This window comes from Devosia sp. UYZn731, assembly GCF_040546795.1.
Lineage (GTDB): Bacteria > Pseudomonadota > Alphaproteobacteria > Rhizobiales > Devosiaceae > Devosia.
Genome location: NZ_JBEPOL010000002.1, coordinates 171,064 through 284,968 on the forward strand (window position 1 = coordinate 171,064; position 113,905 = coordinate 284,968).

Below are 113,905 nucleotides of genomic sequence, written 5' to 3' on the forward strand. Positions count from 1 at the left end.
ACAATTGCTGGCGCAGCGGGTGCCAGAACGGGCCTTCCCCCAAAGCGCATTTGCTGTCGATCAAGAGGCGTGCGGTTTGGTTCATTGAGCTTTGCCTTGATCATAAGCCGCGACAGCCAGAGCTGCATGTTCGGCGGTCTGCGACAGCTCCATGCCCGGCTTGTAGAGATAGGTGCCCAGCCCGAAGCCAAGGCAGCCGGCGGCAAAGAACTCGGCGAAATTTCCTGGATTGGCGCCGCCCACGGCATAGAGCGGCATCTCAGGCGGCAGCACTGCCTTGATCGCCTTAATGCCCTTGGGGCCAAGCACCTCGGCAGGGAAGAACTTGAGCCCGGTAGCGCCCGCCCGGATCGCGCGGAACGCGTCGGTAGGGGTGAATACGCCTGGATAGGAAGCGAGCTGAATGCGCGCAGTCTCCTCGATCACCGCCTTGTTGGTATCAGGAGAGACGATGAACGTGCCGCCGGCATCGGCAACCGCCCAGACCTGCTTCTTGGTGAGCACCGTACCGGCGCCGATCATGGCCGTATCGCCAAAGGTATTGGACGCCAGCGAGATGCTGCTCAGCGCGTCGGGGGAATTGAGCGGCACCTCGATCATGGTGATGCCGGCATCGATCAGCGCCTTGCAGACGTCGATGATCTCGGCCGGTGTGATGCCGCGCAGGATGGCGATGATGTGGCGAGGGGTTTCCATGAGGTCCGTCCGCTATGAGGAAAATTGGCGCGCGGCCTTGAGGCCGGCCAGCACCGCTTCGGTAGCATCCACCAGCCGCGAACGCACGCCGATCCGCGTCAAAGCCTGGCTATAAAGCGCACAAAGCGCGGCCGAGCCGATCAGCGGCACCTCGGCATTGCCGATCCACTCGCGATTGGCGCCGATTTCGCTGCCGATCAGCAGGCCCGAAAGATATCCGGCGCACCAGTCCGGCTGGCGGCCAGATAGAAGAGAGCCGGCGCGGACTTCGAACAATTGCCCCAGCAGGCGTTCGGGATGGTCGAGACCCGCCTGGACGCCGATGGCAAAACCGTCGTTGCGGCCCGGCCCCTCCAGATCGCCGCCCAGCGAATGGCGCAGGACCGAATGGTTGCGCAGGACTTCGAACAGTTCGCCGGTCATGGCGGTGGCAAAACGCTCGATGCGGGTGCCCGACAGTTGCGCCCATTTCGAATGCGTGCCCGGCATGCAGACGACGCCGGAAAAACCGGGATTGAGCGCAGCGAGACCCAGTAACTGGGTTTCCTCGCCGCGCATCACATTGTCGGAGCCGGGGACTTTTTGGCAGACGCCGGGCAGAATCGATGGTGCCAGGCGCACATCGGGCATCTCGGGGTGGACGGCGCCATCGAGCAGGCCGCGCAGATCGGTTGGCGCCTGCAGATAGGGAGCCTCGAGCCAGCCTTGCCGCGCCCCGGCCATGCCGCAGATCAGCACCTGGATGGGTTGGCCGGATTGGCTTTCGACGCCCTCCAGCAATTCGCTCAACGCGCCGGGAAACTGCTCGCGCGTCAGCTTGCCCATGCCATTGGGCGAGGTGCGGGCAACCGCGACCGCCCCGGCGGCATCGATGCCCCAGGCTCGCAGGTTGGAAGTGCCCCAATCGACGGCAACCCAGTCCACTTTGTCAGTCACGGCAAAACTCACCCTTCATGCGCGACCATCGGGCCGCAATCGGGCCGAACGCTAGCGTCTGCATCGGATTCCAGCTAGCCTCAATCGACTTCGCCGCATTGCTGCTTCTATCGGCGCAGATGCTGGCTCCGTCCCGTCATTTGGTAAGGCGGTTCAGGCGTCTGGAAATATCTCACCAGCAGATTTTTCGGCTCCGCATTCCGGCGAAATTTCGACAGAATCCCGTTCCCTCTTGCCCCTGTCGTGGTACAGATGGCAAAATGTTGAGGCACGTAACCGCGGCGTCAAATCGCGGACATGAGGAACAGAAAATGACGGCAGACACCAGCGGCGGTCCGGGCAACGGGCAGGGCGCAGCCAAGAAGTTGCGCTCGCGCGCCTGGTTCGACAATCCGGACAATCCAGACATGACCGCGCTCTATCTCGAGCGCTACATGAACTTTGGCGTGTCGCGCGAAGAACTGCAGTCCAATAAGCCGATTATCGGCATCGCCCAGACCGGCTCCGACCTGTCGCCGTGCAACCGTCACCACATCGTGCTGGCCGAGCGCGTCCGCGAAGGCATCCGCGAAGCCGGCGGCATCGCCATTGAGTTTCCCGTGCATCCGATCCAGGAAACCGGCAAGCGTCCGACCGCTGGCCTCGATCGCAACCTGGCCTATCTCGGCCTTGTCGAGGTGCTCTACGGTTACCCGCTTGACGGCGTGGTGTTGACCATCGGCTGTGACAAGACGACCCCGGCCATGCTGATGGGCGCCGCTACCGTCAATATCCCGGCAATCGCGCTGTCGGTCGGCCCCATGCTCAATGGCTGGCACAAGGGTGAGCGCACCGGTTCGGGCACCATCGTCTGGAAGGCTCGCCAGATGATGGCGGCCGGCGAAATCGACTACGCGCAGTTCATCGAACTGGTGGCGTCCTCGGCCCCGTCGACCGGATATTGCAACACCATGGGCACGGCCTCGACCATGAATTCGCTGGCCGAGTCGCTGGGCATGCAATTGCCCGGTTCGGCCGCCATCCCGGCGCCCTATCGTGACCGCCAGGAAATGGCCTATCGCACCGGCAAGCGCATCGTCGATATGGTCCGTGAAGATCTGAAGCCCTCGGACATCCTGACCAAAGATAATTTCATCAACACCATCGTGGTCAATTCGGCCATCGGCGGTTCGACCAATGCGCCGATCCACATCCAGGCCATCGCCAAGCATATCGGCGTGGAACTGGAACTGCAGGATTTCCAGACCTATGGCCACAAGGTGCCGCTCCTGGTCAATCTGCAGCCGGCCGGCGAGTATCTGGGCGAGGACTTCTACCATGCCGGCGGCGTGCCGGCGGTGGTCAACGAGCTGATGAGCCAGGGGCTGATCCGCGAGAACGCGCCGACCGTCAACGGTAAGTCGATTGGCGAGAACTGCCGCAACACGGTTATCCAGGACGATAAGGTCATCCGCCACTTCGACAACCCACTCAAGACCGAGGCCGGCTTCCTCTTGCTGCGCGGCAATCTGTTCGACAACGCGATCATGAAGACCAGCGTGATCTCGACCGAGTTCCGCGACCGTTACCTGACCAATCCCGAACATCCCGGCATGTTCGAGGGCAAGGCCGTAGTGTTCGATGGTCCTGAGGATTATCACCACCGCATCGACGATCCCTCGCTCGAGATCGACGAGCATACCCTGCTGTTCATGCGCGGCGCTGGCCCAATCGGCTATCCGGGAGCGGCGGAAGTCGTCAACATGCGGCCGCCCAACTACCTGATCAAGAAGGGCATTACCGCCCTGGCCTGTATCGGTGACGGCCGCCAGTCCGGCACTTCGGGGTCGCCCTCGATTCTCAATGCGTCCCCCGAAGCGGCCGCTGGCGGCAATCTCGCCATCCTGCGCACCGGCGACCGGGTACGGATCGACCTCAATAAGGGCTCTGCCAATATCCTGATCGCCGACGAGGAAATCGCCAAGCGTCGCGCCGATCTAGAGTCGATGGGCGGCTATAAGTATCCCAAGCACCAGACACCATGGCAGGAAATCCAGCGCGGCATCGTCGGCCAGCTCGGCGACGGCGCCATCCTCAAGCCCGCCGAAAAGTACCAGCGCATCGCCCAGACCGAAGGCATTCCGCGCGACAACCACTAGGCTAAATCATCAAACGCAGAAGGCCCGCCAGATGATGGCGGGCCTTCTATACGCTCAGTCGCACTGGCTGCCGACAATCAGCACTTAGGGTTCCAAATACCGCCTCTCAAGCGGGCAGGGCGCTCAAATGCTCGTGGATAATCTTCCAACCTTCGGGGCGTCGAACGAAGACGCTGGTCCCCCGCCCCGAACCCTCACGGCATTCACCGGACCCCGTTGCCTGCCAATGAAAGCGGTAGAGGCAAGCGGCGGCATAATCGCCCTGAGCGATCCAGCGCACGTCTTCCAGCCAGTAGATTTCGCCGGTCAGATTGCGCCACGTGCCCTCAAAGGCAGAACGAATGGCGGACAGCCCGGCATGCGAACCATCGCCGAACCAAAACACCGCCTCCGGCGCGATCAGCGGAGCGACGTCGTCAAAGCTGTGATTGTTGATAAGCTCGGCATAGCGCGACAGCGTCTTCGCCGCCTCCACGCCGTTGCTGACTATGGCGTCCCGTACCAGTTTCAGGGCACGTACGAAGTCGGGGTGCCACTCCCGCTCTGGCGTTGCATCCAGAGTACACCAGAAAAATTCAAATCGATGCCCACCATCGTCTAATGTGTCAAACGCCCAGTGCTCCGGCAGATCCGCCGTCTCCACCAGCACAAAGTGCCAGAGCTGCCCCAGCGCAATGGCCGAACTGGAGCAGAGCACCACACCAGTCACATCCTCGACAATCCCTGCTTCCTCCGCCAGCTCGCGCAAAGCACCAGCAATAACAGACTCGCCCGCCTCTCGTGTCCCCTTGACCAGTTGAACACCGGCCAGGGGGTGCCTGAACACCAGGATCTCCCTTGCGTCCCCTACGCCTCGGAAAATGACCGGACAAACTTTCTCGACCAAGTTCTTCGCCATCAAACCCCACGCATGAGCTTTTACTCCTTGGCCGCAGTCTCCAGCGTTACCCAGCGGCCGGTGACGTCGCATTGCAGCAGCATGCTGTCATTGTTGCGAATGCCGACGATAGCGCCCGCGGACGACAACTTGCCTTCGAGCAGGCAACCCGCTACGGGCGTATCGGCCTTCGCTTCCGCCCAGCCGGTTCCGGCATTGCAGACTGCGGTGCCATTGCCCGCATTGATGCCCACACCTGCCGAAAACGTCACATTTCCCACCCAGCAGCGGGTCTCCTTGACGCTCGCTTCTTGAGCGAACGTCGCGCCGTTGCCGAGCGACAACAGGCCAAGCGCCAAAAGCAGGGTGAGCCGCATCAGTATTTCCTCAGCAACCCGACCAGGCGGCCCTGGACCTTGACGCGATCAGGTCCGAAAATGCGCGTTTCATAGGCCGGGTTGGCGGCTTCCAGCGCGATGGTATTGCCCTTGCGGCGCAGGCGCTTGAGGGTGGCTTCCTCGTCATCAACAAGAGCCACGATGATTTCGCCGGTTCCCGCTGAGTCCTGCTTGCGGATCAGGACGGTATCGCCATCGAAAATGCCGGCCTCGATCATCGAATCGCCGCGCACTTCGAGTGCGTAATGTTCGCCTGCGCCCAACATTTCGGGCGGTACAGAGATGGTGTGGGTGTGGCTTTCGATCGCCGAGATCGGCGTACCGGCCGCGATACGGCCCATAACCGGAACCGAAATGGGACGCGCGTAATCTTCAACCGAACCGCGCATCGGGGGGGACGCCACCTTGCCCAGATTGCCCTCGATCACGCTCGGCTCGAAGCGCGACTTGCGCCCGCCGAGGGACGGGTTCATCGAATCGGGCAGCTTGACCACTTCGAGTGCGCGCGCCCGATTGGGCAGGCGGCGAATGAAACCGCGCTCCTCCAACGCTGTGATCAACCGGTGAATGCCCGACTTGGATGCCAGATCGAGCGCATCCTTCATCTCGTCGAACGATGGCGGAATACCGCTCTCCTTCATCCGCTCATGGATGAACATCAGCAGCTCGTGTTGTTTGCGCGTTAGCATTGGGCCCCTCGGTCGGGAATCGGAACAAAGACTGAACGATGATACGTGTTCCAGTTATGTTCTGCAATATCCCAATGCATTGCCGGCGTAATTTCCGCCTTTGCAAGCAAACGGCGCTTCGTCGCGCGACCTATGCGGTTTTATTTCAGCCTAGAACGCGTCGATACTGATGGCCTCGACCACAGTACCGGCCGGCCGACCCGGATCATGTTCTGGTTGCACGATGAGCATGTCCGCCCGCGCCAGCGACGAGGTATGGCCGCTGTCGACCTCCGAGATCGGCATCAATGCCGTCCCACTGGGCCCATGCACGACGCGCGCGCGCATGAAATGGCGGCGCGCGGTATTGGGCGGGGTCGGGACGGCCAGCGGCAGATGCCAGAGCTGACCAGCGGATTCGGCGTGGCCCTGCCACAGCCGGAGTGCCGGCTTGATAAAAATTGTGGCGGTAACCAGCGCCGAGACGGGGTTCCCCGGCAGGCCGAAGATCAGCGTCTTACCGCGCGTGCCGAACATCAGCGGCTTGCCCGGCCGCATGTTGATGCGCCAGAAATCCAGCGTCACGCCGAGCGACAGGAGGATTTCCTGCACAATATCGTGGTCGCCGACACTGGCGCCGCCGGTGGTGACGACGATGTCAGGCTCGCTGGCGAAGATGGCTTCCAGCGTCGCCGTCAGCGCCGCCCGGTCATCGCCGACAATACCGTGGTCGGTGACGGTTTCGGAGTAGGGCGCCAGCAGGGGACTTAGGCCGTAGCTGTTGGACGAAACGATCTGGTCTGGGCCCAGCGGCGTGCCGGGCACGACCAGTTCATCGCCCGTCGCTAGAAGGGCAATTTTCGGTCGGCGGTTGACCGCGAGGGCAGGGACATTCGCTGCTGCCGCGACGGCCAGTTGCAGTGCAGCGAGGCGCGTGCCGGCGGCGACCAGAACCTGGCCAGTGGCAAAGTCATTGCCGATTGGACGAATGCTGCGGCCGGGTTTGGGCTGCTCGGCGAACTGCACTGTGTGGCCGGTTACCGTCGCCTCTTCCTGCATGATGACCGCATCGGCGCCGGCAGGGACGGGCGCGCCGGTGAAGATGCGCACGCATTGGCCTTCGCCAACGGGGCCGGCAAAGCCCGCGCCGGCTTGCGACATGCCGATGATGGCCAGGCTCCGCCCCGGCACGGCGTCCTGCGCCCGCACCGCATAGCCATCCATGGCGCTAGCGTTGAACGGGGGCTGGCTGTGGTTGGCGACGATCGGCGCGGCCAAGACCCGGCCGGCGGCATCGTGTAGGGGGACTGTTTCGGCCTGCGCCTCGGGCACGCGCTTCAGAATCGCGGCAATCGCGTCTTCGACGGGCAGCAGGCTCATGGCGTGCGCACGAAATCGCCGGATTTGCCGCCCGATTTTTCCAGCACGCAGATATCGGTGACAACCATGGCCCGGTCGATGGCCTTGGCCATGTCGTAGAGCGTCAGCGCCGCGGTGGAGGCGGCGACCAGCGCTTCCATCTCTACGCCGGTTTGCGCTGTGGTTTCTGCGGTGGCGTGCACGACGATCACCGTCGCGCTCTCAGCCTCAATGTCGACGCTGACCTTGGTCAGCGGAATCGGATGGCAGAGGGGGATCAGATCCGAGGTCCTTTTGGCGGCCATGATGCCGGCAATACGGGCCACAGCGAGCGCATCGCCCTTCTTGAGGGAGCCGCCCATAATCGCCGCTACCGTGGCAGGTTCGGCGATGATTCGAGCCTGGGCCACCGCCCGGCGCCGGGTGGCCGCCTTGTCGCCGATATCGACGATGTGGGCTTCGCCTTTGGCGTTGAGATGCGTGAGGCCGCCTTGTGCCATGCCTATGCGCTCACGGTGCCCATGAGCAGGGCGCGCGTGGCGGCCACCACATCGTCCTGGCGCATCAGGCTTTCGCCGACGAGGAAGGTGCCGATGCCGCTGGCTTCGTCCAGCTTGCGCACATCGTCGTGGCTGAGAATGCCGCTTTCGCTGACCAGCACCTTGCCGGGCGGCACGCCGGCGGCCAGGTCGATCGAGGTCTCCAGACGGGTTTCGAAGGTGCGCAGGTTGCGATTGTTGATACCGATGAATTCGGCGTCCAGCGCCAGCGCCCGGTCCAGCTCGAGCTGGTCGTGCACTTCGACCAGCGCGTCCATGCCCCATTCCTCTGCGGCGTCGAGCAGGTAGCGCGCCACATCGTCGCCGACAGCGGCCAGGATGACGAGGATGCAATCAGCGCCCCAAGCGCGCGCCTCGGCCACCTGATAGGTTTCAAACAGGAAATCCTTGCGCAGCACGGGCAGGGTAGTGGCCGCGCGCGCTTCGATCAGGTAGCTCGGCGAGCCTTGGAAGGAGGGACGGTCGGTTAGCACGGACAGGCACGTCGCGCCGCCGGTTTGGTAGGCGCGGGCAATCTCGGCGGGGTTGAAGTCCTGCCGGATCAGGCCCTTGGAGGGGCTGGCCTTTTTTACCTCGGCGATCAGTGCGTATTGCTTGGCGGCGCGCTTGGCCTTGATGGCCCTAAGGAACCCACGAGGCGCTGGCTGGTCATGCGCCATGGCCACGACTTCCGCCCAGGGCCGCATCGCCTTGGCGGCAGCGATTTCTTCGCGTTTGTACGATTCGATCTGCTTGAGAATATCAGCCATGGTCTCGCCCGTTGGACACTGCGACGAGCCGCGCTAGCGTCTCCTTCGCCTTGCCGCTGTCGATGATGTCGGCCGCCAGTTCGGCGCCGCTTTTGAGGTCTTGCACGCGGTCGGCGACGATCAGCGCGGCCGCAGAATTGAGCAGCACGATATCGCGATAGGCGCCCGGCCTGCGGTCGAACAATTCATGCACCGCCGCGGCATTGTATTCGGGATCGCCGCCCAGCAGGTCCTTGGGATCGCTGCGCTTTAGGCCGGCATCCTCAGGTGTCACTTCAAAGCTGCGCAAATCACCATTGGCTATCTGGGCAACGAAACTGGGACCGGTGACGGTGATTTCGTCGAGGCCATCGCTGCCGTGGAAAACCCAGGCCTTGATGGCGCGGTTGGCGAGGAGGGCGGCTGCCACCGGCTCCACCCATTCCTGCGCATAGACGCCCAGCACATAGCGGCGCACGCCGGCAGGGTTGGATTGCGGGCCCAGCAGATTGAACATGGTCCGCACGCCCATTTCGGCGCGGGCTAGGCCGACATGGCGCATGGCCGGATGGTGCGAGGGCGCGAACATGAAACCGATCCCGGCTTCATTGATGCAGCGTGAAATCTCGGCGGGGGTCAAATCCAGCTTGATCCCCAGGGCTTCGAGCACCTGCGATGCTCCGGACTTCGATGACAAAGCCCGGTTGCCGTGCTTGGCCACCGGCACGCCCGCCGCGGCCACGACAAAAGCGCTGGCGGTGGAGATGTTGAGCGTGCCACCGCCGTCGCCGCCGGTGCCGACGATGTCGATGGCGTGTTCGGGGGCTTCGACCGTCACCATCTTCTCGCGCAGGATCGAGACGGCTGCGGCGATTTCGCCGACGGTCTCGCCTTTGACGCGCATGCCCATGAGGAACGCGCCGATCTGGCTGGGCGTGGCATTGCCCTCCATGATCGTGGTCATCACGCCGCGCATTTCCTCTCCGGTGAGGTCGCGGTTGGCGGCGATCTTGTTGAGAGCTGCCTTGATGTCCATCACGCAGCCTTCTTCTGGTTGAAGTCGCGGGCCAGGTTCAGGAAATTCTGCAGTAGCGCATGGCCGTTTTCGCTGGCGATGCTCTCTGGATGGAACTGCACGCCGTGGACGGGGAGGGTTTTGTGCTGCATGCCCATGATGAGGCCGTCATCGGTGGTGGCGGTGATTTCAAGCGTGTCGGGCAGGGTCTCGGGCTTGACGATCAGCGAGTGGTAGCGCGTCGCCTCGAAGTCGTTGTTGAGGCCGCGGAACAGGCCCTTGCCGCTGTGGTGGATCTTGGATGTCTTGCCATGCACCAGGTGCGGCGCGCGGATGACGTCGCCTCCCAAGGCTTGGCCGATTGCCTGATGGCCAAGGCAGACGCCCAAAATCGGCATTTCGCCCTTGAAGCGTTCGATAAGCGATAGGCAAATGCCGGCTTCGTTGGGCGTGCAGGGGCCGGGTGACAGCACGATCGCCTCGGGCGCCATTGCGCCGATTTCATCAAGCGTAATCTTGTCGTTGCGCATGACGGTGACGTCGGCGCCGAGTTCGCCCAGGAAGTGGACGAGGTTGTAGGTAAAGCTGTCGTAATTATCGATGACGAGCGTGCGGGTCATATCTCTGGTTCCAGCGCGGCTATTGGGATCAGTTCAGGTTCAGAACCAGTTCCGCCATCGATGTTGAAACATGAAATGCGCCATCATTGCCCGATCCTGGCTTCGCCGGCATAGCGTAACGCTTCCTCGGCGGCGCTGAAAAGGGCGCGCGCCTTGTTTTCGCATTCCATCTGCTCAAGCTCGGGCTGGCTATCGGCGACGATGCCGGCGCCGGCCTGCACGAACAGCTTGCCGTCCTTGAGCAGGGCGGTGCGCAGCACGATGCAGGTATCCATGGTGCCGTCGGCGCCGAAATAGCCGACGCAGCCGCCATAGATGCCGCGGCGCGAGGATTCCAGCTCGTCGATGATTTCCATCGCGCGCACTTTCGGCGCACCGGAGACCGTGCCAGCCGGGAAACCGGCGGCCAGCGCGTCGACGAAGTCATATTTGGGATCGAGCACGCCCACGACATTGGAGACGATGTGCATGACGTGAGAATAGTATTCGAGGAAGAACTTGTCGGTGACCCTGACCGTGCCGGTCTTGGCGACGCGACCGACGTCGTTGCGGCCCAGGTCGAGCAGCATCAGGTGTTCGGCCAGCTCCTTGGGATCGGCCAGCAATTCGGCCGCCAGTTCCTGGTCGCGTGTCGGCGTGGCACCGCGCTTTCGGGTGCCGGCGATGGGGCGAATTGTGACTTCGCCATCCTGCACCTTGACCAGGATTTCGGGGCTCGATCCGGCGACCGAAAAATCGCCGAAGTCGAGGAAATACATATAGGGCGACGGATTGGTGCGGCGTAGGGCGCGGTAGAGAGCGGTCGGGGGCAGGGTGAATTCGGCCTCGAAGCGCTGGCTCAGCACTACCTGGAAGACATCCCCAGCGGTGATGTAGTCCTTGGCCTTGGCCACCATGGCGAAATATTCGTCTTTCGAGGTATTGCTAGTGACCTCGATCTTTTCCAGATCAGGGAGGGCAGGGGTCGTGGGCAGCGCTTGGCCCAGGCGCTGGATGGCGTCGTCGATATGCGACTGCGCCGATTCATAGGCCTGCCGCGCGGTCACGCCGTCACGCACGTAGACTGGCGCGGTAAGATAGAGTTCGTCCTTGAGCGTATCGAAAATCGCCAGCATGGCCGGGCGCATCAGGATGGCCTCGGGCATGTCCAGATGGTCCAGATTGCTGTTGGGCAACGTCTCCATATAGCGGACCATCTCGTAGCCCAGAAAGCCGTAGATGCCCGCGGACTGCGGCGGCAGGCCCTCGGGCACTTCGATCTTGGAGCTGGCGACCAGATCGCGCAGGGCATCCAGCGGCGCCTCGGCCAGACGCTCGAAGCGGTCCACGTCAATATGGGCCGCGCGATTGATGGAGGCCGCGCCATGCTCGACCTTGAGGATGATGTCGGGCGCGAGGCCGACGATCGAGTACCGGCCGCGAATGGCACCGTCCTGCACGGATTCGAGCAGGAAGGTGTTCTTGCGGCCGGCCGCGAGCTTCATATAGGTGCCGATCGGCGTTTCGAGATCGGCGACGACGCGACGCCAGACGATCTGGGATTGACCAGCATCGTATTGCATCGCGAAACGCCCAAAGACCTCGTCGCCCATAGTCATTATCCGATTGTAGAAGTTGCCGTTATTGCTGGCCGCCGAGTTGCAGCGTCTGCGTCAAGGCCTGCTGGTTGATCCGGAGCCCGGCTTCGTCGCGCACCGCGGTAACGAAATCGCCGTAAAGGCCGATACGGGCTTCGTTCTCCAGCGAAGCGTTCTGCTGGGTTGCCAGTGGACCATCAGCCGGGGTCACGGCGCTCACCTGGAACACGATGTGATCGCCTTCCGTGTTCACCGCCGAGCCGTGATGATCCGGACCGCCGGCAAACGCCGCTGCCGCCACCGGGCCGTCGATGGACGTGTTGGCTTCACCAAACCGGGTAAAGGGCAGGCTGGCCTGCGGCACCAGGCTCAGCGCCGAGGCCACGTCGATCAGGTCTTCACCGCCATCGAGCCGCTTGACGATACTGTCGGTCTCGGCCTCGATCGCTGCATTGACTTTCTCGGTGGTCCAGGCGGTAGCAACCGCATCGCGCACTTCGTCCAGGGTCTGGTCGCGCGCCGGATCGACCTTTTCCAGGTCGAACCACACGTTGCTATTGCCGTTGAGCGTGATCGACGGCGTCAGCTTGCCCTCGGTGGCCTTGAAAATCGCCTGCACGGCCTTGGGACGGTCGGCTTCGGCCAGCGATGGGATCACGGCCAGTTCGGCGCCGCCCTGGGTCACCGCCGCATTATACAGCGGCAGCCCGAACCGCTTGGCGATTTCGTCGAGCGGCTTGAACGCCGCGCGCAGCTCTTCGACCTGGTCCAGCACGTCGGCATATTCAGTCTTGGCCTGCGCCAGCGCCAGGCCGTGCGCGATCTCGTCATGGGCTTCGGCCAGGGTCTTGGTGTGGCCCGCCTCGATTGCCGAAACATGGATCGCGCGCTTGCCGGTGACGCCGTCGATGACCGCATAGCCATCCTGGGCCAGGCCGAACGCGGCTGTGGCGAGGTTGGCATCGGTGATGTCCCGCTGGGCCAGCGTGCCGATATCGGTCGCGGTCAGGCTGTTTTCGGTAACCAACGCGTCGAATGTCTTGCCGGCTGCCGCGCCGCCTTCGAACGCCGCGATCTGCTCGGGGGTGGCTAGCGGCACCTGCTGAATTGTGCGGCGCTCCAGCGTCGTCATATTCGCCTTGGTGCGCTCATATTCGGCCTCGACAGCGGCTTCATCGATGGTCTTGGTGGCGGCCAGGGTGTCCGGCGACAACGCCATCAGCCGCACCGTGCGGGTTTCGACGGTGCGGAAATCGGTCTGGTGCGCGGCCAGATAGGTTGCCAGATCGGTATCGGTTGGCGCAGCCGGCGTCTCGATGGTGTTTTCACCAACTACGATGTAGTCGACCGTGCGCTTGTCGGCGGCATAGCTGTTGACCAGGGTCGATGCGGCGGCCGGCAGCTTGACGTCGCTGAACAGCGACAGAATCAACTGCTCGCGGCGTGCCGACTCGCTCTGGGTCTTGAAATATTCGGCTTCGGTTATGCCGCTCTGACGCAGCACGTTCTGGAACTGGCTGGGATCGAAATTGCCCAGGGTGCCGGCGAAATTGGTATCCTTGCGCAGCATCTGGCTCAGCTTGCTGTCCGACACGCCGAGACCGAAATTATCGGCCAACTGGTCGAGCGCAGCGTCTTGCGCCAGGTTTTGCAGCACCATGGAGGGAATGCCCAGGCTCATGGCCTCCTCGGGCGAGGGGACCGAGCCAATCTGCTGGGACACCTGTTGCATCTGGATCTGATAGGCCCGCAGGAAATCGCGCGAGGTGATATCGACATTGCCCACCTTGGCCACGTTATTCGTGCCAAGATCGGTGATCACATTATTGATGCCGAATCCAGCCAGACCTGCCAGCAGGCAGACCCCCATCGCCTTGCCGGGCCAGGATTTTGCAAACAGACGCAAACTATCGAGCATGTCAGACGTTCCAGTACGCGAGGGATGGTGCATTCGCCCCATGAGGCGGACGCACCGGATTTGAACCGCAGGCTTTACCGCCCTTATGGCGGGATACTAGTAAAGCGTTCCGCGGAAAAAGGGAGACCCTTTTATATCCCGGAAACGCATGGACAATCGGGGTTAGGGCAAAGCCCCTCCCGGTGCAAGAGGCAGGAGTAGCAAGAGTGACAACCACAATCACGCCGCTGATCGCGGGCAACTGGAAAATGAACGGTTCGCGGGCCTCGCTCGAAGAACTGCAGCAGCTTGCCGGATTGCTGACCACTGGCGAGGCCCCCAAGGCCATGGTGGTCATCTGCCCGCCGGCCACGATCCTGCACGCTGTCGCCTCCCAGGGTTCCACCAGCGGCATTCTGGCCGGTGGGCAGGACTGCCATGCCAGCGCCTCGGGCGCTTATACTGGCGATATTTCGGCCGGCATGCTGGCTGATGCCGGCGCGCAGTTCGTTATCGTCGGCCACTCCGAACGCCGCGCCGCCCATGGCGAAACCGACCAGATCGTTCGCGCCAAGGCGGAAGCGGCCATCGGCGCCGGCCTCAAGCCGATCATCTGCGTCGGCGAGACCGGAGCCGAACGCGATAGCGGCAAAGCCGAAGCCGTGGTCGCCGCACTACTGGCCGGCTCGGTGCCCGACGCCGCGGAATTGCACGAAGTCATCGTGGCCTATGAGCCGGTCTGGGCCATCGGCACGGGGCGCACGCCAACCAATGACGAGATTGCCCAGATGCATAATCGCATCCGTGCCATCCTGGTCGAGCGTTTTGGCGACAAGGGCGCTTCGACCCGGATTCTCTATGGCGGCTCGATGAAACCGCAGAACGCCCGCGAAATTTTGAACATTGAAAACGTCAATGGTGGGCTGGTCGGCGGCGCCAGCCTCTTGGCAAGAGACTTCTACACCATTATCTCCGCCGTATAGCCGCGTCACGCGGGGATCGCCTGTGCCGAATTTCGGCGCAGGCGTATGGCATTTGTTTGCTCCCAAGTGTATGACGCCCCATCTTTTGACGGACCGAGACTGAAACACGCATGGCAAACGTCCTGATTGTGGCCTATCTGCTGATCGTTCTGGCGCTGATTGCAGTCATCCTGCTGCAGCGCTCGGAGGGCGGCGCCCTTGGTATTGGCGGTGGCGGTGGCGGCTTCATGACCGCACGCGGTTCAGCCAACCTGTTGACGCGCACCACGGCAATCCTGGCCACTTTGTTCTTCCTGACGGCAATCGGCCTGACAGTGATCAGCGAATTCGATCGCGGCAGTTCGAGCATTCTGCAGGGCGCGACCACGGGTGGAGAAGAGGGCGCGGCGCCGACCAGCGTGCTCGACGCACTCAATGCACTGCAGGGCGATTCGGATCTTCCGGTTCCCGCCGCCGACGGCACAGTGACGCCGCCAGCCGACGCAACCGGACCCGCGGCGACCACTCCTGCACCGGCGGCAACGACGCCGGCCCCAGCAGCGACCCCGGCTCCCGCCAGCGACCTTCCGGTTCCGGTTACGCCAGCTCCCGAGCCCGCCACGCCCGCACCGGCGGCGGCGCCAGAACCAACACCGGTCGCTCCGGCGACCAACTAAGCGCCGCAAGGCAAACCAAAGAGGGGGATGGAAACATCCCCTTCTTCTTTTTGTGTAGAGCGGTTTTCCCGCCCTGCGAATCGTTCCTGAATCTAGGTAAGGTGAGCGCCCATGGCTCGGTACGTTTTCATCACCGGAGGCGTGGTCTCCTCATTGGGTAAAGGTCTTGCATCGGCGGCGCTCGGCGCGGTCCTGCAAGCGCGCGGCTACAAGGTACGGCTGCGCAAGCTTGACCCGTATCTCAACGTCGATCCGGGCACCATGTCGCCCACCCAGCACGGCGAGGTCTTCGTCACCGACGATGGCGCCGAGACCGATCTGGATCTGGGGCACTACGAGCGCTTCACCGGCCGCTCCGCCAACAAGCGCGACAACATCACCACCGGCCGCATCTATTCCGACATCATCGCCAAGGAACGCCGTGGCGACTATCTGGGCGCCACCGTTCAGGTTATTCCCCACGTCACCGACGCCATCAAGAATTTCGTGCTCGAGGGCAATGACGAGTTCGATTTCGTCCTCGTCGAAGTGGGCGGCACCGTCGGCGATATCGAGGGCCTGCCATTCTTCGAGGCCATCCGCCAACTCGGCAATGACCTACCGCGCGGCCAAGCCATCTACGTCCACTTGACGCTGATGCCCTATATTTCCAGCGCCGGCGAGCTCAAGACCAAGCCGACCCAGCACTCCGTCCGCGAATTGCGCTCGATCGGCATTTCGCCCGATATCCTGCTGGTCCGCTGCGACCGCCCGATTCCAGAGGGCGAAAAGAAAAAGCTCAGCCTGTTCTGCAATGTTCGCGAAAGCGCCGTGATCCAGGGCCTCGACGTCGCCTCGATCTATGACGTGCCGTTGGCCTATCACAAGGAAGGCCTCGACACCGAAGTGCTCGCCGCATTCGGCATTACCGATGCGCCGACCCCGGACCTGACGGCCTGGACCGAGGTTTCCCATCGCCTCCACAATCCCGAGGGCGAGGTCAATATTGCCATCGTGGGCAAATATACCGGTCTCAAGGACGCCTATAAGTCGCTCAGCGAGGCGCTGGCCCATGGCGGCATCGCCAACCGGGTCAAGGTCAACCTGCAATGGATCGACAGCGAGGTGTTCGAGCGCGACGAACCCGCGCCTTACCTCGAACACGTGCACGGCATCCTGGTGCCTGGCGGCTTTGGTGAGCGCGGTTCGGCCGGCAAGATCGAAGCTGCGCGTTTCGCCCGCATCAAGGACGTGCCGTATTTCGGCATCTGCTTTGGCATGCAGATGGCCTGCATCGAGGCTGCCCGCAATATGGCCGGCGTCAAGAATGCATCGTCCACCGAATTCGGCCCCACCAAGGAGCCGGTCGTCGGCATGATGACCGAATGGCTCAAGGGCAATGATACCGAGACCCGCAAGGACGGCACCGACCTGGGTGGCACCATGCGCCTCGGCGCCTATCCGGCCCAGCTCACGCGCGGTTCCCGCGTCGCCGACATCTATGGCACCACCCACATCTCCGAGCGCCATCGCCACCGCTATGAGGTGAACATGGACTACCGCAAAGTGCTGGAAAAGAACGGCCTGCTGTTCTCCGGCGTCTCCCCGGATGGCAAACTGCCCGAGATCGTCGAGCGCACCGACCACCCGTGGTTCATTGGCGTGCAGTTCCACCCGGAACTGAAATCCAAGCCGTTCGAGCCGCACCCGCTGTTCGCCAGCTTCATCGCCGCCGCGATCGAGCAGAGCCGGCTGGTTTGACCGTACTCGTTACGGAGCGGCTGGTCTTGCGCCGGCCGCGCCTGGACGATCTCGACGCCATGTTCGCCATCATGTCGAATGCCGGCGGCATGCGCTACTGGTCGACGCTGCCGCACAGCAACATTGACGTGACGCGCACCTGGCTGGACCAAATGGTCGCCAGAACGAAAGCGGGCGGCGAGGACTTTATCATCGAGCATGATGGGGTTGCCATCGGTACCGTTGGAGCAGGGCGTCTACCCAGCTTTGGCTTTATCATCCATCCCGACTTCTGGCGGCGGGGATTTGCCAGCGAAGCATCGCGGGCATTTTTGGACTATGTCTTCGCCAGGAGCGATGTCTCGCTGCTGCGCGCTGAAGTTGATCCGCGCAACATCGCGTCGCTGACAGTGCTCGGCAGGCTTGGCTTTGTCGAAACCGGGCGCGTTGAACGGGACTTCCAGTTGGGCGATGAATGGTGCGATACCGTTTATCTCGAACTGACTCGCCCCTGACGCCAGCGCGCTAGCAACAGCCCAGGACACGACCATGGCCGATATCGTCAACCTCCGAACCGTTCGCAAGCGCAAAGCCCGGGACGCAAAAGCCGAAACGGCCGCGCAGAACCGAGTTGTTTTCGGTCGCACCAAGGCCGAAAAAAAGCTCACCGAGGCCAAGTCCGAGCTGATCGAAAAGCGCCTCGACGGGCATAAATTGGACCACTAAGCGTCACACAGCGTAACAGCACAGGAGAGCCGCATGGCCCGGATCGTCGTCATCGGAGCAATGGGACACGTCGGCACCTATCTGGTGCCGCGCCTGGTTGAGGCGGGCCATGATGTCGTCGCCATCAGCCGGGGCAGGGCCAAGCCATATGCGCCCAACCGTGCCTGGGATCGCGTTGAACACAAAGTCATGGACCGCGACGCCATGGAAGCCGATGGCAGCTTTGGCCCCGCCATTGCCGCGCTTGAGGGCGATATCGTCATCGACATGATTTGCTTTTCGCTGCCGAGCGCGCAGCACCTGGTGGAGGCGCTGGCCGGCAAGGTCAGCCATTTCCTTCATACCGGCACGATCTGGACGCATGGTTTCTCCACCGTCGTACCCACGCTGGAAGACACGCCCAAGCGTCCATTCGGCGATTACGGCGTCCAAAAAGCCGCCATCGAAACCTATCTGCTCGATCGCGCCCGCCGCGACAACTTCCCGGCAACCTTGATCCATCCCGGCCACATCGTCGGTCCCGGCTGGGCGCCACTCAATCCGGCGGGGCATTTCAACCCGGCGGTATTTTCGACGATCGCCCGCGGCGAAACGCTCGCATTGCCGAACTTCGGGCTGGAGACAGTCCACCACGTCCACGCCGATGATGTCGCCCAAATGTTCATGGCCGCCATTGCCAATTGGAGCAGTTCTGTCGGGGAAAGCTTTCACGCCGTCTCGTCCGGTGCACTGACGCTGCGCGGCTATGCCGAGCACGTGTTCCGCTGGTTCGGGCGTGAGCCAGACCTAACATTCCAGCCCTATGAGGCCTGGGCGGCGGAGCAGGACGCGGAGGAGGCCAAGGCCACTTGGGAACACATCGCCCGCAGCCCCAATTGCTCCATCGCCAAGGCCCAGCGCCTGCTCGGCTACGCACCCCGTTACACTTCGCTACAGGCGGTGGAAGAGGCCGTTAGCTGGCTCATAGCGGATGGGCAGGTCAGTCTTCCCGCCAAATAAATTGGCGCACCCTCTTTGATTCGTCACACACCGCGTCTAGACAGGGCCAACACTGCGCAAACCCAGCCAGGAAAGGGCTTTCCATGTCTTCGATCATCCACGTCCAAGGCCGCCAGATATACGACAGCCGCGGCAACCCCACGGTCGAAGTCGATGTGGTGCTCGATGACGGCAGCTTCGGCCGGGCCGCCGTGCCCTCGGGTGCCTCGACCGGCGCCCACGAAGCCGTCGAACTGCGCGATGGCGGCAAGGCCTGGATGGGCAAGGGCGTCACCCAGGCCGTCGAAAACGTCAACTCGGTGATCTTCGAGGAAATCCAGGGCCTCGACGCCCTCGACCAGCTCGGCGTCGACCAGGTCATGATCGAACTGGACGGCACGCCCAACAAGTCGCGCCTCGGCGCCAATGCCATTCTCGGCGTCTCGCTGGCTGTGGCCAAGGCAGCCGCCGAATCGAGCGAACTGCCGTTCTACCGCTATATCGGCGGCCCGAATGCCCATGTGCTGCCCGTGCCGATGATGAACATCATCAATGGCGGCCAGCACGCGGATAACCCGATCGATATGCAGGAATTCATGATCCTGCCCGCCGGCGCCGAAAACCTGGCCGACGCCGTCCGCATCGGTTCGGAAATTTTCCACACCCTCAAGAAGGGCCTCTCGGCTGAAGGCCATAACACCGCCGTCGGTGACGAAGGCGGTTTTGCGCCGAACCTGAAATCGGCCGACGAAGCCCTTGGCTTCATCATGAAGTCGATCGAAAAGGCCGGCTATCGCCCAGGCGAGGACGTGTTTCTCGGCCTCGATTGCGCCGCCACCGAATATTACAAGGGCGGCAAGTACGCCATGGACGGCGAAGGCAAGAGCCTGTCGTCGGACGAGAATGTCGCGTTCCTCGCCGACCTCGCCGCTCGCTACCCGATCATCTCGATCGAAGACGGCATGGCCGAGGACGATTGGGAGGGCTGGAAGGCCCTGACCGACGCCATCGGCAAGAAGGTTCAGCTTGTGGGCGACGATCTGTTCGTCACCAATACCGAGCGCCTCGTCTCCGGCATCAAGATGGGCGTCGCCAACTCGATCCTGGTCAAGGTCAACCAGATCGGCACGCTGTCCGAAACGCTGAACGCCGTCGATACCGCCCACCGCGCCGGCTACACCTCGGTGATGTCGCACCGCTCGGGCGAAACCGAAGACTCCACCATCGCCGACCTCGCCGTGGCGCTGAACTGCGGCCAGATCAAAACCGGCTCGCTCTCGCGCTCGGATCGCCTGGCCAAGTACAACCAGCTCATCCGCATCGAAGAGCAGATCGGCTCGTCGGCGAAGTATGCTGGGTATTCGGTGGTCAAGGGCCGTTAAACGAACCTTCGCTGAATGCAAAAGGCCCGGCAGTGATGCCGGGCCTTTTTTTGTTGTTGAGGCCAGCTCGAGGCACCATTTCGCCCCATCCAGTGTGCTTCCCGCGGACTTGATCCGCGGGCCACTGACAGTCCGGCACAAGTTCTCAAAGGCCCCCGGATCAAGTCCGGGGGAAGAAAAGTAGGAGGGGAACTACACGCGAGACAGGGCTACTGGAACGCCGTCTCCGCAAAGCTGCGCAACTTCCGCGAATGCAACCGTTCCGCTGGCTGATCCCGCAAAATCTCCATCGCGCGCAGCCCGATCAGCAGATGCCGGTTGACCTGGGTGCGGTAGAAGTCCGACGCCATGCCGGGCAGCTTCAGCTCCCCATGCAGCGGCTTGTCGCTAACACACAGCAGCGTCCCATAGGGAACCCTGAACCGGAAGCCGTTGGCGGCGATGGTGGCGCTTTCCATGTCCAGCGCCACGGCGCGAGACTGGCTGAGCCGTTGCGTGATTTCGGCCTGGTCGCGCAGCTCCCAATTGCGGTTGTCGAAGGTCGCCACGGTGCCGGTGCGCATGATGCGCTTGGTTTCCAGTCCCTCGAGCTGGGTGATCTCCTCCACCGCCTGCTCGAGTGCCACCTGCACTTCGGCCAGCGCCGGGATCGGCACGGATAGCGGCAGGTCGGCATCCAGCACATGGTCCTCGCGCACATAGGCATGCGCCAGTACGTAGTCGCCCAATTCCTGCGAATTGCGCAGGCCGGCACAGTGCCCCAGCATGATCCAGGCATGCGGGCGCAGCACGGCGATATGGTCGGTGATGGTCTTGGCGTTGGACGGGCCGACGCCGATATTGACCATGGTGATGCCACGGCCACGATCGGCCGTCAGGTGATAGGCCGGCATTTGTGGCACGCGTGGTGTCGGCTTGCCGACCGTGCCGCCACCAAGGCGTTCATTGGTCGTGATCACATTTCCGGGCTCGATGAAGCTGGTATAGTGCTCGTGGCCGGTTGCCATATGCTCCTTGGCGACCCGGCAGAACTCATCGATATAGAAGCCGTAATTGGTAAAAATCACGAAATTCTGGAAGTGATTGGCATCGGTGCCAGTGTAGTGGCTCAGCCGGTACAGCGAATAGTCCACACGCGGCGCGGTGAACGCGGCCAGCGGGTAAGGTCCACCCTTCGGCGGCACAAAGGTGCCGTTGGCGATCTCGTCATCGGTATTGCCCAGATCGGGCGCATCGAACACGTCGCGCAACGGGATATTCAGCGCGTTGAGCGCTTCGCCATCGACCCGGTCGCTGGCCGCCACCGCGAAATGCAGCGGGATCGGGGTATCGGATTCCCCGATATCGATGGTGCCGCCGTGATTCTTCAGGATGACGGTGAACTGCTCCTGGAAATAGGTGCGGAAAAGGTCCGGCGCCGTCACGGTGGTGCGGTAGAGCCCCGGCGTATGCAGGTAGCCGTAGGGCAGGGTGGATGAGCTCTTGCCGTAGCTGGTGGAGCGCACTTCGATCTGCGGGTAGCAGGCGCGCACCTTGCCCTCAGGGACGATGCCCTGGGCCAGCGCGTTCAGGTGGCCGCGGATGAAACCGGTATTGCGGTGGTAGATTTCGGCGAGGTAGGCCCAGGCTTTTTCAGGATCGGTGAAGGACTGCTTCTCAAGGCGCGGCGGGCTGATCGTTGTCATTCTTGTTCTCGTTTGCGGGCCCCGGATTGAGCCCCCCGTCTGGCGGACGATAGATTGCGATAACCCCATGCCATGACAGTTTATCGGCGTGGCGGCAATCTCGGCACGACGATCCAGCGCTTTTCACACTTGAGTGAACCCCACTTTTCCTGCCGTAATTGCGCACCATCTTGATAGCAGTTCAACGGACACGCAAGCGACCCATGCGCCCCGCGAACTAGGGATTTCCAGTCTGCCGCTTGTCCCCCAAGCCCTCAACAGTGCGGTGGGTGGATTTCCCCCAGGGCTGTAATGGTAGAGATACCGTTGCAGCCCTTTTCCTTGTCCCAGCCATGTCGGCTAGCCGCGCATTCTACGCCAAGGGCATAGACGCAGAGCCGCGACTTCCGTAAGGGAAATCCATTCCTCACCAGCAGCTCGCCGTGCCGGCTTTCGGCGTAGCGGACATTCCATGGAGTGCAGCATGGCAGCCAAGATCATCGACGGAAAACTGTTTGCCGAAGGCCTGCGCACCCGCATCGCCGGCCATGTGGCACGATTGAAGGCCGAGCACGGCATCACGCCGGGGCTGGCCGTGGTCATCGTCGGCTTTGATCCCGGCAGCCAGGTCTATGTGGCACAAAAGGCTAAGCAGACCGTGGAAGTGGGCATGCACTCCGAGAAGTATGAATTGCCGGAAACCGTCAGCGAAGCCAAGGTTCTGGCGTTGGTGGAAAAGCTCAATGCCGATCCGGCGATCCACGGTATCCTGGTACAGCTGCCGGTCCCAAAGCATATCGATCCAAACAAGATCATCGAGACCATTTCACCAGACAAGGACGTGGATTGCTTCACACCATACAGCGTCGGCAAGCTTGCGATCGGGTTGCCCGGTCCAGTGTCCTGCACGCCATTGGGATGCCTGATGTTGCTGCGCGATATGTTGGGCGACCTGTCGGGTCTGCACGCCGTCGTCGTCGGCCGCTCCAATCTCGTGGGCAAGCCAATCGCCCAATTGCTGCTGCGCGAAAACTGCACCGTAACCATCGCCCACTCTCGCTCGCGAGATCTGCCAAGCTTGGTGCGGCAGGCCGATATCGTCATCGCCGCCGTGGGTCGGCCCGAAATGATCAAGGGTGACTGGATCAAGCCGGGCGCCACCGTGATCGATGTCGGCATCAACCGGATCGACGCGCCCGAACGCGGTCCGGGCAAGACGCGCCTCCTGGGCGACGTCGAGTTCGCCAGCGCCAAGGAAGTTGCCGGCGCCATCACCCCGGTGCCCGGCGGCGTCGGTCCGATGACTATTGCGTGCCTGCTGGCCAATACCATCACCACCGCGTCGCTCATCAACGGCCTCGTGCCGCCGAGCGATCTGACCGCATGATCGGCGACAACCACGATCCAGGCGGCAAGGTCCGCCTGGCACTGCCGCCCGGCGTCCATGGTGATGCCATCTTCAGCGATCACCAGCACCGCCAGATCATGCGGCGTTGGACCGGCGAGCGCTTCCCCGACCGCTACAGCCTGTTCATTGGCATGAACCCCAGTACGGCTGACGCGACGGTGAACGATCCAACCTGTGCCCGCGAATGGAATTTCAGCCTGCGCGAGGGGTTTTCGGGCATGGCCAAGGGCAATGTCGGGGATTACCGCGCGACGGTGCCCAAGGCGTTGCTGGCGCCCGGCGTGGTGGCATCGTCTCCCGCCAACCTGCCGTCGTTACTGGAGGCGGCCAAAGGGGCATCGCTGGTGATCCTCTGCCACGGCAAGCTTAACAAAGCGCTGGTCGAGCCGGCTCGGGAAATTGTTACCGCGCTACGCGCACACCACATAAAGATCATGTGCTTCGGCACCAATGCGGACGGTAGTCCGAAACATCCGTTGTATTTGCGGCTGGATACGCAGTTGGTGGAATACGAAGGGTAGGACCCCCACCCTGCCTCCCTGATAGGGGGAGGAGTTCGGTCGGTGCGTAAGAAACCATATCGCCCAGCCCCGATCCGTTCCTCCCCGTCCCAGGGGGAGGCTAGGTGGGGGTTGCAGTGCTGCTGTTTTACGCAGTCCCCGCCAGATAAAACCGGCGCGCCACCGTATGATCGCGCAAGGCCGTTGCCTTCAGCTTGCCGGTCAACGCATCGACCACGACCCCCGGCTCCACCACCGCCGACGCATCCACCACGACGCTGGTGAATGCCGGCCGCATGCCCAGTCGCACCTCTTCCAGCAGGTCGAACAGGATCGCCCGCACATCGCCGCGCCCGGCACAGGCGACGCACTGGAAGCCATCGGCATGCCCATGCCCGGTATTGGCCGTCAGCCGCACCAATGCCGCGCTGGGGTCGAGCGACACCAGCCAGCCGGCGGTGGTCACCAGCGTCACAGGTATCTGGTCGGCTCTGATCTGAACCGCGGCGGTCATCACTCGGCCGCCGCGACTGCTGGGCCAGGAATGTAGTTCAGGATTGGCCCGAGCCAGCGCTCGACCTCAGCCACGCCCATGCCCTTGCGCTCGGCATAGTCGAGCACCTGGTCATGTTCGACCTTGGCCACGCCGAAATAATAGCTCTCGGGATGCGACAGGTAGATGCCCGACACCGACGAGCCCGGCCACATGGCAAAGCTCTCGGTCAGCTTTACGCCAGCCTGCTTTTCGGCGTCCAGCAGCTTGAACAGCGTGGTCTTCTCGGTGTGGTCGGGTTGCGCCGGATAGCCCGGGGCAGGGCGGATGCCGCGATAGGGCTCGCCGATCAGGTCCTCTGGCTGCAAGGTCTCGTCGGCTGCATAGCCCCAGAACTCGCGACGCACCTTCTCGTGCATTTTCTCGGCAAAGGCTTCGGCGAAGCGGTCGGCCAGGGCCTTGACCAGGATCGAGGAATAATCGTCGTTCTTCTGCTCGAACTTTTCGGCGATCGCGACTTCCTCGATGCCCGCCGTCACCACGAACCCGCCAACATAATCGGGCTTGCCGCTCTCGACCGGTGCGAAGAAGTCGGACAGCGCCATGTTGGGCTTGCCATCGCGCTTGCTGAGCTGCTGGCGAAGCGTGAACAGCGTCGCCAGTTCCTCTTTGCGGGTTTCGTCGGTAAACAGGCGGATATCGTCGCCCACCGCATTGGCCGGCCAGAAGCCGACCACGCCGCGTGGCTCGAACCACTTTTCATCGATCACCAACTTGAGCATTGCCTGCGCATCGGCAAACAACTGCCGCGCGGCCTCGCCCTGCTTCTCATCTTGCAGAATGGCTGGATAGCGCCCCTTGAGCTCCCAGGTCTGGAAGAACGGCGTCCAGTCGATGTACTTGGCCAATTCCTCAAGGCTGAAGTCAGCGCTAGTAAACGTCCGCGTGCCGAGGAAGCTGGGCACGGGCGGCGTGTAGCCAGCCCAGTCCGGCTTGAAGGCATTGGCGCGTGCCTTGATGAGCGGCAGGCGCTGCTTGTCGTTCTCGGCCCGCTCATGCGCCGCCGCCGCCTTGGCGTATTCGGCGCGTACATTCTCGATGAATGCAACCTTGGTGTCGGGCGACAGCAGGTTCGAGACGACGCCCACCGCGCGGCTGGCGTCGTTCACATAGACTGTCTGCCCGGCATGATAGCGCGGATGGATTTTGACCGCCGTATGGACGCGGCTGGTCGTCGCTCCGCCGATCAGGAGCGGGATGTTGAACCCTTCGCGCTCCATCTCGCCGGCCACATGGGCCATCTCGTCCAGGGATGGTGTGATCAAGCCCGAGAGCCCAATGATGTCGACGTTTTGCTCGCGCGCCGTCTGCAAAATTTTGGCGACCGGCACCATGACGCCGAGATCGATGATCTCGTAATTGTTGCAAGCCAGCACGACGCCGACGATGTTCTTGCCGATGTCATGCACGTCGCCCTTGACCGTTGCCATCAGGATCTTGCCGGCGCTCTGGCGTTCGCTGCCACCGCCATTGGCCAGCTTCTCGGCTTCCATGTAGGGCAAGAGCAAGGCCACGGCCTGCTTCATCACCCGGGCAGACTTCACCACCTGAGGAAGGAACATTTTGCCCGAGCCGAACAGGTCGCCGACAATGCTCATGCCGGCCATCAGTGGGCCCTCGATGACGTGCAGCGGCCGCGCGGCTGCCTGCCGCGCTTCCTCGGTATCGGCATCGATGAACTCGGTAATGCCATTGACCATGGCATAGCCGATGCGTTCTTCGACCGACTTCTCGCGCCAGCGCAGATCCTTGGCCGCGGCTTCCTTGCCGCTGGCGCCGCGATACTTTTCAGCGATCTCCAGCAGCCGGTCGGTGCCGTCGGCGCGGCGATTGAGGATCACGTCCTCGCAGGCGTCGCGCAGTTCCCGGTCGATGGATTCATAGACCGCCAATTGTCCGGCATTGACGATGCCCATGTCCATGCCGTTCTGGATGGCATAGTACAAAAATACAGCATGCATGGCTTCGCGCACCGGCTCATTGCCGCGGAACGAGAAGCTCAGGTTGGAGATACCGCCCGAAATATGCACATGGGACAGGGTGTCGGTGATGATCCTGGTGGCCTCGATGAAATCGACGCCGTAATTGTTGTGCTCCTCGATCCCGGTCGCGATAGCGAACACGTTCGGATCGAACACGATATCTTCCGGCGGGAAGCCAACTTCCTCGGTGAGCAGCTTGTATGCCCGCGTGCAGATTTCGACCTTGCGCTCCAGCGTATCGGCCTGGCCTTGCTCGTCGAATGCCATCACCACGACGGCGGCGCCATAGGCACGCACCAGCCGCGCGTGGTGCAGGAAAGCCTCTTCGCCTTCCTTCATCGAGATGGAATTGACCAGCGCCTTGCCCTGAACGCACTTCAAGCCAGCCTCGATCACTTCCCATTTGGAACTGTCGATCATGATCGGAACGCGGGCAATATCGGGCTCGGCGGCGATCAGGTTGAGAAACTCGACCATCACCGCCTTGGAGTCGATCAGGCCCTCGTCCATGTTAATGTCGATGATCTGGGCGCCGTTCTCGACCTGATCGCGCGCTACAGCGAGGGCGGCCGTGTAATCGCCGGCCGTGATCAGCTTGCGGAAGCGGGCGGAGCCGGTGACGTTGGTGCGCTCGCCCACATTGACGAAGGGAATGTCCTTGGTCAGCGTGAAGGGCTCCAGCCCCGACAGGCGCATTTGCGGCGCGATCTCGGGCACCTTGCGCGGCGGATGCGGGCGTACGGCGGCGGCGATGGCGCGAATATGGTCCGGCGTCGAGCCGCAGCAGCCGCCAACAATATTGATCAGCCCCTCTTCGGCGAATCGCCCGAGCTGTTCGGCCATGAGTTCGGGTGTCTCGTCATAGCCGCCGAATTCGTTGGGCAGCCCAGCATTTGGGTAAGCGCAGACGAAGGTGTCCGCGATGGCCGAGATTTCAGCGATATGGCCACGCAGCAGGTCGGCGCCCAAGGCGCAATTGAGCCCGATGGTAAAGGGGCTGGCATGACGCAGCGAATACCAGAATGCCGTCGGCGTCTGGCCTGATAGCGTGCGGCCGGACAGATCGGTGATCGTGCCCGAAATCATCATCGGAAGACGAATGCCCTTTTCGGCGAACACTTCCTCGGTGGCGAACACCGCGGCCTTGGCGTTCAGGGTATCGAAGATGGTCTCGATGAGGATGACATCGGCGCCGCCGTCGATCAGCCCGCGCACCTGCTCGCTATAGGCAATGCGCAGCTCGTCGAAGCTGACCGCCCGGAAGCCTGGATTGTTCACGTCGGGCGAGATCGAGGCCGTCCGATTGGTCGGCCCCAGCGCCCCGGCCACGAACCGGCGCACGCCGTCCTCGGCCGTCGCCCGGTCCAGCGCCCGCCGCACGATCTGCGCGCCCTCAAAATTCAGCTCATAGACAATCGCCTCCATGCCGTAATCGGCCTGGGCGATGCTGGTACCCGAGAACGTATTTGTCTCCACGATATCCGCGCCGGCTTTGGCATAGGCATAATGGATGTCTTCGAGCGCCTTGGGCTCGGTCAGGATGAGGAGATCGTTATTGCCTTGCAGCGGCTTTTCCCAGTTTTTGAACCGGTCGCCGCGGAAATTGTCTTCGGTATAGCCGAGCCGCTGGATCATGGTGCCCATTGCACCATCGAGAATCAGAATGCGCTCGCGCGCCGCCGCCGTCAGCGCCGCCAGGATTTCAGCGCCATCGCGGAGGGCAGGGGGAGTTGATGAAGTTGAATTGTCGCTCATCATCGTCGTCCTATCTGATCGTTCTAGGCAGTCAGCCGAAGCACTTACGCATTCATATAAAGATATCTTTATATCATTCAAGCGCCAAAAGCCAGTGACGGCTCCTGCTTTGGCTTCGACACAATTGCCACCAAATCGTTTAACGCTTCGCTCGCCTTAACCGAACTGAAACCCAAAATCCGTTCCATACGCGCGGGGATGGCGAGCATGGGGTAATGTCCAGGCTCCAATAGTAAAGAGCGTATGACGTTGAGTACACCGACATCCCCCTGGCATAATGCCATTCGCCTTGTCGCCCTTACCGCATTGCTTGCGCCGATCCTGGCTGCCTGCGGTGGCGGGGGGCTTGGAGCCACCGTCAAGCGTGGCGCTTTCACGTCCGCCGAATTTGGCGTCAAGTCGTCACCCCGCGTCACCAATAATCCCAATCCGCCCAAGGGCGGCGGCCGCTATCAGGTCGGCAAGCCCTATACGGTGCGCGGCCAGGTCTATACCCCGACGGAAGATCCCAATTACCAGGCGGTCGGCGAGGCCTCGTGGTACGGCTCGGACTTTCACGGCCGCCGCACCGCTAATGGCGAAATCTTCTCGGCAAACGCCATCACCGGCGCCTCGCCCGTCCTGCCGTTGCCATCCTATGTGCGCGTCACCAATCGGGAAAACGGCCGCTCGCTGATCGTCCGCGTCAACGACCGTGGCCCCTATATGCCCGGTCGCGTCATGGACCTGTCGTTTCGTGCCGCCGAAATGCTGGGCTATGTGAACAATGGCCATGCCCAGATCGCCGTTCAATATGTCGGCCGCGCGCCGCTAGAAGGCGATGATACCCGCATGTTGATGGCCAGCTATGATGGCCCCTCCGATTACGGCCGCGGCAGCAATAGCGGCACGCGCATGGCCAGCAATGACGGCACCAACAGCGCCATGGACATGGCCGGCAATTTCTTCGGCAGCCTGTTCTCCTACGCCGATACCACGCCTGAAAAGCAGGACATCGCGATCGAAACCGCCCATGCGGCCGTCGACGCAATGGCGACCCGCTCGCCGGGGCTGCAGGATTGGGTCAACTCCACCGATCTCGACGCGCGGAACATCAAGCTCGGCCTTGGCGTATTCGCCGATCAGGACAAGGCGATCGAGCTGTCGGAACGCTTCGCTTTCCTTGGGGCGGTCGACGAGGACCAGGTCACCGTCAACGGTCGTCCGGCGACACGCCTCACTCTCACGCATTTGAAGCCCGGCGTAGCGCGTACCGATGCGCTTGATCTTGCCCGCGAACTTGGCCTCGACGATATTACCGTCTATTAATGCGTATAGGGCGGCTTGCGCCGCATCTGTGCGAGAAAATGATGGAATTGAGGACGATCGTGAAACGGCTTTTGTGGCTTGCCTTTGCGGTCTTTACCTTGACGACGCCGGTCTTTGCTCAGGCAGCGGCCGATTTTGACACCAAGGCCAAATACGCCATTCTGATGGACGAGGAGTCTGGCACCGTCATCTTTCAAAAGGATGCCGATACTGCCATGGAGCCGGCCAGCATGGCCAAGCTCATGACCATCGCCGTGGTGTTCAACGAAGTGCGTTCCGGCCGGGTCAAGCTGACCGACGAGTTCTTCGTGTCGGAAAACGCCTGGCGCACCGGCGGCGCCTCCTCGGGCGGCTCCACCATGTTCGCCGTCCTCAACTCCAAGATCAAGGTCGAAGACCTGATCCGTTCGGTGATCATCCAGTCTGGCAATGACGCAGCCATCGTGCTGGCCGAAGGCATTGCCGGCTCGGAACTCAGCTTCGCGGCGATGGAAAACGAGCTGGCCGGCACGATCGGGCTGGAAGACTCCCACTTCGTCAATCCAACCGGCCTGCCCGACCCTGACCAATACATGACCGCCCGCGATCTCGCCGTCGTCGCCCGCTATCTGATCCGTGAATTCCCCGAATATTATCACTACTTCTCCGAGCCCGAGATGGAGTGGAACAACATCAAGCAGCCCAACCGCAACGCGCTGGTCGAGCTTGGCATTGGCGTCGACGGCCTCAAAACCGGCCACACCCTTGCCGCCGGCTATGGTTCGGTGATCTCGACTGCCGATGGCGGTCGTCGCCTCATCGCCGTGCTGCACGGCATGAAATCCATGGCCGAGCGCACCGAGGAGGGCCGCAAGCTCATCACCTGGGGCGCTCGCGCTTTCGAGCGGGTCTCAGCATTCCCCGAGGGCCACATCATCGGCTACGCCAACGTCTATGGCGGCACCAGCGGCAGCGTTGGCCTCGTGGGTGACGGCGAGGTCGCGCTCTACCTGCCGCGCGGCTCGCGCAAATGCCTGCAGGCCAGCATCGTCTATACCGGCCCCCTGATGCCACCGGTGGAGCAGGGCACCAAGATTGCGGAATTGCGCGTGTTCTGCGATGACAAACTGGTGCAGACCGCGCCGCTGTTCGCCGCCGACACGGTGGAAGAGGGTGACATCGTGCGCAAGGCGACAGATGCGCTCAAGCAATTGGCGCTAGGCTGGCTCTAACAGGGAACGACATTACCGATGCTCGACACTTCCCAGGCCAGCCGCGCCCGTTTCATCACCTTTGAAGGTGGTGAAGGCGTTGGCAAATCGACCCAGGTCAAGCGCCTGCTGGCGAGCCTTGCCGAAACCTCGATTCAGGCTGTACGCACCCGCGAGCCGGGCGGCACACCCAAGGCTGAAGCGGTTCGCTCCTTCATTCTGCAAGGCCGTTCGGAAAGCTGGGGCGCCGGTGGCGAAGCGGTGCTGTTCGCCGCGGCTCGGCTAAACCATGTCAACGAGCTGATCGCGCCAAACCTGGCCGCCGGCAAATGGGTGATCTCGGACCGCTTCCACGATTCGACGCGCGCCTATCAGGGGCTCACCGGGGGCGTCGATGACAAGCTCATAGCTGCACTCGAATCCCTTGCGTTGGACGGCCACGCGCCTGACCTGACCATCGTGCTCGACATGGACCCGGAAATTGCCTTTCGTCGCGTTGCGCAGCGCGCCATCGAAGATGGCCTAGCCCTCACCGGTGACCGTTTCGAAAAAGAAGACATCGAGTGGCACAAGCGGCTGCGCGACAGCTTCCTGTCCATCGCCAAGGCCAATCCGAGCCGCTGCGTCGTCATCTCCGCCGATCAGGGCGAGGATGCGCTGGAAGGCGCGATCTGGGCTGTGGTCAGCGACAAATTCCCCGAATTGACGGGCAGGGCGCGCGCGTGACCGATCCCGATGGCCTGGAGGATGTGGCTGCGCCCGAGCAGCACCGCACGCTTTGGGGCCATGCCGCCGCCAAGGCGACAATTCTCGAACGCCTGAACAATCACCGGCTGCCCGGCGCCATCCTGCTGCATGGCCCGCAGGGCATCGGCAAGGCAACGCTGGCGTTCAATCTGACGCGCCTGATCTTCACCGCAACCGGCGACGAGGACGCCAACCGCGTCGACCAGCAGGTTGCCGCGCTGTCGCACCCAAACCTGGCTTTGCTGCGCCGCCGCCCCAAGGACGCCAAAGGCTATTACACCGTCATCCGCGTCGAGGACGTGCGCAACCTGCGCGAAGACCTGCACCAGACCCGCGGCCGTGCCGGCCACCGCATCGCGATCATCGACAGCATCGACGATTGCAATCCGTCAGCCGCCAATGCCTTGCTCAAGACCCTGGAAGAGCCGCCGGCCGACACGACGTTCTTTCTCATCTCCCATCGTCCGGGCCAATTGCTGCCTACTATCAAGTCCCGCTGCCACAGCCTCGCGCTGCGGCCGCTCGCCGATGCCGAGGTCCGCGCCGTGCTGGCCGAGCAACGTCCAGACCTGCCATCCGACCAGCTCGACCGCGCCGTTTCCCTTGCCGGTGGCCGGCCCCGCCGCGCCTTCGAAACGCTAACGCTGGAGGATGGCAGCGCGCTCGGCGCCCTGCAGGCCTGGTTTGCCGACCCCAATCGCCACCCAGCCGCCGTCCATATTCAATTGGCGGAGGCCTTAGGCGCCAATACCCAAAGCACCGAACTCTCCTTCGCCCGCGAAATGCTGACCGACTGGTTGGCCGCCGAGGCGCGAAACGCTGCCATCGCGCCCAATGGCCGCTATCGCCTTGCCTCGGCCAATGCGCTATGGGACAAGGCACAGGCCCTGCTTGCCGAGGCCGACAGCATCAACCTGGATATGAAGCAGACGCTCGTCGCCATTTTCGACGCGATCCGCAAGCATATCGAGACCACCACGCCAGTTTCCATCGAGCCCTGATGACCGCCAAACCCTTCTACGTCACGACCGCGATTTCCTACCCGAACGGCGCTCCCCATATCGGCCACGCCTATGAGATGATCGCCACCGACGCTATCGCCCGCTTCAAGCGGCTGGAAGGGCGCGAAGTCTATTTCCTGACTGGGACCGACGAGCACGGCATCAAAATGGTGCAGACTGCCGCGACCCAGGGCGTCACGCCGCGCGAACTGGCGGACCAGAACTCCGCTGAGTTCCGCCGCCTGGCCGAGACGCTCAACATCTCCAACAACGACTTCATCCGCACGACCGAACAGCGCCACCACGAGGCCAGCCAGGACATCTGGAAGAAGATGGCCGCCAACAATAATGGCGACATTTTCCAGTCCACCTATAAAGGCTGGTATTCGGTCCGCGACGAAGCCTATTTCGACGAAGACGAGCTGACTGAAAAGGACGGCAAGCGCTTCGCGCCGTCTGGTGCCGAGGTCAACTGGGTTGAAGAGCCGACCTATTTCTTCCGCCTGTCGGCCTATCAGCAGAAGCTGCTTGACCTCTACGAGGCCAATCCCGATTTCATCGCGCCCAAAGAGCGCCGCAACGAAATCATCTCCTTCGTCAAAGGCGGGCTGCAGGATCTGTCGATCTCGCGCACGACCTTTGATTGGGGCATCCCGGTGCCCGACGCGCCCGGCCACGTCATGTATGTCTGGGTTGATGCCCTGACCAATTACATCACCGGCGTCGGCTTTCCCGACATGAACAGCGAACTGTTCAAAAAGTTCTGGCCGGCTGACCTGCATGTCATCGGCAAGGACATCATCCGCTTCCACACGGTCTATTGGCCCGCCTTCCTGATGAGTGCCGGCATCGACGTGCAGCATCGCGTTTTCGCCCATGGCTTCCTGACCGTAGACGGGCAGAAGATGAGCAAGTCGCTCGGCAACGTGGTCGATCCTTTTGCGCTGGCTGAGGAATTCGGTATCGACCAGTTGCGCTATTTCCTGCTGCGCGAGGTTTCCTTTGGCCAAGATGGCGATTATAGCCGCGACAAGCTGGTCAACCGCGTCAACGCCGATCTCGCCAACAATCTGGGCAACCTGGCCCAGCGCTCGCTGTCGATGATCAATAAGAACCTCGACGGCAAGGTGCCCGAGCCTGGCGATGCCACGGCCGACGATCTGGCGCTGCTGGCGGAAGTCGACGAGGCCATCGCCGCCGCGCAAAAAGCCATGGACGGCCAACTGGTCCACGAGGCCGCCGGCGCCATCATTGCTGCGCTCAGCTCCGCCAACAACTACTTTGCCGCCCAGGAACCCTGGGCGCTGAAGAAGACCGATCTCGCCCGCATGGCCACCGTGCTCTACACGACCGCCGACACCGTGCGGCGCTTGACCATTCCGATGCTGGCCTTCGTGCCCCAGTCGGCTGCGATCTTGCTGGATCAACTGGCCGTGCCGGCCAACGAACGTCTGCTCAGTCATGCCCAGACCCCGAACCTGCTGCGCCCGGGCGCAGAGCTTCCAGTGCCGCAGGGTGTGTTCGCCCGCCTCGAGCGCAAGGCCGAATAGACCATGCTGATCGACAGTCATTGCCACCTGGATTTCGAGGCGCTTGCCGGCGATATCGACGGCGTTCTGGCCCGCGCCGCCGCTGCCGGGGTGACCGGAATGGTCACGATATCCACACTGGTGGATAACTTTTCCACATACGCCGCCATAGCGGAACGTTACACGAACGTCTGGTGCTCGGTTGGCACCCATCCGCACAATGCCGACAAGGAATTGCACATCCAAACCGACGATCTGGTGCGCCTAAGTACCCATCCACGCTGCGTTGCCATCGGCGAAGCCGGGCTCGACTACTTCTACGACAATGCCCCGCGCGAGGCCCAAGCCACAGGCCTGCGCCGTCACATCGCGGCCTCGCGGATAACCGGTCTTCCACTGGTTATCCACAGCCGCAAGTGCGACGACGACATGGCGGCGATCCTGACAGAAGAGACCGGGCAGGGGGCCTTCCCGTTCGTTCTGCACTGCTTCACCGCAGGCCAAGACCTGGCCCGCACCGCGCTCGATTTGGGTGGCTATATCTCGTTCTCTGGCATTATCACCTTCAAGAACGCCGAGGACATCCGCGAAGTCGCCAAGTTCGTGCCCGCCGACCGCTATCTTGTTGAAACCGACGCGCCTTATCTGGCGCCAATCCCGCATCGCGGGGAATCAAACGAGCCGAGTTTCGTGCGCTTCACCGCCGAAAAAGTCGCCGAAGTCCGCGGCCTGAGCCTTGAAGCATTGGGTGCGGAAACCACCGCCAACTTTGCCCGGCTCTTCGCCAAGACCGGGCTGGCGTGAACCCATGGCCGACGCGCAAAAGATCATTGCCACCGTGCTCGGCTGTGGCTCGTCTGGTGGCGTGCCGCGTATTGGCAATATCTGGGGCGATTGCGACCCGGCTGAGCCACGCAACCGCCGCCGCCGCTGCGCACTGCTGATCGAAGGCTGGACCGAAGGCGTCGCCGAGCCGACCCGCATCCTCATCGACTCCGGTTGCGATCTGCGCGAGCAATTGCTGGACGCCCAAGTCGATCGTATCGATGCAGTGCTCTATACCCACGAACACGCCGACCATACGCACGGCATCGACGACCTGCGCGTATTGGCGCTCAACAACCGCCAGCGCGTCGACGTCTATTTCACCCGCGAAGCCGGTGCCCGCATCCGCGAGGCCTTCGGCTACTGCTTCACGGCGCCGACCGGCAGCGACTATCCGCCCATCCTCAATGCCCACGAAATTGAGCCCGGCGCGGTCCTGTCGATCGATGGACCCGGTGGCGCCATTCGCGTCGACGCCTTCAGCCAAGTGCATGGCAACATTGAGTCTCTTGGCTTCCGCGTTGGCAATTTCGCCTATTCCTGCGACCTGTCGGCTATTCCCGCCAGCTCTGACGCCGCCGTATCTGGGCTGAGCCTCTGGATCGTCGACGCCTTGCGCCACGCGCCACATCCCAGCCATTTGAGCTTGCCGGAAACCCTGGACCTGATCGAGCGCTTCGCGCCAGGCGAAGCCGTGCTCACTAATATGCATATCGACCTGGACTACCGGACGCTGCAATCGACTTTGCCCGCCAATGTCGAGCCAGCCTTCGACGGCATGCGCATCGACGTCGTGGCAGGAACCATCATCAACCTCTGAGCCGACTTATCCTCGTGCCGCCGCACTGAGCTATGATTATGACACCATTGCCGCGAACACGAAATTGATACAAACCTCCATAGAATCATAGCCTTAGGTCAATCAAACAGTTCCATAATATATATTATGCGAATCACGTATGAGTGGGTCGACTGTTCGATTGATGTCGTTCACAATTCAATTTGGCACTAGCGAGTGTCCAATTTGGCACTGGCATCTATTCGCCTCCTCCCTTTGCCGCTACCACGTTGAGTTCCATGCAAGCCTCATCGTCGAATTAGTCCATTCCGCTAGGGATGGCGATCCTGGCCGATACCGGCGCTACCGTCTTCGTCACCGCCAATGCCATGCCCCTGTTCGACGCCAATTTGCCGATCGGCGGCCCCAGGAAACTGGAAGCCCATCATCGTGACCGTGTCGATCACTTCACAGGCGAGCTCAGCGACATGCCGCTGAAGCTGCTTTAGGTATGCCACGTCGATGGGGATCTCGAATTTTTCGATGCTCTTGTTGAAGAAGAACGGCACCGAGCGGCCGCGCGCATCCGGTGAATGCCAAGAGCCGTGGCAAATCACGTTGCGCAGGACCGCGGCTTCCTTCAGCGACGCGATCAGGTCCTCCGGATTCTGGATCGTCCGGCCGGGGTGTTGGCGCAGGTGCTTGCCGTAGACTTCAATGCGTTGGACAAGAGGAACGCTGATCCCCTGCTCCACCGTCTTCAGCCATTCCCGCAGTGCGACCTCCACCTCCTCTTCAGGAGCCTCCCGACCGCCCGTGATGGCGAAAATGGCCCGACCGAGCGTCTCCTCCAGGAAGCCAAAGGTTGCCACGGCGCGCCCCAGTGCCTCCCAAAATTCCGGCTTGTGTCGATGGGTCGGGTATTGCCCCGGCAGTTGGGCGATGTCGATACGACGTCTTGGAGCGACTTCACTCATTAATACCTCCTGGGCCCGTCGGCAGCGTATGAACGCGGGCTACCGATTTGGTTCGCAAACTACTGCAAGTGCTGGTCCCAAGCTACCGGAGCGCAGCGATATTAAGGATCAAAACGCCATACTACATATTTTACTACCAAAAACGATAGATGTATGTTATGTGGTAGAATATGATGGAGAACGAGCCATATTCACCGGAGCAAATACGTCACCTGAAAGAGGTGACCGACGCGTGGCGCGATCACGCCCCTCTCCTCCTCGAGCGGTATGATCTCGTCGGCGGCCTCCAGTGGAAAACGGTCGCCGGCAACGAGTATCTCTATCGATATCACCCAGACCCCATCACCAAAAAGAAGAAGTCCACATCCATGGGCCGGCGCAGCCCCGAAACGGAAGCCGCCTTCGCCCAGTTCAACGTGCGGCGCGAGGCCGTTTCCCATGCGCTTGCCGCCGGCGAGGCGGCTCTGGAAAGCCAGATGCGGGTCACCAAGGCTCTCCGGCTCGGACGGGTTCCGGTCGAGCTGGCCAGCGTCTTCCGTGTGTTGTGGAGCGCCCAGGTTTCGGACCATCTGATGCTGGTCAGCGATCATTCCGTATACGGATACGAGACCGTATTCCTGTCGAAAATCGACGCCGGCCTCACCGCCGATCTGCAATTCTGTGCGATGAGCGACGGCCTTCTGGAGGAAATCTTCCCCGCATTGGGAAGGGCCATCCTGGCCTCCGACAAGACGGCCGAGATCCAAGTCGTGGGCCGAGAAGTCCGCGTGTCCGGAAGGTTCGGCTCCATCTCGTTCACTTCGCCATCTAACTTGGTCGCGAGGTGGGCCCATCAGATCGACGCCACCGACAAGCAGGCGCAAACCCTCCTGGATCTATTGTCATGGGAGCCCCTGCCCGCCCTCACCCTGTCGCGCTCAGGTGAGCCGGCGCCCGTTCAAGTGCCGGATCCACGGGCCTTCGCCTTCATGAAGGCTCCGAAAGACGGGCCGAGCGCCGAACTCGGCTCCGCCATTGCCGTTCTGGCCGCCGAGACCGAACAGTATCAGTTTCCCGACGACGTTTTGGACGTCATGCCGAGCCTCACGGAAGCTTTAGGCCACCGCAGGTTCGGCGCTACGATTTAGCCGCGGGCTCGACAGTCCGCGCAGCTTTCCAGTCATCAGGCCGGCCTTCGGGCCGAAGGAGAACGTATGTCCGACCCACGGAACAGCGGCGCCTCGCCGTCAATTGACCAATGGATCGCCTCGCTCGCCGGCAAGTCCGCGTCCACCCGCGACTGTTACGCCCGCGATGTCCGACAGGTCGCCGAGGCGGTGGGGTACGAACTGGGCCGCAGCGCCGAGATGGGTGACATCCTCGCCATGGATGCCGCCCGCCTCCGGGAACTGGCGGAAAAATGGGCCAAGGCTGGTGACGCGCCCGCAACCATCCGCCGGCGCCTGGTCTCGTTGCGGCGCTATGCACGGTTCCTGGCTGCCGAATTCCAGCTGTCCGGTCCCCTGTTCTATTCGAACTTCCCCATCGTCGAGGTCACCGCCGCAGCTCCCGTTCCAGAGGACCATCTGCAGGCCCTCGTCATTGCCTCGGACAACCGCGATGCATGGACTTCGCTGCGCGATGACGCCATCCTCACCTTGATATCGGTTCGCGGGCTGACCACAGGCGAGCTCCAGCGACTGGATTGCCGACATCTGTCGGGCTCCTTTCTGCTGGTCCGGAAACCCTCTGGCGGGCTCCGGCTCATCGACCTGCCCAGCGAAGCCGTGGAGACCATCGCAACGTACCGCCAGCATTGCCCTTATCCGGTCAGGCCGGATGACGCGCTTTGGCTCAACAATCTCGGTGGCAGGATGTCGTCACGGTCCCTGCAGCTGATGCTTCGGCGGCGGCGGGCCATGGCAGGCCTTCCCCCTGGCGTCGTCGCCGGAGCGTTCCGAAAACGCCGAATTCTATCTCTCCTGGCGTCAGGCATTCAGATCGATCGAATAGCTGGCGAGATGGGAATTGGTCACGCCACAGTACTGGTCCATTTGCGGAAGGAATAACGCATCGGAAACCAATAACTAAGCAGCTAATCCTTCGCAGACCCGCTTCAGGGTATCGTTGAACCAGGTCGTTCCATTATCGGGCTGCTCACCGGCCCAAGAATTCTCCCGCAAAGGAGTATCGGATATGGCGCAGCAAAGCAGTCACTGGGAAAACGAGCGCATCGAAATCCTTGACGAGCGCTGGGAAACACTGGCGCCCGGCGTTGATCGTTTCCGTCTGCCGGGCAACGAACCGGTGCGCCGCATCATCACCGGACATCGCGCCGCCAAGGTCGGGGCATTCTGGAGCTGGAAAAACGGCGCACACGTCGCCCATGAATCCGCTGGCGAAGAATGGTGCGCCCGGATTTTCGAGGTTCACCCCCGAATTACCGCCTATTTCGGTCAGCCCGAGAAGATCCGGATCTTCGTAGAAGGGCAAAAGCGCCCCTTCATCTACACGCCGGACTTTCGGGTCATGTTCGGCTATAGCGAGCTTCTCCTAGAGTACAAGGTTTTCGAGGATATCGCTGCGCGCCCGCCGCAGGACCCGCGAGACCAGCCGGGCGTCGAGCGCTACCTCAAGGCCGCCAAAATGCGGCGTCGCCTGAGGCTCGTCCGCGAGGCGTACAGTCGTTGCGGCATACCCTGGCGTCTGATCACCGACCGCGATCTGGCGGCGCTGGCGAGCAAACGTACCGCGGACGAGATCATCGCCAATTGCGGTCGGCCGGCTACCTCCGAGGATATCGATCGCCTCGCCGCGTTCCTGTCGGCAATGACTAATCGGACGGCCTCGATGGCTGAATGTTGCGGACAGCTCCATGCCTCCGAATTTCCTCGCGGTGATGTGCTCGCGCGAATTCCCGAGCGCCTGTTGTCCATCGACCTGCATGCCCAAATCGACGACGACACCCCCGTTTCCCTCGTGGAGGCCGTGCCATGAACCAAATCGCCAAAGATCTTGCCGGCGGCCAGGGGCCCCTGCCACGTGCTATGTTCGATGATCTGATGGCCGATGACCTGAAGGTCGACGACATCGCCTTCATCGACGAAGTGGCCCACAAATTCCTGGCCAAAATTCCGCACGGCCCCCACGTTTTCTGGAATGGCGTCGAAAACCGCCAGGTCCAGTTCAGTACCACCGAGCTACTTAACCTGCAGGCCGAGCGGCTGTATTATCGCCCCGGTCGGGGTGCCCCTGCCTTCGCCAACGAGGGCGATGCCGATAACCATCGGGGCCGCATCAAGGTGGCGCTCAACGCCTTTCCGGTGGCCTGCCGGCGCAAGGCCAAGGCCAAATATCGCTATGTCGCCAAATTCTTCGAGAAACTGACCGCCAGCGGCGGCACATACGCCCGCAACAACGACAATGCCCTCGAAATCATCAGGGAAGTCGCTGCGGACGCCGCCGCAATCAATTCCCAGGCCTCCGCCGCGGAACGCATCGAGCTGCCCCGTAATGTCTCCGGCCGCACCGTCCTGCGTTGGATCGCCAAGGAAGAAGCATTGCAGCTGCAGGAGGCCGCACTCCTGCACGGAAACTCGATCACCCCCAGACCCCACACCATTCCGCTCAAGGTCTACGAGTTCATTGCCGAGGAAACCCGGCGCCTCGTTCAGGTGTCCCCGAAATTCGGCCCGACCAAGATCCGTATCCTGGTCAAGGCGCGGATCGAACAGCACAATGCCGAACACGGCACCAACCTGCCGATCCCCAGCCCGACCACCGTCCAGAACGAGTATCGTCGCTTCGACGCGTGGGTGCGCCTCGCCAAGGAAGGGGGCGTCGCCAAGGCGGACCTGGAGTTCGGGGCGATCGGGAAACTCCCCCGGCCAGAACGCGTTCTTGACCTTGTCGAGGTCGACCATCACAAATTCGACCTGCATCCCACAACCGGCGATCTGGGTCAGACAGACCTCGGGATCAGCCTCGCCAAGGGCGGCGTTGATCGCTTCTGGGTGTGCCTGGCCCTCGATGTCCATTCCGGCTACCCGCTCGGCTTTGCCATCACCTTCGAGCCAGGTGGCCTGATCCCGGCCGTCATGTGCATCGACCACGCCATCCGCCCCAAAACCTATGTCGGCGAGCGGTGGCCACACATTGATGGCGACCTGCTGGCCTTCGGCAAGCCGGTCAAGGTGCGCTACGACAATGCCAAGGAATTCGTGTCCCTGCAGCTCCAGCAAAACCTTGCCCGGATCGGCGTCGGTTTCGAACTCGCCATTCCGGCCAAGCCGAACAGCAAGCCGTATGTTGAACGCCATTTCGGCACCATCGAGCGCGACTTCGTTCACTGGCTCAAAGGATCGACCGGCGCCAATATTGCCGAGAAGGGCGACCGCAGGCCCCAAAAGGAAGCCGCCGTCAACCTCGACGACTTCCAGATGCTGTTTCATCAGTACCTGATCGAGTGCTACGCCAGGCGCCCTCAGGAGGGCCTCGACTGGGAAACCCCACAGGAGCGGTGGCTGCGTGGCGCCTCCAGCGCCTCCCATCGCCCACGCCCCCTCACCCCCTACGAGATGTCCCGATGGGACGTCGTCACCACCCTCGAGCTCGACCTCAATGCCACCGACGAAGGCATCAGGTGGAAGAACCTCTTCTTCCAGTCCCCCGAGGTGCAGGCGATCCGGCGCCACGCCGGTTTCCATGGTAAGCGCGTCAAATCCCCGACGCCCGTGCGCGTGCGCATCCCGCTGCTCGATGTCGGCCGCGCCTATGTCGCCATCCCCGCCGGCACCCCGGGCTTTGCGCCGGATCATCCCGGGGAGGTTCTCGCCTTTGCCACCAACCCCCATGCAGCCGGCCGCACGTTCTGGCAGCACCAGGCCGTGTGCGATGTCCTGCGCCGGCTCAAACGCAACGCCCTCAACCACAAGGACTACGAGATCGCCTTCCTGCGCCTCTTCCGGAACGCGATGATCGCCATGGGCGCCGATGCCGATGGCGCCGGCGGCAAAGTCATCCTGACCGGTGGACAGGCGCCCCGCTTTGCCGGCGTCTTCCTCGGCGGCGCCGCTAAGCCTGCCTTCGCCAAAACCGCCGAAACCATTCAGCGATACGACCTCCTGGCCGAATTCGAGGCCGCCGACGGTGAAGTGGGCGACAACGCCGGCATACCGGACGAGCCGCCTGTCGCTCCCGCCGCTTCTCCTGAAGCGGCCGAAGACGACTGGGAGAGCGGCCCCATCGACGACGAGGAGTAACTTCATGACCACCGACGAAAGCGACAGCGATGCCGGACCGGAGGTTGAGCCCACGAAGGCCGAAATGGCGCTCTGGGACCTCGATCGGCGCCTCAAGCGCATCCAGCAGATTTATCTCCTGCATCCGGGCGCCAAACGCGTCATGCAGCAGCTCGATTTCGCCTGGGACCACGGCCTGCGCCTGCGCGAGGCCAGCACCGCCTTTATCATGGGGAACAGTCGCTGCGGAAAAACCGAGACCCTCAAGCAATTCATCCGCCGCAAGACCGGCAAGCCGTTCCCCAACGATGTTGGCACCAACTCCATGTTTATCGAGGGCAAGAACAGCCGCATCGTCTTCCTCGACTGCACCAACGGCGCCACGCCCCTCCAGGCCTCGATGTCCGTCCTCAAGAACCTGTTCCAGTTCCACCTGAAAATTACCGAGAACGAGGCCAGCGAAAAGCTCATCCACCACTTCGGGATGAACCAGGTCGACATGTTCATCATCGACGAGGGACAGAAGATGATTGGCACGGGTGCGGCAGCCAATTCCTTCGCCAACTGGATATTGTCGATGGAGAACGCCAGCAGATTCAGGATCGTCGTCGCCGGTGGTCCAGAGCTCAAGCAACTGATGGACAGCCATCCTACCATCAGGGATCGCAAGGACAGCTTCGTCGAGCTCGAACCCTTTGCCCACCGAAGCGCGGCCGATCGGGCGAGGTTTCGAACGTTCCTGCGCAATTTCGACCTGAAAATGCCGTTCCTCTCCACACCCCTCGTGGACCCGACCTTGGACGATGCGATCTACTACGCCACGCGGGGCCGGCCGGGAACGCTCGCCAAACTTCTCGAGAAAGCGACGATGTTCGCATTCGAAAAGGCCCTGCCGAAGGTTCTAGGCAAAGAGCATCTCTCGCGTGCTTTCGCCCTCTCCTTCTCCCAGGAGAGCCGGATGTTCGGAGTGAACCCCTTCGAGCACAGTGGAGCCCTCCCCACGATCCCCCGCAGCCTGGCTGAGGAAATGTCTTACGTCACGGCCGTGCCGCCGCTCCGGCGATCGCCCCGTCGCCGGGGAAGCCGGCTCGCGAACCTGGCATGACCGACGAGTTCCTCCAGCCATGGCGGCGGCCGGCCCCGCTCCACCCCGACGAACACCTCAACTCAATGGTCGTGCGAATGGCGCGATATGGCGGGATGTCGGTCAGCGATTTCAGGGTCAAATACCTGGCCCGCAAGCCCGGCCTCGATGTCGCCTACGACCCTAGGGCAATCCGCAGGCTGTCGGTGATCGCCGGGCATGACCTGGATGCCCTCCTGGCCAATTCCTTGTTGCCGCGTCCCGATCGCGCCACCGCCGAGCAAACGCCTTGGAAGCGCGTGGCGCCGGGCATGCTTGCCTCCGACGGTGCCGAGCCTTACGCGCGGCGAGCATGGTCCTTCCGGGCATTCCCATGCGATCTGGACACGAGCGAGGTCCTGCTCAAGCACTGCCCCCGCTGCCGGAGCGTTCTGCGCTGGGACGCCGTCCGAATTGAAATATGCGCCACATGCGGCTTCGATCTGAGGAACCATCCCCCCAGCTATTGGCCAAGCCATGAAGTCGCCGATATGCGCACGATCGCCCGAGGCATGGGATATGGCCTATTGGGGGCAGTTCCCGATGCCCCGATCGAGCTCCCTGCCCCCTTTGATGTCCTGACGCCCGACGAGAAACTCGAGGCCTTGGCCTGGTGCGCTCAATTGCGTGGCCTCATCGATCGTTCCGGTACGGAGGGTTCGCAGAAAACCGCTTATCTTGGATTGCCGATAGCGCGCTCATGGCCAGATCCCTTGCACCAAATTGCGGACCTGCTCACGAGACAAGTCAAAGCGGATTTCTATGGGGCCTTCGGCACTCTGCTCCATCACATCCGGCATAAGCGGCCATGCAGCTTGAACGACGCGGTGGTATTGGAGGCCTCCAAAGCCCTGGACATCGCAAGGAAGACAAATAGCCGGCCCGCTTCGGCCACCTTTCCACGCCAATACCTCTCATTGCAGGTCAGGAGGGCCCCGCAGCCACAACTCCGAAAAGCATAGGTAATCGGGCTCGCTCTGAGCATGAGGCGAGCTCCCTGGAGGACTTTATGCGAGCTGTCATCATGGTGATCGCTGCCACGTTGTATGCGGCGCCAGCATTAGGCTGTGACCTGGTGCCCGGATACACGCCCCCAACATTGGAAGAGCTCGTTAAGCCCGCCAAAACGGCGTTCTTTGGAACCGTTGTCGCCTTGAGGATGAGCAATGGTGAGATCACAACAGATCTTCCTCCAGAGTGCGGGGAACGAGATCCGGATGCTCCTTGCTGGCAAGGCTTTTGGGAGCGATTGGCCGCGTATCATGACAACACGGTCACTGCACTGGCGAACGTGGACGATGCTCTCCGCGGCACCGAAACGAACCAATGGTTTGAGTTGCCAGCAGGCGAGGACAACAGTTGTGGCGAACGTCTCTACATTGGGCAAAAAGTGCTCGTGGTAGATGGACAGGTTCGATCCTACGCCCATTGAACCTGTGCACAGGCGCCGACTCATCAGTCAGACCAAGCTCGAAACCGCAGGTTTCGCAGCGGGCAGCTTTCTTCGGGGTCTCCGAAATGGGGCCCACTACCGCCATCGAGTCAGCCACAAATCGCCGCATGGCATAAATGGGGTGGTTTCCCGACTGTCGGCTTTCGGGGATGTTCATGGACGAAGCGGACTTCATATCAGGTCGGCACGCCACAACTTGACGCGTCATGATCCGGTAGGCTTCCAGGGTACAGCTTCGATTTCAGTTCCTGCAGGTAACTCGCTGTCGTCAATCATGGGCTCGATCCAATAGCTATCGAACCGGCCGCCAGTGATCGTAGAAAGCCAACTTTTGTCCGCCCTATGCGAAGAGCTGGTGCCATCCGGCCTATGGAGCGTGAGACAAAATGCGCCATGCTTGGGCTCGGTGTAGCCAGCTAGTGTGATTATAGTTGCCGACACAACCGTGGATCCGACTTCTGGACGTGAGACGTGGAGTCTCGGATTTTGGTTGACGTGGATAACCGGGAGACGATTTGGCATCGACTTATCGGCTCCGCGTCACAGATTTGCCGATCGTAACGAGTATGCCGAGAACGATGCCGAACAGGGCCACCATCAGCCCATGAGTAATCGCTTCCCCTGAAGTGGCCGAGCCGAGATAACGCTTCGCCATCCACGGAGAGTCGGGGTTCCACGCTACGAAAACGCCCATCCCAGCCCGCAGGACGCCCACAATTAGTGCGAGCCAAGCAACAACATTACCAACCCACAGAAACATCCTATTGCCCCCAAACCCTGTATTGATCTTAAACAAAAAAAAGGGCGTTGGTCCACGGCAGCTTTTGGGAAGCATCTGACACACCCGCAATAGCAGGAAAGGGGTCGGCAACAGACAGCCAAGTTCGTGGTGAATTCCAGAAACTGCACCGTTTGTAAGCACCCAGCTTAAGGTCGCACGTCAAAGCCGCTGCCAGAAGTGACCTACCTTGGGTCGACGTCAGAAAATGCAGGCGGAGGTTCAGGCGCCGAAATCGTGATCGCAGGTAGCCAAACCGGGCCGTGATGGCTTAGCCTCAAGTCACTTCAAACAAGCACCTGGTAAACAGATGAGACGGCGCTTCATGCTAACAGGGTGCTTTGCGCTCTCGGCCACGTCGGTTGTTCGAGCCGGGGGACCGAACGAAGCCACGTTCGAGGGCTCCATAATCTTCGACCGAGAAATGGACTTTCAATCCCACACCAGTCTAATCGTCAGCGTCTTCTACCCTTTTTTAGAGCATGGCGATATATTGGCTGGCGATCGGGCCTCCATCCCTAACTCCCGCAATCCTTGGGGTTTTACACTTCAAGTGAACTCTCCACGCGAAGCCCTCGATACCGACCTCGGATTTTCTGCCCAGGTCCGCAGCAATGACAAGCTCTTATTTGCTGGCGGCGCTGTCATAAATGGCATCAGCGCAGCCTCCAAACCAATCCGTCTGGCGCTAGCTTATCAGTTGCCCGAATAGCGTTACGCTATCTCAAGCTTCAGCAGCTTGCTGCCCTCGCGATTGAGGCTGGCAGCATTTCCACACAACTTTCCTGTCCACTCCCACACACGCATCTGGAGTGTGGCTCGTTAGATAGTCGGTGTCCGCTTACAGGTAATGACGAGGTTTGCCCAAATGACTGAAATGGGGTCGCGAACAGCTAGGCAGTAGCGCGCCCCATTCCAGCCGTTCAGGCCGCGGCTACTTTCGGAAAGCCGTCATTCGGTGGACCGACCGCGACAGTCGATTGCGAGGCAGCAGGGCGCCGTCAGTTGATGATTTCGGCTCGGTCGTCTGAGAGCAGCGCGGTCAGTCGTTCTCTCCACATCTCCAGTGCCTCGGGCGTCAATCTGGTCCAATCCGTGATTTCGCCAATGACCTTGAGCGGTGTGCTGCTGCGATACGACCGAGGAGGATTTCCGGGAAATTTCTTGTCAGTCACGTTTGGATCGTTCTCGAATGTTCCGGTCGGCTCCACAACATAAACACGCGGGACCGAGGCGCCTCCAGCGAGTTCGGCCGCGATTTCAGCGGCAAACCCGGCACCGTCAAGAGTGGCTGTGAAGTAGATGTGGTTCATCACCACGTCACGGCGATAGTTCGACCGATAGCCTGCGGTGAGGAGATCACCCACACGTAAATCCGCGATTGCGCCGTGAAAGAATGGTGGTTCGTCCAGCAATTCCGTCATACCGATCGTCCTAACAGTAAGAGTCTGCTTGTAGTCGGTGGCGTAAGCGCCGCAAATGACAGCAATGGGGTGGTAGGCCGAACGTCTGCTTGCGAGCGAGCCTGAAGCATAGCGGGCATCAGCCGTTAGGATGTCGCGCTGCCTGATTTATCGTGAGAGTTGAGACTCATTCATAATCCAAAGGCGCCTCGCCCAGAAAAGCTCTCATGTCAAGTTCGCGGGCTGGACCTATAATTTCGATTTCTAGCCTTAAATCGTCGGCAAGAAATTCCGTGGGTACCCATACACCGACAAAATAGCTCGTAGTTGAATCGAATGATTCCATGCTTCCAACGGCGATTTGAAGGTTCACACGCAGTGCGGTTTTGCCGGATATCAGGATCGTTGCATCGTAGAGGTGATCAGGCTCAATTTCTGGCGGAGGGGTCCTTGAATCAAGCGAAAGTACTGACCATTTGCCTGCCGTTTTCATGAGCGATTTTGGACGTTCTTTGGGAATATTGATTGTAAGCACGCGCGAGTCCTCGCTTACTAGTTGCGACACAGATCGCTGGCAGGTTAACCGCATCGGCCTCTATGGCAGCTTTGGGGAATGGTCAATGAGCTTCCGAATGTCCACTATGGGGTCGGTTGCGGACCCGCTCTTGGTGGGGTGGTCGGAAAGCAGAGTTGTGTATCTGGCGGGTTTGGGTCGGAATCAGTCGGGAGCGCCGGTTCTACTCGGCAAGCTCCAGTACTTTATTGTCGATGGCCGTTGCCACAAGCCAGATATCCAGTTGTGTCAGTTCAACACCGCTCTCAGGGAACCAATGGGCCTCAATAAAAGCACCGGCGCGGAGAAACCCCACGCTGCAGAAATGCTGGCCTCGCTGGTCCCGGTTGCACCCAGCGACAGGCCACCCCTCAGCGGTTGTATACCAATGATCGCCTCCACCCATGTTGAGCCGTGAGAGATAATACGCCTCGCCGCCAGCTAGAATGTCGGTGTCGATTTCGTCGCCTGCAATTGGAAGCAATGGAATCGAGGCGGGCGAAATAGCTTCAGCGGCCCGCTCCGTTATCAGGTTGAATTTCGTGCCTGCCTTTGGCTCCTTCACATAGGTTAGTATCCCATTTTCACTGACCAATGGGCTAGAGAGGTCTTCGCACAACGGTGGGGAAACCTCAGGTGGATCGCGCTTACAAACTCTGACCATAAGTCCAAAGTCATGGTTGGTAGCCTGAAAAAGGTCGGCGCGGGCCGGTACGTGAATACTCAAATTGGCGTATGTCGCGGTGAACGGAGCGGTAGTGCCACTACTCTCTGATCGGCCACAAGCCGCCTCCCAAAGCAGCAAAAAGCAAACACTCAATCTGACAAGCAATTTGTGAATCATAGAGTGGCACCTCTTCGCCCAAGCTCACTCTGAACGCGTTCAGCGGATCGCGTCACGGCGTCGGCCGCCAACAAAGTCCACAGATCAGCGAGAAAAGCGAAATACACTTAGCCAGTACTGCAGACAAGTGAATGGCACCTATGGGTCATGCAGAAAATTGGAGTAAAGGTCGGAAATAGGGTCGATAGCGGCCAATCAAGTACAACCCGCAGAAAAATGAGGTACAGGCGCAGGGCTAAAAGCGGCAAGCGACTAGGTCGGTTGGTGTACGCCACGCGGCATGGCCGCTGATTCCTGAGACGGTGTTCGCAAATCCATGCGAGGTTGTGCTCCATAACTGGGGAGTTAGGTTATGGTATTGTCGCGATCAGCGTTAGCTGCAGTTGCTCTGTTCGCTTGTCTTAGTTCGACGGCATCAGCAAAGAGCAATGTCACGGGCTGGGACCCCGAGGACCTGGCACTGGCCCTTGAGACGATTAGCTACGCCATCAACGTCTGTGATTTGGATCTGTCGCCTGAGGCTATGGCAGCGAACGTGGCTAGCGCGGGCAAAGCGCTCGGCATCGGCGGCGAAGCCTTGGCTGACCTAATGAGAGCGCAAGAGGACAAGGTGAAGCAACTTGCCGACCTCTATCTGCCCGCATTTTGCTCACAGGCAACATCCGTTGCCGGTCAATTTGACATGCTTTGATCTGCCGTTCAGCCAGCGGACACCCTACCGACTGCCTGGGATCGTGATGGGAACAAACGACGGTTTTTACCACACGACCATGATCGGATCGGAAAGCTGCTTGCCAAACATGGAGGTACTGCCAACGCCAGAGAGCACGCCGTATCGCAAAATGGTGAAACCCAAGGTTTTCCTTGGCGATCGCCGACGGCCCCATAATCACAGCTCAAACGTAGCCAGCCAATTCGTGACGCGGGTAAAGCCAGCACGATCGAGACTGTAAAAGGTCCCGCGGCCATCACCACTGGGCCGTATAAGCCCGGTCGCCATCAAGTCGTGCAATGACGCGCCGGCTTCGAAATCCCCCAGGTCTACGAAGTCCCGGAGCTCGGCTTCGGTCATGGGCTTCAGCCTGAGCAACTCCAGGATCTTTCGGTTCCTGGGCTCCGCGATCACCATGAAAGCTGCGTTCACGAAAACGGGCTCCGGATCACCCGGCAAAGGGTACGGAAAGCCGTTCTCGAACCGCGGTGGTTCTGCCACGTCGGCGTCCTGTGCGTAACGACGCTATTCTTGCCTGTTATCCGGCCGCAATTCGATACAATCGAGCATTGGAAGGATTATGCGAATCCCGGCCAGTGCCAAATTCTATTGTCAAAACCCCGCGTAATGTCAAATTACGGTGTGCCAGTGCCAAATTGGGTGGTTGAACTCCGCTGGCTATTCAGCGTTTTTCGACGCGGCCAGTGTCAGATTCTAATGTGGGCGACAATTGATGTCCTCCACACTTCAATTTGGCACTGGCGAGTGTCTAATTTGGAACTGGGATTTTTCCGCCTGCCATTGGACGTCGCTCAGGCCATGAGCTTCGTGAAAGCTTGGTGGTCGGATTCGGCTCTCTCTTGAGCTGAATACCGCTATGGATAGTCATGCAGACTTGCCTCAAAACGATCGACGACGAAATAAGCCCGGCGCCGGCGTTCTCCAATTCGCGGTTCTGGCAGTCTGCGCTACTGGGCCAGCGGCACCTTTGGGTCGTGGTCGGCTTGGCATTGTTCCTTGCGGCACTGGCTTGGTGGTCGTCCTCTGCGCTCTTCCATACGGGTATTCGATTTCGCCTACACATCATGGATCGTCACAGAAGTGATCCGCGGGTGTCATTGGTCCGAGGACGGTACGTTGCCCCCTGCCCTTGACGCAGATGCCGAGCGCACCGGCCAGGTGGCAGACAGGCGATCTCTGCCATCTCCGATCTGACTACCCAGCGATACCCGAACTCGGTTAGCATCGCGCGAGCAGACCGTGCTGAGGACATTGCCGATGAAGCCTACCGTCATAGGAACGACAGACCGCGGCACGACGGCCGAGATCGATGGGCCGCCGCTGCCGATGGTTCAGATGAATACCGGGGCCATCGTGCTTCGAGCCGATCAGGAGCCCAAGGCCAGGGACGCGTTGGCCGCCGTTGACTTCGAGGCTATGCCGTCCGGCGATGTGATCAGGATCGGTCTTGAGGCCGAGCAGGCCTTGCAGCGCACTCTGGACGGATTTCTGGCACGACTGGACAAGAAGTCGGCTACCAGGGTTTTCGCGTTGTTCGACCGGCTCGAAAAAGGCGTTGAGGACGCCAAACTGCCCGAGATTCTCGATCGCATCGAGAACGGCGAGAAACCGGGAGTTTTCGGCGCTCTCCTCGGAAAGTTCCGGGGCAAGGACGCCCAGGATCTGGTCTCCGAGCTCATGGAAGAGATCGGAGACATGGTTGCCGGTCGCACCAGAACGCTCGCGGACGAACTGACCAAGCTGGAATCAGAGCTGTCGGCGGAAATGCAGCGCCTGTTCGCCGAGCTTCAGCAACTGGACACCCTCAAGAAGAGCTATGCCCAACATTTCGGCGACTTCACCGTCGCCGCCGCAGTGTCGCGCGCCTTGCTCGAGAACGCAAAGGTCAAGGTGGCGAGCGAGGAAGCCAAGGCCAACCCCGCCGACGTGGTCGAACAAGGCAGGCTGGGGGAGTTGCGCGACAAGCTCAGGCTTCTGGAAAGCCGCGCGCTGGCATTGGAAGGCACCTATACCCGCCTCCCCGCGGACCAAATGGTGATCCAGCAGATTGAACAGGCGGGCATTGCCACCCTGCAGGAAACCGCAACCACGGTGGCCTCGCGGTTTGCCTCCATCAAGATGACGCTGCTTTCCATCCACGGAGCCTTCGCCGTGAAGAGCGTTCAGCAAATGGCCGGACGCCAGGAGAAACTGGATCGGCAATTGACCGAGATACGGGGTCGCGCTCTCAAGGACGTCGCCGTGACCGCCGCGAAGGCGCCTGGAGACAACAGGCTGGCCCAAGCGCAGCAGATCGAGCAGATCATTGCCACCACCAAGGAAATTCACGGGCTGGTCGCCGCGGCGCGCAAGAGCACCGAGGAAAAATTCGACCAGGCTACCGAGAAGCTCGCCGCCGCACGCCAGGAATTGGCCGTTCTGGCCTCAAGCTAACGCGATTTGAACACCAGATAATTTCAAGAGGCCGACATGCTCACCTTATCGCTCGAAAAACCCGGCACCGCATCGCCAAAGCTGCGCCTGTCCCTCAACAAGGGCGCGCAGTTCACGGTTCGCGTCGAATGGCATTGCGACGCCGATCACAAGGACGACGTGGACGTCCATGCACTCGAGGCCAGCAATGACGGTAACGGCGCCAAGGTGACGGAATTGACCAGCGTGCTGTCGACATACAATACCAAGCTGATGAACCCTCGCGGCGGCGCACTGGCGGCAAATCCGAACGGCTCGTTTCAGACGCCCAGTGGCGGGCTGTCGCACAGCGGTGACAAGCGGGTGCAGAACAACACCGAGACCATCCTGATCGACGGCTCGAAGCTGCCCGCCGGCGTGAACGAAATCCCTATCCTCGTTACCGTGCATGAGGCCGAGCACGGCGAAGGCCATGAAGGCGGGGAGGAGGAAGAAGAAGAGGCCGCGTTCGGTGATATCGACGAGTGCACCATCACCCTGCTCGATGATGCCGGCAAGGAACTCGGCGCCTACCGCCTTTCCGAGGAGTTCAAGGAGTTCAATGTCGTCCAGCTCGGAAGCCTGCTGCTCGGTGAGAACGGCTGGGAGTATGCCGCGGTCGGCAATGGCTTTAACGGCGATTTCAATGACGTTCTCACCCATTTTTCCTGAACGGTAGCCCCATGGAAAAGAAGCCGGGGAACACCCCCCGCGCACCGGATGGAACCTCTCCGCTACGGCCGACCGTGATCACGCCACGTCGTTCCCAAAGCGGTGACGTCGGTGAGCGCAAGCATGTGCCATTGCAAGGCAAGTTGGTACCGACGGCCATCCCGGGCGTGCAGCGCCGGCGGCTTCAGGTCACGGGTGCGGAGCTAACAAGGATCGCGCCCCTGGCGAGCAAGGAGGTCGTGCGGCGGGCGCTGACCTGCCTGCAGGAATTGGTCGCGGACAGCGTCACCGAGCGCTCGGCGATCCTGTGGGGTCATGCCCTGCAAGAGGAATACGGACGCTCCGTCTCGCACATGCTCGAGCTTTCGAACGACGCCACCATGGTCAAGGCGGCCGGCTACGTGAACCGGATGTCGTCCATTCTCGGCTCCATCGATCTCAAGGCGATTGCGGATTCCACTCCAGGCGTCGGCCATTACCTCAAGCGGCTCAACCAGCGGATCGATACGCCGCAGGAACTGGAGAGTGCCCGCCTCGAGTTAGACCAACTGGTGGGCCTGATGGCTGCCACGATGGATCCCCTGCTCTCGCTCAAGGCCGAGATCGAGCGGCAGATCGCTGCCACCGATGAACTCGCCAAAGAAATCGAAGCCAGGGCACTGGCCGCCAGCTACCTGGCGGGCCTGCCATGGCCGAAAAAACCCGAGCTGGCGCGCATATTCACTGATCGATCTCTTGGGTTGACCCACACGGTAGCGCAGATCCACGAGACTTCGGCGTTGCGCACTGCCCAGGCGGGAGAACCGCTATCGCTCATCGCGGCCGTACAGAACATAGCCTTGGTCACTGTCCCGGGCTGGCTATCCAACCTGTCGGCGATGACCGCCATGCTCCGGAACCAGCGGCCACCTACTCTGACCGAGGCCGGTGAACTCGACCACCGGTTGCGCCACATCCTGCAACAATTACGATCATGAGGACGGAACTGCCATGACGCTACAACTCGACCTGAGGAAATCCGCCGACAAGCTGCGCCTCTCCCTCGATAAGGCCGGCGTCGCCCCGGACATCAAGGCCGAACTCATCTTCGACATGGACGTTTCGGGATCCTTCGAGCATGAGCATGAGGAAGGCACGACCAGCAAGCTGATCGCCCGCCTCGTGCCCTATGGCATGGTCCTCGATCCCGACGGGAAGATGGATGTTTTCACCTTCGCTCATAATCGTGATTCAGCCCATCACGTCGGCACGGTCACCCCAGAGGATGCCGACGATTACATCCTGCGCAATGTCGTCGGGAAGGTGCCCTTTTGGAAGGGGGGCACGGCTTATAGCTATGTCCTCGAACGCAACTTGCAGCATTTCGGCTGGAAGCCACAAGATGAGACCTTCGGCAGTATCATAAGCCGTTTCCTGGGCATGGAAGCGAGCCCGGTCGCCAAGAAAAGGTCGGTCGTCATATTCGTTACGGACGGCGAAAACGATCCCGCCGACCACGCCCGGACCATCTCGGTGCTTGAGGCCTCCGAGCGGCGGGGCGATCAGGTCTATTTCCTGTTCATGGGCGCCTGCGAGCACGACGTCGACTTCAAGTTCCTCAAGACCATCGCCGCACGCTTCAAGAACACCGGCGTCGTCATCGTGCGTGATCTCGACGGGTTCGTCGACCTCTCGGACGAAGAACTCAATGCGCAATTGCTCGGGCCCGAACTGCTCGAGTGGCTTCGGAGCTGATGCGGCATGCCAACGTCGATGAATTGATATGTCCTTGGAAGGGTCCGCCTGGACGCCTCCCTTCCGGGGCATTGTCGTCCCTACGGACTCGGAGGCAATAAGACTTGCTCCGCGTGCTGATGGTGCCGGCACTTGCCGTGATCGGCCAGGATTTCGATAACGCGGCAATTCTCGACCCGGCCATGCGAGCAGCCCACCACCATGCGTTCCAGTTCGGCCTTCAACGCGACGAGGCTGGTAATGCGTTGCTCGACATCGGCCAGCCTCGCCTTCGCGATCGAATCCGCCTCGGCGCATGACTGCTTGGGAGCGTCCTGGAGCGATAGCAGTGTGCGTATCCCGTCGAGGTCGAACCCGAGTCCACGCGAATGGCGGATGAATGTCAGCCGATCCAGATCGCGCTCGTCGAAGGTGCGGCGGTTTCCCTCGGTGCGCTCCGGAGCCGCCAACAGCCCGACCTGTTCATAGTATCTGATGGTGGTGACTTTCACCCCGCTCGCGGCCGAGGCTTGGCCGATGGAAATACCGTCGTGCATTTTCCGCTTGCTCCTCTAGTGGCTGGAGGTTGTACGCCCTTGGCAGGAAACTCAAGGAGCATGTGCCATGGCAGCCGCAGCAGACATCACACGATTCCGTGTCGAGGGTATGGATTGTGCCAGCTGCGCGACCAAGATCGACCGCGCAGTGCGCACGATCGATGGGGTCGAGGACGTGTCGGTGTCCGTGGTCGCAGGCACCATGACTGTAACGCACTCACCGGCCGCGGACCTGGACGCGGTTACCGGCAAGGTCGTCAAACTCGGATATACCGCCGCCAAGCTACCTCCAAGGTCCGTTGCCTCAAAGGTCACCCAAGATCCGGAACCCTCAGGGGTCGACCACGACAACGCCCCTCATGATCACGCCGATCACGATCATTCCGGGCACGATCATGCCGGACATGAGCACGGCGAACACGGCGGTGTGGCCAAGGACCAGACTGAAGAGAATGACGACGCTCTCCAGGGGCTGCACGGGCATGACCACTCTCTCGAGGAAGGCCCATGGTGGGAAACGAAGAAGGCCCGCCTCACGATCTTCAGTGCCGTCGCCGTCGCCATCGCGTTCGCCGTCGGGAAGGCAATACCCCAGGTCGAACAATGGGCCTTCATAGCCGCCATGCTGGTCGGGCTCGTCCCGGTCGCCCGCCGCGCCTACATCGGCGCCGTCAACGGCAGCCCCTTCTCGATCGAAACGCTGATGACTGTCGCGGCGGTTGGCGCCGTCTTCATCAACGCGGCGGAGGAGGCCGCAATCGTGGTGCTCCTGTTCCTGATCGGCGAACTGCTCGAGGGCGTCGCCACCGGTCGGGCTCGCGCCAGCATCAAGGCCTTGGCGACCCTGGTGCCCAAGACGGCCTTCCGCGAGACAGAAGGTAAAACCGAGGAAGTCCCTGCGGAGAGCCTAGCAATCAACGATATCGTGCTGGTTCGCCCCGGCGATCGTGTACCTGCCGACGGCGTAATCATATCCGGCGAAAGCGCCATCGACGAAGCACCAGTCACCGGCGAGTCGGTGCCGAAGCGCAAGCAGGTCGACGACAAGGTCTTCGCCGGCACCATCAACCAGGAAGGCGCCCTGCGCATCAAGGTGATGGCCGCAGCCGCGGACAATACGATCTCTCGCATCATCGCCCTGGTCGAGGAAGCCCAGGAATCCAAGGCACCCACCGAACGGTTCATCGACCGATTCTCGCGCTATTACACGCCCGGCGTTATGGTCGTTGCCGCGCTGATCGCCGTGATCCCGCCATTGGTAGGCGGCGGCACCTGGGGCGAGTGGGTCTACAAGGGGCTGGCCATCCTGCTGATCGGTTGCCCATGTGCACTGGTGATCTCTACGCCGGCCGCGATCGCCGCCGCGCTCTCGGCGGGCGCACGCCGTGGCCTGCTTCTCAAAGGTGGCGCCGTGCTCGAACAGTTGGGCAAGATCGACATGGTGGCGCTGGACAAGACCGGCACGCTCACCGAGGGCAAACCGCAGGTGACCGACATAGTCGCCGGCGCCAAGAGCGAACGCGAAACGCTCGAACTGGCCGCGGCCCTCGAGGTTGGATCAAGCCACCCCCTGGCAAGCGCCATCCTGGCGAAGGCCAGGGCCGAAGGCGTAGAACCCGCACAGTCCAGCAAGGCGGGCGCTGTCGGCGGCAAGGGCGTCATCGGTACCGTCAACGGGATGGATCTGTTCCTTGGATCACCGCAGGCGGCGGCCGAAAAGGTGGCCTTGGGCACCGAACTGGACGCACGGATTGTCGCTCTCAACGATGAAGGCAAGACCGTTTCTGTCCTGTTGGCGGATAACGTCGTGGCCGGCATTGTCGCGATGCGCGATGAGCCGAGGGCCGACGCCATAGAAGGGCTCAAGGCCCTCAAGGACCTCGGCGCGGATGTCGTCATGCTGACCGGTGACAACAAACGAACTGCCGCCGCGATCGGCCTGGCGCTCGGTATCGAGCCCCAGGCTGAATTGCTGCCGCAGGACAAGCAGCGGATCGTGGGCGAGCTCAAGGCTCAAGGCAAGGTCGTGGCGAAGGTGGGGGACGGCATCAACGACGCCCCTGCCCTGGCGGCGGCCGATGTTGGCATCGCCATGGGCGGCGGCACCGACGTGGCGCTGGAAACCGCCGACGCCGCCGTCTTGCATGGTCGCGTCATCGACGTGGCCAACATGATCAAACTGTCCCGGGCTACGATGGCGAACATCACCCAGAACATCACCATCTCCTTGGGCCTAAAGGCCTTCTTCCTCGTGACCACCGTCATTGGGGTCACTGGTCTATGGCCTGCGATCCTGGCCGACACCGGTGCCACCGTCCTGGTCACGGCGAATGCCATGCGGTTGCTCGGTTGGAAGGGGCTGGGTGGCAGAACTTGAGGATCTGATGGAGCGATGTCGGCGCCGTAGGGATCAACGGCAATTTGCGGATGGGCGGTCCCGGGAAACTGGAAGCCCATCATCGTGACGGTGTCGATGACTTCACGGGCTAGCTCGGCGACATGCCTCAGAAGCTGCTTCAGGTAGGCCACGTCGATGGGGCTCTCGAATTTTTCGATATTCTTGTTGAAGGAGAGCGGCACTAACCGGTCGCTCGCATCCGGCGAATGCCAGGAGCCATAGCAAATCACATTGCGCAGGATCGCGGCTTGCTTAAGCGACGCCATCAGTGATTGGCTTGCTAACGTGACCAGTAGTTCCAGATAAAACCGATAGCACCATAGCGGCGGAGACGCCCACGCCGAGCGCCAGAGCGCCAGCCAAGGCACCGGCCGGCAGCACTGGATCCAATCGCTTCCGCGAGCTCTTCCATTCCCCCATCGAGCAGTCGTCAATCGACTTGGCGCCGCCCATCGCTGCACCGTTCTGTCAGCAGAAATTGGGCTTGACGTCCTTTTGACGTTATGATGACCTCTGAAACGTCAATTCTGTCGACAGATTTGAGCGTGACGGGGAGAAGCGCCACATAGCGCAATAAACACCGCGCGCTCGGGAGGATCAATAATGAAGCTTTCGAAGACACTGATTGCGCTTGCCATGACGGCGGCGCTTGGCACGGGCGCAGCCAGCGCCCAGGTCAATGTCATGCTGCCTGCCGCCCCCGGCGGCGGCTGGGACGGTACGGGCCGCCAGGCCTTCCAGGCTCTCAAGGATGCCGGCATCTATACCGACGGCGTCAATTTCACCAATACCGGCGGTGCCGGCGGCACCGTTGGACTTGCCGAGTTCCTGGGCACCTCGACCGGCCAGCCCGATGCGCTGGCCGTGTTCGGCGCGATCACTGTGGGCGCCATCCAGCTCAACAGCTCGCCCATCAACCTGGCTGACTTCCGTCCAGTGGCGCGGCTGACCGCTGAATACCTGGTTGTCGCGGTGGCGGCTGACTCGCCCTACAACACGCTGGCCGACCTTGTCGCCGACCTCAAGGCCGATCCTGGTGCCCATCCGATCGGCGGCGGTTCGGCCGGCGGCGTCGACCATATCGCCGTGGCCCTGCTGGCGCAGGAAGGCGGCATTCCGGTGGCCGACCTCAACTATATCCCGCAGACCTCCGGCGCCGAGACGGTGACTGCCATCGTCAACGGTACACTTACCGCCGGCGTTTCGGGCACGTCCGAATTCGCCCAGTTCGCTGAGCAGGGCCGCGTCAAGCTGCTGGGCGTCACCGCCGCAGAACGCCGTACCAACCTGCCAGACGTGCCGACTTTCACCGAGGCCGGCTATCCCATCGAGCTCGCCAACTGGCGCGGCATCCTGGCGGCGCCTGGCGCTCCGGACGACAACTATGCCCAGTGGGTCGACCGCTTCACCCAGCTTTCCAAGAGCGATGCCTGGAAGGCCGTACTCGAAACCCAGGGTTGGGACGATTACTTCCTCGCTGGCGAAGACTTCGGTGCGTTCATCGCGCAAGAGACCGCGACCCAGGGCAAGGTCCTCAAGGATGCCGGCCTTGTCAACTGACGGGCAGGATAACAGCCAGAATGGAGGCGGCCCCGTGGCCGCCTCCGCACCCGCCCGCCCCTACTGGATCGGAATCGGGGTCATGGCCATCGGAGCCGTCTGGCTTTATGGAGCCTCCGGCCTGCCGCAGGGCGCTCGCTATGCCGCCGTGGGTCCGGGTCTTTTCGTCACCATATCGGGTGCTGCCCTGCTGGTGCTGGGCGCCATCCTCATTCTGCAGATATGGCGCGGCGAAAGCTTCGAGCCGCAGGAGGCCGAGGACGCCCAAGCCGATGCTGGCATGGATCGCCGGGCGTTCTTTACGGCGCTTGTCGCCGTTGCCGTCCCGATCGCCACCATGAAGCCGCTCGGAATGCCCTTCACCGCCACGATCGCGTTCATGCTGGTCGCCAATGCCTTCGGCTCGCGGCGCTGGTGGCTGGACCTGATCTGCGGCGCGGTACTTGCCGCCCTCGCCTGGTTCCTGTTTGCCCGTCTCGGTTTGCAACTGGGCGGCTTTTTTCCACCCTTGGGGTTTTGACGCATGCAAACCTTCGGGCTGCTCCTTGATGGCTTCGCCGTTGCCGTACAACCGGTCAATTTGATGTGGGCCCTGGTGGGCTCGCTGCTGGGCACCATAATCGGCATCCTGCCCGGCATCGGGCCGGCGCTGACGATCGCCCTGCTGCTGCCCATCACCACCACCCTCGCACCGACCTCGGCCTTCATCATGTTCGCCGGCATTCTCTATGGCGCCATGTATGGCGGATCGACCACCTCGATCCTGCTGAATACACCCGGTGAAGCTGGCTCGATGATGACCGCGCTTGAGGGAAACAAGATGGCGCGCGCCGGCCGTGGTGCCGCCGCCCTGACCACCGCTGCGCTGGGCTCCTTCGTGGCAGGCACCATCGCCACGCTGGCTCTCACCTTTGCGGCGCCGGCCATTGCCGAGCTGGCGTTCTATTTCAAGCCCGCCGACTATTTCGCCCTGACCACGCTGGCCTTCTGCTCGGTCGCCGTGGTGATGGGCAACTCGCGCACACGCGGGTTCATTTCGCTGTTTATCGGCATAGCCATCGGCGTCATCGGCATCGACTCCATGAGCGGCCAGCCCCGGCTCACCTTCGGTGTCATGCAGCTTTTGCGCGGCGTCGAACTCACGGTCGTGCTGGTGTCGCTGTTCGCCGTCGGCGAGATGCTCTATGTCGCCAGCCGCTTCCGCTCGGCCCCGGCCGCCATGGCATCCGTCAAGGGGCAGGCGTGGTTTACGCGGCAGGACTTCGCCCGGTCCTGGAAACCCTGGTTGCGCGGCACCCTTATTGGCTTCCCGATGGGCGCCCTTCCTGGCGGCGGCTCGGAAATTCCAACCATGCTGTCCTATACCCTGGAGCGCAAACTCTCGCGCCACAAGGACGAGTTCGGCCATGGCGCCATCGAGGGCGTGGCCGGCCCCGAAGCCGCCAACAATGCCGCCGCCGCCGGCATTCTCGTGCCGCTGCTGACCCTGGGCCTGCCGACCTCGGCGACCGCCGCCGTGCTGCTCGCCGCCTTCCAGAATTATGGCCTGCAGCCAGGCCCTTTCCTGTTTACTTCCAACCCGGCGCTGATCTGGGGCCTCATCGCCTCGCTCTATATCGGCAATGTCATGCTGCTCGTGCTCAACCTGCCGCTGGTGGGCATCTGGGTACAATTGCTGCGCATCCCGCGTCCGCAGCTTTATGCCGGCATCCTGGTCTTCGCCATGATCGGCGTCTGGGGCCTTGCTGGCTCCTGGACCGACCTCGCCATCATGCTGGTCATCGGCCTGATGGGTTACGTGATGCGGGTCTACGATTTCCCCATCGCGCCGGTGCTGATCGGCCTGATCCTTGGCCCCATGGCGGAAACCCAGTTGCGGACGGCCCTTGCGGCTGGACAGGGCAACCCCATCGTCCTCGTCTCCACCCCGCTCTCGGGCACGCTGATGGTCATCGCCCTGCTGTTTTTAGCCGTGCCTCCACTGCTTCGGCGCCTGCGCGCCAATGCCTGAGCGGCCCTAGGGCCCTGTTTCACTTCGACTAAGGAATGCCATCGACTATGAATACCCACGACGTCAAGGTTCACGCCTCCGCCGCTAATCTGCCTCGCCAGCAGCAACTCGCCTGGCACATCGCCGAATTTGCCGCCCATTGCGGGCCAATCGACGCCGACGTGCGTGAGATGATCGCCTGCAGGATCGTGGACAATGCCAGCGTGGCCCTGGCCGCCATCAACCGGGCTCCGGTTGCTGCGGCCCGCGCCATGGCGCTGGCGCATCCACGCAAGGGCGGCGCTACCCTCTACGGATTGGACGCATCGACCCGGGTGGATGCCGAATGGGCCGCCTGGGCCAATGCCACCGCTGTGCGCGAACTCGACTTCCACGACACGTTCCTGGCTGCCGACTATTCCCATCCCGGCGACTCCCTGTCGCCGCTGATCGCCGTCGCCCAGCAGATGGGCCTCGACGGCGCGGCGCTGGCGAGGGGCGCCGCCGTGGCCTACGAGGTTCACGTCGCCCTGGTGAAGGCAATCTCGCTGCATAAGTACAAGAAGGACCACGTCGCGCACCTGGCACCGGCCACCACGGCCGGCATCGGCGCCATGCTGGGTCTTTCCACCGAGGTGATCTACCAGGCGGTCAACCAGGCCGTGCACCTGGCGTTTTCAACCCGGCAGTCGCGCAAGGGCGAGATCAGTTCGTGGAAGGCCTATGTGCCCGGCTTTTCGGGCAAGCTGGCCATCGAGTGCATCGACCGTGCCATGCGCGGGGAAGCATCGCCATCGCCAATCTATGAGGGCGAGGAATCCGTGCTGGCCTGGATGCTGGGCGGCAAGGACGAGCGCTATAGTGTTAGCCTGCCGGCGCTCGGCGAGAGCCCGCGCCAGATTCTTGAAACCTATACCAAGGCGCACTCGGCCGAGTACCAGGCGCAGGCCCTGATCGACCTTGCCATCGACCTGTCGAGCCAGATCGGCGATCTCAGCCAAGTCAAGTCGGTGCTGCTCGAAACCAGCCATCACACCCATAACGTGATTGGCACGGGCGCCAACGACCCGCAGAAGAGCGATCCCGAAGCCAGCCGCGAAACGCTGGATCATTCGATCATGTACATTCTTGCCGTCGCGCTCGAAGACCGCAAATGGCACCACGTCGACAGCTATGCCCGCGAACGGGCCCGTACGCCATCGACCGTGGCGCTGTGGCACAAGATCACCACTGTCGAAGATCCCGAATGGACGCGCCGCTATCTTGAGGTCGATCCGGACAAACGCGCCTTCGGCGGCAAGATCGTCGTGACGATGCTGGACGGCACAACCATCGTGGGCGAGCGCGCCGTTGCCGACGCCCACCCCAACGGCGCCCATCCCTGGGCCTGGCCCGACTATGCCGGAAAATTCGAAGCGCTGACCCGCGACACGCTAGGCGCTTCCGAACGCCAGACGTTCCTGGCCGCCGCCAAGGGCTTCACCGCCCTGCCCGCCAAGGCGCTCGATGGCCTGCTACCCGCCTTGCCGGGTGGTTCGGTCATTCCTGCCAAGCCCACCGGCCAGGGCATTTTCGACCGCGGACTGGACTAGACCATGCTTACCCACGAAATCAACAAAGCCTTCCGCGCGCGCCTGAACAAAGGCGGCGCCGTACTAATGCCGGGAGCGGCCAACGCGCTGGCCGCCCGCATCATTGCCGATCTGGGCTTCGAGGCGATCTATCTATCGGGCGCAGGTCTCACCAATACCTATCTGGGCATGCCGGACTTGGGCTTTGTCAGCCTGCCCGAAATCGCCCAGCATACATCCACCATCCGCGACGCCACGGACCTGCCCATCGTCGTCGATGCCGATACCGGCTTCGGCAACGCCCTCAACGTGCGCCACACCATCCGCACGCTCGAGCGGGCCGGCGCCAGCGCCATCCAGTTGGAGGACCAGGTCAATCCCAAGCGCTGTGGCCATTTTGCGGGCAAGGATGTGGTCGATCTTGGCGAGGCACGCAGCCGTATCAAGGCCGCGGTGGATGCGCGGCAGGACCCCAACCTGCTGATTATCGCCCGCACAGACGCCCGCGCGACGCAGGGTTTTGCTGCCGCAATCGAGCGCGCCCAAGCCTTTATCGAGGAAGGAGCCGACATCACCTTCGTCGAAGCTCCCGAGAGCATCGAGGAAATCCGCAGCATCCCCGCCCAGCTCAAGAATACGCCCCAACTGGTCAATCTGGTCGTCGGCGGGCGCACCCCGATCCTGGGGCTCGAAGAACTGAACCAGATGGGCTTTTCACTGGTGCTGTACGCCAATGTGGCGCTACAGGGCGCGATCTATGGCATGCAGGCGGCGCTCGGCCAGCTCAAGAACAATGGCAGCCTGGACGAAACCGGTCCGGTTGCCAGCTTCAAGGAACGCCAGCGGCTCGTGAACAAGCCGCTGTTCGACGAGCTGGAAAAACGTTACGCAACCAGGGACTAGAGGATTTGAACGGTGAGCACATTAGCCGATGAAAATCACGACCCGGCTGACGACCGGCTGCTCACCGACCAACTTTTCGACCAGCTCAGCGAAGCCATCGTCACGGGGACGTTCGCCCCAGGCTCAAAGCTCAGCGAACCGCGGCTCGCAGCGCAATACGGCGTGAGCCGCGGCCCCATCCGGGAGGCGATCCGGCGGCTGGAAGAGCGCAAGCTCGTCACCAGCGCCCCACGCCAGGGCGTGCGCGTCGTGGTGCCGACTCCCGAGGACGCGCTGGAGCTCTTCACGATTCGTGAGGTGTTGGAGGGGCTGGCCGCCCGCCACGCCGCCGACAACGCCACCGATGCCGAAATCGAAGATCTCAGGACGATGCTCGCGGGCCATCGCCAGGCGCTCTCCAAGCCGGACGCCATGGTCTATTGGCAGGCGACGGCAAATTCCGATTTTCACTTCATGGTCGCCCGGATCGGGCGCAACCAGCACCTATTCAACCTGCTGTGCGGCGAATACTACACGCTGTTCCGGCTGTACCGCATGCGGCATCGGATCGTCCCAGGTCGCGCCCAACGCGCCCTCGCCGAACACGAGCGCATCGTGGAGGCCATAGCCGACCGCGACGCAGAACTATCAGAACTTTTGATGCGCCGGCACATCGCCTCCGCCCGGACCGGCCTGATCAATCAGGCGACCGCTTAGGGCCGGGTGAGGTACCGCGCAGGACGACATGCCGCGGCACCCTTGCTAAGCTCGGCTCACCGATTCCATCATCGAGCCCGCCATGCAGCCCTCCCGCGATATTTCCCGTTTGATCGAAATCATGGCCGCCTTGCGCAACCCCGTCGGCGGTTGCCCTTGGGATCTGGTGCAGGATTTCTCGACCATCCGCCACTATACCATCGAGGAAGCCTACGAGGTCGCCGACGCCATCGAGCGTCAGGATTTTACGGACCTGCGCGAAGAACTCGGCGATCTGCTGCTGCAGCCGATCTATCACGCACAGTTGGCCAACGAGGCCGGTCACTTCGATATTGGCGACGTCATCTATGGCATCACCGAGAAACTGATCCGGCGCCACCCGCACGTTTTCGGCGATCTAGATGCCAACGATGCGGAAGCCGCGCAGGGCCGTTGGGAAGCGATCAAGGTCGAGGAACGCGCCGCCAAAGCCGCGCGGAAGGGCGATACAGTCCCGTCCGTCCTCGACGATGTGGCCGCCACCCTCCCCGCATTGGCGCGAGCCGAAAAGCTCACCAAGCGTGCCGCCCGCGTCGGCTTTGACTGGCCCGATCTCGCCGCCGTCGCGGCCAAGGTCACCGAGGAACTGGCCGAAGTCTCGGAAGCCGCAGCCTCAGGCGACGCTGCCGCTACGCACGAGGAAATCGGCGATCTGCTCTTTGCCGTCGCCAACCTCGCCCGCCACGCCGGCGTCGACGCCGAAGCCGCCCTGCGCGACGCCAACCAGAAATTCACCCGCCGCTTCCACCACGTCGAAGCGCGAGCCCGCGACGACGGCGTGGCGATTGAAGCGGCTGGCCTTGACCGGCTGGATGGCTACTGGAACGAAATTCGGGCGGCGGATAAGGCGTAACTCGTGCGCCCTCCCCTCGTGGTCGGTGGCTGCAGCAGGCAGCTACGAATCCGAACTCTCGATCCGGCCGTTAAAGCGCTCAAGAAACGCAGTCTTCTGCCGCGGCTCGATGCGCACGACGAAACCGCTGCCTTTTTCGTTCGGCTCATCGCGCGAAATGATCTCGGCATGGCTGTGCAACCAGCCAATATCGGCACCGGCACTGTGTGGCACGTGCACATGATAGGTCCGGCTCTTCTCGGCCAAGCCCGCCTCAATGGCGAGCTTAAGCTGATCCAGCCCCTGCCCAGTCTTGGCTGAAACCGGCACCACCGCCGACACCTTGCCGGTCGACTTGGCAGTATTCAGCAGCCCATCCGGATCATCGGTGGCCGGTAGCAGGTCGATCTTGTTCCAAACTTCGATGATCGGCGTCGTGTCGGTCGAAACACCGAGATCACCCAGCACCTTGAGCACATCCAGCGCCTGAGCCAGATGATCCTCATTGGCAACATCGCGCACATGCAGGATGATGTCGGCGTCCAGCACTTCTTCCAAGGTCGCGCGGAAGGCCGCCACCAGGTCGGTCGGCAGATCGGCGACGAACCCGACGGTATCGCTCAGCATGATCTGTCGCCCATGAGGCAGTTCCAGCTTGCGCACGGTGGTGTCGAGCGTAGCGAACAGCAGATCCTCGGCGAACACCTCTGCCCCGGTCAAAGTATTGAAAATGCTGGATTTACCGGCATTAGTATATCCGACGAGCGCCACTGTGGGCGTATCGCTGCCCTTGGCGCGTTGCTGGGCGCGGGTCTTCTTGACCTTCTCAAGTCGGTCTTCCAGCAGCACGATGCGGTCGGTAATCTGCCGGCGATCGCTTTCGATCTGGGTTTCGCCCGGACCACCCATGAAGCCATAGCCGCCGCTGCCGCGCTGACGCTCCAGATGGGTCCAGGACCGCACCAGTCGGCCCTTCTGATAATTCAGATGTGCGAGTTCGACCTGCAGCACGCCTTCGCGCGTCGCGGCCCGCTCGCCAAAAATTTCCAGAATCAGCGCCGTGCGGTCCAGCACCTTGGCGCCGGTTTCCTGCTCCAGATTGCGCTGTTGAATAGCGGTCAACGACGCATCTACCAATAGCAAGTCGATATCCTCGGCCTTCACTCGGGCCTTGAGGCTCCCGGTATGGCCGCCGCCAATGAATGTCGACGGCTTGACCTCTCGCACCTTGATGACTTCGGAGAACACGATATCGAGGCGGATCGCCCCGGCCAGTCCTTCGAATTCAGCCTTGCGCGCATCGATGCCGTGTTGCGAAAAGTTACCGCGCACGTCAGGGACCACGAGACCCACGCGGGTCGCATGCTGTTGCTGGTCGATAAATGCCTTTGGGCCGCCCCGTGCGGCGGCCTCATCGTCGTCGTGTTCATCCATTGCTGGGATCAGTCGCTATCTTGGTTCTGTTCGGGATCGAACAGCTGGATCGGCGCGCCCGGCATGATGGTGGAAATCGCATGCTTGTAGACAAGCTGCGATTGAGCATCGCGCCGCAACAGCAGGCAGAAATTGTCGAACCAGGTGATGACGCCCTGCAGCTTGACGCCGTTCACGAGGAATATCGTGACCGGCACCTTCTGCTTGCGAACGTGGTTGAGGAAGGAATCTTGCAGATTTTGTTGTTTTTCACTCGCCATCGAGGCCTCTTCTCGCGGCATTGCATGCCGCTGTTATCATTGCCTGGGAGTGCCAGGTCTCGCCGGGGACAGCCGCCCTGCCCCCGCTCAGTCCATAATCGTTAGACCGCTAACGACTATTACACAGAACACTTTTACTGCCTACCCGCGCCCCACGCATGGCACGGGCGATATTTCGGTACGCTCACAGACCAAGCGATTTGATCTTGCGATGCAAGGCACTGCGCTCCATTCCAACAAACTCCGCGGTCTTGGAGATGTTCCCACCGAAGCGCTCGATCTGGGCCACCAGATATTGCCGTTCGAACACCTCGCGGGCGTCGCGCAGCGGCAGGCTCATCAGGTGCGCTGAAGCGTCGGTGTCCCCGACTGTCGGTAGCACTTCACCAATGTCCGACGGCAGCATAGCGGCCGTGATGACCCCGTCCTCGGGCTGCTGGTCCTTCATCAGAATCAACAGCCGCTCAATCGAGTTGCGCAATTGCCGCGCATTGCCCGGCCATTCCTGCGCCTGCAACACCGCCATGGCGTCGTCGCCAATCGTCAGGCGCTGCAGGTTGTGCATGCGGCAGACCTGGTCGATGAACACGTTGACCAGCGGCGGCACGTCCTCGCGCCGCTCCTTGAGCGGTGTCAGCGGCAGCGGCACGATCGACAGCCGGTGGAACAGGTCGCTGCGGAACTCGCCCGCCTCGATCTGCGCCGCCACGTTCTGGGAGCTGGCCGCGATGATACGCACGTCGATCGGCACCGCCTGGGTACCGCCAACGCGGGTAAAGCGGTTCTCCACCAGTGTGCGCAGCAGAGCCGTCTGGGTCTGCGCCGGCAGCGTCGTCACTTCCGACAAATACAGCGTGCCGCCATGCGCCTTTTCCAGCGCGCCGACTTCCGCCCGCAGCGTCCCGGTCTTCTCGCGCACTTCGCGGCCGAACAGTACCACCGGCACTTCCTCGGGTGCATAGAGCGAAGCATTGATCTCCACGAACGGTGCATCGGCACGCGGACTGCGCTGATGGATCAGCCGTGCCACCAAGCCCTTGCCGGCGCCAGACGGCCCGGAGATGAAGATGCGCGAATTGGTCGGCGCCGATTTCTCGATCACGCCACGAACCTGCTGCAGCGCTGGCGAGGACCCCACCATGTCGCCGCTCTTGGCCGAGGAGCGTTCCTTGAGTTCGGCGACTTCATTGCGCAGGCGCGTCGCCTCCATCGCCCGCTGGGTGATGTGCAGCAGCCGGTCAATCTTGAAGGGCTTCTCGATATAATCGTAGGCGCCGCGCCGGATCGCCGACACCGCCGTCTCGACGTTACCGTGCCCCGAGATCATCACGACCGGCATGTCCGGGTGCTGGCTCTGGAACACGTCGAGCAGTTGCAGCCCGTCGAGCCGAGAGCCCTGCATCCAGATGTCGAGAAACACCAAGCTCGGTCGCCGCCGCGCAATCTCGTTGAGACCGCTATCGGCGTCATGGGCCTGTCGGGTCTCAAACCCTTCATCCTCCAGGATGCCGGCGATCAGGTCGCGGATATCGTCTTCGTCGTCGATGATCAGAATATCGAGTGCCATTATTTGTGCACGACCGCTGCCAGCAGCGGCTCCTCCATTTGGGCGATCATTGCCTCGGTTCGCTCGGCAATCTCGCCGTCAGTCGATGTCTTGTGGGGGGAAGTCAGCGGCAGCGTAAAGGTGACACAGGCACCGATGCGGCCATTCGCATCGGGCTCGGCATCCACCAGTTCGACGAGGCCACCGTGTTGCTCGATGATCTTGGCCACGATGGCCAGGCCGAGCCCGGTCCCCTTTTCCCGCGTTGTCATATAGGGTTCCAGCAGGCGCTGGCGATTATCCTTCGGCCAGCCCTTGCCATTATCAGAAACGGCAATCCGCGCATGGTTGCCCTCGATTTGCCCCTGCACGAGAATGGCGGGTTTAAAATCCGATATATCAACTGCTTCAAAAGCTTCTACCGCATTCTTGATCAGATTAGTTAGACTCTGTGAAATCAGACGGCTATCGAAGTAGGCGTAGATCGCCATTTCTGGCAATTCGGTCTGAATGCTGATTTCCGGCAGTCGCACGCTTTCCAGGAACACCGCCTGCCGCACGGTATCGCTCAGGTCCGCCACTTCCGGCGCCGCTTCGGGCATGCGTGCGAACGCCGAGAACTCATCGACCATGCGTCCGATATCGCCCACTTGGCGCACGATGGTGTTGATGCACTTGTCGAAAACCTCGCGATCGTCCTCCAGCCGCGTGCCGTAACGGCGGCGCAGGCGTTCCGCCGAGAGCTGGATCGGGGTCAGCGGGTTTTTGATTTCATGGGCGATGCGCCGCGCCACGTCGGCCCAGGCGCTCGTGCGCTGCGCCGATTCTAGGTCGGTGATGTCGTCGAAGGTCAGCACATAGCCCTTGGATTCGGTCATCGAGCCCTCGCGGGTCAGCTGCACCTGATAGGTCTTTCGGTCGGTTTCGTTGCCGAGATAAATCTGGTCGCGCACCTGCCCGCGCCGTGCCGAGCGTGCCCGCTCCAGGATCGGCGCCAGTTGCGGCATAACCTCTTCGATGGCCTCTCCCATCATGGCGATTTCGTCGCGGCCCAGCATTTCGCATGCCCTTGCATTGACCAGCGTTACGGCCCCGAACGGATCGAGCCCGATAATGCCAGCCGACACGCCTTCCACCACCGCCTCAGTGAATTGCCGTCGTTTCTCGTTCATCTCGCTGGCACTGAGCAGAGCCTCGCGCTGACTCTTGAGCTGTTGCGTCATGCGGTTGAAACGGCTGGACAAATCACGGAAATCGCCCCTGCCCTCCTGCACCGGCACTTGCACGTCAAGATCGCCCTGGCTGACCCGGTTGGATGCGATCATGAGGTTTCGGATCGGGTCGACGAAGCGGTTGGCCAGCGCGATGCCGATCCACAAAGCCGCCAGCAACAGCACCACTGCCAGGCCCACATACATGATGGTGAAGGTGATCTGGAACACCAACCGATTGGAGGCGTATTGGCGGTATTCGGTGATATTCTCGTCGGTTAGCCGCATATATTCGAGCACTTCGGCGTCCACCGGCCGGGCCACGAAGAGGAACGTATTGTCGTAGCCGCGCAGCTTCACCACCGAGCCGACCAGATTGGTCGATCCAGGCGCGATCGACGTCGGCGTGCCTTCGACCACACCTTGAGTGATCCCCTTCGGCAGCTTCGGGCTGGCGCCCTGGACATTGATCTGCGCCCGCATCAGCGTGTCGCCGTCTTCCGAGATCAGCGACGTGAACGGCAGCGAACGCGTCACCGCCAGCGCCGTCAGGATGCGCTGAAAGCGATCACGATCCGACTCGAAGGTGCCGCGCGCCTGCTCCAGCTCGGTCGCCACCCAGATGATGTCGTCTCGCAACACCTGCGCATGCTCGAGCATGTAGGAGCGCGCCACTAGCCGCGAGCTTTCCACCATGGCCCTGGTGCGCTCGGAGAACCACTGGTCGAGCCCCTGGTTGAGCGCGATGGTCGCCACGACGGCCACGATCACCGCCGGCACGGCCGCCACCAGCGCAAACATGGTCACCATGCGGATTTGCAGCCCGGCGCCCGCCTGGTTCTGTGCCCGCGCCTGCACCAGCAGCATGGCCTCGGTCACCACCAGGGCGATCATCAGCAGCACCAGCACACCGGTGACGATCCAGATGATGGTCCACACTTCGGCCGAAGGCTCGATATTGGTGGTGCCGGACAGGATGAGGAACGAAATCGACGACATCGCCACCGATGCCAGCACGACAACGAGGCCGAGCATGCGCAGCGCACGGTTGTTCTGCACGGCAAAAAACGGCGCCCGTGGTGGCTTGGGCGTGGTCGGCGTCGTGTTGCCAATGCCCTCGATCGGTGCTGTCGCGTCGCTCATTTCAAAAGCCAAACGGCTTCCTCCGCGGGAGACAACAGAGTCTGGCCCAATTTCGCCAACCCTTCAAGACAATTGTTGCCAAAATGTGACACTGATCGCTGGCCGCCTCCGGCGGCGAAAACGCGCCAGTGGCGCGTTTTCAAGCGATCAGGCCCGGAGCGCTATGCGCGCAGGGCCCAGATGCTCCACAAACTCTATCCCAAACTACGATGTCGTGACGCCCTCATACACCATTCGCGCTTCGACTTCACCCCGCTTCGGCGCTCCCAGGCGGCCACCAAACGACTCGCATTTGATCGCCGCCGCCATCGATGCTAACCGCATGATCCAATCCATCGGCCTGCCTTCAGCCAACCCCAGCACGAAGGCCCCATGGAACACATCGCCCGCCGCCAGAGTGTCGCGCGCCGCAATCTTGGGGGCGGCACAATGGCGAACCTGATTGGTGTCACGGTCGAACCAATAGACGCCGCCTGCCCCGGCGGTCACCGACACGAAGCTCTCGAACTGTGCCGCCAGCCGCTCCACCGCCTCTGCTGGGTCGGCACACCCCGTCAATTGTTGCGCCGCGGGTTCGGACGCCACGATATGACTTGCCAGCGGCAACAACAGCTCATGGGTCTCGGCTCGGGCGACGTCGGCGTCCAGCACGGCCGGTATTCCGGCCTGCCGCGCCGCAGTCAGCGCCTGCGCCGCCGCCAGTGGCCAACGCACGTCCACCAAGACAGCCGAGTGCGCCTGCTTCGAGATTGTCGGCATTACCTCTGGCGGCGACAACAGCGCAGCATCGTAATGCGGCACGATGATGCGTTCGCCGTCCTGATCGACCAATATCGTCGCGAATGCTGACCTGGCGGCGGAAACAGTGCGCACCGCGCCGCAATCGACACCCTCCGCCGCGATTTCCTGGATCAACCAGGTCCCGGTCGCATCCTCGCCAACAGAGGCCCACAGCGCCACTGCGCCACCCAGCCGCGCGATCGCAGTAGCCGCGCTCGACGCCATGCCGGCCGCAATTTCAACCGCCGCGACCGGAATGAATTTCCCCGGTCCCGACGGCAGCTCCGCCATCTCGAAAATCGTATCCAGCGTCAGCGCGCCAACGCACAGAATCGGCAGCACGCCCTCAGCCATTGCGGCGGCTGTGCTTGACGATCTCGATACTGTGCGTACGGATTTTCTTGCGCAAGGTATTGCGGTTCAGCCCCAGCAGATCCGCCGCCTTGATCTGATTGCCGCCGCAGGCATTGAGCGCCATAGCGATCAGCGGCGCTTCCACCCGGTCGATCACCCGCTGATATAGCCCCGCCGGCGGCAGGTTCGGCTCGTATTCGCGCAGCAACTGCCCGACATGGGTCTCGACCGCCATCGATACGTCCATCGGGCCCGCAGCTCCGGCCGCCTGCGGCCTGTCACTGATATTGAGCTCGTTCTGCACGATCTCGGCCGAAATGCTTTCATCGGCGTACAGCGCTGACAGCCGCCGCACCAGGTTTTCCAGCTCGCGTACATTGCCCGGCCAGGAGTAGTTCTGCATCAGCCGGATCGCATCGGGGGCGATCGACTTGATCGGCTCACCCTCGCGCTGCGAGGTCTTGAGGAAATGCGTCGCCAGATCGCCGATGTCGTCGATGCGCTCGCGCAGCGGTGGTAGGCGGATCGGCACCACATTGAGTCGGTAATACAGATCCTCGCGGAACAGCCCTTGCCGGATCATCTGGCTCAGATCGCGATGGGTGGCGGCGACGATTCGCACATTGGTCTTGATCGAGGATCGGCCCCCGACCATCGTATATTCGCCCTCCTGCAGCACGCGCAGCAGGCGGGTCTGGGCATCCATCGGCATATCGCCGATTTCGTCGAGGAACAGCGTGCCGCCCTCGGCCTGCTCGAATCGACCCGACGAGCGCGTATTGGCGCCGGTAAAGGCACCCTTTTCGTGCCCGAACAGTTCGGCCTCGATCAGGTCGCGCGGGATGGCGGCCATATTGATCGCCACGAACGGCCCGTTGCGGCGCTTGCCAAAATCATGCAGCGCCCGCGCCACCAGTTCCTTGCCGGTGCCGCTTTCGCCGGTGATCATGACCGTGAGGTCAGTCTGCATCAGTCGCGCCAAGGCGCGGTAAATATCCTGCATCGCCGTCGAGCGGCCGACCAGCGGCATGGTCTCGCCCGGCTCCTCGGCCTTGCGCTCCGCCCGCGTCGGCTTCTTGGCATCCGCCAAAGCCCGCGCCACGACCGACAGCACCTCGGTGATATCGAACGGCTTGGGCAGATATTCGTAGGCACCGACCTCGTTGGCCCGGATCGCGGTCATGAACGTGTTTTGCGCGCTCATCACGATCATCGGCAGGTCCGGCCGCAGCTTCTTGATCTTGGGCATCACCTCGAAGGCGTTGCCGTCCGGCATCGCCACGTCGGTGATCAGCACATCGCCCTCACCGCGGCTGACCCAGTTCCACATCGTGGAAATGTTCCCGGTGGGGCGCACTTCGTATCCAGCCCGCGTCAGCGCCTGGTTCAGCACCATGCGGATCGCGGCATCGTCGTCGGCAAGCAGCACAACATGGCTCATTTGACGCCAACCTCTTCGAACGGCGATGTACTGAAGGCCCCGCTCGCCACCGGCAGCAGGATACGGAAGCGCGTGCGGCCAGGACGGCTATCGCAATCGATAACCCCGCCATGGTCGCCGACAATCTTGGCCACCAGCGCCAGCCCCAGTCCGGAGCCGTTCTGCTTGGTGGTCACGAACGGGTCGAACAGGAAGGGCAGGATGTCAGGCGGCACGCCCGGGCCATTATCCTCGATGACGATTTCCAGCGGCAGCGAGATGCGCTCGGATACGCCCATCACACTGATGCGGATTCCGGGACGGAACGCTGTAAAGAATTTAATCTCGGGTTTCTGTGTCCGTTCAAGAGCTTCCGAGGCGTTCTTCACTAGATTTAGGAAGATTTGGATGAGCTGGTCGCGGTTGCCGAACACCGGCGGCAATGACGGATCGTATTCCTCGGAAAACGCGATGCCCTGCCCAACCCCATTCCGGGCCAGCAACTTAACGCGATCCAGCACCACATGAATGTTGATCGGCTCACGCTCCAGCGGCCGCTCGTCCCCGAACACTTCCACTCGGTCGATCAGCCCGACAATGCGGTCGGTTTCCTCGCGGATCAGCCGCGCCAGTGGCACCTCATCGCTGGCAACGCTCTGCTCCAGCAGTTGCGCCGCGCCACGAATGCCCGACAGCGGGTTCTTGATCTCATGGGCTAACATAGACGCCAAGCCCGTCACCGAGCGCGCAGCGCCGCGCGACACCATCTGCCGGTCGATCTTGTCGGCCATGGTGCGTTCCTGGATCAGCAGCGCCACTCGCCCGTCGGTGTCCGATATGGGGCTGGCGAACACGTCGGCAATCCGTTCGTCGCCAAACCGCGACGACCCGACCCGCACACGGTATTCGGTCATCGGCGCGCGCCGCAGCATGACGGTTTCAACGAGGCTGATGATCGGCGATCCGAACGCGATCAGATCGTCCAGCCGCTGCCGCGCCAAAACGCTCATCGAAGCCCCGAAGAAGGCCTCCGCGGCGTAGTTGACGAACACGATCTGGTGCTGCTCGCCGCAGACGATGATCGGTTGCGGTAGTGCCTGCAATACGGCGGTCGACGTTTCCGCCCCCAAAGCCTCGATCATGCCGCCGCCTTCCAGTCGCCAGAAAAAATATCGCCGATCATGGCCAGCACCGCTTTTGGATCGTCATTGTTCAACAGGGCGTTGCGCACCGGCTTGTCCAGCGCCAGCCCCGCCGCCTCGGCGTACCAATCAAGATGCTTGCGCGCTGCGCGCCCACCGACCTGCACGCCATACTCGATCAGCATCTGCTCGTAGTGTTCCTGGATCAGGGCCACCAGTTCGTGGCCCTTGGGGGCATCCATTGGCACTTCGCCACGCAACTGCGCGCCGATCTGTCCGACCACCCAGGGCCGCCCCTGCGCGCCGCGGCCGAGCATGACTGCGGCCGCGCCCGACTCGGCCAGCGCCGAACGCGCGCTCTCCAGATCGACGATGTCGCCATTGACCACCACGGGCACATCGACAGCGTCGACCACCGCCCGCACCGGCGCCCAGCGAGCCGCGCCTTTGTAGAATTGCTGCCGCGTCCGGCCATGCACTGCAATCATCTGCGCCCCGGCATTGACCGCGCGCCGCGCCATGTCCGGCGCGTTGAGGCTATCGTCGGCCCAGCCCAGCCGCATCTTGACCGTCACCGGCAGGGGCGTCGCCGCCACCACCGCGTCGACCAGCGTCATGGCAATATCGGGGACGCGCATTAGCGCCGAACCCGCATAGCCATTGGTTACGCGCTTGGAAGGACAGCCGAAATTGATATCGATGATGTCGGCGCCGGCCTCGTAGGCAATCTTGGCGCCCAGCGCCATCCATTCGGGTTCGCAGCCGGCAAGTTGCACGACGTGGGGCAGATTGCCCACCTTGCCGAGCTTGCGCACCATATCGCCATTGCCGGTGGTCAACGCCGCGCTGGCAATCATCTCGGACACGACAAGACCGGCGCCAAACCGTTCGGCGATGTCGCGGAACGGGCGGTCGGTGATGCCAGCCATGGGTGCGAGGAACGCGTTATTCCGGGCAGACTGGTTGCCGATGCTCAACTCGCAGGCATTTTCAGACAAGGACTGCACCAGAAACGGTCATTTTCGGATTGTTGCCTGCACAATAGTCAAAATGCCGCCGCACGCAACCACTTATCGCCCGTTCAATCCAATTTGAGCGGTCACCCTTGCCGCTTGCCGGGGCCAGCGTTAGACCACGCAGATACGACAGTTTCTTGTTCGAGTGCCACTCCTCATGCCTGCAAAATCCATCGCTGTCATCATCGTCGCCGCTGGCCGGGGCGAGCGCGTCAATGTCGATGGAACCTCAGAACCCAAGCAATACCGGCTTCTTGCCGGTACTCCAGTGTTGAGCCGGACCATTCGTTCATTCCTCGATTATCCGCACATCACCCACATTCTGCCCGTCATCCACGCAAATCACAGCGATCGCTATGCGGCGTTGGGGCTGGCCGACCCTCGGCTGCTGCAGCCTGTTGTCGGCGGCGCCGCGCGGCAAGCGTCGGTACTGGCTGGGCTTAAGGCGCTGGCGCCGATGCGACCCGATCTCGTGCTGATCCAGGATGGCGCGCGGCCGTTTGCCACTCCGGACCTGATCGGCGACGTCATAGCCCTGCTCGAGACCCATGATGGGGCCCTGCCCGCGCTGTCGGTCACCGATACCATCAAGCGCTCGCTGGACGGCCAAGTCGTTGTAAATACAGAAGATCGCAGCCAGCTTTATGCCGCCCAGACGCCGCAAGGCTTCCGCTTTGGCCAGATTTTCTCGGCCCATATGCGCGCCGCGACCAACCCGCGCCAGTTCACCGATGATGCGGAAATCGCCGAGTGGGCCGGGCTGCGCGTGGCCATGGTCATGGGCGCCAGAGACAACATCAAAATCACCCACCCCGAGGATTTCGCGCAGGGTGAGCGGATCATTCTAGGAGACGAGCCTATGGAGACCCGCATCGGCACGGGGTATGACGTGCATCCGTTCGAGGCCGGAGACGCCGTGTGGCTGGGCGGTGTGCGCATTCCGCATACGGCGAAACTGCAAGGCCATTCCGATGCCGATGTGGCGCTGCATGCGCTGACCGATGCCATTTTGGGCGCCATTGGCGAGGGCGATATCGGCGTGCATTTCCCGCCCAGCGATATCCAGTGGAAGGGCGCGGCGTCGACGGTTTTTCTCAAGCATGCTGGATTTCTTGTTGGCAAAGCCGGTGGGAGGATCGTCAATCTCGACGTGACAATAGTTGCCGAGCGGCCCAGGATCGCCGAACATGTTCCAGCGATGCGCGCCGTCATCGGCGCGGCGTTGGGAATAGAAGCTTCAAGGATCGCCATCAAGGCGACAACAAGTGAGAGGCTCGGCTTTGTCGGGCGGGAGGAAGGTATCGTGGCGATGGCAAGTGCGAGTATTGAACTGCCGAGGCATTCCTGATGGCGCCGGCAAAGCCGCCGGTCGATCCGGCCCAGCAGATCATCACCCTTCTCACCGCAGCGAACAAAACCATCGTTACCGCCGAAAGCTGCACCGGCGGCATGATCGGTGCGGCGCTGACGGATATTCCCGGCTCATCGGCGGCGTTCTTCGGTGGCTATATCACCTATGCCAACAGCGCCAAGTCGCGCATGATCCATGTGCAGGCGCGGCTGATCCGCGATTATGGCGCTGTGAGCAATCAGGTCGCCCGCGCCATGGCCGATGGTGCCCGCAATACGGCGCATGCCGATTACGCGGTGGCGGTGACCGGCATCGCCGGCCCCGATGGCGGAAGCGAGAAGAAACCGGTCGGGCTGGTCTATGTGGCGGTATCGTCGGAACTGGCGACGCTGGTCATCGAACACCGCTTCGGCGATCTCGGACGAGCCGAAATCCGCAAGCGCAGCGTTGCCGCTGCGCTTGACGTGGTGATCCAGGTGTTGACCGGAACGCAGAGCTAGCCGCGGTTCAGGAGCAAGTGGCATCAAGACGCGGCGCCAGCCATTCCAGGGCCGGCACGATGGCTTGCTGCCACGTGTCCCAATAATGGTGGCCGGGCCCGACGCGCAGGCTGACATCGGCCTTGGTGGTGACCAGCAGGTTATGGAACGCGGCATTGGCTTCGATGAGATCGGGAAAGTCCCGGTCGCCAATGGTGAGATAGAAATCCGGCTTTTCCTTCAGCGCCCTGATGCTGGGTGCGCGCTTGAAGGCGTTGGCGGCATTGAACCGCGCCGGGTCGAACGGCGCGCCAAAGGCGTTCTTGTAGAGCTCCGGAATCCATTGCAGGCGCGGATCGTGCGGTTGCATGGGCGGATGTAGCGCGCCCGAAAAGCTCATGGCGGCGATATAGGTCTGCGGGTGGTTGATGGCCTGCAACAGAGCACCGGCCCCGCCCATGGACAATCCACCGACGGCCCTGCCCTGACGACAGGCGGCAGTGGGCAGGCTGGAGTCGATCGCGGCGATCAAATCGGTTGAAAAGGCAGTGTCGATCAGCCCCAGCCCGCCCGGATCGGGATTGTCGACATACCAGCTGTCGCCGGCGCTTGGAACCACCACGATCATCGGCGGAATGCGGCCGTCGGCGATTGCCTGATCCAGGATCGGGCCGAGATTGCCCCAGGTGAACCAGTCGCCACCGGCGCCGCCCAGGCCATGCAGCAGATAGACGACGGGCCAGCGTTCGCCCTCGGCCGGAAACGGAAATGGCTTGTAGAGCGCGTATGGGATCGGCCGCCCCAGAGTCGGGCTCGGAGCCTCAAGATTGTATTGGACGATGCCCGCCGCTTGGACAGGCACGACAAGGCTCAGCAGCGTTGCCGAAGCAGCGGCCATGAAGAACATGCGCATTTTCATTCCCCTCACGTTGAGAAAACGTTTTCTCAACGTGAGCAAGATGCGCTACGCCAACGGCACCCGCAAGAGGCTGCGGATGGGAAACATTTGGGAAAATGAGGCGTGGGGCTAGTTTAGTTGCCGTACCGCCGGTCGGCCTCGTCGATGAAGGCCTGGATAATCTCGGCCTGCTTGGCGGCAAAGGCCGGCTCCGCCACGGCGGCGATCAGCACATTGGAAATCTTGAAATCGACTTCAAAGCGGACACGGGTGCCCATGCCCTCCTGCTCGAAGCTCCAGACGCTATCAAGATAGGCGAACGGGCCGTCGACCGCCTTGGCGGTGATGGTGTGAGCCACCGGGTCGAGCACCACGCGGCTGGTATAGGCCTGGGTGATCGGACCGAAGAACAGCGTCATCGTCGCCAGCTTGGTGTTCTCGGTGCTGTCGGGCCGCACCGCCATGGCCTTGCAGTTCGGCACGAAGCGCGGATAGTCCTCGAGATCGGCGACGATCTCGTACATTTTCTGCGGCAGATGCGGCACGTGGTGTTCAAAAAAACGCTTCATCAGTGACCAAGCTTTGCCAGGCGGGCGGCCTTGAGAGCGGCGAAATCCTCGCCGGCGTGGTGGGAAGAACGGGTCAGCGGGCTCGACGACACCAGCGAGAAGCCTTTGGCGGTCGCCACGGTAGCAAAGGACTTGAACTCGTCCGGCGTCACGAAGCGGATCAGCGGCGTGTGCTTCTTGGTCGGCTGTAGGTACTGGCCGATGGTCAGGAAATCCACATCGGCCGAGCGCAGGTCGTCCATGAGCTGGAGCACTTCGTTGCGCTCTTCGCCAAGGCCAACCATGATTCCCGACTTGGTGAACATGGTGGGATCGAGTTCCTTGACCTTCTGCAGCAGCCGGATCGAGTGGAAATAGCGGGCGCCGGGACGAACCTTGAGGTACTTGGACGGCACGGTCTCGAGGTTGTGGTTGAACACGTCAGGCTTGGCCGCGACGACGATCTCCAAAGCGCCTTCCTTGCGCAGGAAGTCCGGCGTCAGGATTTCGATGGTGGTGCGCGGGTTGCGGGCACGGATGGCCAGGATCACGTCGGCAAAGTGGCGGGCGCCGCCATCGGCCAGATCGTCGCGGTCCACCGAGGTAATGACGACGTGCTGCAAACCGAGCTTCTCGACGGCCTTGGCCACGTTTTCGGGCTCGTTGGGATCGAGCGGGCCGGGCATGCCGGTGCGCACATTGCAGAACGCGCAGGCGCGCGTGCAGATCTCGCCCATGATCATCATGGTGGCGTGTTTCTTGCTCCAGCACTCCCCGATATTGGGGCAGCCAGCTTCCTCGCACACGGTGACCAAGCCATGCTCGCGCACAATGGCCTGGGTCTCCTTGTAGATCGGCGAACCGGGCGCCTTGACGCGGATCCAGTCCGGTTTGCGCAGGGTGACGGTATCCGGACGGTTGGCCTTTTCAGGATGCCGCGGACGGTCGATGGAATTGTCGATGAGCGTAACCAATTTTTGGTCCTGACTGGGCAAGAGCTGCCCGCTATATCGCTCCCAAGGCGAGCCGGTTCAACCCGGTCTATAGTTTAGGTTGTTGGCCAGTTGGCCATAGCGGTCTGCAAATGCCAGCTTTCTGCGCTTCCGGTGCTCACGTACCGAACGTACGCTGCGTTCCGGTTCTCGAAACCTGTCATTTTCGCCTCGCTCTGACTCAACTGCCCACCCAACCTAGCGCGCGATGACGCGCGCTATGATGATGACAACCACGGCACCGATCGTTGCCGTGATGACTTGGCTCAGCAGGACGTTCTCGATCGGCAGCGAAATCTTCGCTGCGGTCAGCAGATAGCCGCCGACGAACGAGCCAATGACGCCAACGATGAGATTGCGCAGCAATCCGCCGCCGCCGAGGACGAAGCCGGCGAGGGTTCCGGCTACAAGGCCAATGGCAAGGAAAATCCAGATTTCTTGTGTCATGCCATCACCTCGGCGATTTCGACCCATTCGCCGTCGCGGCTGGCCGACAGGATGGTGGCCTGAACCAGGGCTAGGGAATGCAGGTTGTCGGCGCCCGAACTGAAGCGCGCCGGGATCGATCCGCTTTCGATGACTTTGGCCACGGCGGCCAGCGTGCCGGTGCGATCGGCGAATTCGATCGGCGCCAATGTTACCGCCTCGGGCTGCGCATCGCGCGCCCGGGTCATCAGCCGGTCGGGACCGGCCTTACCCATGAAGTGGTCGCGCGAGGTCCACCAGATTTCGCCTTCGGAGCAATCCATGGTCCATTCGCCGGCCCAAGGCGTCACCGGGCCGCTGCTCATCCACGAGCCGCGATAGGACACAATGGTGCCCTTTTCGAACTCGACCGTCGCCACGCCGATTGGATGGTGGCCGAAGGGGCTCGCGGCCGGGTTCCAGGTGCGGCAGGAGACGCGCTTGGGATTGTCGTTCAGCACCATGCGCATCAGGTCGAAGTGGTGGATCGACATATCGGCCAGCAGCGGATCTGGCATGTCCCAATAGCGGTAGCCCTGGCTGGGAGCATGGCGGCGGAATTCGATCGACACCAGATTGACCGGGCCAAATTTTTGCGCGCCGATCAGCTCGGCGGCGGCAATCGGCGCGGGCTGGAAGCGGTAATTCTGGCTCACCATCAGGATGCGGTTATGCGCCTCGGCCAGCGCCACCAGTTCCTTGGCCTGCGAAATGGTGGAGGCGAAGGGCTTTTCCACCAGCACGTTGAAGCCCAGCTCCAGCGCCTGCTTGACCACCGGATAATGCGCTTCGGTGCGCAGGGTGGCGATCACCAGGTCGGCTTCCGTGCCCTTGGCGGCTTCCTCAAGGCTGAGGAAACAGCGCTTTTCGTCGATCCCCAACTCGGTCTGGACGCGTTTAACCGCATCAGGATTGGCATCCACATAGCCCACCATGTGAATGCTGGGAACTTTGGGGATAACTTCCTTGGTCCAGCTAAAACCCCAGTGTCCGAGGCCGACTTGAATGGCTTTGACCATGTGGATAACTCCTTGGCTCCTTGTTCCCTTCCCCCTTGCGGGGAGGGGTTAGGGGTGGGGGTGTCGCGCCATCCTGGAACGCTTGTCCCGGTCGACTTTCGACACCCCACCCTAGCCCTCCCCTCAAGGGGGAGGGAACCGCTCCGCGTGTGCGGAGCCATCGCAGTCAATCAGTCAGATATTCAGCGCTCGGCCGTAGGCGTCCAGCACGCTCTCCTTGAGCGTTTCGCTCAAGGTGGGGTGCGGGAAGATGGTGTGGATCAGTTCTTCCTCGGTGGTTTCGAGGTTCATCGCTACCACAAAACCCTGGATCAACTCGGTGACTTCGGCGCCCACCATATGTGCGCCCAGCAGCTCGCCGGTCTTGGCATCGAAAATGGTCTTGACCAGCCCATCGGGCTCGCCGAGCGCGATGGCCTTGCCATTGCCGACGAAGGGGAAGCGGCCAACCTTGATCTCGCGACCGGCTTCCTTAGCCTTGGCCTCGGTCAGGCCGACGCTGGCGATCTGCGGCTCGCAATAGGTGCAGCCCGGCACCTTGGACTTATCGAGCCCATGCACCTTGAGGCCGGCAATGGTCTCGACGGTGACGACTGCCTCATGCTCGGCCTTGTGCGCCAGCATGGGCGGGCCGGCGACGTCGCCGATGGCCCAAATCCCCGCCACATTGGTGCGGCCATAGCCGTCGATGACGATGGCGCCGCGCTCGGTCTTGACGCCGACCGTCTCCAGCCCCAGCCCTTCGATATTACACATTACGCCGATCGCCGAGATCAGCTTGTCGCCGGAAATTTCCTGCTTTTCGCCGGACTTCAGTTCGACGAAGGCCTTGATGCCGTCCTTGGTCTTTTCGACCTTGGCGACCTTGGCATCGGTCAAAATCTTGATGCCGCGCTTTTCCAGCCGCTTGCGGGCAAGGGCCGAAATCTCGGCATCTTCCACCGGCAGGATCTGCGGCAGCAGCTCGATGATGGTCACCTCGGCGCCCATCGAGCGGTAGAACGAAGCAAACTCGACGCCGATGGCGCCCGAGCCCATCACCACCAGCGATTTGGGCATGGTGGCAGGCTTCATCGCCTCGAAATAGGTCCAGATCTTGTCGCCATCGGGCTCGATGCCCGGCAGTACGCGCGGCCGCGCGCCGGTGGCGATGATGATGTTCTTGGCCGTGTAGGTGCCCTCCCCCAGCGGGTTCTTCGGCACCGGGCCCTGCGGCTGCACGATGGCCTTCTTGGTCGGGGCTACCTTGACCTCGCCGGGCTTGGTGATGACGGCTTCGCCCCAGATGATGTCGACCTTGTTCTTCTTCATCAGGAACTGCACGCCATTGTTCATCTGCGCTGCGATCCCGCGCGAGCGCTTGACGATGGCGTCGAGGTCAAAGCCGTAGTCGCCGGCGGTGAGGCCGTAATCCTTGGCGTGGCTCATATGGCCATAGACCTCGGCCGTGCGCAGCAGCGCCTTGGTCGGGATGCAGCCCCAGTTGGAGCAGATGCCGGCCATGTGCTCGCGCTCGATGATGCCCACCTTCATGCCCAATTGGGCACCACGGATAGCCGCAACATAGCCGCCGGGGCCGGCGCCGATGACGAGAAGATCGTATTGGTCAGCCATAATCTATTCCTTCACCATCAACAGCCAGTCTTTCCCATGCTGCGGCGTGCCGGGAAACGGCAGCATGGGGCGGCTCGTCGTTACCGCGAAACCGCGGCTTTCATATAGGTGTCGGGCGCCCTCATTGGCATCCTCGACAATCAGTGCCTGCCCATGCGCCTGCGTCATGCGCGCCTGGGTCTCGGCGTGGTCCAGCAGCACGGAACCCACGCCCTTGCCGCGCCAATTCTTGTGCACGCCGACCATGGAGATGAACCAGCGGCCATTGGCCTCCGCTTCCAGCTCCTCGATCGGCCGCATCGGCGCCCAGACATCGGCGGGAACGGCCTCGCGCTCGTTGGGCTTGCGGTAGCCGAGCAGCATGCCGGCGATCTCGCCATCGGCCTCGGCCATGGTGGCGCTGCGCCAACTGAACTCGGTATCCTCGCGCAGCATCTCAAGCCGCCCGACTTCAAGCGGATCATAGGTTCCGGCCGCCCGCTTGTCCTGCGCCCAGCCAGGCCCGATGCTGCCATGCACGGCAATATTGACCAATAGGGCAATCTCCGCGGCATCGGACTTGCGCGCCGGCCGAAGGGCATAGGTGTCGCTCAAAGCCCGAGCGCCTGCTTGACCACAGGCACCAGCCCCTGCCCGATTGCCCGTGTATTGGCGGCGTCCAGATGCACACCGTCCAGCGGATCGGGTTTGGCGACGGTCGAGGCATCGAAGAAGCCGGTGCCCAGTTCGGCCGCGCGGCGGGCATAGTGATAAGCGAATTCCGCCGATTCCTTGGCCGCATGCGGCAGGCCACCGAAATGGCCCAGCATATCGGCGTTCTCGCTGTCGATCACCAGCGGTGGCGCGACGATGATGATGCCCGGCACCGGCTCGTTGAGCATCTGGAAATGGCCACGCGTGAGTTGCACCAGGCGGCGCAGGCCATAGGAGGCCATCAGCGCCGTGCCGAAAATAGCGGGTTTGAGGTCATTGGTGCCCAGCATGATGACGACGAGGTCGAGCGGGGCGTGACTGGCGAGCAGCGTCGGCAGGATGCGCGCGCCGTTGCGGTCGGCATCGGCAGTGAAATCGTCAGACGAGGTGGTGCGGCCGCCCAGGCCCTCGGCAATTATTCGCGCTTGGCCGCCAAGGCCCGCTTCGAGCGCGCCCGGCCAGCGGTCTTCATAGGCATGACGCGGGCCGCCGGGGGCGGGATTGGCGCCATAAGTGATGCTGTCGCCGTAGCAGAGAATGGTTTTCATTGCAGCCCCAATGCCTGTTTCACCGCCGGGATCAGTCCCATGCCGATCGCCCGCGTGTTCGCCGCGTCCAGATGGACGCCGTCAATGGGGGACGCTACGGCGACCGAGGCCGCATTGAAGTAACCGGCGCCAACTTCCCTGGCGGCAGTCGCGTAGTAATGGTCAAACAGCTGATCGTCGGTCGTGCGGGGCGACACACTGGCCGGCGCCACATTACGCGGCGATGGCACCGTCAGCGGTGGCGCGACGAAAATAACCTTGGGTGCCAGGCCGTTCAGATACGGAAAGGTTCGGGTGATTTCGGCCAGCCGCTTCATGCCATTGGCCGCAGCGAAGGCGGAGCCGACAATGAAAGTCTTGATGTCGTTGCTGCCCAGCATGATGACGACGAGATCGAGCGGCTGATGGGTGTCGAGCAATGTCGGCAGCAGGCGCACGCCGTTTCGGTCCGACGCGGCGGTGAAATCGTCCGACGCCGTCGTCCGGCCATTCAAACCTTCGGGGATGACGCGCGCCTGTCCGACCAACCCCGCTTCCAGCACGCTCGGCCAGCGGTCGGCAAAAGGGTGACGCACGCCGCCGCCTGCCGGGGCATGGCCCCAGGTCAGGCTATCGCCATAGGCCAGAATGGTTTTCATCCGCCCTGCCCCTTAGGCCAGCATCATCACGGGATTTTCGATCAGTCCCTTGAACACGCCGAGCACTTCGGCACCGAGCGCGCCGTCGACGGAGCGGTGGTCGCAGGAGAGCGTGACGGTCATAAAATTGGCAATCTTGACCTGGCCGGCATCGGCATAGACGCGCTCTTCACCGACGCCGACGGCCAGGATGGTGCCATGCGGCGGGTTGATCACGGCCGAGAAGCTTTTGATGCCAAACATGCCGAGGTTGGACACGGAAGACGCGCCGCCTTGGTATTCATGGGGCGCGAGCTTCTTGTTGCGGGCGCGGGTGGCGAGGTCCTTGACCTCCTCGGAAATCTGCCGGAGCGACTTGGTATCGCAGGACTTTACCACGGGGGTGAAGAGGCCACCCGGTACCGCTACCGCTACGGCCACGTCGCTGCGCTTGTGATAGAGGATGCTGTCGCCGGCCCAGGTGGCGTTGGCGGTGGGGACGCGCTGCAAAGCGACGGCCCAGGCCTTCATCACGAAGTCATTGACCGACAACTTGAATTCCGGCTTGCCGTCCTTGCCCTTGGGCGCGGTGGCATTGATCTGCTCGCGCGCGGCCAGCAGCGCATCGATCTTGCAATCGAGCGTCAGGTAGAAATGCGGAATGGTCTGCTTGGACTCGGTGAGACGTGCAGCCACGACCTTGCGCATGCCGTCGTTGGGCACCAGCTCGTAGCTACCCTCGGGATAGAGCGCGAGCACTTGCGCCTTGGTCATCCCCGTCGGCGCAGCGCCGCCAGCGGTAGGCGCGGCAACCGAAGCGCCAGCGGCCTTGAGCGGGGTCTTGCCGGATTTGGCGGCTTCGACGTCCGACTTGACCACGCGGCCATGCGGGCCGGAGCCCGAGATAGCCGAAACATCGATGCCGGCTTCCTTGGCGAGGCGGCGCGCGAGCGGCGAGGCGAAAACCTTGCCATTGGCATTGGCAGCACTGTTGGCGACCCTGGCGCCTACGGCGGCGATATTGGTCTGCAGGGCCTGCTTCTCGCTAGCCTGCGTCGCAATATTCTCGCGCATCGTGGCGCCAGCATCGGCCTGCGGAACAGGCTCCGCCTTGGCTTCCGGCTTTGGCGCGGGGGCGGCCTTGGGCGCGCCGATGGCATCGGCGGTTTCGCCCTCCTGCAGCAGCACCGCGATAACCGCGTTGACCTTCACATTGTCGGTGCCTTCGGCAACGAGAATCTTGCCGATCGTGCCTTCATCGACCGCCTCGACTTCCATTGTCGCCTTGTCGGTTTCGATTTCGGCAATCACGTCGCCGGAGGAGACGCTATCGCCCTCCTTGACGTGCCATTTGGCAAGCTTGCCCTCTTCCATCGTGGGAGAGAGCGCCGGCATCGTGATTTCAATCGGCATCAGAACTCTCCCTTACGAACGGTAGGTCACGGCATTGACCGCCGCGATCACTTCATCGACGTTCGGCAGCGCCAGCTTTTCGAGATTGGCGGCATAAGGCATTGGGACGTCCTTGCCGGTGACGCGCAGTATAGGCGCGTCGAGATAATCGAAGGCTTGCTCCATGACGCGGGCCGAAATATCGGCGCCGATACCGCCCTGCGGCCAGCCCTCTTCCACGGTCACGAGGCGACCGGTCTTCTTTACCGAGGCGATCACGGTATCGATGTCGAGCGGGCGCAGCGTGCGCAGGTCGATCAGTTCGACATCGAGCCCGGCGGCGACCAGCTTTTCGGTGGCCTGGGTGGCGTAGCGCATGCCCATCGAGAACGACACGATGGTCACGTCATTGCCGGTGCGGGCAATGCGCGCCTTGCCGATCGGCAGCACGAAATCATCGACCTTGGGCACGAGACCTGTCGAGCCGTAGAGAATTTCGTTTTCGAGGAACACGACCGGGTTGGGCGAGCGGATCGCCGCCTTGAGCAGGCCCTTGGCGTCAGCGGCGCTATAGGGCGCGATGACGGTGAGGCCGGGAACATGGGAGTACCATGCCGAATAATCCTGGCTGTGCTGCGCGCCGACGCGGGAGGCGACACCGTTGGGACCGCGGAACACGATGGGCGCCTTGACCTGGCCGCCCGACATATAAAGCTGCTTGGCGGCGGAGTTGATGATCTGGTCGATGGCCTGCATGGCAAAATTCCAGGTCATGAATTCCACGATCGGGCGCAGGCCGGCAAAGGCCGCGCCAACCGCAAGGCCGGCAAAGCCGTGCTCGGTGATCGGTGTATCGATGACCCGCTCGGGCCCGAATTCCTGCAGCAGGTTCTGGGTGATCTTATAGGCACCCTGATATTCGGCGACTTCTTCACCGATGATGAAGACGTCCTTGTCGCGGCGCAGCTCTTCGGCCATCGCCTCGTTCAGCGCCTGGCGCACGGTCATTTCGACCATTTCGACGCCCGCGGGCAGATCGGGATCGCCCTGGGCTTCGAACTTGGGCGCGGCTGGAGCCGCCGCAAGAGTTGGCGCGGCTTCGGCGGCCTTCTCGGCCGGCACGACCGGCGCTTCCGATGGCTCAGGCGCGGTTTTGGCGGCAGGCGCGGCCTCGGCGGTTTCGCCTTCGCCCAGGATCAGAGCGATGGGCGTATTGACCTTCACATTGTCGGTGCCCTCGGCGACCAGCAGTTCCTTGACCACGCCCTCGTCGACCGACTCGACTTCCATGGTCGCCTTGTCGGTCTCGATCTCGGCCAGCACGTCGCCGGACTTGACGGTATCACCGACCTTGACCAGCCATTTGCTCAGCTTGCCTTCTTCCATGGTGGGCGACAGCGCGGGCATCAGAATATTGGGCATTTAGCTCTCCTGCCGCGCGAGCTGGGGCATTGCTGCCGCCCGGGACGCGGGAAACGGGACTATGTTGGCAAATTGCGCCGGAATGACGCGGGGATCGTTGGTCAGCGCTGGCCGTTCGGCAACGGTGGCGGCGGTGGGCGCTGTGCGAGAGCCAAGGCCCCCCAGCACGACGCCGATGACCACCAGCACGACGAAGACGATGACAGAGCGCTCGTAAATCGCCAGATGTGGCTTGGCCTCGGGACCGCTCTTGGCCTCGATATCCTTGAATTTCCACCAGCCGAGCAGGAAGAAACCACCCAGGCCTTGGCTCTTGGGCGATAGCCGGACCACGGACATCGCCTCACGCACGGCGACTGCCAGCGTGAGGATAGCCAGAACTGCGATGACGCCGGCCAGGATGGTCATGACGTTACGCGCTGACCGTGATGTCGGTCCATAGCTCGGCCGCATCGGGCTCCGGCGCGGTGGTGGCGAAATCGGCGGCCTCGGTGACGATGGCGCGGATATCGGCCTCGATTTTCTTGAGGCTGTCCTCAGTTTCGTAGCCGGCTTCCAGAAGACGCAGCTTGACCTGTTCGATCGGATCGCGCTCCTGGCGGTACTTGGTCACTTCGTCCTTGGTGCGGTACTTCGCCGGGTCAGACATGGAGTGACCACGATAGCGATAGGTCAGCATTTCGAGGATGTAGGGGCCTTTGCCCGAACGGGCATGCTCGATGGCGCGCTCGGCGGCATCATGCACCAGGCGCACGTCCATGCCATCGACCTGCTCGCCGGGAATGTTGAACGAAGCGCCGCGCGTGGACAGATCGGTCGTCGCCGCTGCGCGCTCGATCGAGGTGCCCATGGCGTATTTGTTGTTTTCGATGATGAAAACGACGGGCAGGCTCCAGAGCTTGGCCATGTTGAAGCTCTCATAGACCTGGCCCTGATTGGCCGCGCCGTCGCCGAAATAGGCGATGCTGACCGAACCGTCGCCGCGATATTTGGCGGCGAACGCCAGCCCGGTGCCAAGCGAAACCTGCGCGCCAACGATGCCGTTGCCGCCGTAGAAGCGGTGTTCATTGGAGAACATGTGCATCGAGCCGCCCTTGCCGCGCGACAGACCGGCTTCGCGGCCAGTCAGCTCGGCCATCACACCCTTGGGGTCAAGCCCCATGACCAGCATGTGGCCGTGATCGCGATAGCCGGTGATCTGGGCATCGACGCCCTTCTTGGAGGCCATGGTGACGCCGGTGACGACGGCTTCCTGCCCGATATAGAGATGGCAGAACCCGCCGATCAGGCCCATGCCGTACATCTGGCCGGCCTTTTCCTCGAAACGCCGGATCAGCAGCATCTCGCGATACGCCTCGGTCTCCTGCTCCTTGGAAAATTCGGGAACATTGGACTGTGCCTTGGCCTTGGTGGCCACCGCCTTACGCGCCATGACATACGCTCCGCATCGATTGGGATTTCTGTGTGGCCGAGTTGGCCATAGATCGACACAATAGCGCAAGTCGCCCTGCCCTAGCAAGGACAGCACGGGTCACACAATCGTCGCTAATGGTCTATAACATCAGCTAAATTCGGGTTTAACTGACTTTCGGATAATTCCGAATATGAACTGGAAGTAGGTTTACCGGTCGCCGGATCGACCATGACGATGATGTCGTCGGCATTGGCCATGTTGAGCAGTGCCCGCGCCCGCTCGGTCACCAGGTCCGGATCGAGACGACGCGTATCCATCAGGCTGGCGCGGTGCTTATAGGCATCAATTTCGGCCTGCAATGCCGAGGATCGCGACTTCAGCACTTCGATATCAGCGATGATCTGCTTGCGGTTCTCGGTGCCGAACTGTCCGCCAATGGCGGAAAAGCCGAGATAGCCCTGAAAACACAGCAGCGCCGCGCTCAACGCGAGCGGGCGCCAGATTGCACGTTTCTTGAGGCGTGTGGGCATGGGGTAACCGTGTGGACACTCCCATTATGCCTGCCAAGGGTTTAACGACGGGTTGCCAATGTGATGGGATCGCAATCAGATGCCTGCAATCTGATCCTCAATCTCACACCCCACAGGCCTTCCCGCGGACTTGATCCGCGGGTCTTTATCAACTGGGCACAAGCGGCGAGTGGCCCGCGGATCAAGTCCACGGGAAGGCGGTGGGTGGGGAGGGTTCGATGACCTCTCCGGCAACTGTCAGAATCTTTAGGCCCGACTGCGTATCAAACCAACACGTAATCGATCTCCAAGAAACGCTCCACTTCCGGCACCCAGCGATCGCGCACGAAAGCGACGTGGTCGGGATGGTTGTCATAGCCCGAATAGGCGGCCTGGTCGGCGAATTCCATGGAGAAGCCGAAAGCGTAGTCGTTCTTGGGGCTAACCTGGCGGAGCTGCTCGAACTTGGTCACGCCGGGAATGGCGGCGAGGATTTTTGCATCGCGGAGGAAAGCCGCCTCCTCGGTGGAGCCGGCCGCATGCTTGAGGGTGAAGATGACGCTGTGACGGATCATGGTTATCGCACTGTTCCAAGGGATTCGGTGGCAGCGATGGCCGCCATGTTGACGATGCCGCGGCTGGTGACCGACGGCGCCAGGATATGCGCGGGCGAGCGTGGACCCATCAGGATCGGGCCGACCGACAGCGCATTGTTCATTTCCTTGAGCAGCGTCATCGACAGGTTGGCCGCGTCGAGATTGGGGAAAATCAACAGGTTGGCTTCGCCCTTGAGCACGCTGTCGGGGATATAGCGCTCGCGCAGCTCCTGGTTGAGCGCCAGGTCGCCTTGCATTTCGCCCTCGACCAGGAGGTCCGGAGCGACCGCCTTGAGCTTCTGGTAGGCCTCGCGCATCTTATAGGCACTGTCGCCGTCGCGGGAGCCGAAGTTAGAGTAGCTCAGCAGGGCCGCCCGCGCCTCGATATTGAAGCGCTTGAGATGGTCGCGCGCTTGCAGGGTAATGCTGACGATCTCGTCGGGCGTCGGGTCCTGATTGACATAGGTATCGGCCAGGAAAAACGCGCCGCGCGGCATGATCAGCATGGAGAGCGCCGAAATGTCGGCCACCCCGTCCTGCATACCGATGATCGAGCGGATATCGCGCACGTGGCGGATGAAGCGGCCTTGCAAGCCGCAGATCAGCGCATCGGCATCGCCGCGCTTGACCGCCAGCGACCCGATGACCGTCGTATTGGTGCGCACCACCTGCCGCGCCGTGTCCGGGGTCACACCGCTGCGGCCCACCAGCGAGTGGAACAGCGAGACATAGTCGCGATAGCGCGGATCGTCTTCGGGATTGATGATCTCAAAATCCCTGCCCGGCTTCAGGTTGAGGCCGAAGCGCTCGATGCGCTGCTCGATCACTGAGGGGCGCCCGATCAGGATGGGGCGGCCGATCTTTTCCTCGAGGATGACCTGAGTGGCCCGCAACACGCGCTCGTCTTCCCCATCGGCGAAGGCGATGCGCTTTTCCTGTCCCTGCGCCCGGTCGATAATCGGCTTCATGACGAGGCCGGAGCGGAACACGAAGCGGTTGAGGCTATCGCGGTAGGCGTCGAAATCAACGATCGGCTTCTTGGCCACGCCCGAATCCATTGCCGCCCGCGCCACCGCCGGCGCGATGCGCAGGATCAGCCGCTGGTCGAACGGATTGGGAATGATGTGGTCGGGTCCAAACACTGCCGGTGCGCCGGAAGGCGATACTTCCAGCCCCGGCTCATGGGCCAGCTTGGCGATGGCCCGCACTGCCGCCAGCTTCATTTCCTCATTGATGGTCGATGCGCTGACGTCGAGCGCGCCGCGGAAAATGAAGGGGAAGCAGAGGACGTTGTTGACCTGGTTCGGGTAATCCGAGCGCCCGGTGCACACCATGGCGTCGGGGCGCAGCTCCTTGGCCATCTCCGGCATGATTTCGGGATTGGGGTTGGCCAGCGCCAGGATAAGTGGCTTGGGCGCCATCTTCATCACCATTTCGGGCTTCAGCGCGCCAGCGGCCGACAGACCAAGAAAGATATCTGCGCCGTCAATGACCTCGGCCAGCGTGGTGGCCTCGCTCTCGCGGCGGAATTGGCCGCGCCACTTGTCGTTGACGTCGTTACGCTTGTGGGTCACCAGCCCGTCCTTGTCGGCCACCCAGATGTTCTCGTATTTGGCACCCAGTGCCACCAGCACGTTGAGGCAGGCAATAGCCGCCGCCCCTGCCCCCGAGGTGCAGATCTTGACGTCTTCAATGCGCTTACCGGCCAGTTCCAGCCCATTGAGGACCGCGGCGCCGACGATGATTGCCGTGCCGTGCTGGTCGTCGTGGAACACCGGAATGCTCATCCGCTCGCGCAGGGCTTCCTCGATCTCGAAGCAATCGGGGGCGCGGATATCTTCGAGGTTGATGCCGCCAAAGGTGGGCCATAGCGGCGCCACGGCCTCGATGAACTTCTTGGGATCGATCTCGTCGATTTCAATATCGAACACGTCGATGCCGGCGAACTTCTTGAAGAGGACCGCCTTGCCCTCCATCACCGGCTTGGACGCCAGCGCGCCGATATTGCCCAGCCCGAGCACGGCCGTACCGTTGGAGATGACGCCGACGAGGTTCTGCCGCGAGGTATAACGCGACACGGTTTCCGGGTCGGCGGCAATTTCCTCGCAGGGCGCGGCGACGCCGGGCGAATAGGCCAGCGCTAGGTCGCGCTGGTTGCCCAGGGGCTTGGTCGGCTGGATTTCGAGTTTGCCGGGCTTGGGAAATTCGTGGAAATGCAGCGCTGCCTCACGCAGGGCCTTACGCTGTTCATTGACGTCAGTGGTCACCGAATTCCTCCTGATGCACGATTCCGCGGTGGGGATCAGCCACCGTCACCCGAAGGGTTCGTGCCACCATTCCATCGGCAATGAAAGGGCCTCTGCTCGCAAGGCCGTTCTACTAAAGTCGGAAGGAGACATCAGGCGGCGGCTGCGACCACGCCTTCGGCGGGACGGCGCGGGTGCTTGCTGGACTGCAAGGCGAGCGCCAGTTCCTTGTAGGCCGGGGCCTTGAGCGCCGGCGCGAAGATATAGCCCTGCGCATGCAGCACGCCACGCGCCCGCAGATACAGCGCCTGCGCCTCGGTCTCGACGCCCTCGGCGATGATTTCGCAATTGAGATCACGCGACATGGCGATCAGCCCGTCGAGCACCGGCACCTGGGTGGTGTCCGGCTTGATCATGTCGACGAACACGCGGTCGATCTTGATGATGTCGAGGCCCAGCGTCTGCAGATAGGCCAGATTCGAGTGGCCGGTGCCGGCGTCGTCCATGGCGAGGCGGCAGCCCAGAGCGTGAAGCCCCGCGATGACGCTATTGGCCTGCATGGAATTGCCCAGCGGCCGGCGCTCGGTGATTTCGAACACCAGTTGGCGGAAATTGATGCTGGTGCCGCCGAAAATGGCCTGCACGTCTTCCACGATCGAACTATCGCGGAAGTGCCCCTCGAACAGGTTGATCGAGATTTTCATGTCCGGCATGGTCTTGCACAGCACGCCCAGGTCGACCTTGACCTGCTCCATCAGCGACAGCGTCATCGGGATGGCGAGGCCGGTAACCTCGGCATAATCGATGAAGGCGCCAGGCGGCACCACGTCGCCGTTCTTCTTCTCCCAGCGGCACAGCACTTCGCAGCCCACCAGATCGCCGGTCTTGAGGTTGATCACCGGCTGGTAATACGGCTTGATCTCGCCATTGGCGACCGCGCGCTCGAGGTCGAAGGCGGGAACGCGCGTGCGCCGCACATATTGCAGCGCCATGAGCAGGAAGCTGGCGCTCATCAGGCAGCCGATGATGGTGAAGCTGGCATCGAGATCGGCATAGCTCGCCCGCACCATGGCGAACGGCACTGCGGTTTCAGCCAACAGTGGCAATTCGCCCGCAAAGGCCTGCGCATAGACGAAATCGGTGCTGGAGGTGCGCCGGTCGAACGCCGTCGGATCGCCCACCGTCAGGATGGCGGTCCCGTCAGTCAGCATGAATCGCAGCAAGGCCGCAGGGCTCAGCCCGTTTGCCAATGCCCCCGTCGTCTGGCCGATCAGCGGCACGAAGGCCGAAATCCGGCGCGTATCGCCAAACGCCTGGGTGATCTTGAGCACCGGCATGGCCATGTCCGCCAGCTTGACCACGGTCATGGTCTCGGTGTGTCCCGGCACCGGCAGGCTCGCCGAAATCGGCGAATAGGCAACGGTGCGCCCGAAGGCATCGCAATATTGCACGCCATCACGATTTTCGACCAGTACCTGCTTCATGGTCAGGCTGGACTCGATTTCGTGCTGCACATTGGCCACGAAGGTAGGCGTGCACAGCGACGGGCTATCGGTCATGATCCGGCGCAGGGCCGAAATCGCGTCATTGGTGTTGATTTCGACCTGCGAGGTGATGGCGCTGATCGACTGCTGCGCCACGTCTTTTTCCCGCACGCGGACGTACCCGTCCAGCAGGTAATCGACGGCGATGATCGGGATAAACGCCAGAATGGCGCCCAGCAGCATCAGAATGTGGTTGTAGCGGGATTTCAACGCACGAATCCACCGGGCCCAATTGCATTCAATTGAGTATCAATGAGCGTTTAACGGACCGCTAATGATGCTCGAAAGCCAGCGAGGAAACTGCTCTCAGCACAAAAAAAGCGGCCCTGCCCCGCAACGGACAGAGCCGCAAAGGCAAGTCGAACAAGCAGTTACTTGTCCTGCACGTTCAAACGAATGCTCAATTCGCGGAGCTGGCTAGGGGACGCCGGGCTCGGCGCGCCCATCAACAGGTCTTCGGCCTGCTGGTTCATCGGGAACGCGGTGATTTCGCGCAGGTTCTGGCGGCCGCAGATCAACATGACGATGCGATCGATACCGAACGCAGCGCCACCGTGCGGCGGTGCGCCGAACTGGAACGCCCGGTAAAGGCCCCCGAACTGCTCCTCGACCTCGTCGCGTGACTTGCCGGTCAGCTCGAAGGCCTTGACCATGGTCTCGGGCAACTGGTTGCGGATCGAACCCGAAGCAATTTCGAAGCCATTGCATACCGCGTCGTACTGGTAGGCCTTGATGGTCAGCGGATCTTCGTTGTTCAGCGCATCGATGCCGCCCTTGGGCATCGAGAACGGGTTATGGGCGAAATCGATCTTGTTCTCGTCATCCAGCTCGTAGAACGGGAAATCGACGATCCAGCACAAAGCGAACTGCTCGGTATCGACCAGGTTCAACTCGGTGCCGATCCGCGTACGGGCCTCACCGGCGAACTTGTACATCTTCTCCGGGCGGCCCAGCACGAAGAACACGGCGTCGCCATCGGCAAGGCCCATCTGTGCCTTGATGGCGGCAGTGCGCTCTTCGCCGATATTCTTGGCAACGGGGCCCGAACCGGCACCGTCCTTAAAGAAGATATAGCCGAGGCCGGGCTGGCCCTCGCCCTGCGCCCAGGCATTCATGCGGTCACAGAATGCACGCGAGCCGCCGGTCGGCGCGGGAATAGCCCACACTTCGACCTTCGAATCGCTCTCGATCTGGCCGGCGAAAACCTTGAAGCCGGAACCGGCAAAGTGCTTGGTAACCTGCTGGATCTCTATCGGGTTACGCAGGTCGGGCTTGTCCGAACCATATTTGCGGATCGCCGTATCATAGGGAATACGCGGCCATTCCTTGGTTACGCGCTTGCCGTCGGCAAACTCCTCGAACAGGCTGGTGATCACCGGGGCCATAGTGTCCCAGACTTCTTCCTGGGTGACGAAGCTCATTTCGAGGTCAAGCTGGTAGAACTCGCCCGGCAGGCGATCGGCGCGCGGGTCTTCGTCGCGGAAGCACGGCGCGATCTGGAAATAGCGATCGAAGCCGGCAACCATCAGCAATTGCTTGTACTGCTGCGGCGCCTGCGGCAGCGCGAAGAACTTACCGGGGTGAATACGGCTCGGCACCAGGAAATCGCGCGCGCCTTCTGGCGACGAAGCGGTCAGGATCGGTGTCGAATATTCGCCAAAACCAATGGCTTCCATACGGCGGCGCATGGACGAGATGACTTTGGTGCGCTTGACGATGTTAGCATGCAGCGTCTCGCGGCGCAGATCGAGGAAGCGGTAGCGCAAGCGGATGTCTTCGGGATAGTCGGGCTCGCCGAACACCGGCATCGGCAGCTCCTTGGCCACCGACAGCACTTCGATTTCGCGAATGAACACTTCGATCGTGCCGGTCGGCAGATTGACGTTCACGGCCGTTGCGTCGCGCAACTTCACTTCACCATCGATACGGACGACCCATTCGGAGCGAATCTGTTCGGCCGCGGCAAAAGCCGGCGAATCCGGATCGATGACGCACTGGGTCAGCCCGTAATGATCGCGCAGATCGAAAAACAGGAGCCCGCCATGGTCGCGAACGCGGTGAACCCAGCCGCTGAGCCGGACGGTCTGGCCCGCATCCTGCGCAGTCAGCGCGCCGCAGGTGTGGGAGCGATAGCGATGCATTGTCATGTCGTAACCACCGAAAAAGGCCGGAATCTTGGCGGGAAAAGCGCATGGGAGTCAGCACTTGTCAAGCAGCGCGGCGGCGCGTGGCGGGCCATTGCCAAACGCGCGGGCTAACCAATTCTCATAGCTTAACAAATCCCTTCTGGAGTGGGGCTGCTGCACCTGCTAGGAAGAAATACGACGATATTGAGACGGAAGCCGGTATGGACCTCGTTATATCCACAGACGTACTCGCGGGTTTCTGCGAGCGCGCCGCACAGTTTGATTTTGTAACGGTCGATACCGAGTTCCTGCGTGAAACCACGTACTGGCCAAAGCTCTGTCTGATTCAGGCGGCGACGCCCGATGAGGCGATTCTGATCGACCCACTCGCCCCGGGGCTGGACCTTGCGCCGTTCTTCGTGCTGCTGGCCAATCCCGCTGTCACCAAGGTGTTCCACGCAGCGCGGCAGGACATCGAAATCTTCGTCAAGCTCACCGGCAAGGTGCCGGTCAATATCTTCGACACCCAGATCGCGGCCAGCGTCTGCGGCTTTGGCGATAGTGTGTCGTACGACAATCTCGTCCGCGCCATCACCAATGTCGAACTCGACAAATCCTCGCGCTTTACCGATTGGTCGGCGCGTCCGCTCAGCGAAAAGCAGCGCCTCTATGCCGCCGCCGACGTGACCCATCTGCGCGATATCTATCTCGAGCTGCGCAAGCAGGTCGACGCCACCAAGCGCTGGGACTGGGTGGAGGACGAGTTGGGCGTGCTGCGCAGCATCGACACCTATGTGGTGCAGCCCGATCAGGCCTGGGAACGCCTGAAGATGAAAATCAACCGCCCTCGCGACCTCGCGGCGCTGAAGCGCCTGGCCGGCTGGCGCGAAAAGCGCGCCCAGGATGGCGATCAGCCGCGCAGCCGCGTGCTCAAGGACGACGTGCTGTTTGAGCTGGCCATGCAGCGCCCGCTGACGCCGGACGCCTTCGACAAGCTGCGCGCCGTGCCGCGCGGCTTTGGGCGCAGCAGCGCCGCCGCAGAGATCATGACCATGCTCAAGGAAGTCGAGGCGCTCGACAAGTCCGAGCTGCCGCATATGCCGGACCGCTATCGCGGGCCCTCACCCAAGGGCGCCGTCGGCGACCTGATCCGGGTGCTGCTGAAATCGGTAGCCGAACAACACGGCGTCGCCGCCCGCATCATCGCCACCTCCGACGAAATCGACGCGCTGGTGCTCGATGACGAGGCGGACGTGCCTGCCCTCAAGGGCTGGCGCCGCAAGCTGTTCGGCGACAAGGCTCTGGATATCAAACACGGCCGCGTGGGTCTCGTCGCGACGCGCAAAGGCGTGGTGGAATTCGCAGTCAAGGACACAACGCCGGCAGAGTAGCCAGCTCCCTCGCCTGCTCTAAGTGATCCGCACCTTGGCATTCTTGTGGCCGGCGACGTTGGCAAATTGCTCCAGCCGGCCTTGCAGGTGTTCGCCGTCCAGGAACGCGAAGTCCTGCGGCAGGACGAGGACCAGCGTGTTGCCTTCAACCAGGAACCGGATACGCGGCAGGATGCCCGGCATGGCGGCGCTCATTGGATAAGCGACGCGGAACAGGGCGCCGATCAGCTTGGCGCGGGCGGAGGCGGTATGTCCCGCAAGGCCAACCAGAGGCTGGGTGACGCCCTTGAGCTTGAGGCCATTGTAGCGCACCGCGATCACATGGGCGAGGAAGGCCCGACCGGGGTGATCCACTCCCGTCAGCGAGCCATAGGCGACGGCGTCGACGCTCTGCGCCCCTCGATAGTCGGGATGCGCGCGCCAGCCGATATCGGCCAGGAGGCACGAAACCTGGCGCAATCGCGTCTCCTCCAGCGTCTCGCTGACGCCGGCCGCTACGAGATATTGGGTGCTGAATTCGATGAGGTCATTGGCGTGGGCGGGGGAGCGCGAGCGCAGCACGGAAAGCTCTTCCGAGCCCTGGATCAGCGGATCGATCGCCTGTTCGCGGCTATCGAGCAGGCCATAGAGATAGCCCTCTCGCACGCCCAGGGCGGAGAAAACCACGGTATCGAAGCGCCCGGCGCGCAAGACTTCGGCCAATGCCACGGCGCCGAACGGCACCAGGTCGCGGCGCGACGAGCTGACGCTGCCGGAGCCCGGATAATCCTTGAGCGAGCCGGCGGCGACGATCTCGTCGCAGAGCGCGATCATGTCGGCCACAGGCACGACGTAATGCTGCACCATCTGGAGCGGATAATGCCGGCGGACCTGATGCAGCTTGGCCAGCGACCGCCATGTTCCGCCGATGGAAGCAAATGCGCCGCCGCCGGGGCCGCGCGCCAACGACGAATCCTTCAGGCGTTCGCGGGCGATCTCGCCGGCCTTGATCGCCGAGCCGCCGCTATCGTCCTGCAGCCGGATGACGCCTAGCTCAAACGTCTCGCCATTGGTATCGGCACCGCTGGCGATGGTGGACAGCTCGAGGCTGCCGCCGCCAAGATCGCCGACCATGCCACTGAAATCGGGAATCCCCGCGACCACGCCGAGCGCGGCGAAATGGGCTTCGTGCTCGCCGCTCAGCACCTGGACCTTGGAGCCGATGATGGCCTCGACGGCGGCAACGAACTCGGTGCGATTGGCGGCGTCCCGCACCGCCGAGGTAGCCAGTACATGGATTTTGCCGACGCGCATCATCCGGGCCACCAGCGCGAACCGCTTGATGGCAACCAGCGCCCGCGCCACATTGCTGTCGGCCAGCCGCCCGGTCAGGGCAATACCCCGCCCCAGCGCGCAGGCCGATTTCTCGTTGTAGAGCGGCGTCAGCGCCCTGGCATGACGCTCATAGACGACCAAACGGACCGAATTGGAGCCGATATCGAGCACCGCCACCGGCCTCGCGCCCTTGATGCGCCCCTGCGCGGTCGGATCGGCGTCGACGCCCCAGAATGAATTCAATCGAAGCCCTCGTCGCCCTCGTGCAATCCGGCGCTGCCGCGTCCCGAAAGCGATGGATTGGTCATGAAGTAATCGTGCGCGTTGAAGGGTTCTTCCCCCTCGCCCAGCCTGATCCGATGTGAACTGCCGTCCGGAAGCACTTCCCAGCTCTGCTGGTTATCCTTCAGGTAGGCAACAAGAATCCGGTCGAGGATCTGCTTATGCACGGTCTTGTTGAGGATGGGAACCATCACCTCGACCCGTCCATCGAGGTTCCGCCCCATTAGATCGGCTGAGGAAATATAGACCGTGGCGCGCGGATTGGGCATGGCCTCGCCATTGCCGAAGCAATAGATGCGGGAGTGTTCGAGGAAGCGGCCAACGATGGATTTGACCCGGATATTCTCGGAAAACCCTGGGATACCCGGGCGCAGGCAGCAGATGCCGCGCACGATCAGGTCGACCTTAACGCCAGCCTGGCTGGCGTCGTATAGGCCGTCGATGATTTGCGGATCGACCAGCGAATTCATCTTCAGGAGGATACTGGCCGGCTGGCCGTTCTTCGCAAACTCGATCTCGCGGTTGATGCTGTCCATCAGCGTCTCGCGCAGGTTTACCGGGGAGACCGCGATGGTCTCCAGCTCGGTCGGCCGCGCATAGCCGGTGATGAAGTTGAACACCCGGGCCACGTCGCGCGTGATCGCCGGATCGATGGTGAAATAGCTGAGGTCGGTATAAACCTTGGCGGTGATCGGATGATAGTTGCCGGTGCCGATATGGCAATAGCTGACCAGCTTGCCCTTTTCGCGCCGCACCACCTGGCTGAGCTTGGCGTGGGTCTTGAGCTCGATGAAGCCGAACACCACCTGCGCACCTGCCCGTTCGAGATCGCGAGCCCAGCGAATATTGGCTTCTTCGTCGAAACGCGCCTTGAGCTCCACCAGGCACGTCACCGACTTGCCGGCCTCCGCCGCCAGCACCAGCGCCTTGATGATCGGGCTATCCGCCGATGTGCGATAGAGCGTCTGCTTGATCGCCACCACATCCGGGTCGCGCGCCGCCTGGATCAGGAATTGGGCAACGACGTCAAAGCTCTCGAAGGGGTGGTGGACGAGGATATCCTTGGCCCGGATCGCCGCAAAATTGTCGCCGCTATAGTCGCGGATGCGCTCGGGGAAGCGCGCGTGATAGGGCGTAAACTTGAGGTCGGGCCGGTCGATATCGCAAATCTTGGCCGCGTCGGCGAGGCCGAGGAAACCGTGCACCTCGAAGATATCGCCGTCCTTGACCCGCAATTGCTCGCTGATCTGGCGCTTGAGGGCGCGCGGCATGGTGCTTTCGACTTCCAGCCGGATCACCTGCCCGCGCCGCCGCTGCCGCAACGCCGTCTCGAACTCGATCACGAGGTCCGCGGCTTCGTCGTCGATTTCGATTTCGCTGTCACGGATCAACCGGAACGCGCCGGAGCCGACCACTTCGTGGCCGGGAAACATCTTGTGGAAGAACAGCTTGACCAGCGTATCGATGGTCACGACCTCGCTGCGGCCTTCAGAAACCAGCCCGCCGGGCAGGTTGATAAATCGGTCGAGATTGGACGGGATGCGCACCAGCGCGGTCAGCGGTTGATCGTGGTTGGGCCGGTTCAATTCGAACGCCAGCGCCAGCCCTAAATTGGGAATGAACGGGAATGGATGGGCCGGATCGACCGCGATCGGCGTCAGGACGGGGAAAATTTCCTCGCGGAACAGCTTGGACAGGTAATTGACCTGGTCGGGGGTCAGGTCATTGGCTTCGTGGATCACCACGTTCTGCGCGAACAATTCTTCGCGCACGGTCTGCCAGTGATCCTGCTGCTCCAGTTGCAAATGCTGCGCCAGCGTGCCGATTTCCTCGAGCTGCTCGGTCGGCGTCAGCCCGTCGGCGCTCTGCTTGGATAGACCGGCGCGGGTCTGGCCCTTGAGGCCCGCCACGCGAACCATGAAGAATTCATCGAGATTGTTGGCCGAAATCGACACGAACCGCAGCCGCTCCAGCAGCGGATGATGCACATTGGCGGCCTCTTCGAGCACCCGCATGTTGAACTGCAGCCAGCTGACCTCGCGATTGACGAAGCGGGCCGGGCTTTTGCGCAGCTCCTCGATATCGGGCACGCTGACATCGGTTTCGGTGAATTCGCTCATCTCATTCATCGTCTTGCTCGTCCCGGTCATGTTCGTGTTGGCCCGCGCCTAGTGCCGCCCGGCGGCGGTCTAGCGCATCGGCGGCAATGCTGCGGGTAATGGCGCTTCCCTTGGCCAGCGCCAGCCGGTCCATCAAATCCGCCAGAATCACCGCTTCCTCGGTGGAGCGCTCCATGCGCGCCACCAGATAGGCGATGATCTTCGGATCGACGGCGATCTGCCGGTCCCCGAACAATTTCACGAACATCTGTGACAATTGGATGTCATCGCTCATCGCCATGGAGAACGCCGTCGCCCGGCGCACTCGCGAGCGCACATCATCGGTCGCCAGCGGCCATTGCGCAACATCTTCCCGTGCCGTCATCAGGATCGCCCGGTTGTCCCGCATGGCCTGGTTGAGCAAGTGGAACAGCCCCGCCTCGTCATAACCGGACCGGTCGACATCCTCGATCACCAGCGGTTGCCGCCCGCCATCACGCGCCAGCCGTTCGATCTCGTGCGCCTCGGCGAAATGGGCTCCGCTGCGGTCGGCGAAAATCCGGGCCAGATGCGACTTGCCCGATTTGGCTGGCCCCAGCACCAGCGTCAGCGGATCGCCCCAGTGGGGAAAAGCCTGGACACGGCCATAGGCCAGCTCATTGCCCTCCCCGACCAGGAAATCGCCTTCGCCATGCGCCGGCACGTGCCCGAGTTCGAGCGGAAGTTGTCCCGAAACCTCGTTTTCCGGCGCTGTGTCAAACCGGCCCAGGGTCGCCACCAGTGCCACCACTCGAACCGAGATAGAGCGTGCTTTCCTTGTACTTGCGCACGCCATAGCGCACCAGCACCGACGCAATGGCGGCCATGGGCACGGCGAGCAACAGGCCCACAAAGCCAAACACCGCGCCCAAAGCGAGCAGCGCGAACATCATCCAGACCGGGTTGATGTTGATCGATGAGCCGACCAGCTTGGGATACAGAATGTTGCCCTCGATGAACTGCCAGAACAGGAACACGCCCGCCACAATACCGACCATCAGCAGGTCGCCCGAGAACTGCACGATGGCGATGCCGACCGACAGCCCGAAGCCCAGCACGAACCCCACAAATGGGATAAAGCTCATCAGGCCGGCAATGAGCCCGACAACCAGCCCGAAGTTCAGCCCGATCAAGCTCAGGGCCGTGGCGTAGAACGCCGCATCAATCAACAGGACACCGCCCTGCCCGCGGATCACGCCGGCCATGGACTTGTCGATGTCCTTGAGAATGGTGTCGATTTCGCCCTTGTGCTCCTTGGGCAGCAGCCCCTCGATACCGTGGATCATGCCTTCCCAATCGAGCAGCAGGTAAAATGCCACCACCGGCGTAAGCACGGTGAAGCCGATGACGGCGGCACCGGTAAGGCCGATATTGACCAGTTCACCCGGCAGGGTAGCGATGAAGCCAAGCGCCTGTCGCGCCAGATCGTTGATGCTGGTCTGCAGCTGGGCAGCGCGCTCGGGCCCGAGCCATTGATTGATTTCGGGCGACCAGCGCGCAAACAGGGCCTGCAGATCGCTCACATATTGCGGCAGGCGCTGGATCAGGCCGATAATCTGCTGGCCGATCAGCGGCACGAACATGATGAAAATGCTGACCACGATGGTAATCACGCTCAGCAGCACGATCGTGGTCGCCCAGGCGCGGTTGATGCGCCATTTCTGCAACTGGTTCACCAGCGGATTGAGCAGGTAGGCCAATGCGGCACCCACGATAAAGGGGAGCAGGATCGCGCGGAATACCCACAGGATCAACACCAGGGCAACCAGAAGGGCGATCCAGACCAGGACTTGATTTCGCAGTGTCATGCGGCGGGCAACCCTTGCTTCGGTTCAGTGGAGAAGCTATCAGGCCTCGTAGCGGCCAGCGCGGCAAAGTTCAACCGCTTGAGCTTTTATCCGCGCTGTTGCGCCCGGTTTCCCCAATTTGGCATTGAGGCCCATGTCCGACCCGCAAAACCTGCCACCAAACGGACTATCGTACAAGCAGGCGGGCGTCGATATCGATGCCGGTAACGCCCTTGTAGAAGCGATCAAGCCCGCAGTTCGTTCCACGCGCCGCCCCGGCGCCGATGGCGAAATCGGCGGCTTTGGTGGCCTGTTCGATCTCAAGGCGGCCGGCTTTACCGATCCGGTGCTGGTGGCCGCCAATGACGGCGTCGGCACCAAGCTCAAAATTGCCATCGAAACCGGCAATCACGACACCATCGGGCAGGACCTGGTGGCGATGTGCGTCAACGACATCATCGTGCAGGGCGCCGAGCCGCTATTCTTTCTGGATTACCTCGCCACGGGCAAGCTGGACGTCGCGCAGGCCACGGCCATTGTCACCGGCATCGCCGAAGGCTGCCGCATCGCCGGCTGTGCGCTGATTGGCGGGGAAACCGCCGAAATGCCGGGCATGTATCACGGCAATGACTACGATCTGGCTGGCTTCGCGGTTGGCGCCGCCGAGCGCGGCACACTCCTGCCGCGCGCCGATATTGCCGAGGGCGATGTATTGGTCGCCATCGCCTCCTCGGGCGTACATTCCAACGGCTATTCGCTGGTCCGCAAGATCGTCGAACTCTCCGGCCTCGCCTGGACCGCCGATGCGCCATTCGCGCCCGGCCAGTCGCTGTCCGAGGCGCTGCTGACGCCGACCCGCATCTATGTGAAGCCGCTGCTCGCAGCGCTCAAATCCGGCATCGCGATCAAGGCCCTGGCCCACATCACCGGCGGCGGCTTTATCGACAATATCCCCCGTGTGCTGCCCGATCACCTCGCCGCCCATGTCGATCTGGCAGCAGTGACCGTGCCGCGCGTGTTCGGCTGGATGTCCAAGGTCGGCGGCATGAGCGAGCGCGAAATGCTGCGCACCTTCAATTGCGGCGTCGGCATGCTCGTCGCCGTGGCGCCTGATGACGCCGCAAGATTGGTCGAGCAGCTCACCGCAGCCGGTGAAACGGCGGCGGTCGTCGGCCAGCTCACCGCGCGCACCGGCGAGCCGGTGACGTTCCAGGGCGCGCTGGCGCTGTGAGCCGCAAGCGCGTCGGCATCCTGATCTCGGGTCGCGGCTCCAACATGCAGGCGCTGATCGAGGCCGCTAGGGTGCCGGATTATCCGGCTGAAATCGTTGGCGTCCTGTCAAACCGCGCTGCTGCCCCCGGCCTGGCAATTGCGGCGGGTCATGGCATCGCCATTGCTTCGCTTGCACAGAGCAAGTTTCCCAGCCGCGACATGTTCGAGGACGTCATGACGCAGACGCTTGAAAGCTGGGACGTCGACATCGTCTGCTTTGCCGGCTTCATGCGCATCCTGGGCGACGACTTCATCGACCATTGGGCGGGGCGTATGATCAACATCCACCCGTCCCTCCTACCGCTTTACAAGGGCCTTCACCCCCACCAGCAGGCGCTTGACGCTGGTGCCACCGAACACGGCTGTTCCGTGCATTTCGTCACCCACGGAATGGACGAGGGCCCGGTGATCCTACAGGCGAAGGTGCCGATCCTGCCCGGCGACGATGCGGAAACCTTGGCCGCCCGCACCCTGATTGCGGAACATCGCCTTTATCCGGAGGCTCTGCGGATGTTGTCGGCCGGGGAGATTTCCGCGCCGTAGGTCGTTAAATGGGCGATCAGTTCGCGTTGGCTCTGGCTCAAGCCAGTCCAATCCTCATCACCCATATTCATCCCACCTATCGTCAAAATCGGTTCGACCTTTGTTCTCCGTCGGACTAGGTTCCGATTTTACCGAGGGGAATCGGCATGACACTGCGCGACTGGCTGCTCATCATTCTCATTGGCGCCATTTGGGGCTGCTCGTTCCTGTTCAACGCGATCCTGATCCGCGAGCTCGGGCCGATCTGGGTGTCCGCCCTGCGCGTCACCGTTGGCGCTCTCGGCTGCTGGGCCTATTTCGTCGCCACCCGCCGCAGCCTGCCGCGAGAGCCGGTGCTCTATCTGCAATTTCTGATCCTGGGCGTGCTCAATTACGCCATCCCATTCGCGCTGTTCCCCCTGGCCGAACAGGACCTGCCCAGCGGCCTCGTCGGCGTGATCAACGCACTGACGCCGCTGATGACCGTGGTGGTCTCCCATTTCTGGCGCGGTGGCGAGAAGGCTACTCTCAACAAGTCCATGGGCGTGCTGGTCGGCTTCGTCGGCGCCGCGATCCTGGCGTCGCCTTCGCTGAGCGGCGGCTCGTCCAACCAGCTCTGGGCCATCGGCGCGTGCCTGCTGGCGACGCTGTGCTACGCCTTCACGCTGAACTATGCCCGTCGGCTGCGCAGCATCGATCCCACCACAATCGCAGCCTGTTCGCTGACGGCAGCAGCGATCGTTTCGGTGCCATTCGGCTTCATTTTCGAGGGCATTCCCACCATCACCCGTATCGAGACCTGGGGCGCCTTGCTGGGCATTGGCCTCTTGTCGAGCAGCTTCGCGTTCCTGTTGATGTACCGCATGCTGCCGCGCGTCGGCGCCACCAATTTCTCGATCAACACCTTCATCACCCCGATCTCGGCGATCCTGCTCGGCGTGCTGGTGCTGCACGAGCGCTTCGAGACGGTTCACATGATTGGTATGGCGGTGATTTTCCTCGGCCTGCTCCTGCTGGACGGTCGCATTCTCAAGCTGGGACGGCGTGTCGCGGCCTGAACACGCTGGCAATCGACAATCACGTTACTCGTGATTGTCGATCTTGCCCAAAAACCAGGTGAGCGCCACGATCACCAGGGCCACGCCGATGCCGAGATAGGCGATATCCGCGCCAGTCTCCCAGGTCAGCGCCCGGCCGAGAAAATAGACTGCCAGCACCGTGACGGTAACGCCCACGAGTTTGGACTTGAGATCGTCCAGCGTCTCGACCTTGAGCCACTTGGGCAATTGCAGATCCTGGCGGAAATAGAGCTGGTAGAGCCCCAGGGCTACCACCTGCACCACCGTCGCCAGCAAGAACAAATCCACGAGTTCGATCGCCACGAGCATGATTTCGTCGCGGTGTACGGCGCCGTCGGGATGAAACAAAGCCGTTACGAAATGGCGCGTCTCGAAGGCGCCGTAGACGATCAGCGCCACCGAAGCGACGCTCAGCGCGATCACCGGGATCAGCATGGCGACGCGGACGACTATGCCGCCGATCACAAACGGACCGCCACGGCGGCGTGGTTCGGCATCACGGTCGTTCGCCTCCGGCTCCGCCATCGCTGCCTCCCTGACTGCGCGTTTACTCTAGCCCGAGCTTCTTCTTCATCAGCTCGTTGAGCGCCTGCGGGTTGGCCTTGCCGCCCGACGCCTTCATGGCCTGGCCGACGAACCAGCCGATCATCGTCGGCTTGGCCAACACCTTGGCAACCTGATCGGGATTGGCGGCGATGATCTCGTCGATGATCGCCTCGATCGCGCCAAGATCTGTCACCTGCTTGAGCCCGCGCCGTTCGATCAGTTCGGCCGGATCGGCTTCCTTCTCGTCGGTCAGGATCAGCGCCAGCACATCCTTGGCGATCTTGGTCGAAATCGTGCCGTCGGCAATCAGGTCGGCGATGCCGGCGATCTGGCTGGGCGTGATGTGGGTTTCGGCGAACGACACCTGCTGGGTGTTGGCATAGGCCGACAGGTCGCCCATGATCAGGTTGACCACCTGCTTGCCGTCGCGCGCCTTGCCGCCGAAGGTCACGGTGGTTTCATACCAATCAGCCGCTTCGCGATCGAGCGTCAACACCATCGCGTCGTATGGCGTCACGCCATAATCGCGAATGAACCGCGTCTGCTTCTCGTCCGGCAATTCGGGCAACTTGGCCGCCAGCGCGTCGATAAACGCCTGGTCGAATTCCAGCGGCAGAAGGTCGGGGTCGGGGAAATAGCGATAGTCGTGCGCCTCTTCCTTGCTGCGCATCGAGCGCGTCTCGCCCAGCTTGGGATCGAACAGCCGCGTTTCCTGGTCGATGCTGCCGCCATCCTCCAGAATATCGATCTGCCGCCGCGCTTCGTATTCGATCGCCTGCCCGGCGAACCGCACCGAGTTCACATTCTTGATTTCGCAGCGCGTGCCGAATGCGCCGCCCGGCCGGCGCACCGATACGTTGACGTCGGCGCGCATCGAGCCCTGCTCCATATTGCCGTCGCAGGTGCCGAGATAGCGCAGGATGGTGCGCAGCTTGGAGAGGTAGGTCTTTGCTTCCTCGGACGAGCGCAGGTCCGGCTTGCTCACGATTTCCATCAGCGCCACACCCGAGCGGTTCAGGTCAACGAAGCTCATGTTCGGATGCTGGTCGTGGATCGACTTGCCGGCATCCTGCTCCAGATGCAGCCGCTCGATGCCGATCTCAATTTCCCCGTCCTCGCCCATGTCGAGGAACACCTTGCCCTCGCCGACAATGGGGTCCTTGAACTGGGAAATCTGATAGCCCTGCGGCAGATCGGGATAGAAATAATTCTTGCGATCGAACACGCTGCGCTTGTTGATCTGCGCCTTCAGGCCCAGCCCAGTGCGCACAGCCTGGCGCACGCATTCCTCGTTGATGACCGGCAGCATGCCCGGCATCGCCGCGTCCACGAACGACACGTTGGAATTGGGCGGGTTGCCGAACAGCGTCGAGGAACCCGAGAACAGCTTGCTCTCGCTGGTCACCTGCGCATGAACTTCCATGCCGATGACGATTTCCCAGTCACCGGTCGAACCGGCGATGAAGCTTTTCGGATTGGGCGTGCGCGTATCGATAAGGGTCAATTGGTCGTCCTGGCGGGAAGGCAAAATGTAGGTAAGTGCTTACTTATTGGCGGCGCGAGATGCAACGGAAACTCGCCGAACCGGATCGTGGGCACAATCTCTCCCACCCACCGCCCTTCCCGCGGACTTGATCCGCGGGCCACTATCAGCACTCACCGCGTTGGGGGGAGGCCCGCGGATCAAGTCCGCGGGAAGAAAGGGTAGAGAAAGTGCAGAAGAAAGCTCAATCTTCGTCGTCGATCACGCCGACAAACGGGCTCAGCACCTTTTCCAGCCGCACGCTCATGAAGGCTTCATGGGCAGCGCGTCCATCCGGGCGCATCGCTAAAATCCGATAACCCTGCTTTTCGTAGAACCGGACCGCCAGCACATTGTCGGCGGGCGTTTCCAGTTGCACCCGATCGGCGCCTTCAAGCTCAAGGATGGTCTCGACGCGACGCAGCAGCATGCTGCCGAGCCCATTGCCCTGCAGTTCGGGCATAACGAACAGGAACGGAATATAGGCCCGCTTGGCCGCCCGCGAGCACCAGGCGACGACGACGCCATCGACTTCGGCCACTGAAATGCGCCCCAGCGTTTCCGAGACCACCTGCGCCAGCCGTCGTTGCTCGGCCTCGCGCATGCCGGGCCGCTCGGTCAGCAGCGGCAGGATGCTGCTTTCCCAGGCGCGATAGGCGATATCGGCCAGCCGGCGGGCATCTTCGCTCTCGGCTTTGCGGATGAGGATGCCGGCCATGGGCGCTTCTCCCTATTCGGCGCGGCGGCGTGCCGCGATGATGCCCTTCTCGTAATTGATATTCCAATCGATCAGGGTCCGCCAGATAAGTTCGGCCTGATCCTCGTCGAGATCAAGAGCCAAACTGCGGGTTCGCAATTTCTCGATGATCGCCTCGATCCGCACCGGGTCGCGCGCCTCGTGCGGATCGGTCTTAATCTCGGCCATCCGCGTCACATATTGATGCCGTTCGGCGAACAGCGCCAACAGCGCCTGGTCCACCCGATCAATTTCGGCGCGGACGTCCTCTTTGGTTTCACATTGGGCGGGCGGCTTCAAAGCGGTCACGGCGGCATCCAGTTCGCAGAATTCGGTTGTTGCTGGTTTGCACCGGCTTGGCGCCGATTTCAACCGCCACCATTCGCCAATCTGGAAAGCGGCCTCCGCGAGCGCTATACCGTCCCGGCAAACAAGGTTCTGCCTTCATGTCTACCAAGTCTGAGACCCGCTAGAGCCCCGTCCCACTGCGCGACGGGGCATGAATGAACCAGTCGCCGCCGAGCGTGATGCCGGCGAGCGCCTCCGTTTGTTCGCGGGTTCGGCTTTCGGCCGCCCGCATTCGGGCCGACACTCAACATGGATATCTCTCGAAACGAACAGCGCGTGCTGCACGCGTTGGCGCAGGGCGGCCGCATTGCGCTGCTCAAAAACGAAGCCGGCAAGGTCACCGGATTGGAATTCTTCAATCGCGAAGGCTGGCTGATGAACGATTGCAGCCTGATGCTGTTCAAGAAGCTGAGGGCCAAGAAGGCCATCAAGTCGTCCGGCGGCCAGCCGTACCGGATCACCAGGCGGGGGCTGGAGCTAGTGCGAAGCGAGGCGAATAACCGGTGATCCCTTCACCTCTCCCTTTGGGGGAGAGGTCGACCCTCTTGGGTCGTGTGAGGGGGCCTTTACTCGATGCGGTGCGCGGGGAAGAAAGGCCCCCTCACCCGTCGCTGCGCGCCGACCTCTCCCCCAAAAGGAGAGGTGAGAAAGCTAATGCCGCGTCACATCGCTCAGTGCCGCCGCAATATGCTCCCACTCCGAACTCACGCTCGCAGTCGCCCGCTTCTTCCCAGCCCGGCGATACCAGTAATCGGCATTGCCCATGTCGGCCTCGATCCAGTGCATCAGTGCATGCACCCAGTCGAACGCCTGCACGCCCTCCATCGCCTGCACGATATTATGCGCCTGCTCCCATTCGGGACCCACACGCAAACTGCCCTTCTTGAGCCACCACAGCGCCTGCAGGGGCTTGCTCATATCCTTGGGCGGCTCGGACCAATCGAGCGAAGTAAAGATATCCACGGCCATCCAATCACCCAAACCATCGGCACGCCAGGGCCCGCCGGAATTCCATATTGACTGCGCACATAACGCTCATGGGCCCGCCAATCAAGGCGTGGGCCGCTTTAGTCGGGAAAGACGCGCAGGCCGAACGGCCCCACCAGCGCGCTCAATTGCGACTCGCTGACCTTGATGCCGGCGTGATTGCGCGCCCGCGTCAGGTCGAGCCCGCTGACCACCGCACCGCGCAGGTCGGCCCCGTCCATGTCCGCCTCGTCGATGATCGCCGCCGACAGGTCGGCCTTGCGAAACCCGGTTTTGGACAGACTGGTGCGCGCAAAATCCACCTGCCGCAGACTGCTGCCGGCGAAATCGCAATCTTCCAGTACCACGCCGCGGAAATTGGCAAAGTCCAGCGCGCTATCGATGAACCGCCCCGCCGCCACGCTGTTGCGGCCGCTCTTGCGCACGAAACTGGCATCCTCAAAATCAGCGCCGGTGCCCTTGCAGCGCTCCAGCATCAGCCCGTGCAGGTTGGCCCCGGCGAACCGGGCCAGCGACAGGTTGCACTCGATGAAATGAGCGCCGCGCAACTGCGCATCGGCAAAATCGCACCCCTTGCGCGCGTCGCTATCGAACAGCACGCAACGAGTGAATTTCGCATTCACCAGGTCGGCCTTGGTGAACTTGCAGTTGAGGAACGTGACGTCCTCGAACACCGACTCGTTGAGCTCCGCTCCTGCCAAAGCGCCGTCGCGCAATTCGCAATTGCGCAGCCGTACCTGCCCGCTCGGCAGATCGCGCCAATCGATCTCGAACAGGTCCTCGCCCTCGATAACCTCGCCGGCGCGAATTGCGTCTTCGAACGCCCCCTGGCGCATCACCACCAAGGCTTTGGCGAAAAGTCCATATTGGCGCTACGCTCGATCACCCGGGCGGCGGCGAACAGAGTTTCCTCGTCGAACGGCTTGCCGATGAGCTGCAGGCCTAGGGGGAGCCCCTGCCCGTCCTTGCCCGCCGGCACCGCAATGCCCGGCAGGCCTGCCATGTTGACCGTCACCGTGAACACGTCGTTGAGGTACATCTTGACCGGATCGGCCGCCATGGCCTCGTCGCCAATGCCAAAGGCCGCCGAGGGCGTTGCCGGCGTCAGGATCGCATCGACCCCGGCGTTGAAGGCATCCTCGAAGTCCTTCTTGATCAGCGTACGGACCTTCTGCGCCTGCACGTAGTAGGCATCGAAATAACCTGCAGACAGCACGTATGTGCCAATCATGATACGGCGCTTGACCTCGCGACCGAAACCGGCGGCGCGTGTCAGTTCGTACATGTCGGTGATGTCCTTGCCGCTCACGCGCAGGCCATACTTGACGCCGTCATAGCGCGCCAGGTTTGACGACGCCTCGGCCGGCGCGACGATATAATAGGCCGGCAGCGCATATTTGGTGTGCGGCAGGGAGATGTCGCGCACCATGGCGCCCTCGGCACGGAGCCAATCGAGGCCCTGCTGCCAGAGCTTTTCGATTTCGGCAGGCATGCCGTCCATGCGATATTCTCGCGGAACGCCAATGGTCAGACCTTTGACGCCGCGTTCGACGGCGGCGGCAAAGTCTGGCACTGACAACTGAGCGCTGGTCGAATCCTTCGGATCGAACCCGGACATAGAAGTCATCATCACGGCGGCGTCTTCGACGGTGCGCGCGATCGGCCCCGCCTGATCGAGCGAGGACGCAAACGCCACCACGCCCCAGCGCGAGCAGCGGCCATAGGTCGGCTTGATGCCGACGGTGCCGGTGAACGCCGCAGGCTGGCGGATCGAGCCGCCCGTGTCGGTCGCCGTCGCGGCCGCGCAGAGCCAAGCAGAAACCGCCGCTGCCGAGCCGCCCGAAGAGCCACCGGGCACGAGGTTCGCATTGCTCCCCTCGGCGCGAAACGGGCTGATCACAGGACCGTAATACGAAGTCTCGTTGGACGAGCCCATGGCGAATTCGTCCATGTTGAGCTTGCCCAGCATGACCGCGCCATCGCGCCACAGATTGCTTGTGACCGTGGATTCGTATTCCGGCTTGAACCCGTCGAGGATATGGCTGGCCGCCTGCGTGTGTACGCCCTTGGTGCCGAATAGGTCCTTGATGCCCAGCGGAATGCCTTCCAGCGCCCCGCCCTCGCCCTGCGCAAGCTTTTCGTCGCTGGCCTTGGCCATGCTCAGCGCCTGCTCGCCCGTCACGGCCACATAGGCGTTGAGCGCTGGATTGGCGGCCTCGATGGCGGTCAGGTACGCGCCCGTCAGCTCGGTTGAGGTGAAGGATTTTGCTGCAAGGCCCTTGCGGGCTTCGACGAGGCTCAGTTTGGTTAGATCGGTCAACGGGGTAACTCGCTCAGATTGTCGCAGCGGTGATACATGGTAACGCCGGGATTGGTGGTCGGCCCGGGTGGTTCGGCATTGCCCGACGAGACCATCATCGCGTCGTAGCTGGAGACCACCTGAATGGTCGTTTCGTCATAGGGACTGATCGATAGCGTATCGGGATAGACTTCGCCGGGCGCTTCGCAAACCGCCGAGACGAACAGGAAGCTGCTGCCCTTGCGGCCCTTCACATCCATGAAGTTGCAGTGAAATTCCATTCCCTGGATGCCATCGGTCAGCGACATCGCCAGAAAATCCGTGTCGTTGAAGGCGTCGACGCCAACATCCTGCAGCTTCTGGCAGGCCGCCGGGTCGGTGACGTAGAGCTTGGACTGATCCACGCTCAATTCCTGCGCCCCCACCGACACGGTCAGCAGGCCCAGCAGCACCATGCTCGCTGTCGCTTTGATCATTTGATGAAATCCGCCGGCTTGAGAGCGTCGCACTGCGTATAGACGCCCGCGTAGCTTTCCGGATCGCGCTCGGCATCGGTGCTGTCGCCATGCTTCATAGACAGGACTTCCACCATCGCCGGCGGCGTGCCCTCACGGTCGCCCCACGCCAGGTTGATATTTCCCGAATCCGAGGTCACCACGACGGTGTCGATGAACGCCAGATAGGGGCCATCGCAACGGGCCGCCGCGTAGACTTCCTGCGTGCCACCCCAGTTGGACTCGTTCATATGCACATCGACCAGCTTGCAGCCGAGTTCGCCCATCCAGATGCCGACGCGCGGCGACACTGCGGCCGCCTTCAGGTCGAACAGGACTTGGCCCATATCCGCTTCGCCCGCGCGTTCGCACACAGCGGGGTCCGAAACATAAACCGCGTCATACTGATCGGCCATCGCGGCCCCAACGCTCACCAGCATCAACGCCGCCGCAATTCCAAATTTTTTCACGCCGGTTGTTCCATGTTGAGGGGCATTTCGAAAAATGCCGACCATTCGCTATCGGGGTAGTCGTAAAACGCACCGCGCAGGGCAAATCCGCTGCGGGTGTAAAGCCTATGTGCGCCTTCGAAGCCCGGCCCCACGCCGGTCTCCAGCATCAGGCTCGAAATGCCCTTGGCACGCGCCAGCGCCACAATGGCCGCCAGCAGTGCCGAGCCGACCCGTTGTCCGCGCACGGCAGGATCGGTGAACATGCGCTTGACCTCGGCGGTGCCGTCATCGGCCAGCTTGAGTGCCCCGCAGCCGATTGCCGCGCCGGTCTCATCGCGCGCCACGAACACCGTCGTCGCCGCATCGGCCATCTGTTCCACCGTCATCTTGAACTGGAATTCCAGCGGCGACAGCGGCAACAAATGCTCGTTCAACTGCGAGACGAGCTTGCGCACATCGTCCTGCAACGGCGTCTCGATGGCGACAGTAACCGCCATGGTCTATTCGATCACCTTGGGCACCATGAAGAAATTATCCTCGCTCAGCGGCGCATTGGCGACGATCCGCTCCGGATAGCCGCCATCGGTCACCACGTCGTCGCGCCTGCGCAAGACCATCGGCGTCACCGACGTCATCGGCTCGACACCGGTCACGTCGACCTCGCTGAGCTGCTCGACAAACCCCAGGATCGTGTTGAGCTCGTCCTGATAGGTCGCCACTTCGTTCTCTTCGATACGAATGCGCGCCAGGCGCCCAATGCGCTTCACGGTTGCGGCGTCGACCGACATGTCTGTCTCCAAGCTTGGGAAGTGATGCGCTTTTAACAACGGCTCGCGTGAAGTTGCAACATATGCAACCAATCTTCGGCAATTGACACACGATACCCCACACCCGCCGCACTTCCTGGGGACTTGATCCGCGGGCCACTATCGGCACCTGCCGTACTGACAAAGACCCGCGGATCAAGTCTGCGGGCAGGAAGGTTGGTCGGGAGTCATGCTATACCTCCAGCGCCAATCCTGGCTCCAGCGCCATCAGCCCGGTTCCGTCCAGCAGGTCCTTCACCCGCAGAATCACCGCGTCCACGGCCTCCTCGGGCCCAGCCACCGCGATCAGCTTCGGCCCCAGCCGGTCCAGCACGTGGGCGGCCAGCTCCGGCAGTGCCTCAGGCGCCCCTGCAACCACAACCACCGCATTGCCCACCCATCGTCCCATGCGCTCGATTTCGCTGGTGACGATAAGCAAGGGCTGCTCCCCCACCGCATCCACCAGAATCGCCGCCGCACCCGCCCGATACACCGCCACCGCCGGCACATCGCTCTCATCAATCAGCGCCGACGTCCTGCGCGGCGCCCACCGCGCCGGATCGATCGCCTCAAGCCCAGCCAGATCAGCAAACGACATCTGCCGATCGGCCCCCGACAGCAGTTCCGCCCGATCGATTCCCTCCGGCGCGCCCTCCGCATCGATCACCAGCATCGCCCCGCCGATATGCACCCGCATCGTCGTGCCGCCGAACCAGGTCAGTTTCATGCTTCGATTCCAGTCGCCAACTTTACCGGTAAACTATAGGACGGAGACAACGAGACAAAGCCGAGACCTCATGTCCGACGACGAATTCGCCAATCCCCTCGCCGCCATCCCCGCGACCGGCCGCATCATGGGCCTGGACTTGGGCACCAAGACCATTGGCGTCGCCATCTCCGATGGCATGCGCTATTCCGCGACCCCGCTCGAAACCATCAAGCGCACCAAATTCACCGCCGATGCCATCCGGCTGGACGAGATCATCGCGCAAAACGCCATCATCGCCGTCATTCTCGGCATGCCTCTGAACATGGACGGCTCCGAAGGCCCGCGCGTGCAATCTACCCGCGCCTTCGCCCGAAGCCTGGCGCAACGCATCACCCTGCCGATCGCCTTCTGGGACGAACGACTGTCCACCAGCGCGGTGACCCGCATGATGATCCAGGCGGACATGCGCCGCGACCGACGAGCGGAAGTCGTCGACAAGCTGGCAGCGAGCTACATTCTGCAAGGTGCGTTGGATCGGCTGCGGCCGCGCTAGTGCTGGATAATTGTACGAAAATCGTACAACCGCCTTGCCCCCTGCGCCCCCCTCCCGTAAACCCCACCAAACAATACGGATGGGAGCGCATGGCCCAAACTTCGCCAGGCAAAGCCTCGACGACCACGACCGCCTCCTCCGGCGATTTCCCCCCATTCCGGCAGCGCCACCTCCTCTCCATCGCCGATCTGAAGCAGCACGAGATCATCGACCTGCTCGACCGCGCCGATGCCATGGTTCCGGTCTCTCGCCAAGAGCGAAAGACGCACCC

Annotated in this window: 111 protein-coding genes (2 of these 111 running past the window's edge); 47 read left to right on the forward strand and 64 right to left on the reverse strand. The window is 62.2% G+C overall.

Annotation, left to right across the window (positions count from 1 at the left end; all coding sequences use genetic code 11):
- The 3 genes in view from ABIB57_RS05250 to ABIB57_RS05260 are tightly spaced (at most 12 nt apart) and all read right to left on the reverse strand, a layout consistent with a single transcriptional unit that may run on beyond the window.
- Positions 1-85: the 5' end (the start) of an SMP-30/gluconolactonase/LRE family protein gene (locus ABIB57_RS05250; RefSeq protein ID WP_354038988.1), read on the reverse strand. Its footprint begins 791 nt before the window's first position; the window shows 85 of its 876 coding nt (coding positions 1-85); it begins with the start codon at positions 83-85; its stop codon lies off the left edge, out of view.
- Positions 82-696, reverse strand: coding sequence for a 2-dehydro-3-deoxy-6-phosphogalactonate aldolase (locus ABIB57_RS05255; protein WP_354038989.1), 615 nt, complete (start codon positions 694-696; stop codon positions 82-84). Before ABIB57_RS05255 ends, ABIB57_RS05250 begins: the two co-directional genes overlap by 4 nt.
- Positions 697-708: 12 nt before the next feature.
- Positions 709-1,632 (reverse strand): 2-dehydro-3-deoxygalactonokinase, encoded by a 924-nt coding sequence (locus ABIB57_RS05260; protein WP_354038990.1) that lies wholly within the window; start codon positions 1,630-1,632, stop codon positions 709-711.
- A gap of 311 nt (positions 1,633-1,943) precedes the next feature.
- Here ABIB57_RS05260 and ABIB57_RS05265 point away from each other — a divergent pair, with 311 nt between their 5' ends.
- Positions 1,944-3,770, forward strand: a complete 1,827-nt coding sequence (locus ABIB57_RS05265) for an IlvD/Edd family dehydratase (protein ID WP_354038991.1) — start codon at positions 1,944-1,946, stop codon at positions 3,768-3,770.
- A gap of 106 nt (positions 3,771-3,876) precedes the next feature.
- Here the strand turns inward: ABIB57_RS05265 and ABIB57_RS05270 are convergent, their stop codons facing one another.
- From ABIB57_RS05270 to ABIB57_RS05315, 10 genes are all read right to left on the reverse strand, one after another.
- Positions 3,877-4,668: a nuclear transport factor 2 family protein gene (locus ABIB57_RS05270; RefSeq protein ID WP_354038992.1), complete on the reverse strand. Its 792-nt coding sequence runs from the start codon at positions 4,666-4,668 to the stop codon at positions 3,877-3,879.
- Between the two features lie 20 nt (positions 4,669-4,688).
- Positions 4,689-5,024 (reverse strand): hypothetical protein, encoded by a 336-nt coding sequence (locus tag ABIB57_RS05275; protein WP_354038994.1) that lies wholly within the window; start codon positions 5,022-5,024, stop codon positions 4,689-4,691.
- Complete coding sequence (lexA, locus tag ABIB57_RS05280) at positions 5,024-5,734, reverse strand: transcriptional repressor LexA (RefSeq protein ID WP_354038996.1); 711 nt, start codon at positions 5,732-5,734, stop codon at positions 5,024-5,026. Before lexA ends, ABIB57_RS05275 begins: the two co-directional genes overlap by 1 nt.
- A gap of 150 nt (positions 5,735-5,884) precedes the next feature.
- A complete protein-coding gene (locus ABIB57_RS05285) occupies positions 5,885-7,093 on the reverse strand; it encodes a molybdopterin molybdotransferase MoeA (RefSeq protein WP_354038998.1) in 1,209 nt (402 codons plus the stop codon).
- Positions 7,090-7,572, reverse strand: a complete 483-nt coding sequence (gene moaC / locus ABIB57_RS05290) for a cyclic pyranopterin monophosphate synthase MoaC (protein ID WP_354039000.1) — start codon at positions 7,570-7,572, stop codon at positions 7,090-7,092. Before moaC ends, ABIB57_RS05285 begins: the two co-directional genes overlap by 4 nt.
- Positions 7,573-7,574: 2 nt before the next feature.
- Entirely contained in the window at positions 7,575-8,381 is an 807-nt protein-coding gene (gene trpC, locus ABIB57_RS05295; protein ID WP_354039001.1) for an indole-3-glycerol phosphate synthase TrpC, read from the reverse strand.
- Positions 8,374-9,399, reverse strand: a complete 1,026-nt coding sequence (gene trpD, locus ABIB57_RS05300; protein WP_502914346.1) for an anthranilate phosphoribosyltransferase — start codon at positions 9,397-9,399, stop codon at positions 8,374-8,376. Before trpD ends, trpC begins: the two co-directional genes overlap by 8 nt.
- Entirely contained in the window at positions 9,396-9,995 is a 600-nt protein-coding gene (locus tag ABIB57_RS05305; RefSeq protein WP_354039003.1) for an anthranilate synthase component II, read from the reverse strand. The genes trpD and ABIB57_RS05305 overlap by 4 nt, the downstream gene beginning before the upstream one ends.
- Before the next feature lie 83 nt (positions 9,996-10,078).
- Positions 10,079-11,587 (reverse strand): anthranilate synthase component I, encoded by a 1,509-nt coding sequence (gene trpE, locus ABIB57_RS05310; RefSeq protein WP_354039004.1) that lies wholly within the window; start codon positions 11,585-11,587, stop codon positions 10,079-10,081.
- A 28-nt stretch (positions 11,588-11,615) separates the two neighbouring features.
- Positions 11,616-13,490 carry a peptidylprolyl isomerase gene (locus ABIB57_RS05315; RefSeq protein ID WP_354039005.1) on the reverse strand — a complete coding sequence of 625 codons (1,875 nt, stop codon included), beginning with the start codon at positions 13,488-13,490 and terminating at the stop codon, positions 11,616-11,618.
- Between the two features lie 206 nt (positions 13,491-13,696).
- Here ABIB57_RS05315 and tpiA point away from each other — a divergent pair, with 206 nt between their 5' ends.
- From tpiA to eno, 7 genes are all read left to right on the forward strand, one after another.
- Entirely contained in the window at positions 13,697-14,452 is a 756-nt protein-coding gene (gene tpiA, locus ABIB57_RS05320) for a triose-phosphate isomerase (protein ID WP_354039006.1), read from the forward strand.
- Between the two features lie 110 nt (positions 14,453-14,562).
- Positions 14,563-15,108 (forward strand): preprotein translocase subunit SecG, encoded by a 546-nt coding sequence (gene secG / locus ABIB57_RS05325; protein WP_354039007.1) that lies wholly within the window; start codon positions 14,563-14,565, stop codon positions 15,106-15,108.
- 111 nt (positions 15,109-15,219) lie between these two features.
- Positions 15,220-16,848, forward strand: coding sequence for a CTP synthase (gene pyrG, locus ABIB57_RS05330; protein WP_354039009.1), 1,629 nt, complete (start codon positions 15,220-15,222; stop codon positions 16,846-16,848).
- 26 nt (positions 16,849-16,874) lie between these two features.
- Positions 16,875-17,342, forward strand: a complete 468-nt coding sequence (locus tag ABIB57_RS05335) for a GNAT family N-acetyltransferase (protein WP_354039010.1) — start codon at positions 16,875-16,877, stop codon at positions 17,340-17,342.
- 34 nt (positions 17,343-17,376) lie between these two features.
- A complete protein-coding gene (locus ABIB57_RS05340) occupies positions 17,377-17,553 on the forward strand; it encodes a DUF4169 family protein (protein ID WP_354039012.1) in 177 nt (58 codons plus the stop codon).
- A 33-nt stretch (positions 17,554-17,586) separates the two neighbouring features.
- Positions 17,587-18,552 (forward strand): NAD-dependent epimerase/dehydratase family protein, encoded by a 966-nt coding sequence (locus ABIB57_RS05345; protein WP_354039014.1) that lies wholly within the window; start codon positions 17,587-17,589, stop codon positions 18,550-18,552.
- An 83-nt stretch (positions 18,553-18,635) separates the two neighbouring features.
- Positions 18,636-19,913, forward strand: coding sequence for a phosphopyruvate hydratase (gene eno, locus ABIB57_RS05350; RefSeq protein WP_354039016.1), 1,278 nt, complete (start codon positions 18,636-18,638; stop codon positions 19,911-19,913).
- A gap of 209 nt (positions 19,914-20,122) precedes the next feature.
- On the opposite strand, the gene ABIB57_RS05355 is transcribed toward eno, so the two are convergent.
- Entirely contained in the window at positions 20,123-21,598 is a 1,476-nt protein-coding gene (locus ABIB57_RS05355; protein WP_354039017.1) for an AMP nucleosidase, read from the reverse strand.
- A 463-nt stretch (positions 21,599-22,061) separates the two neighbouring features.
- Here ABIB57_RS05355 and ABIB57_RS05360 point away from each other — a divergent pair, with 463 nt between their 5' ends.
- Together ABIB57_RS05360 and ABIB57_RS05365 are read left to right on the forward strand one after the other, a co-directional pair.
- Complete coding sequence (locus ABIB57_RS05360) at positions 22,062-22,964, forward strand: bifunctional methylenetetrahydrofolate dehydrogenase/methenyltetrahydrofolate cyclohydrolase (RefSeq protein WP_354039019.1); 903 nt, start codon at positions 22,062-22,064, stop codon at positions 22,962-22,964.
- Entirely contained in the window at positions 22,961-23,506 is a 546-nt protein-coding gene (locus ABIB57_RS05365) for a DUF1643 domain-containing protein (protein WP_354039021.1), read from the forward strand. Before ABIB57_RS05360 ends, ABIB57_RS05365 begins: the two co-directional genes overlap by 4 nt.
- 127 nt (positions 23,507-23,633) lie before the next feature.
- Here ABIB57_RS05365 and ABIB57_RS05370 read toward each other — a convergent pair whose 3' ends face one another.
- Both ABIB57_RS05370 and metH read right to left on the reverse strand, forming a co-directional pair.
- A complete protein-coding gene (locus ABIB57_RS05370) occupies positions 23,634-23,999 on the reverse strand; it encodes a hypothetical protein (protein WP_354039022.1) in 366 nt (121 codons plus the stop codon).
- A complete protein-coding gene (gene metH / locus ABIB57_RS05375; protein ID WP_354039024.1) occupies positions 23,999-27,775 on the reverse strand; it encodes a methionine synthase in 3,777 nt (1,258 codons plus the stop codon). Before metH ends, ABIB57_RS05370 begins: the two co-directional genes overlap by 1 nt.
- 243 nt (positions 27,776-28,018) lie before the next feature.
- Between metH and ABIB57_RS05380 the strand changes: the two genes are divergently transcribed.
- Genes ABIB57_RS05380 through ABIB57_RS05410 form a run of 7 tightly spaced genes read left to right on the forward strand, consistent with a single transcriptional unit; the run spans position 28,019 to position 35,195 of the window.
- Positions 28,019-29,083: a septal ring lytic transglycosylase RlpA family protein gene (locus ABIB57_RS05380; protein WP_354039025.1), complete on the forward strand. Its 1,065-nt coding sequence runs from the start codon at positions 28,019-28,021 to the stop codon at positions 29,081-29,083.
- 59 nt (positions 29,084-29,142) lie between these two features.
- Complete coding sequence (locus ABIB57_RS05385; RefSeq protein ID WP_354039027.1) at positions 29,143-30,294, forward strand: D-alanyl-D-alanine carboxypeptidase family protein; 1,152 nt, start codon at positions 29,143-29,145, stop codon at positions 30,292-30,294.
- An 18-nt stretch (positions 30,295-30,312) separates the two neighbouring features.
- Positions 30,313-30,999: a dTMP kinase gene (tmk, locus tag ABIB57_RS05390; RefSeq protein ID WP_354039028.1), complete on the forward strand. Its 687-nt coding sequence runs from the start codon at positions 30,313-30,315 to the stop codon at positions 30,997-30,999.
- Positions 30,996-32,021, forward strand: a complete 1,026-nt coding sequence (locus ABIB57_RS05395) for a DNA polymerase III delta subunit-related protein (protein ID WP_354039030.1) — start codon at positions 30,996-30,998, stop codon at positions 32,019-32,021. The genes tmk and ABIB57_RS05395 overlap by 4 nt, the downstream gene beginning before the upstream one ends.
- Positions 32,021-33,571, forward strand: coding sequence for a methionine--tRNA ligase (gene metG / locus ABIB57_RS05400; protein ID WP_354039032.1), 1,551 nt, complete (start codon positions 32,021-32,023; stop codon positions 33,569-33,571). Before ABIB57_RS05395 ends, metG begins: the two co-directional genes overlap by 1 nt.
- Before the next feature lie 3 nt (positions 33,572-33,574).
- The gene (locus ABIB57_RS05405; RefSeq protein WP_354039034.1) at positions 33,575-34,354 is read left to right on the forward strand and encodes a TatD family hydrolase; all 780 of its coding nucleotides are present in this window, start codon (positions 33,575-33,577) and stop codon (positions 34,352-34,354) included.
- A 4-nt stretch (positions 34,355-34,358) separates the two neighbouring features.
- Entirely contained in the window at positions 34,359-35,195 is an 837-nt protein-coding gene (locus ABIB57_RS05410) for an MBL fold metallo-hydrolase (RefSeq protein ID WP_354039036.1), read from the forward strand.
- A 290-nt stretch (positions 35,196-35,485) separates the two neighbouring features.
- Here ABIB57_RS05410 and ABIB57_RS05415 read toward each other — a convergent pair whose 3' ends face one another.
- Complete coding sequence (locus tag ABIB57_RS05415; RefSeq protein ID WP_354039038.1) at positions 35,486-36,130, reverse strand: hypothetical protein; 645 nt, start codon at positions 36,128-36,130, stop codon at positions 35,486-35,488.
- A 170-nt stretch (positions 36,131-36,300) separates the two neighbouring features.
- Here ABIB57_RS05415 and ABIB57_RS05420 point away from each other — a divergent pair, with 170 nt between their 5' ends.
- The 8 genes from ABIB57_RS05420 to ABIB57_RS05455 all read left to right on the forward strand — a co-directional run bounded on the left by ABIB57_RS05420 (position 36,301) and on the right by ABIB57_RS05455 (position 45,415).
- Entirely contained in the window at positions 36,301-37,257 is a 957-nt protein-coding gene (locus tag ABIB57_RS05420) for a nucleotidyltransferase family protein (protein WP_354039040.1), read from the forward strand.
- A gap of 66 nt (positions 37,258-37,323) precedes the next feature.
- Positions 37,324-38,178, forward strand: coding sequence for a site-specific integrase (locus ABIB57_RS05425; protein WP_354039042.1), 855 nt, complete (start codon positions 37,324-37,326; stop codon positions 38,176-38,178).
- Between the two features lie 127 nt (positions 38,179-38,305).
- Positions 38,306-39,106, forward strand: a complete 801-nt coding sequence (locus ABIB57_RS05430) for a hypothetical protein (RefSeq protein WP_354039044.1) — start codon at positions 38,306-38,308, stop codon at positions 39,104-39,106.
- Complete coding sequence (locus tag ABIB57_RS05435; RefSeq protein WP_354039045.1) at positions 39,103-41,370, forward strand: TnsB C-terminal domain-containing protein; 2,268 nt, start codon at positions 39,103-39,105, stop codon at positions 41,368-41,370. Before ABIB57_RS05430 ends, ABIB57_RS05435 begins: the two co-directional genes overlap by 4 nt.
- Before the next feature lie 4 nt (positions 41,371-41,374).
- Positions 41,375-42,454 (forward strand): TniB family NTP-binding protein, encoded by a 1,080-nt coding sequence (locus ABIB57_RS05440; protein ID WP_354039047.1) that lies wholly within the window; start codon positions 41,375-41,377, stop codon positions 42,452-42,454.
- Entirely contained in the window at positions 42,451-43,434 is a 984-nt protein-coding gene (locus ABIB57_RS05445) for a TniQ family protein (protein ID WP_354039049.1), read from the forward strand. The genes ABIB57_RS05440 and ABIB57_RS05445 overlap by 4 nt, the downstream gene beginning before the upstream one ends.
- A gap of 47 nt (positions 43,435-43,481) precedes the next feature.
- Positions 43,482-43,904, forward strand: a complete 423-nt coding sequence (locus ABIB57_RS05450) for a hypothetical protein (RefSeq protein ID WP_354039051.1) — start codon at positions 43,482-43,484, stop codon at positions 43,902-43,904.
- Positions 43,905-45,127: 1,223 nt separating this feature from the next.
- Positions 45,128-45,415: a hypothetical protein gene (locus ABIB57_RS05455; protein WP_354039052.1), complete on the forward strand. Its 288-nt coding sequence runs from the start codon at positions 45,128-45,130 to the stop codon at positions 45,413-45,415.
- A 289-nt stretch (positions 45,416-45,704) separates the two neighbouring features.
- On the opposite strand, the gene arr is transcribed toward ABIB57_RS05455, so the two are convergent.
- The 3 genes from arr to ABIB57_RS05470 all read right to left on the reverse strand — a co-directional run bounded on the left by arr (position 45,705) and on the right by ABIB57_RS05470 (position 47,503).
- Positions 45,705-46,127, reverse strand: coding sequence for an NAD(+)--rifampin ADP-ribosyltransferase (gene arr, locus ABIB57_RS05460; protein WP_354039053.1), 423 nt, complete (start codon positions 46,125-46,127; stop codon positions 45,705-45,707).
- Positions 46,128-46,293: 166 nt separating this feature from the next.
- Positions 46,294-46,641 carry a hypothetical protein gene (locus ABIB57_RS05465; protein WP_354039055.1) on the reverse strand — a complete coding sequence of 116 codons (348 nt, stop codon included), beginning with the start codon at positions 46,639-46,641 and terminating at the stop codon, positions 46,294-46,296.
- Between the two features lie 202 nt (positions 46,642-46,843).
- Positions 46,844-47,503 (reverse strand): hypothetical protein, encoded by a 660-nt coding sequence (locus ABIB57_RS05470; protein ID WP_354039056.1) that lies wholly within the window; start codon positions 47,501-47,503, stop codon positions 46,844-46,846.
- Between the two features lie 352 nt (positions 47,504-47,855).
- On the opposite strand from ABIB57_RS05470, the gene ABIB57_RS05475 reads away from it, so the two are divergent.
- Positions 47,856-48,194, forward strand: a complete 339-nt coding sequence (locus tag ABIB57_RS05475; RefSeq protein WP_354039058.1) for a hypothetical protein — start codon at positions 47,856-47,858, stop codon at positions 48,192-48,194.
- A gap of 198 nt (positions 48,195-48,392) precedes the next feature.
- On the opposite strand, the gene ABIB57_RS05480 is transcribed toward ABIB57_RS05475, so the two are convergent.
- Positions 48,393-48,716 (reverse strand): ArsR/SmtB family transcription factor, encoded by a 324-nt coding sequence (locus tag ABIB57_RS05480; RefSeq protein WP_354039060.1) that lies wholly within the window; start codon positions 48,714-48,716, stop codon positions 48,393-48,395.
- Between the two features lie 777 nt (positions 48,717-49,493).
- Here ABIB57_RS05480 and ABIB57_RS05485 point away from each other — a divergent pair.
- From ABIB57_RS05485 to ABIB57_RS05500, 4 genes are read left to right on the forward strand one after another with little or no spacing between them, the layout of a single operon-like run.
- Positions 49,494-50,669: a hypothetical protein gene (locus ABIB57_RS05485; protein WP_354039062.1), complete on the forward strand. Its 1,176-nt coding sequence runs from the start codon at positions 49,494-49,496 to the stop codon at positions 50,667-50,669.
- 36 nt (positions 50,670-50,705) lie between these two features.
- The gene (locus ABIB57_RS05490) at positions 50,706-51,359 is read left to right on the forward strand and encodes a TerD family protein (protein WP_354039064.1); all 654 of its coding nucleotides are present in this window, start codon (positions 50,706-50,708) and stop codon (positions 51,357-51,359) included.
- A gap of 11 nt (positions 51,360-51,370) precedes the next feature.
- The gene (locus ABIB57_RS05495; RefSeq protein ID WP_354039066.1) at positions 51,371-52,336 is read left to right on the forward strand and encodes a hypothetical protein; all 966 of its coding nucleotides are present in this window, start codon (positions 51,371-51,373) and stop codon (positions 52,334-52,336) included.
- A 13-nt stretch (positions 52,337-52,349) separates the two neighbouring features.
- Positions 52,350-53,093, forward strand: coding sequence for a VWA domain-containing protein (locus ABIB57_RS05500; protein WP_354039067.1), 744 nt, complete (start codon positions 52,350-52,352; stop codon positions 53,091-53,093).
- Positions 53,094-53,173: 80 nt separating this feature from the next.
- Here the strand turns inward: ABIB57_RS05500 and ABIB57_RS05505 are convergent, their stop codons facing one another.
- Positions 53,174-53,629 carry a MerR family transcriptional regulator gene (locus ABIB57_RS05505; RefSeq protein WP_354039069.1) on the reverse strand — a complete coding sequence of 152 codons (456 nt, stop codon included), beginning with the start codon at positions 53,627-53,629 and terminating at the stop codon, positions 53,174-53,176.
- A gap of 67 nt (positions 53,630-53,696) precedes the next feature.
- Here ABIB57_RS05505 and ABIB57_RS05510 point away from each other — a divergent pair, with 67 nt between their 5' ends.
- From ABIB57_RS05510 to mazG, 8 genes are all read left to right on the forward strand, one after another.
- Entirely contained in the window at positions 53,697-56,006 is a 2,310-nt protein-coding gene (locus ABIB57_RS05510; protein WP_354039070.1) for a heavy metal translocating P-type ATPase, read from the forward strand.
- A 624-nt stretch (positions 56,007-56,630) separates the two neighbouring features.
- Positions 56,631-57,587, forward strand: coding sequence for a Bug family tripartite tricarboxylate transporter substrate binding protein (locus tag ABIB57_RS05515; protein ID WP_354039072.1), 957 nt, complete (start codon positions 56,631-56,633; stop codon positions 57,585-57,587).
- The gene (locus ABIB57_RS05520) at positions 57,568-58,107 is read left to right on the forward strand and encodes a tripartite tricarboxylate transporter TctB family protein (RefSeq protein ID WP_354039074.1); all 540 of its coding nucleotides are present in this window, start codon (positions 57,568-57,570) and stop codon (positions 58,105-58,107) included. The genes ABIB57_RS05515 and ABIB57_RS05520 overlap by 20 nt, the downstream gene beginning before the upstream one ends.
- Before the next feature lie 3 nt (positions 58,108-58,110).
- Positions 58,111-59,598: a tripartite tricarboxylate transporter permease gene (locus ABIB57_RS05525; protein WP_354039076.1), complete on the forward strand. Its 1,488-nt coding sequence runs from the start codon at positions 58,111-58,113 to the stop codon at positions 59,596-59,598.
- Positions 59,599-59,645: 47 nt separating this feature from the next.
- On the forward strand, positions 59,646-61,169 hold the full coding sequence (locus tag ABIB57_RS05530) for an MmgE/PrpD family protein (protein WP_354039077.1): 1,524 nt from the start codon (positions 59,646-59,648) through the stop codon (positions 61,167-61,169).
- A gap of 3 nt (positions 61,170-61,172) precedes the next feature.
- The gene (locus ABIB57_RS05535; RefSeq protein WP_354039079.1) at positions 61,173-62,051 is read left to right on the forward strand and encodes an isocitrate lyase/PEP mutase family protein; all 879 of its coding nucleotides are present in this window, start codon (positions 61,173-61,175) and stop codon (positions 62,049-62,051) included.
- Positions 62,052-62,063: 12 nt separating this feature from the next.
- A complete protein-coding gene (locus tag ABIB57_RS05540; RefSeq protein ID WP_354039080.1) occupies positions 62,064-62,747 on the forward strand; it encodes a GntR family transcriptional regulator in 684 nt (227 codons plus the stop codon).
- Between the two features lie 82 nt (positions 62,748-62,829).
- Positions 62,830-63,639: a nucleoside triphosphate pyrophosphohydrolase gene (gene mazG, locus ABIB57_RS05545; RefSeq protein WP_354039081.1), complete on the forward strand. Its 810-nt coding sequence runs from the start codon at positions 62,830-62,832 to the stop codon at positions 63,637-63,639.
- Between the two features lie 42 nt (positions 63,640-63,681).
- On the opposite strand, the gene hflX is transcribed toward mazG, so the two are convergent.
- From hflX to dusB, 8 genes are all read right to left on the reverse strand, one after another.
- Positions 63,682-65,052, reverse strand: a complete 1,371-nt coding sequence (gene hflX / locus ABIB57_RS05550) for a GTPase HflX (RefSeq protein WP_354039083.1) — start codon at positions 65,050-65,052, stop codon at positions 63,682-63,684.
- An 8-nt stretch (positions 65,053-65,060) separates the two neighbouring features.
- Entirely contained in the window at positions 65,061-65,312 is a 252-nt protein-coding gene (gene hfq, locus ABIB57_RS05555; protein WP_046136099.1) for an RNA chaperone Hfq, read from the reverse strand.
- Positions 65,313-65,496: 184 nt separating this feature from the next.
- Positions 65,497-66,879, reverse strand: coding sequence for a nitrogen assimilation response regulator NtrX (gene ntrX, locus ABIB57_RS05560; RefSeq protein ID WP_354039084.1), 1,383 nt, complete (start codon positions 66,877-66,879; stop codon positions 65,497-65,499).
- Complete coding sequence (locus tag ABIB57_RS05565) at positions 66,879-69,212, reverse strand: sensor histidine kinase NtrY-like (RefSeq protein WP_354039085.1); 2,334 nt, start codon at positions 69,210-69,212, stop codon at positions 66,879-66,881. Before ABIB57_RS05565 ends, ntrX begins: the two co-directional genes overlap by 1 nt.
- Positions 69,213-69,416: 204 nt before the next feature.
- Positions 69,417-70,346, reverse strand: coding sequence for a PfkB family carbohydrate kinase (locus ABIB57_RS05570; protein ID WP_354039086.1), 930 nt, complete (start codon positions 70,344-70,346; stop codon positions 69,417-69,419).
- On the reverse strand, positions 70,339-71,787 hold the full coding sequence (gene ntrC / locus ABIB57_RS05575; RefSeq protein ID WP_354039088.1) for a nitrogen regulation protein NR(I): 1,449 nt from the start codon (positions 71,785-71,787) through the stop codon (positions 70,339-70,341). The genes ABIB57_RS05570 and ntrC overlap by 8 nt, the downstream gene beginning before the upstream one ends.
- Positions 71,784-72,908 (reverse strand): two-component system sensor histidine kinase NtrB, encoded by a 1,125-nt coding sequence (locus ABIB57_RS05580; RefSeq protein WP_299730688.1) that lies wholly within the window; start codon positions 72,906-72,908, stop codon positions 71,784-71,786. The genes ntrC and ABIB57_RS05580 overlap by 4 nt, the downstream gene beginning before the upstream one ends.
- On the reverse strand, positions 72,905-73,915 hold the full coding sequence (gene dusB / locus ABIB57_RS05585) for a tRNA dihydrouridine synthase DusB (RefSeq protein ID WP_502914347.1): 1,011 nt from the start codon (positions 73,913-73,915) through the stop codon (positions 72,905-72,907). The genes ABIB57_RS05580 and dusB overlap by 4 nt, the downstream gene beginning before the upstream one ends.
- Positions 73,916-74,081: 166 nt before the next feature.
- Here dusB and ABIB57_RS05590 point away from each other — a divergent pair, with 166 nt between their 5' ends.
- On the forward strand, positions 74,082-75,272 hold the full coding sequence (locus tag ABIB57_RS05590; RefSeq protein WP_354039091.1) for a bifunctional 2-C-methyl-D-erythritol 4-phosphate cytidylyltransferase/2-C-methyl-D-erythritol 2,4-cyclodiphosphate synthase: 1,191 nt from the start codon (positions 74,082-74,084) through the stop codon (positions 75,270-75,272).
- On the forward strand, positions 75,272-75,775 hold the full coding sequence (locus tag ABIB57_RS05595) for a CinA family protein (protein ID WP_354039092.1): 504 nt from the start codon (positions 75,272-75,274) through the stop codon (positions 75,773-75,775). The genes ABIB57_RS05590 and ABIB57_RS05595 overlap by 1 nt, the downstream gene beginning before the upstream one ends.
- 7 nt (positions 75,776-75,782) lie before the next feature.
- Here the strand turns inward: ABIB57_RS05595 and ABIB57_RS05600 are convergent, their stop codons facing one another.
- From ABIB57_RS05600 to aspS, 18 genes are all read right to left on the reverse strand, one after another.
- The gene (locus ABIB57_RS05600) at positions 75,783-76,667 is read right to left on the reverse strand and encodes an alpha/beta hydrolase (protein WP_354039093.1); all 885 of its coding nucleotides are present in this window, start codon (positions 76,665-76,667) and stop codon (positions 75,783-75,785) included.
- 119 nt (positions 76,668-76,786) lie between these two features.
- Positions 76,787-77,221, reverse strand: coding sequence for a type II toxin-antitoxin system RatA family toxin (locus ABIB57_RS05605; protein WP_354039095.1), 435 nt, complete (start codon positions 77,219-77,221; stop codon positions 76,787-76,789).
- Complete coding sequence (gene lipA / locus ABIB57_RS05610) at positions 77,221-78,174, reverse strand: lipoyl synthase (RefSeq protein ID WP_354039097.1); 954 nt, start codon at positions 78,172-78,174, stop codon at positions 77,221-77,223. Before lipA ends, ABIB57_RS05605 begins: the two co-directional genes overlap by 1 nt.
- A 216-nt stretch (positions 78,175-78,390) precedes the next feature.
- Entirely contained in the window at positions 78,391-78,639 is a 249-nt protein-coding gene (locus ABIB57_RS05615) for a GlsB/YeaQ/YmgE family stress response membrane protein (RefSeq protein WP_354039098.1), read from the reverse strand.
- Positions 78,636-79,676 (reverse strand): Gfo/Idh/MocA family protein, encoded by a 1,041-nt coding sequence (locus tag ABIB57_RS05620; RefSeq protein WP_354039100.1) that lies wholly within the window; start codon positions 79,674-79,676, stop codon positions 78,636-78,638. Before ABIB57_RS05620 ends, ABIB57_RS05615 begins: the two co-directional genes overlap by 4 nt.
- A gap of 174 nt (positions 79,677-79,850) precedes the next feature.
- Positions 79,851-81,290, reverse strand: a complete 1,440-nt coding sequence (lpdA, locus tag ABIB57_RS05625; protein ID WP_354039101.1) for a dihydrolipoyl dehydrogenase — start codon at positions 81,288-81,290, stop codon at positions 79,851-79,853.
- 3 nt (positions 81,291-81,293) lie between these two features.
- Positions 81,294-81,884 carry a GNAT family N-acetyltransferase gene (locus tag ABIB57_RS05630; RefSeq protein WP_354039103.1) on the reverse strand — a complete coding sequence of 197 codons (591 nt, stop codon included), beginning with the start codon at positions 81,882-81,884 and terminating at the stop codon, positions 81,294-81,296.
- The gene (locus tag ABIB57_RS05635) at positions 81,881-82,531 is read right to left on the reverse strand and encodes an SGNH/GDSL hydrolase family protein (protein WP_354039104.1); all 651 of its coding nucleotides are present in this window, start codon (positions 82,529-82,531) and stop codon (positions 81,881-81,883) included. Before ABIB57_RS05635 ends, ABIB57_RS05630 begins: the two co-directional genes overlap by 4 nt.
- Complete coding sequence (locus ABIB57_RS05640; protein ID WP_354039105.1) at positions 82,528-83,169, reverse strand: SGNH/GDSL hydrolase family protein; 642 nt, start codon at positions 83,167-83,169, stop codon at positions 82,528-82,530. Before ABIB57_RS05640 ends, ABIB57_RS05635 begins: the two co-directional genes overlap by 4 nt.
- Before the next feature lie 12 nt (positions 83,170-83,181).
- Complete coding sequence (locus tag ABIB57_RS05645) at positions 83,182-84,561, reverse strand: pyruvate dehydrogenase complex dihydrolipoamide acetyltransferase (protein ID WP_354039107.1); 1,380 nt, start codon at positions 84,559-84,561, stop codon at positions 83,182-83,184.
- Between the two features lie 12 nt (positions 84,562-84,573).
- A complete protein-coding gene (locus tag ABIB57_RS05650) occupies positions 84,574-85,962 on the reverse strand; it encodes a pyruvate dehydrogenase complex E1 component subunit beta (RefSeq protein ID WP_354039109.1) in 1,389 nt (462 codons plus the stop codon).
- Positions 85,963-86,370: a hypothetical protein gene (locus ABIB57_RS05655; protein WP_354039111.1), complete on the reverse strand. Its 408-nt coding sequence runs from the start codon at positions 86,368-86,370 to the stop codon at positions 85,963-85,965.
- Between the two features lie 4 nt (positions 86,371-86,374).
- Positions 86,375-87,394 carry a pyruvate dehydrogenase (acetyl-transferring) E1 component subunit alpha gene (gene pdhA, locus ABIB57_RS05660; protein WP_354039113.1) on the reverse strand — a complete coding sequence of 340 codons (1,020 nt, stop codon included), beginning with the start codon at positions 87,392-87,394 and terminating at the stop codon, positions 86,375-86,377.
- A 113-nt stretch (positions 87,395-87,507) separates the two neighbouring features.
- Complete coding sequence (locus ABIB57_RS05665) at positions 87,508-87,906, reverse strand: FtsB family cell division protein (protein WP_354039114.1); 399 nt, start codon at positions 87,904-87,906, stop codon at positions 87,508-87,510.
- Between the two features lie 263 nt (positions 87,907-88,169).
- Positions 88,170-88,460: a Dabb family protein gene (locus ABIB57_RS05670; protein ID WP_354039116.1), complete on the reverse strand. Its 291-nt coding sequence runs from the start codon at positions 88,458-88,460 to the stop codon at positions 88,170-88,172.
- A 2-nt stretch (positions 88,461-88,462) separates the two neighbouring features.
- Positions 88,463-90,748 carry an NADP-dependent malic enzyme gene (locus tag ABIB57_RS05675; RefSeq protein WP_354039118.1) on the reverse strand — a complete coding sequence of 762 codons (2,286 nt, stop codon included), beginning with the start codon at positions 90,746-90,748 and terminating at the stop codon, positions 88,463-88,465.
- Positions 90,749-90,879: 131 nt separating this feature from the next.
- The gene (locus ABIB57_RS05680; RefSeq protein ID WP_354039120.1) at positions 90,880-92,481 is read right to left on the reverse strand and encodes an EAL domain-containing protein; all 1,602 of its coding nucleotides are present in this window, start codon (positions 92,479-92,481) and stop codon (positions 90,880-90,882) included.
- Between the two features lie 161 nt (positions 92,482-92,642).
- Complete coding sequence (gene aspS / locus ABIB57_RS05685; RefSeq protein ID WP_354039691.1) at positions 92,643-94,412, reverse strand: aspartate--tRNA ligase; 1,770 nt, start codon at positions 94,410-94,412, stop codon at positions 92,643-92,645.
- A gap of 206 nt (positions 94,413-94,618) precedes the next feature.
- Between aspS and rnd the strand changes: the two genes are divergently transcribed.
- Positions 94,619-95,788 (forward strand): ribonuclease D, encoded by a 1,170-nt coding sequence (rnd, locus tag ABIB57_RS05690; RefSeq protein ID WP_354039121.1) that lies wholly within the window; start codon positions 94,619-94,621, stop codon positions 95,786-95,788.
- An 18-nt stretch (positions 95,789-95,806) separates the two neighbouring features.
- On the opposite strand, the gene ABIB57_RS05695 is transcribed toward rnd, so the two are convergent.
- The 4 genes from ABIB57_RS05695 to ABIB57_RS05710 are packed head-to-tail and all read right to left on the reverse strand — an operon-like array spanning position 95,807 to position 101,330.
- Positions 95,807-97,345, reverse strand: a complete 1,539-nt coding sequence (locus ABIB57_RS05695) for a Ppx/GppA phosphatase family protein (RefSeq protein ID WP_354039122.1) — start codon at positions 97,343-97,345, stop codon at positions 95,807-95,809.
- A complete protein-coding gene (locus ABIB57_RS05700) occupies positions 97,342-99,504 on the reverse strand; it encodes an RNA degradosome polyphosphate kinase (RefSeq protein ID WP_502914348.1) in 2,163 nt (720 codons plus the stop codon). Before ABIB57_RS05700 ends, ABIB57_RS05695 begins: the two co-directional genes overlap by 4 nt.
- Position 99,505: 1 nt before the next feature.
- On the reverse strand, positions 99,506-100,261 hold the full coding sequence (locus tag ABIB57_RS05705; protein ID WP_354039125.1) for a P-loop NTPase family protein: 756 nt from the start codon (positions 100,259-100,261) through the stop codon (positions 99,506-99,508).
- Complete coding sequence (locus ABIB57_RS05710) at positions 100,239-101,330, reverse strand: AI-2E family transporter (protein ID WP_354039126.1); 1,092 nt, start codon at positions 101,328-101,330, stop codon at positions 100,239-100,241. The genes ABIB57_RS05705 and ABIB57_RS05710 overlap by 23 nt, the downstream gene beginning before the upstream one ends.
- Positions 101,331-101,463: 133 nt before the next feature.
- Between ABIB57_RS05710 and purM the strand changes: the two genes are divergently transcribed.
- From purM to ABIB57_RS05725, 3 genes are all read left to right on the forward strand, one after another.
- Positions 101,464-102,540, forward strand: coding sequence for a phosphoribosylformylglycinamidine cyclo-ligase (gene purM, locus ABIB57_RS05715; RefSeq protein WP_354039128.1), 1,077 nt, complete (start codon positions 101,464-101,466; stop codon positions 102,538-102,540).
- Positions 102,537-103,124: a phosphoribosylglycinamide formyltransferase gene (gene purN, locus ABIB57_RS05720; protein WP_354039130.1), complete on the forward strand. Its 588-nt coding sequence runs from the start codon at positions 102,537-102,539 to the stop codon at positions 103,122-103,124. Before purM ends, purN begins: the two co-directional genes overlap by 4 nt.
- Positions 103,125-103,270: 146 nt before the next feature.
- Positions 103,271-104,161, forward strand: coding sequence for a DMT family transporter (locus ABIB57_RS05725; protein ID WP_354039132.1), 891 nt, complete (start codon positions 103,271-103,273; stop codon positions 104,159-104,161).
- Between the two features lie 24 nt (positions 104,162-104,185).
- Here ABIB57_RS05725 and ABIB57_RS05730 read toward each other — a convergent pair whose 3' ends face one another.
- From ABIB57_RS05730 to ABIB57_RS05745, 4 genes are all read right to left on the reverse strand, one after another.
- Complete coding sequence (locus ABIB57_RS05730; protein WP_354039134.1) at positions 104,186-104,707, reverse strand: YqhA family protein; 522 nt, start codon at positions 104,705-104,707, stop codon at positions 104,186-104,188.
- 22 nt (positions 104,708-104,729) lie between these two features.
- A complete protein-coding gene (gene gatB / locus ABIB57_RS05735; RefSeq protein ID WP_354039136.1) occupies positions 104,730-106,232 on the reverse strand; it encodes an Asp-tRNA(Asn)/Glu-tRNA(Gln) amidotransferase subunit GatB in 1,503 nt (500 codons plus the stop codon).
- A gap of 223 nt (positions 106,233-106,455) precedes the next feature.
- Positions 106,456-106,968: a GNAT family N-acetyltransferase gene (locus ABIB57_RS05740; protein ID WP_299728705.1), complete on the reverse strand. Its 513-nt coding sequence runs from the start codon at positions 106,966-106,968 to the stop codon at positions 106,456-106,458.
- A 12-nt stretch (positions 106,969-106,980) separates the two neighbouring features.
- On the reverse strand, positions 106,981-107,295 hold the full coding sequence (locus tag ABIB57_RS05745) for a chorismate mutase (RefSeq protein WP_354039138.1): 315 nt from the start codon (positions 107,293-107,295) through the stop codon (positions 106,981-106,983).
- Positions 107,296-107,583: 288 nt separating this feature from the next.
- On the opposite strand from ABIB57_RS05745, the gene ABIB57_RS05750 reads away from it, so the two are divergent.
- On the forward strand, positions 107,584-107,841 hold the full coding sequence (locus ABIB57_RS05750) for a YjhX family toxin (protein ID WP_354039140.1): 258 nt from the start codon (positions 107,584-107,586) through the stop codon (positions 107,839-107,841).
- 144 nt (positions 107,842-107,985) lie between these two features.
- Here ABIB57_RS05750 and ABIB57_RS05755 read toward each other — a convergent pair whose 3' ends face one another.
- The 8 genes from ABIB57_RS05755 to ABIB57_RS05790 form a co-directional block, all read right to left on the reverse strand.
- Positions 107,986-108,303, reverse strand: a complete 318-nt coding sequence (locus ABIB57_RS05755) for a hypothetical protein (protein ID WP_354039142.1) — start codon at positions 108,301-108,303, stop codon at positions 107,986-107,988.
- A gap of 98 nt (positions 108,304-108,401) precedes the next feature.
- A complete protein-coding gene (locus ABIB57_RS05760; protein WP_354039692.1) occupies positions 108,402-109,157 on the reverse strand; it encodes a pentapeptide repeat-containing protein in 756 nt (251 codons plus the stop codon).
- Positions 109,157-110,641 carry an Asp-tRNA(Asn)/Glu-tRNA(Gln) amidotransferase subunit GatA gene (gene gatA, locus ABIB57_RS05765; protein ID WP_354039144.1) on the reverse strand — a complete coding sequence of 495 codons (1,485 nt, stop codon included), beginning with the start codon at positions 110,639-110,641 and terminating at the stop codon, positions 109,157-109,159. The genes ABIB57_RS05760 and gatA overlap by 1 nt, the downstream gene beginning before the upstream one ends.
- On the reverse strand, positions 110,638-111,096 hold the full coding sequence (locus tag ABIB57_RS05770) for a hypothetical protein (protein ID WP_354039146.1): 459 nt from the start codon (positions 111,094-111,096) through the stop codon (positions 110,638-110,640). The genes gatA and ABIB57_RS05770 overlap by 4 nt, the downstream gene beginning before the upstream one ends.
- Entirely contained in the window at positions 111,093-111,584 is a 492-nt protein-coding gene (locus ABIB57_RS05775) for a hypothetical protein (protein WP_354039148.1), read from the reverse strand. The genes ABIB57_RS05770 and ABIB57_RS05775 overlap by 4 nt, the downstream gene beginning before the upstream one ends.
- Positions 111,581-112,063: a GNAT family N-acetyltransferase gene (locus ABIB57_RS05780; protein WP_354039149.1), complete on the reverse strand. Its 483-nt coding sequence runs from the start codon at positions 112,061-112,063 to the stop codon at positions 111,581-111,583. Before ABIB57_RS05780 ends, ABIB57_RS05775 begins: the two co-directional genes overlap by 4 nt.
- A 3-nt stretch (positions 112,064-112,066) precedes the next feature.
- Complete coding sequence (gene gatC / locus ABIB57_RS05785; RefSeq protein WP_354039150.1) at positions 112,067-112,354, reverse strand: Asp-tRNA(Asn)/Glu-tRNA(Gln) amidotransferase subunit GatC; 288 nt, start codon at positions 112,352-112,354, stop codon at positions 112,067-112,069.
- 211 nt (positions 112,355-112,565) lie between these two features.
- Positions 112,566-113,099: a hypothetical protein gene (locus ABIB57_RS05790; protein ID WP_354039152.1), complete on the reverse strand. Its 534-nt coding sequence runs from the start codon at positions 113,097-113,099 to the stop codon at positions 112,566-112,568.
- A 70-nt stretch (positions 113,100-113,169) separates the two neighbouring features.
- Here ABIB57_RS05790 and ruvX point away from each other — a divergent pair, with 70 nt between their 5' ends.
- Together ruvX and ABIB57_RS05800 are read left to right on the forward strand one after the other, a co-directional pair.
- Complete coding sequence (gene ruvX / locus ABIB57_RS05795; protein ID WP_354039154.1) at positions 113,170-113,634, forward strand: Holliday junction resolvase RuvX; 465 nt, start codon at positions 113,170-113,172, stop codon at positions 113,632-113,634.
- 89 nt (positions 113,635-113,723) lie between these two features.
- Positions 113,724-113,905 carry the 5' end (the start) of an aspartate carbamoyltransferase catalytic subunit gene (locus ABIB57_RS05800; RefSeq protein ID WP_354039156.1) on the forward strand. Its footprint extends 808 nt past the window's final position, so the window shows 182 of its 990 coding nt (coding positions 1-182); the start codon lies at positions 113,724-113,726; its stop codon lies off the right edge, out of view.

What these genes read in the sequence shown, in the direction of transcription:
- ABIB57_RS05255 (WP_354038989.1), bottom strand. Translation starts at nt 696, where the DNA reads ATGGAAACCCCTCGCCACATCATCGCCATCCTGCGCGGCATCACACCG.
- ABIB57_RS05265 (WP_354038991.1), top strand. Translation starts at nt 1,944, where the DNA reads ATGACGGCAGACACCAGCGGCGGTCCGGGCAACGGGCAGGGCGCAGCC.
- ABIB57_RS05270 (WP_354038992.1), bottom strand. Translation starts at nt 4,668, where the DNA reads ATGGCGAAGAACTTGGTCGAGAAAGTTTGTCCGGTCATTTTCCGAGGC.
- ABIB57_RS05275 (WP_354038994.1), bottom strand. Translation starts at nt 5,024, where the DNA reads ATGCGGCTCACCCTGCTTTTGGCGCTTGGCCTGTTGTCGCTCGGCAAC.
- lexA (WP_354038996.1), bottom strand. Translation starts at nt 5,734, where the DNA reads ATGCTAACGCGCAAACAACACGAGCTGCTGATGTTCATCCATGAGCGG.
- ABIB57_RS05285 (WP_354038998.1), bottom strand. Translation starts at nt 7,093, where the DNA reads ATGAGCCTGCTGCCCGTCGAAGACGCGATTGCCGCGATTCTGAAGCGC.
- moaC (WP_354039000.1), bottom strand. Translation starts at nt 7,572, where the DNA reads ATGGCACAAGGCGGCCTCACGCATCTCAACGCCAAAGGCGAAGCCCAC.
- trpC (WP_354039001.1), bottom strand. Translation starts at nt 8,381, where the DNA reads ATGGCTGATATTCTCAAGCAGATCGAATCGTACAAACGCGAAGAAATC.
- ABIB57_RS05305 (WP_354039003.1), bottom strand. Translation starts at nt 9,995, where the DNA reads ATGACCCGCACGCTCGTCATCGATAATTACGACAGCTTTACCTACAAC.
- trpE (WP_354039004.1), bottom strand. Translation starts at nt 11,587, where the DNA reads ATGGGCGACGAGGTCTTTGGGCGTTTCGCGATGCAATACGATGCTGGT.
- ABIB57_RS05315 (WP_354039005.1), bottom strand. Translation starts at nt 13,490, where the DNA reads ATGCTCGATAGTTTGCGTCTGTTTGCAAAATCCTGGCCCGGCAAGGCG.
- secG (WP_354039007.1), top strand. Translation starts at nt 14,563, where the DNA reads ATGGCAAACGTCCTGATTGTGGCCTATCTGCTGATCGTTCTGGCGCTG.
- pyrG (WP_354039009.1), top strand. Translation starts at nt 15,220, where the DNA reads ATGGCTCGGTACGTTTTCATCACCGGAGGCGTGGTCTCCTCATTGGGT.
- ABIB57_RS05340 (WP_354039012.1), top strand. Translation starts at nt 17,377, where the DNA reads ATGGCCGATATCGTCAACCTCCGAACCGTTCGCAAGCGCAAAGCCCGG.
- ABIB57_RS05345 (WP_354039014.1), top strand. Translation starts at nt 17,587, where the DNA reads ATGGCCCGGATCGTCGTCATCGGAGCAATGGGACACGTCGGCACCTAT.
- eno (WP_354039016.1), top strand. Translation starts at nt 18,636, where the DNA reads ATGTCTTCGATCATCCACGTCCAAGGCCGCCAGATATACGACAGCCGC.
- ABIB57_RS05355 (WP_354039017.1), bottom strand. Translation starts at nt 21,598, where the DNA reads ATGACAACGATCAGCCCGCCGCGCCTTGAGAAGCAGTCCTTCACCGAT.
- ABIB57_RS05360 (WP_354039019.1), top strand. Translation starts at nt 22,062, where the DNA reads ATGGCAGCCAAGATCATCGACGGAAAACTGTTTGCCGAAGGCCTGCGC.
- ABIB57_RS05365 (WP_354039021.1), top strand. Translation starts at nt 22,961, where the DNA reads ATGATCGGCGACAACCACGATCCAGGCGGCAAGGTCCGCCTGGCACTG.
- ABIB57_RS05370 (WP_354039022.1), bottom strand. Translation starts at nt 23,999, where the DNA reads ATGACCGCCGCGGTTCAGATCAGAGCCGACCAGATACCTGTGACGCTG.
- metH (WP_354039024.1), bottom strand. Translation starts at nt 27,775, where the DNA reads ATGAGCGACAATTCAACTTCATCAACTCCCCCTGCCCTCCGCGATGGC.
- ABIB57_RS05380 (WP_354039025.1), top strand. Translation starts at nt 28,019, where the DNA reads ATGACGTTGAGTACACCGACATCCCCCTGGCATAATGCCATTCGCCTT.
- tmk (WP_354039028.1), top strand. Translation starts at nt 30,313, where the DNA reads ATGCTCGACACTTCCCAGGCCAGCCGCGCCCGTTTCATCACCTTTGAA.
- metG (WP_354039032.1), top strand. Translation starts at nt 32,021, where the DNA reads ATGACCGCCAAACCCTTCTACGTCACGACCGCGATTTCCTACCCGAAC.
- ABIB57_RS05405 (WP_354039034.1), top strand. Translation starts at nt 33,575, where the DNA reads ATGCTGATCGACAGTCATTGCCACCTGGATTTCGAGGCGCTTGCCGGC.
- ABIB57_RS05410 (WP_354039036.1), top strand. Translation starts at nt 34,359, where the DNA reads ATGGCCGACGCGCAAAAGATCATTGCCACCGTGCTCGGCTGTGGCTCG.
- ABIB57_RS05415 (WP_354039038.1), bottom strand. Translation starts at nt 36,130, where the DNA reads ATGAGTGAAGTCGCTCCAAGACGTCGTATCGACATCGCCCAACTGCCG.
- ABIB57_RS05420 (WP_354039040.1), top strand. Translation starts at nt 36,301, where the DNA reads ATGATGGAGAACGAGCCATATTCACCGGAGCAAATACGTCACCTGAAA.
- ABIB57_RS05425 (WP_354039042.1), top strand. Translation starts at nt 37,324, where the DNA reads ATGTCCGACCCACGGAACAGCGGCGCCTCGCCGTCAATTGACCAATGG.
- ABIB57_RS05430 (WP_354039044.1), top strand. Translation starts at nt 38,306, where the DNA reads ATGGCGCAGCAAAGCAGTCACTGGGAAAACGAGCGCATCGAAATCCTT.
- ABIB57_RS05435 (WP_354039045.1), top strand. Translation starts at nt 39,103, where the DNA reads ATGAACCAAATCGCCAAAGATCTTGCCGGCGGCCAGGGGCCCCTGCCA.
- ABIB57_RS05440 (WP_354039047.1), top strand. Translation starts at nt 41,375, where the DNA reads ATGACCACCGACGAAAGCGACAGCGATGCCGGACCGGAGGTTGAGCCC.
- ABIB57_RS05445 (WP_354039049.1), top strand. Translation starts at nt 42,451, where the DNA reads ATGACCGACGAGTTCCTCCAGCCATGGCGGCGGCCGGCCCCGCTCCAC.
- ABIB57_RS05450 (WP_354039051.1), top strand. Translation starts at nt 43,482, where the DNA reads ATGCGAGCTGTCATCATGGTGATCGCTGCCACGTTGTATGCGGCGCCA.
- ABIB57_RS05455 (WP_354039052.1), top strand. Translation starts at nt 45,128, where the DNA reads ATGGACTTTCAATCCCACACCAGTCTAATCGTCAGCGTCTTCTACCCT.
- arr (WP_354039053.1), bottom strand. Translation starts at nt 46,127, where the DNA reads ATGACGGAATTGCTGGACGAACCACCATTCTTTCACGGCGCAATCGCG.
- ABIB57_RS05470 (WP_354039056.1), bottom strand. Translation starts at nt 47,503, where the DNA reads ATGATTCACAAATTGCTTGTCAGATTGAGTGTTTGCTTTTTGCTGCTT.
- ABIB57_RS05475 (WP_354039058.1), top strand. Translation starts at nt 47,856, where the DNA reads ATGGTATTGTCGCGATCAGCGTTAGCTGCAGTTGCTCTGTTCGCTTGT.
- ABIB57_RS05485 (WP_354039062.1), top strand. Translation starts at nt 49,494, where the DNA reads ATGAAGCCTACCGTCATAGGAACGACAGACCGCGGCACGACGGCCGAG.
- ABIB57_RS05490 (WP_354039064.1), top strand. Translation starts at nt 50,706, where the DNA reads ATGCTCACCTTATCGCTCGAAAAACCCGGCACCGCATCGCCAAAGCTG.
- ABIB57_RS05495 (WP_354039066.1), top strand. Translation starts at nt 51,371, where the DNA reads ATGGAAAAGAAGCCGGGGAACACCCCCCGCGCACCGGATGGAACCTCT.
- ABIB57_RS05500 (WP_354039067.1), top strand. Translation starts at nt 52,350, where the DNA reads ATGACGCTACAACTCGACCTGAGGAAATCCGCCGACAAGCTGCGCCTC.
- ABIB57_RS05505 (WP_354039069.1), bottom strand. Translation starts at nt 53,629, where the DNA reads ATGCACGACGGTATTTCCATCGGCCAAGCCTCGGCCGCGAGCGGGGTG.
- ABIB57_RS05510 (WP_354039070.1), top strand. Translation starts at nt 53,697, where the DNA reads ATGGCAGCCGCAGCAGACATCACACGATTCCGTGTCGAGGGTATGGAT.
- ABIB57_RS05515 (WP_354039072.1), top strand. Translation starts at nt 56,631, where the DNA reads ATGAAGCTTTCGAAGACACTGATTGCGCTTGCCATGACGGCGGCGCTT.
- ABIB57_RS05520 (WP_354039074.1), top strand. Translation starts at nt 57,568, where the DNA reads ATGCCGGCCTTGTCAACTGACGGGCAGGATAACAGCCAGAATGGAGGC.
- ABIB57_RS05525 (WP_354039076.1), top strand. Translation starts at nt 58,111, where the DNA reads ATGCAAACCTTCGGGCTGCTCCTTGATGGCTTCGCCGTTGCCGTACAA.
- ABIB57_RS05530 (WP_354039077.1), top strand. Translation starts at nt 59,646, where the DNA reads ATGAATACCCACGACGTCAAGGTTCACGCCTCCGCCGCTAATCTGCCT.
- ABIB57_RS05535 (WP_354039079.1), top strand. Translation starts at nt 61,173, where the DNA reads ATGCTTACCCACGAAATCAACAAAGCCTTCCGCGCGCGCCTGAACAAA.
- mazG (WP_354039081.1), top strand. Translation starts at nt 62,830, where the DNA reads ATGCAGCCCTCCCGCGATATTTCCCGTTTGATCGAAATCATGGCCGCC.
- hflX (WP_354039083.1), bottom strand. Translation starts at nt 65,052, where the DNA reads ATGGATGAACACGACGACGATGAGGCCGCCGCACGGGGCGGCCCAAAG.
- hfq (WP_046136099.1), bottom strand. Translation starts at nt 65,312, where the DNA reads ATGGCGAGTGAAAAACAACAAAATCTGCAAGATTCCTTCCTCAACCAC.
- ntrX (WP_354039084.1), bottom strand. Translation starts at nt 66,879, where the DNA reads ATGGCACTCGATATTCTGATCATCGACGACGAAGACGATATCCGCGAC.
- ABIB57_RS05565 (WP_354039085.1), bottom strand. Translation starts at nt 69,212, where the DNA reads ATGAGCGACGCGACAGCACCGATCGAGGGCATTGGCAACACGACGCCG.
- ABIB57_RS05570 (WP_354039086.1), bottom strand. Translation starts at nt 70,346, where the DNA reads ATGGCTGAGGGCGTGCTGCCGATTCTGTGCGTTGGCGCGCTGACGCTG.
- ntrC (WP_354039088.1), bottom strand. Translation starts at nt 71,787, where the DNA reads ATGAGCCATGTTGTGCTGCTTGCCGACGACGATGCCGCGATCCGCATG.
- ABIB57_RS05580 (WP_299730688.1), bottom strand. Translation starts at nt 72,908, where the DNA reads ATGATCGAGGCTTTGGGGGCGGAAACGTCGACCGCCGTATTGCAGGCA.
- ABIB57_RS05590 (WP_354039091.1), top strand. Translation starts at nt 74,082, where the DNA reads ATGCCTGCAAAATCCATCGCTGTCATCATCGTCGCCGCTGGCCGGGGC.
- ABIB57_RS05595 (WP_354039092.1), top strand. Translation starts at nt 75,272, where the DNA reads ATGGCGCCGGCAAAGCCGCCGGTCGATCCGGCCCAGCAGATCATCACC.
- ABIB57_RS05600 (WP_354039093.1), bottom strand. Translation starts at nt 76,667, where the DNA reads ATGCGCATGTTCTTCATGGCCGCTGCTTCGGCAACGCTGCTGAGCCTT.
- ABIB57_RS05605 (WP_354039095.1), bottom strand. Translation starts at nt 77,221, where the DNA reads ATGAAGCGTTTTTTTGAACACCACGTGCCGCATCTGCCGCAGAAAATG.
- ABIB57_RS05615 (WP_354039098.1), bottom strand. Translation starts at nt 78,639, where the DNA reads ATGACACAAGAAATCTGGATTTTCCTTGCCATTGGCCTTGTAGCCGGA.
- ABIB57_RS05620 (WP_354039100.1), bottom strand. Translation starts at nt 79,676, where the DNA reads ATGGTCAAAGCCATTCAAGTCGGCCTCGGACACTGGGGTTTTAGCTGG.
- lpdA (WP_354039101.1), bottom strand. Translation starts at nt 81,290, where the DNA reads ATGGCTGACCAATACGATCTTCTCGTCATCGGCGCCGGCCCCGGCGGC.
- ABIB57_RS05635 (WP_354039104.1), bottom strand. Translation starts at nt 82,531, where the DNA reads ATGAAAACCATTCTCTGCTACGGCGACAGCATCACTTATGGCGCCAAT.
- ABIB57_RS05640 (WP_354039105.1), bottom strand. Translation starts at nt 83,169, where the DNA reads ATGAAAACCATTCTGGCCTATGGCGATAGCCTGACCTGGGGCCATGCC.
- ABIB57_RS05645 (WP_354039107.1), bottom strand. Translation starts at nt 84,561, where the DNA reads ATGCCGATTGAAATCACGATGCCGGCGCTCTCTCCCACGATGGAAGAG.
- ABIB57_RS05650 (WP_354039109.1), bottom strand. Translation starts at nt 85,962, where the DNA reads ATGCCCAATATTCTGATGCCCGCGCTGTCGCCCACCATGGAAGAAGGC.
- ABIB57_RS05655 (WP_354039111.1), bottom strand. Translation starts at nt 86,370, where the DNA reads ATGACCATCCTGGCCGGCGTCATCGCAGTTCTGGCTATCCTCACGCTG.
- pdhA (WP_354039113.1), bottom strand. Translation starts at nt 87,394, where the DNA reads ATGGCGCGTAAGGCGGTGGCCACCAAGGCCAAGGCACAGTCCAATGTT.
- ABIB57_RS05665 (WP_354039114.1), bottom strand. Translation starts at nt 87,906, where the DNA reads ATGCCCACACGCCTCAAGAAACGTGCAATCTGGCGCCCGCTCGCGTTG.
- ABIB57_RS05670 (WP_354039116.1), bottom strand. Translation starts at nt 88,460, where the DNA reads ATGATCCGTCACAGCGTCATCTTCACCCTCAAGCATGCGGCCGGCTCC.
- aspS (WP_354039691.1), bottom strand. Translation starts at nt 94,412, where the DNA reads ATGCATCGCTATCGCTCCCACACCTGCGGCGCGCTGACTGCGCAGGAT.
- rnd (WP_354039121.1), top strand. Translation starts at nt 94,619, where the DNA reads ATGGACCTCGTTATATCCACAGACGTACTCGCGGGTTTCTGCGAGCGC.
- ABIB57_RS05700 (WP_502914348.1), bottom strand. Translation starts at nt 99,504, where the DNA reads ATGAGCGAATTCACCGAAACCGATGTCAGCGTGCCCGATATCGAGGAG.
- ABIB57_RS05710 (WP_354039126.1), bottom strand. Translation starts at nt 101,330, where the DNA reads ATGACACTGCGAAATCAAGTCCTGGTCTGGATCGCCCTTCTGGTTGCC.
- purM (WP_354039128.1), top strand. Translation starts at nt 101,464, where the DNA reads ATGTCCGACCCGCAAAACCTGCCACCAAACGGACTATCGTACAAGCAG.
- ABIB57_RS05725 (WP_354039132.1), top strand. Translation starts at nt 103,271, where the DNA reads ATGACACTGCGCGACTGGCTGCTCATCATTCTCATTGGCGCCATTTGG.
- ABIB57_RS05730 (WP_354039134.1), bottom strand. Translation starts at nt 104,707, where the DNA reads ATGGCGGAGCCGGAGGCGAACGACCGTGATGCCGAACCACGCCGCCGT.
- ABIB57_RS05740 (WP_299728705.1), bottom strand. Translation starts at nt 106,968, where the DNA reads ATGGCCGGCATCCTCATCCGCAAAGCCGAGAGCGAAGATGCCCGCCGG.
- ABIB57_RS05750 (WP_354039140.1), top strand. Translation starts at nt 107,584, where the DNA reads ATGGATATCTCTCGAAACGAACAGCGCGTGCTGCACGCGTTGGCGCAG.
- ABIB57_RS05755 (WP_354039142.1), bottom strand. Translation starts at nt 108,303, where the DNA reads ATGGCCGTGGATATCTTTACTTCGCTCGATTGGTCCGAGCCGCCCAAG.
- ABIB57_RS05760 (WP_354039692.1), bottom strand. Translation starts at nt 109,157, where the DNA reads ATGCGCCAGGGGGCGTTCGAAGACGCAATTCGCGCCGGCGAGGTTATC.
- ABIB57_RS05770 (WP_354039146.1), bottom strand. Translation starts at nt 111,096, where the DNA reads ATGATCAAAGCGACAGCGAGCATGGTGCTGCTGGGCCTGCTGACCGTG.
- ABIB57_RS05780 (WP_354039149.1), bottom strand. Translation starts at nt 112,063, where the DNA reads ATGGCGGTTACTGTCGCCATCGAGACGCCGTTGCAGGACGATGTGCGC.
- gatC (WP_354039150.1), bottom strand. Translation starts at nt 112,354, where the DNA reads ATGTCGGTCGACGCCGCAACCGTGAAGCGCATTGGGCGCCTGGCGCGC.
- ABIB57_RS05790 (WP_354039152.1), bottom strand. Translation starts at nt 113,099, where the DNA reads ATGAAACTGACCTGGTTCGGCGGCACGACGATGCGGGTGCATATCGGC.
- ruvX (WP_354039154.1), top strand. Translation starts at nt 113,170, where the DNA reads ATGTCCGACGACGAATTCGCCAATCCCCTCGCCGCCATCCCCGCGACC.